Source organism: Roseovarius sp. B-10 (assembly GCF_056859295.1).
Genome location: NZ_JBSXOE010000034.1, coordinates 1 through 113,953, shown reverse-complemented (window position 1 = coordinate 113,953; position 113,953 = coordinate 1). Strand labels below are relative to the sequence as shown.

General features: G+C 64.5%; 103 protein-coding genes, 2 tRNA genes, 3 pseudogenes and 1 riboswitch (1 of these 109 cut by a window edge). Of the genes and pseudogenes, 52 read left to right on the top strand and 56 right to left on the bottom strand.

The genetic code is table 11. From position 1 onward, the window contains the following. Positions 1 to 154, bottom strand: partial view of an adenylosuccinate synthase gene (locus AC13D8_RS11650; protein WP_482968978.1) — the 5' end (the start) only. It extends 1,142 nt beyond the left edge of the window; 154 of the gene's 1,296 nt are visible here — the first part of the coding sequence; its start codon is at positions 152 to 154; its stop codon lies beyond the left edge, outside the window. Between the two features lie 147 nt (positions 155 to 301). Here AC13D8_RS11650 and AC13D8_RS11645 point away from each other — a divergent pair, with 147 nt between their 5' ends. The 3 genes from AC13D8_RS11645 (at position 302) to AC13D8_RS11635 (ending at position 2,950) form a co-directional block, all read left to right on the top strand. After that, entirely contained in the window at positions 302 to 697 is a 396-nt protein-coding gene (locus AC13D8_RS11645; protein WP_104020317.1) for a DUF6524 family protein, read from the top strand. Between the two features lie 72 nt (positions 698 to 769). Further along, positions 770 to 1,135 (top strand): preprotein translocase subunit SecG, encoded by a 366-nt coding sequence (secG, locus tag AC13D8_RS11640; RefSeq protein ID WP_129431812.1) that lies wholly within the window; start codon positions 770 to 772, stop codon positions 1,133 to 1,135. A gap of 165 nt (positions 1,136 to 1,300) precedes the next feature. Continuing rightward, positions 1,301 to 2,950: a CTP synthase gene (locus tag AC13D8_RS11635; RefSeq protein WP_482968977.1), complete on the top strand. Its 1,650-nt coding sequence runs from the start codon at positions 1,301 to 1,303 to the stop codon at positions 2,948 to 2,950. Between the two features lie 30 nt (positions 2,951 to 2,980). Here AC13D8_RS11635 and AC13D8_RS11630 read toward each other — a convergent pair whose 3' ends face one another. The 7 genes from AC13D8_RS11630 to AC13D8_RS11600 form a co-directional block, all read right to left on the bottom strand. Further along, positions 2,981 to 3,961: a zinc-dependent alcohol dehydrogenase gene (locus tag AC13D8_RS11630; RefSeq protein WP_482968976.1), complete on the bottom strand. Its 981-nt coding sequence runs from the start codon at positions 3,959 to 3,961 to the stop codon at positions 2,981 to 2,983. After that, positions 3,958 to 4,713, bottom strand: coding sequence for an SDR family NAD(P)-dependent oxidoreductase (locus tag AC13D8_RS11625; RefSeq protein WP_482968975.1), 756 nt, complete (start codon positions 4,711 to 4,713; stop codon positions 3,958 to 3,960). Before AC13D8_RS11625 ends, AC13D8_RS11630 begins: the two co-directional genes overlap by 4 nt. Before the next feature lies 1 nt (position 4,714). After that, on the bottom strand, positions 4,715 to 6,022 hold the full coding sequence (hisD, locus tag AC13D8_RS11620; protein ID WP_482968974.1) for a histidinol dehydrogenase: 1,308 nt from the start codon (positions 6,020 to 6,022) through the stop codon (positions 4,715 to 4,717). Positions 6,023 to 6,036: 14 nt separating this feature from the next. Further along, positions 6,037 to 7,365 (bottom strand): TRAP transporter large permease, encoded by a 1,329-nt coding sequence (locus tag AC13D8_RS11615; RefSeq protein ID WP_482968973.1) that lies wholly within the window; start codon positions 7,363 to 7,365, stop codon positions 6,037 to 6,039. A 10-nt stretch (positions 7,366 to 7,375) separates the two neighbouring features. Continuing rightward, positions 7,376 to 7,891, bottom strand: a complete 516-nt coding sequence (locus AC13D8_RS11610) for a TRAP transporter small permease (protein WP_482968972.1) — start codon at positions 7,889 to 7,891, stop codon at positions 7,376 to 7,378. An 80-nt stretch (positions 7,892 to 7,971) separates the two neighbouring features. Then, positions 7,972 to 9,120 carry a TRAP transporter substrate-binding protein gene (locus tag AC13D8_RS11605; protein WP_482968971.1) on the bottom strand — a complete coding sequence of 383 codons (1,149 nt, stop codon included), beginning with the start codon at positions 9,118 to 9,120 and terminating at the stop codon, positions 7,972 to 7,974. Positions 9,121 to 9,137: 17 nt separating this feature from the next. Then, positions 9,138 to 9,338, bottom strand: a complete 201-nt coding sequence (locus AC13D8_RS11600; RefSeq protein ID WP_482968970.1) for a hypothetical protein — start codon at positions 9,336 to 9,338, stop codon at positions 9,138 to 9,140. Between the two features lie 142 nt (positions 9,339 to 9,480). On the opposite strand from AC13D8_RS11600, the gene AC13D8_RS11595 reads away from it, so the two are divergent. From AC13D8_RS11595 to AC13D8_RS11585, 3 genes are all read left to right on the top strand, one after another. Next, positions 9,481 to 10,539, top strand: a complete 1,059-nt coding sequence (locus AC13D8_RS11595) for a LacI family DNA-binding transcriptional regulator (RefSeq protein WP_482968969.1) — start codon at positions 9,481 to 9,483, stop codon at positions 10,537 to 10,539. A gap of 561 nt (positions 10,540 to 11,100) precedes the next feature. After that, positions 11,101 to 12,639, top strand: a complete 1,539-nt coding sequence (locus tag AC13D8_RS11590; RefSeq protein ID WP_482968968.1) for a trimethylamine methyltransferase family protein — start codon at positions 11,101 to 11,103, stop codon at positions 12,637 to 12,639. Positions 12,640 to 12,750: 111 nt separating this feature from the next. Continuing rightward, positions 12,751 to 13,383 (top strand): sulfotransferase family protein, encoded by a 633-nt coding sequence (locus tag AC13D8_RS11585; protein WP_129431803.1) that lies wholly within the window; start codon positions 12,751 to 12,753, stop codon positions 13,381 to 13,383. Positions 13,384 to 13,451: 68 nt separating this feature from the next. Here AC13D8_RS11585 and trmB read toward each other — a convergent pair whose 3' ends face one another. The 9 genes from trmB to miaB all read right to left on the bottom strand — a co-directional run bounded on the left by trmB (position 13,452) and on the right by miaB (position 21,912). After that, a complete protein-coding gene (gene trmB / locus AC13D8_RS11580) occupies positions 13,452 to 14,177 on the bottom strand; it encodes a tRNA (guanine(46)-N(7))-methyltransferase TrmB (protein ID WP_482968967.1) in 726 nt (241 codons plus the stop codon). A 31-nt stretch (positions 14,178 to 14,208) separates the two neighbouring features. Further along, entirely contained in the window at positions 14,209 to 15,375 is a 1,167-nt protein-coding gene (gene metK, locus AC13D8_RS11575; RefSeq protein WP_104020310.1) for a methionine adenosyltransferase, read from the bottom strand. Positions 15,376 to 15,381: 6 nt separating this feature from the next. Then, a riboswitch (SAM-SAH riboswitch) is annotated at positions 15,382 to 15,429 on the bottom strand. A 38-nt stretch (positions 15,430 to 15,467) separates the two neighbouring features. Next, entirely contained in the window at positions 15,468 to 16,943 is a 1,476-nt protein-coding gene (gene lnt, locus AC13D8_RS11570; protein WP_482968966.1) for an apolipoprotein N-acyltransferase, read from the bottom strand. Positions 16,944 to 16,968: 25 nt separating this feature from the next. After that, positions 16,969 to 17,856, bottom strand: coding sequence for a hemolysin family protein (locus AC13D8_RS11565; RefSeq protein ID WP_482968965.1), 888 nt, complete (start codon positions 17,854 to 17,856; stop codon positions 16,969 to 16,971). Between the two features lie 40 nt (positions 17,857 to 17,896). Beyond that, positions 17,897 to 18,388, bottom strand: a complete 492-nt coding sequence (gene ybeY / locus AC13D8_RS11560) for an rRNA maturation RNase YbeY (protein WP_482968964.1) — start codon at positions 18,386 to 18,388, stop codon at positions 17,897 to 17,899. A gap of 3 nt (positions 18,389 to 18,391) precedes the next feature. Next, the gene (locus tag AC13D8_RS11555) at positions 18,392 to 19,402 is read right to left on the bottom strand and encodes a PhoH family protein (protein WP_482968963.1); all 1,011 of its coding nucleotides are present in this window, start codon (positions 19,400 to 19,402) and stop codon (positions 18,392 to 18,394) included. A 130-nt stretch (positions 19,403 to 19,532) separates the two neighbouring features. Beyond that, positions 19,533 to 19,832, bottom strand: coding sequence for a hypothetical protein (locus AC13D8_RS11550; protein WP_129431797.1), 300 nt, complete (start codon positions 19,830 to 19,832; stop codon positions 19,533 to 19,535). 10 nt (positions 19,833 to 19,842) lie between these two features. Beyond that, positions 19,843 to 20,421: an OmpA family protein gene (locus tag AC13D8_RS11545; protein WP_129431796.1), complete on the bottom strand. Its 579-nt coding sequence runs from the start codon at positions 20,419 to 20,421 to the stop codon at positions 19,843 to 19,845. 168 nt (positions 20,422 to 20,589) lie between these two features. After that, positions 20,590 to 21,912 carry a tRNA (N6-isopentenyl adenosine(37)-C2)-methylthiotransferase MiaB gene (gene miaB / locus AC13D8_RS11540; protein WP_482968962.1) on the bottom strand — a complete coding sequence of 441 codons (1,323 nt, stop codon included), beginning with the start codon at positions 21,910 to 21,912 and terminating at the stop codon, positions 20,590 to 20,592. Between the two features lie 111 nt (positions 21,913 to 22,023). Here miaB and AC13D8_RS11535 point away from each other — a divergent pair, with 111 nt between their 5' ends. Then, on the top strand, positions 22,024 to 22,899 hold the full coding sequence (locus AC13D8_RS11535; protein ID WP_482968961.1) for a hypothetical protein: 876 nt from the start codon (positions 22,024 to 22,026) through the stop codon (positions 22,897 to 22,899). Between the two features lie 7 nt (positions 22,900 to 22,906). Here AC13D8_RS11535 and AC13D8_RS11530 read toward each other — a convergent pair whose 3' ends face one another. The 4 genes from AC13D8_RS11530 to fabB form a co-directional block, all read right to left on the bottom strand. Further along, a complete protein-coding gene (locus AC13D8_RS11530) occupies positions 22,907 to 24,214 on the bottom strand; it encodes a glycine cleavage T C-terminal barrel domain-containing protein (RefSeq protein WP_482968960.1) in 1,308 nt (435 codons plus the stop codon). Positions 24,215 to 24,282: 68 nt separating this feature from the next. Further along, positions 24,283 to 24,585 carry a hypothetical protein gene (locus AC13D8_RS11525; RefSeq protein WP_482968959.1) on the bottom strand — a complete coding sequence of 101 codons (303 nt, stop codon included), beginning with the start codon at positions 24,583 to 24,585 and terminating at the stop codon, positions 24,283 to 24,285. Positions 24,586 to 24,652: 67 nt separating this feature from the next. Next, positions 24,653 to 25,444, bottom strand: a complete 792-nt coding sequence (locus AC13D8_RS11520; RefSeq protein WP_104020302.1) for an enoyl-ACP reductase FabI — start codon at positions 25,442 to 25,444, stop codon at positions 24,653 to 24,655. A 7-nt stretch (positions 25,445 to 25,451) separates the two neighbouring features. Continuing rightward, complete coding sequence (gene fabB, locus AC13D8_RS11515) at positions 25,452 to 26,681, bottom strand: beta-ketoacyl-ACP synthase I (protein ID WP_482968958.1); 1,230 nt, start codon at positions 26,679 to 26,681, stop codon at positions 25,452 to 25,454. Between the two features lie 154 nt (positions 26,682 to 26,835). On the opposite strand from fabB, the gene AC13D8_RS11510 reads away from it, so the two are divergent. After that, the gene (locus AC13D8_RS11510; RefSeq protein ID WP_482968957.1) at positions 26,836 to 27,444 is read left to right on the top strand and encodes a hypothetical protein; all 609 of its coding nucleotides are present in this window, start codon (positions 26,836 to 26,838) and stop codon (positions 27,442 to 27,444) included. Positions 27,445 to 27,451: 7 nt separating this feature from the next. Here AC13D8_RS11510 and irrA read toward each other — a convergent pair whose 3' ends face one another. Next, on the bottom strand, positions 27,452 to 27,874 hold the full coding sequence (irrA, locus tag AC13D8_RS11505) for an iron response transcriptional regulator IrrA (RefSeq protein ID WP_129431790.1): 423 nt from the start codon (positions 27,872 to 27,874) through the stop codon (positions 27,452 to 27,454). 173 nt (positions 27,875 to 28,047) lie between these two features. Between irrA and fabA the strand changes: the two genes are divergently transcribed. Together fabA and AC13D8_RS11495 are read left to right on the top strand one after the other, a co-directional pair. Beyond that, complete coding sequence (gene fabA, locus AC13D8_RS11500; protein ID WP_482968956.1) at positions 28,048 to 28,557, top strand: bifunctional 3-hydroxydecanoyl-ACP dehydratase/trans-2-decenoyl-ACP isomerase; 510 nt, start codon at positions 28,048 to 28,050, stop codon at positions 28,555 to 28,557. A gap of 303 nt (positions 28,558 to 28,860) precedes the next feature. Beyond that, the gene (locus tag AC13D8_RS11495) at positions 28,861 to 29,214 is read left to right on the top strand and encodes an excinuclease ABC subunit A (RefSeq protein ID WP_482968955.1); all 354 of its coding nucleotides are present in this window, start codon (positions 28,861 to 28,863) and stop codon (positions 29,212 to 29,214) included. 101 nt (positions 29,215 to 29,315) lie between these two features. On the opposite strand, the gene AC13D8_RS11490 is transcribed toward AC13D8_RS11495, so the two are convergent. Continuing rightward, on the bottom strand, positions 29,316 to 29,744 hold the full coding sequence (locus tag AC13D8_RS11490; RefSeq protein WP_104020298.1) for an FKBP-type peptidyl-prolyl cis-trans isomerase: 429 nt from the start codon (positions 29,742 to 29,744) through the stop codon (positions 29,316 to 29,318). Positions 29,745 to 29,926: 182 nt separating this feature from the next. Here AC13D8_RS11490 and AC13D8_RS11485 point away from each other — a divergent pair, with 182 nt between their 5' ends. From AC13D8_RS11485 to AC13D8_RS11460, 6 genes are all read left to right on the top strand, one after another. Further along, a complete protein-coding gene (locus tag AC13D8_RS11485; RefSeq protein ID WP_482968954.1) occupies positions 29,927 to 30,613 on the top strand; it encodes a haloacid dehalogenase type II in 687 nt (228 codons plus the stop codon). Then, the gene (locus AC13D8_RS11480; protein ID WP_482968953.1) at positions 30,613 to 31,446 is read left to right on the top strand and encodes an alpha/beta fold hydrolase; all 834 of its coding nucleotides are present in this window, start codon (positions 30,613 to 30,615) and stop codon (positions 31,444 to 31,446) included. The genes AC13D8_RS11485 and AC13D8_RS11480 overlap by 1 nt, the downstream gene beginning before the upstream one ends. After that, positions 31,443 to 32,417, top strand: coding sequence for a threonine ammonia-lyase (locus tag AC13D8_RS11475; RefSeq protein WP_482968952.1), 975 nt, complete (start codon positions 31,443 to 31,445; stop codon positions 32,415 to 32,417). Before AC13D8_RS11480 ends, AC13D8_RS11475 begins: the two co-directional genes overlap by 4 nt. 13 nt (positions 32,418 to 32,430) lie before the next feature. Then, positions 32,431 to 33,255, top strand: a complete 825-nt coding sequence (gene pcaD / locus AC13D8_RS11470; protein WP_482968951.1) for a 3-oxoadipate enol-lactonase — start codon at positions 32,431 to 32,433, stop codon at positions 33,253 to 33,255. Positions 33,256 to 33,612: 357 nt separating this feature from the next. Next, positions 33,613 to 34,698: a zinc-binding dehydrogenase gene (locus AC13D8_RS11465; protein ID WP_482968950.1), complete on the top strand. Its 1,086-nt coding sequence runs from the start codon at positions 33,613 to 33,615 to the stop codon at positions 34,696 to 34,698. 76 nt (positions 34,699 to 34,774) lie between these two features. Next, on the top strand, positions 34,775 to 36,007 hold the full coding sequence (locus AC13D8_RS11460) for a mandelate racemase/muconate lactonizing enzyme family protein (RefSeq protein WP_482968949.1): 1,233 nt from the start codon (positions 34,775 to 34,777) through the stop codon (positions 36,005 to 36,007). Positions 36,008 to 36,043: 36 nt separating this feature from the next. Here the strand turns inward: AC13D8_RS11460 and AC13D8_RS11455 are convergent, their stop codons facing one another. From AC13D8_RS11455 to AC13D8_RS11425, 7 genes are read right to left on the bottom strand one after another with little or no spacing between them, the layout of a single operon-like run. Continuing rightward, positions 36,044 to 36,973 carry an AEC family transporter gene (locus AC13D8_RS11455; RefSeq protein ID WP_482968948.1) on the bottom strand — a complete coding sequence of 310 codons (930 nt, stop codon included), beginning with the start codon at positions 36,971 to 36,973 and terminating at the stop codon, positions 36,044 to 36,046. Between the two features lie 4 nt (positions 36,974 to 36,977). Further along, complete coding sequence (locus AC13D8_RS11450; protein ID WP_482968947.1) at positions 36,978 to 37,775, bottom strand: MBL fold metallo-hydrolase; 798 nt, start codon at positions 37,773 to 37,775, stop codon at positions 36,978 to 36,980. After that, on the bottom strand, positions 37,775 to 38,566 hold the full coding sequence (locus AC13D8_RS11445; protein ID WP_482968946.1) for a TatD family hydrolase: 792 nt from the start codon (positions 38,564 to 38,566) through the stop codon (positions 37,775 to 37,777). Before AC13D8_RS11445 ends, AC13D8_RS11450 begins: the two co-directional genes overlap by 1 nt. A gap of 21 nt (positions 38,567 to 38,587) precedes the next feature. Further along, positions 38,588 to 39,709 (bottom strand): DNA polymerase III subunit delta', encoded by a 1,122-nt coding sequence (locus tag AC13D8_RS11440; protein ID WP_482968945.1) that lies wholly within the window; start codon positions 39,707 to 39,709, stop codon positions 38,588 to 38,590. Further along, positions 39,706 to 40,332, bottom strand: coding sequence for a dTMP kinase (gene tmk, locus AC13D8_RS11435; protein WP_482968944.1), 627 nt, complete (start codon positions 40,330 to 40,332; stop codon positions 39,706 to 39,708). Before tmk ends, AC13D8_RS11440 begins: the two co-directional genes overlap by 4 nt. Next, a complete protein-coding gene (locus AC13D8_RS11430) occupies positions 40,329 to 41,492 on the bottom strand; it encodes a D-alanyl-D-alanine carboxypeptidase family protein (protein WP_482968943.1) in 1,164 nt (387 codons plus the stop codon). Before AC13D8_RS11430 ends, tmk begins: the two co-directional genes overlap by 4 nt. A 15-nt stretch (positions 41,493 to 41,507) precedes the next feature. Further along, positions 41,508 to 42,428 (bottom strand): SPOR domain-containing protein, encoded by a 921-nt coding sequence (locus tag AC13D8_RS11425; protein WP_482968942.1) that lies wholly within the window; start codon positions 42,426 to 42,428, stop codon positions 41,508 to 41,510. 203 nt (positions 42,429 to 42,631) lie between these two features. Here AC13D8_RS11425 and AC13D8_RS11420 point away from each other — a divergent pair. From AC13D8_RS11420 to AC13D8_RS11410, 3 genes are all read left to right on the top strand, one after another. After that, positions 42,632 to 42,719, top strand: a tRNA-Ser gene (locus AC13D8_RS11420). A 673-nt stretch (positions 42,720 to 43,392) separates the two neighbouring features. Next, positions 43,393 to 43,623 (top strand): helix-turn-helix transcriptional regulator, encoded by a 231-nt coding sequence (locus AC13D8_RS11415; protein ID WP_482968941.1) that lies wholly within the window; start codon positions 43,393 to 43,395, stop codon positions 43,621 to 43,623. Between the two features lie 119 nt (positions 43,624 to 43,742). Further along, complete coding sequence (locus AC13D8_RS11410; RefSeq protein WP_482968940.1) at positions 43,743 to 45,548, top strand: DUF927 domain-containing protein; 1,806 nt, start codon at positions 43,743 to 43,745, stop codon at positions 45,546 to 45,548. Between the two features lie 183 nt (positions 45,549 to 45,731). Here AC13D8_RS11410 and AC13D8_RS11405 read toward each other — a convergent pair whose 3' ends face one another. From AC13D8_RS11405 to AC13D8_RS11350, 12 genes are all read right to left on the bottom strand, one after another. Then, on the bottom strand, positions 45,732 to 46,523 hold the full coding sequence (locus tag AC13D8_RS11405; protein ID WP_482968939.1) for an alpha/beta fold hydrolase: 792 nt from the start codon (positions 46,521 to 46,523) through the stop codon (positions 45,732 to 45,734). Further along, a complete protein-coding gene (locus AC13D8_RS11400) occupies positions 46,520 to 47,218 on the bottom strand; it encodes an ABC transporter ATP-binding protein (RefSeq protein ID WP_482968938.1) in 699 nt (232 codons plus the stop codon). The genes AC13D8_RS11405 and AC13D8_RS11400 overlap by 4 nt, the downstream gene beginning before the upstream one ends. Before the next feature lie 3 nt (positions 47,219 to 47,221). Next, positions 47,222 to 47,962: an ABC transporter ATP-binding protein gene (locus AC13D8_RS11395; protein WP_482968937.1), complete on the bottom strand. Its 741-nt coding sequence runs from the start codon at positions 47,960 to 47,962 to the stop codon at positions 47,222 to 47,224. Then, positions 47,959 to 48,987, bottom strand: a complete 1,029-nt coding sequence (locus AC13D8_RS11390; RefSeq protein WP_354545386.1) for a branched-chain amino acid ABC transporter permease — start codon at positions 48,985 to 48,987, stop codon at positions 47,959 to 47,961. The genes AC13D8_RS11395 and AC13D8_RS11390 overlap by 4 nt, the downstream gene beginning before the upstream one ends. After that, positions 48,980 to 49,864, bottom strand: coding sequence for a branched-chain amino acid ABC transporter permease (locus AC13D8_RS11385; RefSeq protein ID WP_354545387.1), 885 nt, complete (start codon positions 49,862 to 49,864; stop codon positions 48,980 to 48,982). The genes AC13D8_RS11390 and AC13D8_RS11385 overlap by 8 nt, the downstream gene beginning before the upstream one ends. Before the next feature lie 26 nt (positions 49,865 to 49,890). Then, positions 49,891 to 51,066 (bottom strand): ABC transporter substrate-binding protein, encoded by a 1,176-nt coding sequence (locus tag AC13D8_RS11380; RefSeq protein ID WP_482968936.1) that lies wholly within the window; start codon positions 51,064 to 51,066, stop codon positions 49,891 to 49,893. A gap of 26 nt (positions 51,067 to 51,092) precedes the next feature. Continuing rightward, a complete protein-coding gene (locus tag AC13D8_RS11375) occupies positions 51,093 to 51,893 on the bottom strand; it encodes an enoyl-CoA hydratase/isomerase family protein (RefSeq protein WP_354545389.1) in 801 nt (266 codons plus the stop codon). Between the two features lie 19 nt (positions 51,894 to 51,912). Next, positions 51,913 to 53,460, bottom strand: a complete 1,548-nt coding sequence (locus AC13D8_RS11370) for an AMP-binding protein (protein WP_482968935.1) — start codon at positions 53,458 to 53,460, stop codon at positions 51,913 to 51,915. After that, positions 53,453 to 53,962, bottom strand: a complete 510-nt coding sequence (locus AC13D8_RS11365) for a (2Fe-2S)-binding protein (RefSeq protein ID WP_482968934.1) — start codon at positions 53,960 to 53,962, stop codon at positions 53,453 to 53,455. Before AC13D8_RS11365 ends, AC13D8_RS11370 begins: the two co-directional genes overlap by 8 nt. Beyond that, positions 53,950 to 54,777, bottom strand: a complete 828-nt coding sequence (locus AC13D8_RS11360; protein ID WP_354545392.1) for an FAD binding domain-containing protein — start codon at positions 54,775 to 54,777, stop codon at positions 53,950 to 53,952. The genes AC13D8_RS11365 and AC13D8_RS11360 overlap by 13 nt, the downstream gene beginning before the upstream one ends. Then, positions 54,774 to 57,734: a xanthine dehydrogenase family protein molybdopterin-binding subunit gene (locus AC13D8_RS11355; RefSeq protein WP_482968933.1), complete on the bottom strand. Its 2,961-nt coding sequence runs from the start codon at positions 57,732 to 57,734 to the stop codon at positions 54,774 to 54,776. The genes AC13D8_RS11360 and AC13D8_RS11355 overlap by 4 nt, the downstream gene beginning before the upstream one ends. Positions 57,735 to 57,837: 103 nt before the next feature. Next, positions 57,838 to 58,704 carry a helix-turn-helix transcriptional regulator gene (locus AC13D8_RS11350; RefSeq protein WP_482968932.1) on the bottom strand — a complete coding sequence of 289 codons (867 nt, stop codon included), beginning with the start codon at positions 58,702 to 58,704 and terminating at the stop codon, positions 57,838 to 57,840. A 527-nt stretch (positions 58,705 to 59,231) separates the two neighbouring features. Between AC13D8_RS11350 and AC13D8_RS11345 the strand changes: the two genes are divergently transcribed. After that, positions 59,232 to 59,633, top strand: a complete 402-nt coding sequence (locus AC13D8_RS11345; RefSeq protein ID WP_482968931.1) for a helix-turn-helix domain-containing protein — start codon at positions 59,232 to 59,234, stop codon at positions 59,631 to 59,633. A gap of 825 nt (positions 59,634 to 60,458) precedes the next feature. Here the strand turns inward: AC13D8_RS11345 and AC13D8_RS11340 are convergent. From AC13D8_RS11340 to AC13D8_RS11325, 4 genes are all read right to left on the bottom strand, one after another. Beyond that, positions 60,459 to 62,510, bottom strand: coding sequence for a hypothetical protein (locus AC13D8_RS11340; RefSeq protein ID WP_482968930.1), 2,052 nt, complete (start codon positions 62,508 to 62,510; stop codon positions 60,459 to 60,461). Positions 62,511 to 62,891: 381 nt separating this feature from the next. After that, the gene (locus AC13D8_RS11335; RefSeq protein ID WP_482968929.1) at positions 62,892 to 63,053 is read right to left on the bottom strand and encodes a hypothetical protein; all 162 of its coding nucleotides are present in this window, start codon (positions 63,051 to 63,053) and stop codon (positions 62,892 to 62,894) included. 8 nt (positions 63,054 to 63,061) lie between these two features. Next, complete coding sequence (locus AC13D8_RS11330) at positions 63,062 to 64,279, bottom strand: M24 family metallopeptidase (RefSeq protein ID WP_482968928.1); 1,218 nt, start codon at positions 64,277 to 64,279, stop codon at positions 63,062 to 63,064. A gap of 105 nt (positions 64,280 to 64,384) precedes the next feature. Continuing rightward, positions 64,385 to 65,275 (bottom strand): LysR substrate-binding domain-containing protein, encoded by an 891-nt coding sequence (locus AC13D8_RS11325; protein WP_482968927.1) that lies wholly within the window; start codon positions 65,273 to 65,275, stop codon positions 64,385 to 64,387. A 95-nt stretch (positions 65,276 to 65,370) separates the two neighbouring features. Here AC13D8_RS11325 and AC13D8_RS11320 point away from each other — a divergent pair, with 95 nt between their 5' ends. The 6 genes from AC13D8_RS11320 to AC13D8_RS11295 all read left to right on the top strand — a co-directional run bounded on the left by AC13D8_RS11320 (position 65,371) and on the right by AC13D8_RS11295 (position 71,173). Next, positions 65,371 to 66,171 (top strand): creatininase, encoded by an 801-nt coding sequence (locus AC13D8_RS11320; protein WP_482968926.1) that lies wholly within the window; start codon positions 65,371 to 65,373, stop codon positions 66,169 to 66,171. Positions 66,172 to 66,222: 51 nt separating this feature from the next. Further along, entirely contained in the window at positions 66,223 to 67,341 is a 1,119-nt protein-coding gene (locus AC13D8_RS11315; protein ID WP_482968925.1) for a polyamine ABC transporter substrate-binding protein, read from the top strand. 74 nt (positions 67,342 to 67,415) lie between these two features. Beyond that, positions 67,416 to 68,264, top strand: a complete 849-nt coding sequence (locus AC13D8_RS11310) for an ABC transporter permease (protein WP_482968924.1) — start codon at positions 67,416 to 67,418, stop codon at positions 68,262 to 68,264. Beyond that, on the top strand, positions 68,261 to 69,061 hold the full coding sequence (locus AC13D8_RS11305) for an ABC transporter permease (RefSeq protein ID WP_482968923.1): 801 nt from the start codon (positions 68,261 to 68,263) through the stop codon (positions 69,059 to 69,061). Before AC13D8_RS11310 ends, AC13D8_RS11305 begins: the two co-directional genes overlap by 4 nt. Next, a complete protein-coding gene (locus AC13D8_RS11300) occupies positions 69,058 to 70,164 on the top strand; it encodes an ABC transporter ATP-binding protein (RefSeq protein WP_482968922.1) in 1,107 nt (368 codons plus the stop codon). The genes AC13D8_RS11305 and AC13D8_RS11300 overlap by 4 nt, the downstream gene beginning before the upstream one ends. A 25-nt stretch (positions 70,165 to 70,189) precedes the next feature. Then, positions 70,190 to 71,173, top strand: coding sequence for a GlxA family transcriptional regulator (locus AC13D8_RS11295; protein WP_482968921.1), 984 nt, complete (start codon positions 70,190 to 70,192; stop codon positions 71,171 to 71,173). A gap of 534 nt (positions 71,174 to 71,707) precedes the next feature. Here the strand turns inward: AC13D8_RS11295 and AC13D8_RS11290 are convergent. From AC13D8_RS11290 to AC13D8_RS11280, 3 genes and pseudogenes are all read right to left on the bottom strand, one after another. Further along, a pseudogene (locus AC13D8_RS11290) lies at positions 71,708 to 72,052 on the bottom strand (transposase); the annotation flags it as partial. A gap of 220 nt (positions 72,053 to 72,272) precedes the next feature. Next, complete coding sequence (locus AC13D8_RS11285) at positions 72,273 to 74,810, bottom strand: cation:proton antiporter (RefSeq protein ID WP_482968920.1); 2,538 nt, start codon at positions 74,808 to 74,810, stop codon at positions 72,273 to 72,275. 977 nt (positions 74,811 to 75,787) lie between these two features. After that, on the bottom strand, positions 75,788 to 76,504 hold the full coding sequence (locus tag AC13D8_RS11280) for a response regulator transcription factor (RefSeq protein WP_129434767.1): 717 nt from the start codon (positions 76,502 to 76,504) through the stop codon (positions 75,788 to 75,790). A gap of 77 nt (positions 76,505 to 76,581) precedes the next feature. On the opposite strand from AC13D8_RS11280, the gene AC13D8_RS11275 reads away from it, so the two are divergent. From AC13D8_RS11275 to AC13D8_RS11205, 15 genes are all read left to right on the top strand, one after another. Continuing rightward, complete coding sequence (locus AC13D8_RS11275) at positions 76,582 to 78,780, top strand: hybrid sensor histidine kinase/response regulator (protein WP_129434765.1); 2,199 nt, start codon at positions 76,582 to 76,584, stop codon at positions 78,778 to 78,780. 171 nt (positions 78,781 to 78,951) lie between these two features. Beyond that, positions 78,952 to 79,347: a c-type cytochrome gene (locus AC13D8_RS11270; protein WP_129434763.1), complete on the top strand. Its 396-nt coding sequence runs from the start codon at positions 78,952 to 78,954 to the stop codon at positions 79,345 to 79,347. 37 nt (positions 79,348 to 79,384) lie between these two features. Continuing rightward, a complete protein-coding gene (locus AC13D8_RS11265) occupies positions 79,385 to 80,509 on the top strand; it encodes a cytochrome-c peroxidase (protein WP_129434761.1) in 1,125 nt (374 codons plus the stop codon). A gap of 14 nt (positions 80,510 to 80,523) precedes the next feature. Then, entirely contained in the window at positions 80,524 to 81,645 is a 1,122-nt protein-coding gene (locus AC13D8_RS11260; RefSeq protein WP_482968919.1) for a cytochrome-c peroxidase, read from the top strand. After that, positions 81,642 to 82,187, top strand: coding sequence for a Rieske 2Fe-2S domain-containing protein (locus AC13D8_RS11255; RefSeq protein WP_164989260.1), 546 nt, complete (start codon positions 81,642 to 81,644; stop codon positions 82,185 to 82,187). The genes AC13D8_RS11260 and AC13D8_RS11255 overlap by 4 nt, the downstream gene beginning before the upstream one ends. A 14-nt stretch (positions 82,188 to 82,201) precedes the next feature. After that, positions 82,202 to 84,868: an arsenate reductase (azurin) large subunit gene (locus AC13D8_RS11250; protein WP_482968918.1), complete on the top strand. Its 2,667-nt coding sequence runs from the start codon at positions 82,202 to 82,204 to the stop codon at positions 84,866 to 84,868. 59 nt (positions 84,869 to 84,927) lie between these two features. Further along, positions 84,928 to 85,446 carry a DUF2478 domain-containing protein gene (locus AC13D8_RS11245; protein ID WP_482968917.1) on the top strand — a complete coding sequence of 173 codons (519 nt, stop codon included), beginning with the start codon at positions 84,928 to 84,930 and terminating at the stop codon, positions 85,444 to 85,446. An 11-nt stretch (positions 85,447 to 85,457) separates the two neighbouring features. Continuing rightward, on the top strand, positions 85,458 to 86,720 hold the full coding sequence (locus AC13D8_RS11240) for a molybdopterin molybdotransferase MoeA (RefSeq protein ID WP_482968916.1): 1,263 nt from the start codon (positions 85,458 to 85,460) through the stop codon (positions 86,718 to 86,720). A gap of 273 nt (positions 86,721 to 86,993) precedes the next feature. Further along, positions 86,994 to 87,464 carry a DUF411 domain-containing protein gene (locus AC13D8_RS11235; protein ID WP_482968915.1) on the top strand — a complete coding sequence of 157 codons (471 nt, stop codon included), beginning with the start codon at positions 86,994 to 86,996 and terminating at the stop codon, positions 87,462 to 87,464. A gap of 102 nt (positions 87,465 to 87,566) precedes the next feature. Then, a complete protein-coding gene (locus AC13D8_RS11230; RefSeq protein WP_129434747.1) occupies positions 87,567 to 88,115 on the top strand; it encodes a DUF6512 family protein in 549 nt (182 codons plus the stop codon). Between the two features lie 1,266 nt (positions 88,116 to 89,381). Next, complete coding sequence (locus tag AC13D8_RS11225) at positions 89,382 to 91,403, top strand: type I restriction-modification system subunit M (protein WP_482968914.1); 2,022 nt, start codon at positions 89,382 to 89,384, stop codon at positions 91,401 to 91,403. Then, positions 91,403 to 92,641 (top strand): restriction endonuclease subunit S, encoded by a 1,239-nt coding sequence (locus tag AC13D8_RS11220; protein WP_482969045.1) that lies wholly within the window; start codon positions 91,403 to 91,405, stop codon positions 92,639 to 92,641. Before AC13D8_RS11225 ends, AC13D8_RS11220 begins: the two co-directional genes overlap by 1 nt. After that, positions 92,638 to 93,048, top strand: a complete 411-nt coding sequence (locus AC13D8_RS11215) for a hypothetical protein (RefSeq protein ID WP_482968913.1) — start codon at positions 92,638 to 92,640, stop codon at positions 93,046 to 93,048. The genes AC13D8_RS11220 and AC13D8_RS11215 overlap by 4 nt, the downstream gene beginning before the upstream one ends. After that, a complete protein-coding gene (locus AC13D8_RS11210) occupies positions 93,045 to 96,011 on the top strand; it encodes a type I restriction endonuclease subunit R (protein WP_482968912.1) in 2,967 nt (988 codons plus the stop codon). Before AC13D8_RS11215 ends, AC13D8_RS11210 begins: the two co-directional genes overlap by 4 nt. A 180-nt stretch (positions 96,012 to 96,191) precedes the next feature. Beyond that, positions 96,192 to 96,863: a DUF6064 family protein gene (locus tag AC13D8_RS11205; protein ID WP_482968911.1), complete on the top strand. Its 672-nt coding sequence runs from the start codon at positions 96,192 to 96,194 to the stop codon at positions 96,861 to 96,863. Positions 96,864 to 97,044: 181 nt separating this feature from the next. Here AC13D8_RS11205 and AC13D8_RS11200 read toward each other — a convergent pair. Then, positions 97,045 to 97,395: pseudogene (locus AC13D8_RS11200) on the bottom strand (MFS transporter); the annotation flags it as partial. After that, positions 97,392 to 97,649, bottom strand: a complete 258-nt coding sequence (locus tag AC13D8_RS11195) for a metal-sensing transcriptional repressor (protein ID WP_482968910.1) — start codon at positions 97,647 to 97,649, stop codon at positions 97,392 to 97,394. The pseudogene AC13D8_RS11200 and the gene AC13D8_RS11195, both read right to left, overlap by 4 nt. A gap of 71 nt (positions 97,650 to 97,720) precedes the next feature. On the opposite strand from AC13D8_RS11195, the gene AC13D8_RS11190 reads away from it, so the two are divergent. The 3 genes from AC13D8_RS11190 to AC13D8_RS11180 all read left to right on the top strand — a co-directional run bounded on the left by AC13D8_RS11190 (position 97,721) and on the right by AC13D8_RS11180 (position 99,518). Next, a complete protein-coding gene (locus AC13D8_RS11190) occupies positions 97,721 to 98,092 on the top strand; it encodes a hypothetical protein (RefSeq protein ID WP_482968909.1) in 372 nt (123 codons plus the stop codon). A gap of 135 nt (positions 98,093 to 98,227) precedes the next feature. Beyond that, positions 98,228 to 98,872, top strand: a complete 645-nt coding sequence (locus AC13D8_RS11185) for a HupE/UreJ family protein (RefSeq protein ID WP_482969044.1) — start codon at positions 98,228 to 98,230, stop codon at positions 98,870 to 98,872. A 22-nt stretch (positions 98,873 to 98,894) separates the two neighbouring features. Next, positions 98,895 to 99,518, top strand: coding sequence for a transmembrane anchor protein (locus AC13D8_RS11180; RefSeq protein WP_482968908.1), 624 nt, complete (start codon positions 98,895 to 98,897; stop codon positions 99,516 to 99,518). A gap of 96 nt (positions 99,519 to 99,614) precedes the next feature. Here AC13D8_RS11180 and AC13D8_RS11175 read toward each other — a convergent pair whose 3' ends face one another. Both AC13D8_RS11175 and AC13D8_RS11170 read right to left on the bottom strand, forming a co-directional pair. Then, positions 99,615 to 100,877: a tyrosine-type recombinase/integrase gene (locus AC13D8_RS11175; RefSeq protein ID WP_482968907.1), complete on the bottom strand. Its 1,263-nt coding sequence runs from the start codon at positions 100,875 to 100,877 to the stop codon at positions 99,615 to 99,617. Between the two features lie 615 nt (positions 100,878 to 101,492). Further along, positions 101,493 to 102,092: a TetR/AcrR family transcriptional regulator gene (locus tag AC13D8_RS11170; RefSeq protein ID WP_482968906.1), complete on the bottom strand. Its 600-nt coding sequence runs from the start codon at positions 102,090 to 102,092 to the stop codon at positions 101,493 to 101,495. 101 nt (positions 102,093 to 102,193) lie between these two features. On the opposite strand from AC13D8_RS11170, the gene AC13D8_RS11165 reads away from it, so the two are divergent. From AC13D8_RS11165 to AC13D8_RS11140, 6 genes are all read left to right on the top strand, one after another. After that, complete coding sequence (locus AC13D8_RS11165) at positions 102,194 to 102,490, top strand: hypothetical protein (RefSeq protein ID WP_482968905.1); 297 nt, start codon at positions 102,194 to 102,196, stop codon at positions 102,488 to 102,490. Between the two features lie 74 nt (positions 102,491 to 102,564). Next, on the top strand, positions 102,565 to 103,851 hold the full coding sequence (locus AC13D8_RS11160) for a homoserine dehydrogenase (protein WP_482968904.1): 1,287 nt from the start codon (positions 102,565 to 102,567) through the stop codon (positions 103,849 to 103,851). Between the two features lie 66 nt (positions 103,852 to 103,917). Then, positions 103,918 to 104,883 (top strand): class II fructose-bisphosphatase, encoded by a 966-nt coding sequence (gene glpX / locus AC13D8_RS11155; RefSeq protein WP_482968903.1) that lies wholly within the window; start codon positions 103,918 to 103,920, stop codon positions 104,881 to 104,883. A 43-nt stretch (positions 104,884 to 104,926) separates the two neighbouring features. Then, the gene (gene recJ, locus AC13D8_RS11150) at positions 104,927 to 106,675 is read left to right on the top strand and encodes a single-stranded-DNA-specific exonuclease RecJ (protein ID WP_482968902.1); all 1,749 of its coding nucleotides are present in this window, start codon (positions 104,927 to 104,929) and stop codon (positions 106,673 to 106,675) included. 94 nt (positions 106,676 to 106,769) lie between these two features. Then, a tRNA-Glu gene (locus tag AC13D8_RS11145) sits at positions 106,770 to 106,844 on the top strand. A 335-nt stretch (positions 106,845 to 107,179) separates the two neighbouring features. Next, positions 107,180 to 107,539: a hypothetical protein gene (locus tag AC13D8_RS11140; RefSeq protein WP_482968901.1), complete on the top strand. Its 360-nt coding sequence runs from the start codon at positions 107,180 to 107,182 to the stop codon at positions 107,537 to 107,539. Positions 107,540 to 107,597: 58 nt separating this feature from the next. Here AC13D8_RS11140 and AC13D8_RS11135 read toward each other — a convergent pair whose 3' ends face one another. Together AC13D8_RS11135 and AC13D8_RS11130 are read right to left on the bottom strand one after the other, a co-directional pair. Further along, positions 107,598 to 110,693 carry an efflux RND transporter permease subunit gene (locus AC13D8_RS11135; RefSeq protein ID WP_482968900.1) on the bottom strand — a complete coding sequence of 1,032 codons (3,096 nt, stop codon included), beginning with the start codon at positions 110,691 to 110,693 and terminating at the stop codon, positions 107,598 to 107,600. Further along, complete coding sequence (locus AC13D8_RS11130; RefSeq protein ID WP_482968899.1) at positions 110,690 to 111,997, bottom strand: efflux RND transporter periplasmic adaptor subunit; 1,308 nt, start codon at positions 111,995 to 111,997, stop codon at positions 110,690 to 110,692. Before AC13D8_RS11130 ends, AC13D8_RS11135 begins: the two co-directional genes overlap by 4 nt. A gap of 423 nt (positions 111,998 to 112,420) precedes the next feature. Between AC13D8_RS11130 and AC13D8_RS11125 the strand changes: the two genes are divergently transcribed. Beyond that, positions 112,421 to 112,954 (top strand): DUF2478 domain-containing protein, encoded by a 534-nt coding sequence (locus AC13D8_RS11125; RefSeq protein WP_482968898.1) that lies wholly within the window; start codon positions 112,421 to 112,423, stop codon positions 112,952 to 112,954. A gap of 145 nt (positions 112,955 to 113,099) precedes the next feature. Continuing rightward, positions 113,100 to 113,229: pseudogene (locus AC13D8_RS11120) on the top strand (IS5/IS1182 family transposase); the annotation flags it as partial. A 66-nt stretch (positions 113,230 to 113,295) separates the two neighbouring features. Here the strand turns inward: AC13D8_RS11120 and AC13D8_RS11115 are convergent. Then, on the bottom strand, positions 113,296 to 113,953 hold a 658-nt coding region (locus tag AC13D8_RS11115; RefSeq protein WP_482968897.1), incomplete at its 5' end, for an MFS transporter.

Genomic DNA, 113,953 nt, shown 5'->3' with positions numbered 1-113,953 from the left:
GCTTGTAGACCTTGCCATCGATGACCAGCGTGTGGCCCGCATTGTGCCCGCCCTGGAAGCGCGCGATCACGTCGGCGCGCTCGCTCAGCCAATCGACGAGCTTGCCTTTTCCCTCATCGCCCCACTGGGCGCCCACGACGACGACATTGGCCATGATCTCTCCCCACGCCTGCGGCTTTCCGCGCGCCTCTATACCGGGGGCATTGGCGGGGCGAAACCGGAATTTCGGCCCACGCCCACTGGACAGGCACGCCACGCCGGGCGAAAACCGGGACAAATGATTTTTCGCAGGGGGCGTGACATGGGATTTTTCGCCAGGTGGGTGGCGGCCTTCGGGCTGCTGGCGCTGACCTTCAACCCGACAGAATGGAACTACCTGACCTGGGCGCAGGCAAACGCGGGCGCACAGATGCCGATGGCGGTGCTGCTGGGGCTCTTGCTGATGGTCGGCTACACGATCTACCTGCGCGCCACGCTGCGCTCGATCGGGGCGTTCGGCATGATCATGGTGCTGGCCATCGTCGGCTCGGCGATCTGGGTGCTCAGGGATCACGGGATCGTCTCCTTCGAGGATCCCACCCTCAACATCTGGATCGCGCTGCTGGCGCTTTCGTTGGTGCTGGGCATCGGGCTGAGCTGGAGCCACGTCCGCCGCAGGCTTTCGGGACAGGCGGACATGGATGACGTGGACGAATAGGCGGGTTGCGGCGCTCGGTGGAATTGCATAGATACCGCCCAGACCGAGATCAAGTGACAGGCCCTGCCCCCCATGGAAAACGTCGTCCTGACCATCCACCTGCTTCTGGCGCTCTCGCTGATCGGCGTGGTGCTCCTGCAACGCTCCGAGGGCGGCGGGCTCGGCATGGGCGGCGGCGGGGGTGGCGCCATCTCGGGCCGCGCGGCGGCCACCGCACTGGGCAAGCTCACATGGATCCTCGCGGCGGCCTTTATCGCCACGTCGCTCACGCTCACGGTGCTCGCGGCGCAGAAATCCTCGGGCGTCTCGGTGCTTGACCGGCTGGGCGATACCGAAACCCCGGCGGCCGAAGAACCGGCCGCGCCGGGCCTGCCCAATGTCGATGACCTGCTGCCGCCGCCCTCGAGCGACGCGCCGCTCACGCCGACGGCGGACTGACCACAAACCATTGCGGGTGCCGCGCGCGCCCGCAACATGATCTAGCGTCCGTCTTGCGCGGGCGCACGGAATCCTTTATGGGTTAAATCCCGTGATCGGGTGGCGACTCAAGGGCCATCCGGGGCTTTGACCGGCGAACGAGACGCAGCATCACGGGGGGGCCGCATGGCCAGGGCACGGTATATATTCATCACTGGCGGCGTGGTTTCCTCGCTCGGCAAGGGGCTCGCTTCGGCGGCGTTGGGCGCGCTCTTGCAGGCGCGCGGCTTCTCGGTCCGGCTGCGCAAGCTCGACCCGTATCTCAACGTCGATCCCGGCACCATGTCGCCCTTCGAGCATGGCGAGGTGTTCGTCACCGATGACGGTGCCGAAACCGATCTCGACCTCGGCCATTACGAGCGCTTTACCGGCGTCCCCGCCCGGCTGACCGATTCCGTCTCCTCGGGGCGCATCTATTCCAACGTGCTCGAGCGCGAGCGCCGCGGCGACTACCTCGGCAAGACCATCCAGGTGGTTCCCCACGTCACCAACGAGATCAAGGACTTCCTCAAGATCGGCGAGGACGAGGTCGATTTCATGCTGTGCGAGATCGGCGGCACCGTGGGCGATATCGAGGGGCTGCCGTTCTTCGAGGCGATCCGCCAGTTCAGCCATGACCGCGCGCGGGGGCAATGCATCTTCATGCACCTCACCCTCCTGCCCTATCTCGCCGCCTCCGGCGAACTCAAGACCAAGCCGACCCAGCACTCGGTCAAGGAACTCCAATCCATCGGCATCGCCCCCGACATCCTCGTCTGCCGCTCCGAGCAGCCGATCCCCGACAAGGAACGCGAAAAGATCGCGCTCTTCTGCAACGTCCGCAAGGAGCATGTCGTCGCCGCCTATGACCTAAAGTCGATCTACGAGGCGCCGCTCGCCTATCATCACGAGGGGCTCGATCAGGCGGTGCTCGACGCGTTCCAGATCAGCCCCGCGCCGCGCCCCGACCTGACCGTCTGGCAGGACGTGGTCGACCGCATCCACAACACCGACGGCGAGGTCAATATCGCCATCGTCGGCAAATACGTGCAGCTCGAGGACGCCTATAAATCCATCAAGGAGGCGCTCATCCATGGCGGCATGGCCAACCGGGTCAAGGTCAATGTCGAATGGGTCGATGCCGAGATTTTCGAGCGCGAAGACCCCGCCCCCCATCTCGAGGGCTTCCACGCCATCCTCGTGCCCGGCGGCTTCGGCGAGCGCGGCACCGAGGGCAAGATCCGCGCCGCCGAGTTCGCCCGCACCCGCAAGATCCCCTACTTGGGCATCTGCCTCGGCATGCAGATGGCGGTGATCGAGGCCGCGCGCAACGTCGCCGGGCTGAAGGATGCGGGCTCGGAAGAATTCGACCACGAGGCCGGCCATAAACGGTTCGAGCCGGTGGTCTACCACCTCAAGGAATGGGTGCAAGGCAACGAGAAGGTGCAGCGCAAGGTCAGCGACGACAAGGGCGGCACCATGCGACTCGGCGCCTATGACGCGGCGCTCAAGGAGGGCTCCCGCGTGGCGCAGGTCTACGGCACGACCCATATCGACGAGCGCCACCGCCACCGCTACGAGGTGGACACCAAGTATCGCGAGCAGCTGGAAAAATGCGGCCTGACCTTTTCCGGCATGTCCCCCGATGGCCGCCTGCCCGAGATCGTGGAATGGTCCGATCACCCGTGGTTCATCGGCGTGCAATATCACCCCGAGTTGAAATCCAAACCCTTCGCGCCCCACCCGCTCTTCGCCGATTTCGTCCGCGCGGCGATCGAGACGTCGCGGTTGGTCTAAGGGTGGCGCGGCCCGTCACGGGCCCGCACCTCACCCTCCGGGCCGCAGCACGATCTTGGGGGCTGCCACGCGCCCCGCGCGGATATCGGCAAAGGCCGTCGCGCCTTCGGACAATCCCCGCGTCTCGGCCCAGTCGAGCGGCCCCAACCGGCCCGCGAACATCGCCGCGCAGGTGTCGCGGAAATCCTGCCCGGTGTAGGTATAGGTGCCGATGAAACTGATCTCCTGCAGCGTCATCCGCCGGATATCGAGCCCGCCCTCGTCCTCGCCCAGCCCGATATGTACGATCACGCCCCCCGGCTCGGCCCGCGCCGAGGCCACGGCACGCGTGGCACCAAATCCGACCGCGTCGATCACCAGCGGCCAGTCGCCTGTCGCCTCCGGCACCACCGCCACTCCGCAGCGCCGCACCAGGTAGTCGCGGCGGCCCGCGTTCGGCTCGACCACCACCACATCGCCGCAGCCCTGCGCACCCAGCGCCAGCGCCGCCGCCAGCCCGATGGCCCCGCCGCCGATCACCAGCGCGCGCCCCCCCTGCCCCAGGGCAAGCGCCGCCAGCCCCAACCGCACCGCGTGCCAGCTCACCGCCAGCGGTTCGGCCAGCGCGGCCACCCCCAGCGGCACATCGTCGGGCACCGGCACGAGGTTGCGCTCCGGCATCCGCACCGCATCGGCAAACGCTCCCTCGCGCGGCGGCATCGAGATGATCTGCCGCGCCGGGCACAGGTTCTCGCGCCCCGCCCGGCAGGCCGGGCAGTCCCCGCAGGTCACCAGCGGGTTGATCGTCACCCGCTCGCCCGCGCGCGGGCCGCCCGCGATCACCCCCGCCGCCTCGTGCCCGAGGATGAGCGGCGCGGGGCGGCGCGCGTCGTGGCCAAGATATGCGTGCATGTCCGATCCGCAGATGCCCACGGCCATGACCCGGATCAGCACCTCGCCCGCCTCCGGGCGCGGCTCCGGCACCTCGCGATAATCCAGCGTCTCGCGACCGGTATAGACCAGCGCCCTCATCGCGCCGTGAACCCCCCGTCCACCATCAGCACCTGCCCCGTGATATAGGCCGAGGCATCCGAGCACAGGAACAGCAGCGGCCCGTCGAGATCCTCCACCCGCCCGTTGCGCCCGATGCAGGTCGCGGCGGCGTTCCGCGCCGCGCGCTCGGCATCGTCGAACACCGCCGCGGTCAGCTCGGTGGGGAAAAATCCCGGCCCGAGCGCGTTCACGGTAATACCGTGCGCCGACCACGCCTCGGCCATCGCGCGGGTCATCTGCGCCACGCCGCCCTTGCTCGCACCATAGGCGATACCACCCGGAAAGGCGCGAAAGGATTGCAGCGACGCGAAATTGACGATCCGCCCCCAGCCCCGCGCCTGCATCTCCGGCACCAATGCCTGGCTCAGGAAGAACGGCGCCGAGAGGTTCACCGCCAGCGTCGCCTCCCAGCCCGCGCGCGTCACCGCGTCCGCCGCTTCCCGCGTGTTGAGCCCGGCGGCATGGACCACGATATCGGGCGGGCCGAACGGCGCGGCGATGGCCGCTGCGAGATCGTCGAGCCCATCCATGTCCGCGACATCGCCCGCCACGGCCGCCGTCGCGCTCCCTGCCTCGGCGCGCCACTCGTCAAGCGACGCGCGCCGCCGCGCGACGCCCACCACCCGCGCCCCCGCGCGCGCCAGCACCAGCGCCGCGCGCCGCCCGAGGCCCGCGCTTGCGCCGGTGACACAGGCCACGCGGCCCGCGACGGAAAACAGCTCGCCCGTCACCTCAGCCCTCCGCCGACAGGTCGAAATTCTCGCCGGGGAAATACTTGCGCAGCCGGATATCGGCGGTGCGCGCGTGCCCCTCCATCCCCTCCAGTCGGGCGATGCGCGCGGTGGCCTCCGCTACCGGGCGCGATCCCTCGCGCGTGGCGCGCTGCCAGGTCACGATCTTCATGTACTTGTGCACGCTCAGGCCGCCGGTATAGCTCGCCGCTCCGCCGGTGGGCAGCACATGGTTGGTGCCCGACGCCTTGTCGCCGAACGCCACGGTCGTCTCTTCGCCCAGGAACAGCGAGCCATAGCAGGTCAGCCGCCCCAGCCACCAGTCGAGATCGGCCGCCTGCACCGTCAGGTGCTCGGGCGCATAGGCGTCGGAGGTGGCGGCCATCTCCTCGCGGTCTGCGCAGACGATCACCTCGGCATAGTCGCGCCAGGCGGCTGCGGCGTTGTCGCGATTGACCTCCGGCAGATCGTCGATCAGCAGCGGCACGAGGCGCATCACCTCCTCGGCCAGCGCCCGGTCATCCGTCACCAGCCAGACCGGCGAGTTGTAGCCATGCTCGGCCTGCCCCACCAGGTCGGTCGCCACGATCATCGGGTCGGCACTGGCATCGGCGAGGATCAGGCTGTCGGTGGGCCCCGCGATCATGTCGATGCCGACGCGGCCAAACAGCATCCGCTTGGCCTCGGCCACGAACTGGTTACCGGGACCGACGAGGATATTGGCCTTGGGCAGCCCGAACAGCCCGAAGGTCATCGCCGCCACCCCCTGCACCCCGCCCATCGCGAGGATTTGGTCGGCGCCGCAGACATGCGCGGCGTAGACGATGGCCGGATTGATGCCCACGCCGGGGCGCGGCGGCGAGCAGGCCACGATATTGCTGCACCCGGCCACCTTGGCGGTGGTCACGGTCATGATCGCGCTGGCGATATGGCTATAGCGCCCGCCCGGGACGTAGCACCCCGCCGCGTGCACCGGGATCGCCTTCTGCCCGGCGATCAGCCCCGGCACCACCTCGACCTCGAAATCGGCCACCGTGGCCCTCTGTGCCTCGGCAAACTTGCGCACGTTGTCATGGGCGAACTCGATGTCGCGGCGCAGCTTTTCCGGCACCTTGGCCGCGGCCGCCTCGATCGCCTCGGACGACAGCACCAATTCCCCCTCGTAGCGGTCGAACTTCGCGGCATATTCCAGCGCCGCGGCATCGCCCCGCGCCTCGATATCGTCGAGAATGCCCCGCACGATGTCGCGCGTCTCGCTGGCGTCGCTGCGCGAATGGCGGGGGGCTTTCTTGAGATATTCCGTCGGCATGGATGGCTCCTGTTTCACTTGTAGATATCGGGAAGCAGTGTCGTGGAAATCGCCGGAAGATACGCGATCATCAGCGTCACCACGAGCATGAAGAACACGAACGGCACCGCGCGATACGCGATCCGCAGGATCGACTCGCCGGTCAGCCCCGCGACGACAAAGAGGTTGAGCCCCAGCGGCGGCGTGATGAACCCCACCCCCAGCGCGGTGATCATCATGATGCAGAACTGGATCTCGTTCATGCCGATACTGTCCGCGAGCGGCTTCAGGATCGGCGCGAGGATCACGATGTTGGGCGTCGTCTCCATCACGCAGCCGGCGGCGATCAGGATGCCGACCATCATCAGGATGAGCACCCACGGCTCGTCGCTCACCGTCGTGGCGGCGGCGACAAAACCCTGCGGCACGCCGAGGATGGCCAGCGCCTGCGCCAGCGGCAGCGAGAACGCGATGATCGGCAGGATCACCCCGTTGACCTTGGCGGAACTCACCAGCATCTCGGGAAAATCCGCCAGCCTCAGCGTGCCGAGGATGAACCCCATGATGATCGTCACCACCACCGCCGTCGCCCCCGCCTCGGTGGGCGTTAGCCGCCCCGAAAAGATGCCGTAGAAGATGATCCCCGGCACGATGAACGCGTACCACCCCGATTTCAGCGCCGACCACAGCCGCGTGGCCCATTCCCCAAACGTGATGTTGCCGCCGCCCTCCCAGCCGTTCAACCGGTTCATGATGATGTTGGTGACAAGAATCGAGACGAGGATCGCCAGCCCGGGAATGAGCGCCGCCATGAACAGCGTCGAGGCGGAAATGCCCAGCACCAGCCCGATGATGATATAGGCGATCGACGGCGGGATGAGGATGCCGGTGCAGGCCCCCGCGGCCACCAGCGCACAGGCATAGGGGCGCGGATACCCCGATTCCACCAGCCGCGCGATGGTCATCCGCCCCACCGCCGCCGCCCCGGCGGCGTCCGAACCCGAGATGGCGGCGAACATCCCGCACACCAGCACCGTGGCCGAGCCGAAACCGCCGCGCGCGAACTGCGTCAGCGCCTCGGCCACGTCGAGAAACTTGCGGCTGAGCCCGGTGCGAACCAGCACGTCACCCGTCAGGATAAAGAGCGGCACGGCGGTGAGCGCGAAATGGTCGATGCCGTGAAACAGGCTCTCCCCCACCAGGCTCAGCGGCAACGCGCCGGACCAGAGCAGCATGACGATGGCCGCCGCGCCGATCGCGGCCCAGACCGGCACGGCGAGCGCCACCAGCAGCACGAACAGCAGCACCGGGGCGTAGAAATCCCAGCCAAGCTCGACGCTCTGATCCAGTTGGTTCCACAGCATCTCGCGGCCCTCAGTCGAACATCTTGCCACCCTCGTACACGGGTCGCCCGTGCCGAAGGTCGCCAAGATCGCGCAGCAAGGACTGCACGAGGCGCAGCATCACCAGCCCGAATCCGATGGGAACGGCGGCGAGAAACCAGACCTGGCTGATCCGCAGACCATGCGTGACCGACCCGAACTTGGCCGACACGAGCACCGTCTCCAGCGACCAGTAGAACGCGATCACCGCCACCGCGAACATCACCAGGTCACCAAGGATGTAGAGCACCGCCTTCGCCCGCCGTCCGACATAGGCCATGATCACGTCGATGCGGATATGCCCGCGCTCGCGCACCGCCGCCGCCGCCCCGATCCACGCCAGGTAGATGAACGAATAGCGCACGATCTCCTCGCCCCAGATCGAGGAATAGGACAACAGCTCGCGCCGCAGCACCTCGATGAACATCGTGAGAACGAGCATCACGTAAAAGATGAGCAGGGCCCACCGCTCGGCATTGCGGTTCAGCGCGTGAAGGATGCGGGACATGGCACTCTCCTTGTCCGGCCGCGCGCCGGGATGGCGCGGGCCAGGACCGGGGCGCGTGCCGCCCCGGCCCGCTCATCGGCTCAGGCGTCGTGGACGTAGTGCTGCCCCTGCGTGCCCGCGGCCTCTGCGAGGCGCTCGAAGGTCTCCATCGACCCGGCCAGCTCGACCTTGAAATCGTCCCACTCGCCGCGCTGGTAGCCGCCCGTTTCCTGCCACTCGGCAAGCTGATCGTCGCTCAGCGAATGGAACTGCACCCCGGCCTTCTCCAGCTCGGCCATGGCGTAGGTCCGCGCCGATGGCACCTTGGCAAGGTTCTGATGCGCGGTCATCTCGCCCGCCCATTCGATCCCCTCTCGCACGTCCCCCGGCAACCCGTTGAACCATTCGAGGTTGACCGAATAGACCTGACTGTCCGGCACCGCCTGGGTAAAGGTGACGTGGCTCAGGATGTCCTTGAAGCCGAAAACGTAGAGCGCGCCCACCGACGGATCGAGCGCGTCGGCCACGCCCTGCTTGATCGCCGAGGGTGTCTCGCCCCACGCCACCGGCGTCGGGTTGGCCCCAACCATCCGGTAATATTGCTGGAGCATTTTCGAGCCCGGCACCCGGAACTTGACCCCCTTGAGATCGCCCGGCGTCATCACCGGCCCGGCGCCACCCTTGCGCATCGCCACCACCCGCGGGTCGATCACCACGTAGAACAGCGGCTTGAACCCCGCGGCCTCGACCTTGGGATGCACCTCCGTCCTCCAGGCGTCCGACGTCACCAGGTTGGTGAATCGCTGGTTCGAGCCGCAGAAATACGGCAGGTTGATGAGGTCCACGGCGCTGGCAAAGGGCGCGAAATTCGACAGCGAATGCTGCGCGCACTGGATCGTGCCGCCCTGCACCGCCTGCACCAGCGCACCGCCCGCGCCCAGTTGCCCGCCGGGGGCGAGCTTGACATAGACCTTGCCGCCGGTGGCGTTCTGGATGTTCTCCTTAAGATCGAGCTGCATGATCGGATAGCTGCGCGTCGCGCCCAGCACGTAGGCGGTGGCCAGCGTCATGACGTGATCGGCGGCCTGCTCGCGCTCGCGCTCCTCGCGCGCGGTCTGCGCCGCGGCCTCCGAGGACCACAACAGCCCCCCCGCCCCGGCCACCAGCGCGGCGGTAAAGCTGCCGCTGGCTGCGAGTTTCAGGAAATTGCGCCGCTCCTCGGAAACGGGCTCTCTGGTATCACGGATCATCTTGTCCTCCCGGTTGGTCAGTCCTGTTGGTTTTTTCGTTCGGTGTGTTCACGCGCCCGCGCCTCGCGCCGCAGTATGGCGACGACAAAGGCTGCGGAGGCGGCGAGCAGAACCAGCATTTCCTGCACGTCGCTCAGAAACGCGCCCCAGCCGCCCGCGCCCAGCGCGACGTTCAGGACGAAAACGGCTGCCAGTAACGACGACACCGCGAGCGACATGGTCCTCTCCTCCCCAGGAAATCCATGATTCCCGACAAATGTAAGCGCTTACATTCCACGATGCAAGCGCTTACATTCCGGGCTGGACTGACCTCTGCGCAACGTGCAGGATAGATCACCGCCGCAGCCCGGAGACCGCCCCTTGCCATCCGACCGCACAGACACCGCCCCCGGCGCCCCCACCCTCTCGGACGTGGCGGCGCGGGCGGGCGTCTCCACGGCCACGGTCTCGCGCGCCCTCAACGCCCCCGGTCAGGTCACGCAGGCCACGCGCACCCGGGTGATGCAGGCGGTCCGCGATCTCGGCTACGCGCCCAATTTCGGGGCCCGCGCGCTCGCCGCAAGGCGCACCAACACCTTCGGCGCGGTGATCCCGACGATGGACAACGCCATCTTCGCGCGCGGGCTCCAGGCATTTCAGGACACGCTGCGCGAGCATGGCGTGACGCTGCTGGTGGCATCCTCCTCCTATAAGCCCGAGCAGGAAGAGGACCAGATCCGCACCCTCATCACGCGCGGCGCCGAGGCGCTCCTGCTGATCGGCCATGACCGGACCGAGGCCGCCTATGCCCTGCTCGACCGCCAGCACATCCCCTACCTCGTCGCCTGGGCCTGGGACGAGGCCGCGCCGCGGCCCTGCGTGGGCTTCGACAACCGCGCTGCGATGCAGACGCTCACCGCCGAGGTGATCGCGCTCGGCCACCGCCGCCTTGCCGTCATCACCGCCGACCGTGCCGGTAACGACCGAGCGCGCGCACGTTTCCGGGGTGTCTGCGCGGCGATGGCGGCGGCGGGGCTCGACGCGGGCACGCTACTGGTCGAGGAAACGCCCTATTCCATCTCCAACGGCGCCGCCGCCTTTGCCCGCCTGATGGACGCGCACCCGCGCCCCACGGCGGTGCTGTGCGGCAACGACGTGCTCGCCGCGGGCGCCGTCACGCAGGCGCGCGCGCTCGGGATCGACGTGCCCGGCGACGTCTCGATCACCGGCTTCGACGATATCGAACTGGCCGCGATCCTCACCCCCGCGCTCACCACCGTGCACGTGCCGCATCGCGAAATGGGCCGGCGCGCGGCGCAAATGCTGCTCGACATGCGCGCGGGCGCCGCCCCGCCCCCCGGCCTGCGCCTCGACGCCGGGATCGCGTGGCGCGCCTCGCTCGGCCCGCCACCGGATCGAGGCGCGCGAGAAACGGGGTGACGGGGTTTGGCCTTGAGCGGTTGTTCGGGTCTTGGTGCCCATGCGCGGAATCAAGGCGTGCTTGCACGCCGCCGCGCATCGCCGGGCCGCACCGTCGCACCAGAGGTGCGCCGATACAGGCGGCACGCCTTTGGCGTGACGGCACGGCGATATGGCTGGAACCTGCGTCCCGCTCGGGCCTTTCTCGAATTTGGCCGCCATAAAGCACGGCAGAACGAACCTTGGATCACCGCGCCGCGGCCCGTCGATGCGCGGCTAATCCCGACCCCTCCAGGCCAAATGCCTCCTTCCTTCCCCCGGGTCCGGTCTGCCCCACCCCCCCCAAGAGCCGGCAACCGCCCCATCATGTTCCGTTTGCGACACCGGTCGCAAACACGACAGACAGGCCGGGCCGATTCGGTTTTGCTCGCCAAAGGAGGACGGCGTCATGGCCCCACGCAGCAAGATCGCGCTCGTATGCCGCACCATCGGGGCGGAACGTGGGCTTGCCCCGCGCGGGCGGCCCTGAGGGCACGCCAACCGCCGCACCCGACCCTGCGATCTTGCCAAGGACAATTCCCGATGACAGCCACCGCCCCGCGCCGCTCCGGCGGCCGCGCCGCGCGCCATGACGCACGCGCCGCCCCCCTCGCCGACACCCTGCGCCCGGTCCGCCCGGGCCTCGACGGTGGGCTCTACCACCCGCTGACAGAGCTACAGATGCGCCGCATCCACGCCGCGGCACTCGACGCGCTCGAACAGATCGGCCTCGCCGACGCGCCCCCCTCCGGCGTCGAGCACATGACCCGCGCGGGCGCCATCCCCGGCCCCGACGGGCGGCTGCGCTTTCCCCGCGCGCTGATCGAGGACACCATCGCCCGCGCCAACCGCGCGATCACCCTGCATGGCCGCGACCCGCGCCACGACCTGACCCTCTCGGGCAACCGCGTGCATTACGGCACGGCGGGCGCGGCGGTGCATCTCGTGGACGTGGCCACCGGCGACTACCGCGACAGCACCGTGCAGGACCTGCACGACGCCGCGCGCATCGCCGACACGCTCGACAATATCCATTTCGTGCAACGCCCGATGGTCTGCCGCGACATCGTCGACAACCGCGAGATGGACCTCAACACGCTCTACGCCTGCTGCGCGGGCACCACCAAGCATGTCGGCGTGTCCTTCACCGAGCCGGAGTTCGTCGCCGACGCGATCGAGATGCTGCACCTGATCGCGGGGGGCGAGGGCGCGTGGCGCGATCGCCCCTTCGTCAGCAATTCCAATTGCTTCGTCGTCCCGCCGATGAAATTCGCCACCGAATCCTGCCGCGTGATGGAAGAGGTGATCCGCAGCGGCATGCCGGTTCTGCTCTTGTCCGCCGGGCAGGCCGGGGCCACCGCCCCCGCCCCCATCGCGGGCGCCATCGTGCAGGCCATGGCCGAGTGCCTCGCCGGGCTCGTCTATGTCAACGCGGTCAAGCCGGGCCACCCGGCGATCTTCGGCACCTGGCCCTTCGTCAGCGACCTGCGCACCGGCGCAATGTCCGGCGGCTCGGGCGAGCAGGCGCTGCTGTCGGCGGGCTGCGCGCAGATGCACAAGTTCTACGGCCTGCCCGGCGGCGCGGTCGGCGGCATCGCCGATTCCAAGCTGCCCGACATGCAGGCCGGGTGGGAGCAGGCCACCTCCAACGTCATGGCCGGGCTCGCAGGCCTCAACATGGTCTACGAGGCGGCAGGCATGCACGCCTCGCTGCTGGGCTTCTGCCACGAGTCGCTCATCCTCGGCGATGACCTGATCGGCCAGGCGCTCCGATGCGTGCGCGGCATCGAGGTGGACGAGGACACGCTCAGCCTAGAGGTGATCCGCGACGCCTGCATCGGCGGTCCGGGCCATTACCTCGGTGCGGGCCAGACGCTGGCGCGGATGCAGACCGATTACCTCTACCCCGCCTGCGCCAACCGCGCCTCGCCCAAGGAATGGGTCGAGCAGGGCCAGCCCGACCTCATCGCCACCGCCACCGCCCGCAAGGAGCGCATCCTCGCCACCCGCGCGCCCGCCCGCTTTGCGCCTGACCTTGACGCGGCGATCCGGGCGCGGTTCCGGATACATCTTGGGTCGTGACGGTCCCCGGGCGGGCGGGCAGCACCCGCGCCGCCCGGGTCCGGTTTCGGCTAGGACAATTCCGTGACCAAGGGTATCCTGTCCCCGTTCGACGCATCAGGAGACCACGGCATGTCCCTTCAGATCATCGGCTCCGGTTTCGGGCGCACCGGCACCATGTCCACCAAGCTCGCCCTCGAAGAGCTGGGCTTCGGCCCCTGCCACCACATGTACGAGGTGATGCAGCGCCCCGAACAGCCCGCCCACTGGGCCGCCATCGCCCGCGGCGCGCCGGTGGACTGGCACGAGGTCTTTGCCGGGTTCAAGTCGCAGGTGGACTGGCCCGGCGCCGCCGTCTGGCCGCGGACGATCTACGCCTTCCCCGACGCCAAGGTCATCCATACCGAGCGCCCCGAAGAGGATTGGTGGCGCAGCTTCAGCACCACCATCAGCAAGTTCTTTACCAACGCCCCGACACTGGACCTGCCGCCGCATATCCACGGCATCTTCGACACCATGTCCGGCTGGTTCCTGAAAAACACCTTCGTCGATCACACCGACCGCGACTGCGCCATCGCCGCCTACCGCGCCAACAACCGCGCCGTGCGCGAAACCGTCCCCGCCGACCGGCTGTTGGTCTTCAATGTCGCCGACGGGTGGGGGCCGCTCTGCGATTTCCTGCGCGTGCCGGTGCCGGATACGCCCTTCCCCCGGTCGAACCCGCGCGACGAGTTCTGGGCGCATTTCGGCGGCGAGCCGGAATAAGGTTAACGGCGCGCGCGCTGTCCGTCCCGAACCTCCCGGTTCGGCGCGTGAACCTGCAGGTTCGCGGCTCAGGTCCGGCGAAATGTCAGGTAATGCGGCACGCGCCCCTCGCGCAGCGCCTTTTGCTCGTAACGTGTTGAAATCCAGTCGTTCCACGGCGCGCGCCAATCGCCGGGCCGCTCCGCCAGCCATTCGAACCCGTACCGCGGCACCTCTTCCAATGTCTGGCGCACGTAGTCGGGGATATCGGTTGCAACTCTGAAAATTGCACCTTTTTTCAGGGACTTGCACAGCGGTCTTAAATGTTCTTCAGTGACGAAACGGCGCTTGTGATGGCGCTTTTTCGGCCACGGATCGGGATAGAGCAGGAACGCCCGCGAGATCGACCCCTCGGGCAAAACATCAAACATGTTGCGGACATCCCCCGGATAGACCGCAATATTTTGTGCGCCAGACTTGCGGATCTTGCCCAACAGCATGGCCACGCCGTTGATGTAAGGCTCGCAGCCGACGATCCCCACTTCCGGGTTCGCAACCGCCTGGTGCACCATGTGCTCGCCACCGCCGAACCCGATCTCCAGCCAGATTTCCCGGTCTCCGAAATACTCTTTCAGATCAATGGGTTTCCGCTCGGGATTGATCTCCCAATCGACCGCCCCGGGCGACAAACGGCCTAGGTCCTCGTCCAGCCACGCCTCCTGGTTGGGGCGCAGCGCCTTGCCCTTGATACGCCCGTGAAAATTGCGCCACGGCGCGCCTTTCGGGTGGTGTTGGGCCGTCATATCACCTCGCATGTCACACGAAGAACGCGCGCCAAGCCGTTGTTCAAACGCTCTTTTTCAGCGCATCTACTAGGTCGGTCCGCTCCCAGCTAAAGCCGCCATCGGCCTCCGGTGCGCGCCCGAAATGCCCGTAGGCGGCGGTGCGCGCATAGATCGGTCGCGTCAGTTCCAGGTGCTCGCGAATGCCGCGCGGGGTCAGGTCCATGACCTTGCTGATCGCATTTTCAATAGCAGATTCATGCACTTGCCCGGTGTCGTGCGTGTCCACGTAGATCGACAGCGGCTTGGCCACCCCGATCGCATAGCTCAGTTGCAGCGTGCATTTGTGCGCCAGTCCAGCGGCCACGATGTTCTTGGCAAGGTAACGCGCCGCGTAAGCCGCTGATCTGTCTACCTTTGTCGGGTCCTTGCCGGAAAACGCCCCGCCCCCGTGCGGGGCCGCGCCGCCATAGGTATCGACGATGATCTTGCGCCCGGTCAGCCCCGCATCACCGTCCGGTCCGCCGATGACGAACGTTCCGGTCGGGTTCACCCACCATTCGGTTTTGTCCGTAAGCCATTGATTAGGGAGCACTTCCCGAATGTAAGGTTCGACGATGGCGCGGATGTCGTCGCTGGTTTGCGCCTCGTCGGTGTGCTGCGTCGACAGAACGAGCTGCATCACCTCCACCGGCTTGCCGTTCTCGTAGCGCAGCGTGAGCTGCGACTTGGCATCTGGGCCTAACGTCTTCTCTTTGCCGGATTTTCTCACCTCGGCCAGCCGTTTGAGGATGGCATGGGAATACAGGATCGGTGCCGGCATCAGCTCCGGCGTCTCGTCCACGGCAAACCCGAACATGATCCCCTGGTCGCCCGCACCATCGCGGTCCACGCCCTGCGCGATATGCGCCGACTGAGGATGAAGCATGTTGTGTAACTGCAAGGTATTCCAGTGAAATTCGTCTTGCTCATACCCGATATCGCGGACACAATCGCGCACGATCCCGTCGATCCGGCCCATGAATTCCGCCAGCCGCGAGCGGTCCGACAGCCCCACCTCGCCACCGACCACCACGCAATTCGTGGTGGCAAAGGTCTCGCAAGCGACGCGCGCATTCTCTTCCTCACCCAGGAAGGCATCGAGCACCGCGTCGGAAATCCGGTCGCAGACCTTGTCGGGGTGCCCCTCCGAAACGGATTCGGAGGTAAAGAGATAGTTCTGTCGGGACATGTGAATCGCTCCATTGGGTACATCCGTCACGCCAGGAAGCCGTTGTGACGGGATTGACAGTGGGTAAGCCCGCAAGCCCCCGGCGTCAATCGCTAAATGCGCCGCACACCCGCCCTGTTGCGCCACGACGACAACGCCAGAAGGGCGGCGTAGAGCGCCAGCATCGGCACATCTCCCAGCCGCGCGTAGACGGTCTCTGGCAAGGACGGTGGCAGCGGCGCATCGCGCCACCCCGCCTCGCCCAGCGGGATGCGGTCGGTCACGCGGCCGGTGGCGTCGATCATCGCCGACACGCCGGTATTGGCCACCCGAATCATCGGCAGCCCCAGCTCCGCACTGCGCAGCCGTGCCTGCGCAAGGTGCTGATAAGGACCGGAAATCTTGCCGAACCAGGCATCGTTGGTAATGAGCAGGAGGAATTCGGGGCGCTCCGGTGCCGCAAGCAGGTCGCGTGCGAAAACCCCCTCGTAGCAGATCAGCGGCAACGCCCGCCCCAGCGGCCCAAGATCGACAAGCCGCGCACCCGGCCCCGCCGAATAGCCCTGCCCCTCGTTGGCCGCGAGCCCGTAGATCCCGAACCGCGCCAGCAGGTCGCCGAATGGCATGTATTCGCCAAACGGCACAAGGTGGTGCTTGTCATAGACCCCTGTCACCGCACCACCCGCCGCGACCACGGCCAGCGAGTTGTAGATGCGCGGCCCCTCGGTCCGCTGGATGCCCAGCACGACCGGCACGCCGCGCGCCGCTTCCGATATGTCCTCAAGCGTCCGTTCTGCACGTTCGAGCAGCACCGGCACCGCCGTTTCCGGCCACACTACGAGATCGGGCGGCACCGCGCCCGCCGCCGAGAAGGCGCGCTGGCGATCGAAGAACGTCTGCACCTTGTCGGGCTGCCACTTCTCGTGCTGCGGCGCGTTCGGCTGAACAAGCCGCACCACCGGCGCCCCGGGCACGGGCGCCGCCTCGGGTGTGAGCGCCGCGCCGAGCGGCCACAATGCCGCCACCGCCGCGAGCGCAGCCGCACCAGAGGTCCGCGCGCCCGCCGCCATGTGCCAAAGCGCCACCGACGCCCCCAGCACCAGCACCAGCAATCCCGGCGCACCAAGCCACGCGGCCCAGTACAGCCATGCCGTGTCGATCAGTGCGTGCCCCGGCTGCGCCCAGGGAAAGCCGGTAAAGAGCCAGCCGCGCAGGGCCTCGGCCAGCCCCAGCCCGGCGACAAAGGCGGCCGGGCCACCGCCGGCCGCGCGCGCCAGCGCCAGCCCAGCACCCCAGTAGAGCCCGGCGCCCCCTGCCAGCCCCACAAGCGCAAAAGGCGCCATCCAGGCGTGCCGCGCGGCATCGACCATGAACGGTTCAACGATCCAGTGAAGCGCCAGCAGGAAATGCCCGGTGCCCACGCCCCAGCCAAGCCAGGCCGCCGCGCGCCAATCCTCCGTCTGCCGGAAAAACCCATAGACCAGCGCGAATCCGATCAGCGTCAGAGGCCACAGCCCCCACGGGGCCTGCCCGAGTGCCGCCACCGCGCCGACGGCCAGCAGCGCCACCACCCGCACGGGCCACCCCATGCGGGCAAGCGGCGCGGGCAAGGCGTCACTCACCGGCGAGGCTCGGGACGCGCACCCGTATCCGCTTGATCCGGCGGGGGTCGGCCTCGACCACCTCGAGGCTCGCGCCCGTGGGATGCTCGATCACCTCGCCGCGGGCGGGCACCCGGCCCAGCAGCATGAAGACCAGCCCGCCAAGCGTGTCGATCTCTTCCTCGTCGACCTCGTCGGCCTCGGTGAGCGACAGGCCGATCTCGGCCTCGAACTGATCCAGCGGCGTCTTGGCGGCGGCGAGATAGGACCCCGGCCCCTCCTTGTGCCAATAGGCATCGTCGTCGGTGTCGTGCTCGTCCTCAATCTCTCCCACCACCTGTTCGATCAGGTCCTCGATGGTCACGAGGCCGTCCACACCGCCATACTCGTCGATCACCAGAGCCATGTGCCGCCGCTCGGCCTGCATCTTCTGCATCAGCACGCCGATCGGCATCGACGGCGGCACATAGAGCAGCGGGCGCAGCATGGTCCGGATCGACAGCCGCGTGCCCTTGCCGTTAAAGCCGTGCTTGAGCGCAAAATCCTTGAGGTGGATCATGCCGAGAGGCGTGTCGAGCGTGCCCTCGTAGACCGGTAGGCGCGACATGCCGCTCTCACGAAACACCTGCACGAGATCGCCAAGGCTGATGTCCACGGGCACGGCGACGATCTCGGCGGTTGGGACGGCCACGTCCTCGACCGTGACATCGCGCAACCGATCGACGCCGAAAATCGCGGCCCCCGATCCGTCGGGCACCTCGTCGTCCGCGTCCTCTTCGTCACTGTGGTTGAAAATACCGATAACCCGGCGAAAAAATCCGCCCGTCTCGTCGCTCTCGGTTCGGCCCTCAGGCTGCGCGCTCCGCGCCGCGCCAGGTGATCCTTCTATGCTTTCGTCCATTCGTCTCGTCTCAAGTGGCGGGGCAAAACACCCCTTCATGTCAAGTATATGGGTCAGGAACCCCCAGTTTGCCAAGTATCGCGATCTCGGTTGTCTCCATGAGCGTGGCATCCGGGTCACGGATGTGATCATAGCCCAGCAGGTGCAGAACCGCGTGAACGACAAGATGGGTGACGTGATCGGCCAACGGGCGGCCCGCCTCGGCGGCCTCGCGCGCGCAGGTCTCCCAAGCTATGGCGATATCACCAAGAAAGGGCTCCGGGCCCGGCTCGGGCGGGGCGGGGCGGGCTCCGGGCACCTTCGGTGCGCGGTCCTCGGCGGGCCAGCTCAGCACGTTGGTGGCGGCGGGTTTGTCCCGGAAATCGGCGTTGAGCGCCATGATGCGCGAATCGTCGCAGGCCAGCAGGCTGATCTCCCACAACTCGGGATCAAGCCCGAGATGGGCGAGCGTGGCCCCCGCCGCGCGCGACGCCAGCGCCTCCAGCCCCGCCTCATTCCAGCGCGCATCCTCGACGATCATCTCCACGGGCATTGCTCAGCCATCGGCCTCGTAGGCCTCGATGATCGCCGCCACCAGCGGGTGGCGCACCACGTCGCGCGCAGAGAAGTAGTTGAAGCTGATCTGCGGGATGGAGGCCAGCAACCGCTCGGCATCCGACAGCCCCGAGGGCACGCCGCGCGGCAGGTCGATCTGCGTGCGATCGCCGGTGACGACCATGCGGCTGCCTTCGCCCAGGCGGGTCAAGAACATCTTCATCTGCATCGACGTGGCGTTCTGCGCCTCGTCGAGCACCACGAACGCGTTCGACAGCGTGCGCCCGCGCATGAACGCGAGCGGCGCGATCTCGATCCGCTTTTCCTCGATCAGCTTGGCCAGCTGCTTGCCCGGCAGGAAATCGTTCAGCGCGTCGTAGAGCGGCTGCATGTAGGGATCGACTTTTTCCTTCATGTCGCCGGGCAGATAGCCCAGCTTCTCGCCCGCCTCGACCGCCGGGCGCGCCAGGATGATCCGGTCCACATGCCCCTCGATGAACATGTTCACGCCAACGGCGACGGCGAGATAGGTCTTGCCGGTGCCCGCGGGACCGATGCCAAAGGCCAGCTCGTTCGCGTAGAGCGATTTCACATAGGCCTTCTGCGCGTCGGTGCGCGGCTCGACCAGCTTCTTGCGGGTGCGGATCTCGACCGCACCGCCCTTGAACATTTCAAGCTGATCGCCGTCGAGCCCGCCGGTTGTTACCTCGTCATCGGCCCCCATGCGCAGCTCGCGGTCCACGTCGGCGAAATCCACGTCCTTGCCACCTTCGAGCCGGGCATAAAGAGCATTGAGGACACCCGTCGCCTCGGCGGCCGGTGCCTCCTCGCCCAGAACGGATAGCAGGTTGCCGCGCCGCACGATCTGCACGCCGAGAACACGCTCGATCTCGGCGAGGTTGCGGTCGTATTCGCCGCACAGGTCGATCAGCAGCTTGTTGTCCGGAAATTCGACCGCCGTCTCGTGGAGCGAATCGGGGCCGGGGGCGGGGGGCGATGCGGTGTTACCCAAACAGGTCTCCAAGGGTCAGAGTTGCATCCCGACCCTGCCAAGATGTACCGCCGAGCGCAAGCGACAAGCGTGTGAGAGGCGCGAAGCCGCCCGGCCCCGCGCCGTCATGGCAATCGGCTCCCAACCACCGTCAAATAGAGTCTGATATTCCTTGGCCTTCCTTGAACGGTCCCGTGGCCACCGTCGGCGGTGCCGCTCCCGAGCAGACCGGCTTGCCGAACTTGTCGAGGCGCTGGGAGAGATAGCCCTCGACCCCGTCGTCGATGATCCAGTGGTCGCAGCCATTCGGATCGATCCATATACCGGCACGCATCGTGCTGAGGTGATCCTTGTCGATCAGGTTGCGGTCCATCGTCTTGTCGGGACCGACATCACATGCGGCCAACAAACCGACGACAGGAAAAACGAGTGCAATTCGAAAGGTTTTCATGACAATATCCTCAGCGCCAGCACATGATCTCGACACGGCGGTTCTGCGCCATGCCTTGGGCGGTGTTGTTCGACGCCTTGGGCATCCGCTCGCCATAACCGCGCACATCGGCGATACGCGCGCCCATGCCGCGCGCCACCGACGCTACCGCGTTGGCGCGGCGATACGACAGGCCCATGTTGTATTCGTCTGAGGCGCGGCTGTCGGTATGGCCCACGATGGTGTAGGAGATCGCCCCCGCCTGCTGGAAAAACTCGCGCAACCGCTGTTTACCGGCGGGCTGAATGCGCGCGCTGTCGGTCGCGAACAGCGTGTCGGTGTTGACGGTGCCGCACAGGTTGGCCTCGCGGCAGACGGGGATGCCCTGCCGATTGACATGCGGGCTCATGTAGCCCTCGGCCCCGTCATCCATCACCCAGTGCTCGCAGCCGTCCGGATCAACCCAGATGGTCGGAATATACCGCTCTCCCGTCACGGTGCGCTGCCCCTGTTGGGCGATTGCCGCCCCGGCGAAGACCGACGCCCCGAGCGCCACGACCGCGGCACCCCCCGCGGCTCGGCGCAGTATCTCGGATATCTTGCTTGCCACTGTCCCAGTCCCCTGTTGTCAAATACCGCGCCTGGAACGACGCGGTTGTCATCAAATCTATCAGGAGTTTAACTAATTTACGCTCTTTGTGAAGCAAATTTCACCAGATATTGTGGACGAACGGGAAACAATCCCTATCGGGCCGCAATCTCGCCACATTCACCGGCCCTATGCGACGACCCGTCCGGCCAGTGAATTGGCCCCGCTCTCCACGATCTCGACCTGCGCGAGATCGCCCACCCCGAGGCCGGGGTCGGTGACGTGGACCGCGTGCAGGTGGTCGGACTTGCCCACCATCTGCCCGGCCATCCGCCCCGGCTTCTCGAACAGCACACCCACCGTGCGACCCACCATCGCGTCCTGCACCGCGCGCTGCTGCCGGGTGATGAGGTCCTGCAGCCGGTGCAGCCGCTCGGCCTTGACCCCCTCATCCACCTGCGGGCGCTCGGCGGCGGGGGTGCCGGGGCGCGTGGAATACTTGAACGAAAACGCCTGCCCGTATCCGACGGCCTCGATCAGGTCGAGCGTGGCCCGGAAATCGTCCTCGGTTTCCTCGGGAAAGCCGGTAATGAAATCGCCCGAGATGAGGATATCGGGCCGCACCGCGCGAATCCGCTCGATCAGGCGGATATAGCCCTCGGCGGTGTGCTTGCGGTTCATCCGCTTGAGGATGCGGTCGCTGCCCGACTGCACCGGCAGGTGCAGGTAGGGCATCAGCTTTGCACATTCGCCATGCGCCGCGATCAGGTCGTCGGTCATGTCGTTGGGGTGGCTGGTGGTGAATCGGATGCGCTCCAGCCCGTCGATGTCATTGAGCGCCCAGATCAGCCGCGCGAGGCTCCAGTCCCCGCCCTCGCCCGGCCCGTGATAGGCGTTGACGTTCTGCCCCAGCAGGGTGATCTCGCGCACCCCGCGCTCGACCAGGTCGCGCGCCTCTTCCAGCACCCGCGCGGGCGGACGGCTCACCTCGGCGCCGCGGGTATAGGGAACCACGCAGAAGGCACAGAACTTGTCACAGCCCTCCTGCACGGTCAGGAACGCGGTCGGCCCGCGCTTCGCCTTGGGGCGCTTGCGCAGCGTGTCGAACTTGTCATCCGTTGGGAAATCGGTGTCGAGCGCCTTCTCGCCCCCGCGCACCCGTGCCTCCATCTGCGGCAGGCGGTGATAGCTCTGCGGCCCCACCACCAGGTCGACCAGCGGCTGGCGGCGCATGATCTCCTCACCCTCGGCCTGCGCCACGCACCCCGCCACCCCGATCATGAGATCGGGGTTGTCAGCCTTCAGCGCCCGCAGGCGGCCCAGCTCGGAATAGACCTTCTCGGCGGCCTTTTCGCGGATATGGCAAGTATTCAGCAGGATCATGTCCGCCTCGGTCGCGTCCCCGGTCTCGACATAGCCCGCCGCGCCGATGGCCTCGACCATGCGCTCGCTGTCATAGACGTTCATCTGACAGCCATAGGTGCGGATATAGAGCTTTCTGGGATCGGCCATGCGCCCGGCTCCTGCCTGTGAATTCACGCTCGGCTCCTACATCAGGGCAGGCCCCTCTTGCAATGCCCGCCGGTTTTGCCGATTCTGCACCGAAACGGGCAGGACAAACAAATGACGGCACCCACGCTCACCGATTTCCTGGCCGCGCCGGGCACGGCGCTTTCCACCGGGCCGCTGGCGATGATCTTCGCCGAGGACGAAACCGAGATCGACTCGACCCTGCGCCATCATATCGACCTGGGGTTCAAGTCGGTGCTGTTCTTCGCGCCCGACGCCTTTGCCTCCGCGCCCGACGTCACCGCAGAGCCGATAGTCCACCGCATCCGCTTCGACGCGCCGGGCGGCGAGGATCCGGTCACCGCGGTCAACGCCGTGGCCGCCGCCGCGCCGGGGCTTTGGATGTATTACTGTTTCAACGCCGAATACCTGTTCTACCCGTTCTGCGAAACGCGCAGCGTCGGCGAGCTGCTCACCTTCCACGCCGAGGAACAGCGCGATGCGATGCTTGCCTACGTGATCGACCTCTACGCCCCCGATCTCGACCGCCATGCCGATGCCGTCTCGCTCGAAGAGGCACAGCTCGACCGCTCGGGCTATTACGCGCTGGGCCGACCCGACCCGGACAATCACAACCACCCAAGGGAACGCCAGCTCGATTTCTTCGGCGGGCTGCGCTGGCGCTTCGAGGAGCACATCCCCCCGGACCGCCGCAAGATCGACCGCGTCGCGCTGTTTCGCGCGCAGCCGGGGGTGCGCCTGCGCGCCGATCACACCTTCTCGGACGAGGAATACAACACCTATGCCTGCCCCTGGCACAACAACCTGACCGCGGCCATCGCGTCGTTTCGCACCGCCAAGGCGCTCAAGCGCAATCCGGGCTCGACCTTCGACATCCCGACCTTCACCTGGCACAATTCCGTGCCATTCGAATGGCACTCGCGGCAGTTGCTCGACCTCGGCCTGATGGAGCCGGGGCAGTGGTTCTGACCCGCGCTCAGGCTCCACCCTCTTTCCGGCGCTCGCGCGCACTCGGATGCGCAGACGCGACGAACGGCACCTCGGACACGATCGCCCATACCGATTTTCCCGAGCTTTCCTGATACATCTCGGGCAGTTCCACCCGAAGCCGCGTGCCGATGGCCGATTTCTCCCACGGCACGTAGGCAAGCGCGATGTTTTGCTCCAGGTCGGGCGAATACCACGGCGAGGTGACATAGCCGCAACGTTCATTGTTTTCGTCCCCCACCAGCCAGAAATCCGGCGCGTAATCGGTGATCGGCAGGCCACCCATCTTGAGCCCCACGAGTTTCAGCGCGAACGGGTAGCGCCCCGCCTCGATCTCGTCGCGCTGCGCCTCCAGCGCCGCCTTGCCGATATAATCGGCACTCTTTTTGCGCGGCACCTGGTAGGCGAGATTGACCTGAAACGGAGAGGTCTCGGCATCCATGTCCTGCCCCCACGACAGGATACCCGCCGCGATCCGCCGATGATGCCCCGGGGCGATCACCCGGAGGCCGTAATGCGCCCCGATGCCGCGCAACGCATACCAGACGCGCTCGGCCGTCTGCGACGCGTCGCGCACGTAAATCTCATATCCCTTCTCACCGCTGAACCCGGTCTGGCTGATGATCACCGGGCAACCGTCGATCTGCGCCTCCATCAGCCCGTAATAGGGAATCTCCCGCAGGCCTTCGCCCAGCAGGTCGGCCATCAACTCTTCCGACAGCGGGCCTTGCACCTGCAACGGGGCCACGTCCAACTCGCGGATATCGACATCCCAGCGTTTCGGCGTGTTCACCCCCTGCAACCACAGCATAAGGTCGGTGTCCGAGATCGAGAACCAGAATTCATCCTCCGACAGCCGCAGCAGAACCGGATCGTTCAGGATGCCGCCCTTGTCATTGCACAATATGCAGTATTTGCCACGCATCGGCTGGATGCGGGTGGCGTCGCGGGTGATAACTGTGTTGACGAAATCCTCGGCATCCGGCCCTTTGACGCGGATCTGCCGCTCCACCGCGACGTTCCACAGCGTCACGCCATTGACCAGCGCCCGGTATTCCGCCATCGCCCCGCCATCCTCGGGCCGGGCATAGCCGCGCGGGTGATACATGCGGTTGTAGACGGTGGCACGCCACGCCCCCGCCTCGATCGACAGGTGCCAGAACGGCGATTTGCGCACCCGTGTTGAAATCAGCATCTGGACGGGGGTGGTGCCGGATTGGCGCAGGTTCGCGGGCACCGTGCGGTCCGATTGATCTACGCTCGGCACATTGGGGTGTGTGCGGCTCGTGTGTGTCATACATCCGAGATGGGCATTCATGTGTCGAGATCAACACGCGCACCACTCACGACGGCGTAGCCAGTGCCTCAGCGCATCACCGTGTCGATGAACCACCCCGAAAGCCCCGCCTTGTTGCCCGAGGAGGAAGAGCCGCCGCCCATTCCCGCCAGAAGGGTGCCCGGCCCCGGCGCGCCCTCGATGGCGGCCCCGGCGTAGGTGACCGCCTGCTGCATCCGCGCATGAACCCAGGGGGCAAGCCGCGGCTCCTGCCAGATCGCCGTGCCGATACAGACCAGCAGCGCCAGCCGCACCGGCCAGGCCCAGGCCCGCGCGCGGCGCGCTCTGGCGGCAAGAACCTGCTCTCGCGGAGGCTGGGATGAATAGACCATGGACATTGCCGCAGGTTATCGCCCCCGCATGGCGGGAATGGGGCAGAACCTGGGCCGCGCCCTGACCTCAGAGGTTCTCGGCCTGCGGCATCCCCAGAACATGGTAGCCGCAATCAATATGGATGATCTCGCCACTGGTGCACGCCCCGGCGTCCGAGGCCAGCCAGACCGCCGTGCCGCCGATCGCCTCGAGCGTCGCATTGGCGCGCAGCGGAGCGTTCATTTCGGTGTGCTTGAACGTCTTGCGCGCGCCTCCGATGGCCGCGCCCGCCAGCGTCTTCATCGGGCCGGGGCTGAGCGCGTTGACGCGGATGCCGTCGGGGCCGAGATCGTTGGCCAGGTACCGCGTCGTCGCCTCTAGCGCGGCCTTGGCCACCCCCATCACGTTGTAATTGGGCACCACCTTGTTCGATCCCTGGTACGTCAGCGTCATCAGGCAGCCACCATTCGCCTTCATCAGCGGATAGGCGCGCCGCGCCACCTCGATGAAGGAATAGGTCGAGATGTCCAGCGAATGCTTGAAATTCGCGCGGCTGGTGTTGAGAAACCGCCCCGTCAGTTCCGACTTGTCCGAATAGGCGATGGCATGGACCACGAAATCGATGGTGGGCCAACGCTCGGCCAGTTGTCCGAACGCCACGCCGAGCGACTCGTCGTCGGTCACGTCCACGTCGAGAAGCAGGTCCGACCCGAGGCTCTCGGCGAGCGGGGCCACGCGCTTGCCGAACGCCTCGCCCTGGTAGGTAAACGCCAGCTCCGCCCCCGCCGCGCGCATCTCGCGGGCGATCCCCCAGGCGATAGAGCGATCATTGGCCACCCCCATGATAAGCCCGCGCTTGCCCTGCATCGAAATCGTCATTTGCCTGTCATCCGTGATACTTGCTCAGCAGCATCGCACCGTTGGTGCCACCGAAGCCGAAACTGTTGGTCATCACCGTGTCGAGCCCGGCCCCGTCCACCCGCGCGGTGGCGATCTCGCCCGGATCGAGCGCGGGGTCCAGCGTCTCGACATTGATCGAGGGGATGATGAAATCGTGCTCCAGCGCCAGCAGGCAGTAGATCGCCTCCTGCGCGCCGGTCGCGCCCTGGCTGTGGCCCGTCATCGACTTGGTCGAACTGATCGGCGGCGTGGTGCCACGCCCGAAGATGCGGCGCACCGCCTCGACCTCGCCCACGTCGCCCACCGGGGTCGAGGTGCCGTGTGCGTTGATATAGCTCACCTCGCGGCCCTCGGGCAGCATCGAGAGGGCCAGCCGCATCGCCCGCTCGCCCCCCTCGCCCGAGGGGGCCACCATGTCGTCGCCATCCGAGGTAGCACCGTATCCCGTGACCTCGGCGTAGATCTTCGCACCGCGCGCAAGCGCGTGCTCGAGATCCTCCAGCACCACGATGCCGCCCCCGCCCGAGATCACGAACCCGTCGCGCCCCTCGTCGAAGGCGCGGCTCGCGCGGGAAGGGTCGTCATTGTATTTCGACGACATCGCCCCCATCGCGTCGAACAGGCACGACAGCGTCCAGTCCAGTTCCTCACCGCCGCCGGCGAACATCACGTCCTGCTTGCCCATCATGATCTGCTCGGCGGCGTTGCCGATGCAATGCAGCGAGGTGGAACAGGCAGAGGTGATCGAATAGTTGATCCCCTTGATCCGGAACGCGGTGCTCAGATTGGCCGAGATCGTCGAGCACATGCACTTGGGCACGGCAAACGGCCCGATCCGCCGGGTGGAGCCCGTCTTGAGCACCACCTGGTGCGCCGCCAGCATCGCCGAGGTCGACGGCCCGCCCGATCCGGCAATGAGCCCGGTGCGCGGGTTGACGATGTCGCCCTCATCCAGCCCCGAATCGGCGATGGCCTGGCTCATGGCGACATGGGCATAGGCCGCCCCCGGCCCCATGAAGCGCAGCGTGCGCTTGTCCACATGCTCGGCAATATCGAGGTCGATCGCGCCCGCCACGCGGCTGCGAAAGCCATGCTCGGCCATCGCCTCATTGGCGGTGATCCCCGACCGCCCCTCCCGGAGCGAGGCCAGAACCTCCTCGACGTTGTTGCCGATGCTGGAGACGATCCCCAGCCCGGTCACCACGACTCGACGCATCGCCGTCCTCCTATCTGCGCTCCCGCCTTGTGTAAGACAGGCAGGTATACGGGGCAAGCGGTTAGGGGCAAGCGTCCCGGCATCAGACACGGTTTCGCGTCACCGCGCGGTAGGGTAGCGTCCCGCCACACGCACCAACCCGGAGGCCCCGCCCGTGAGCACCACCGAGACGATCCTCGCCCGCATCCGCGAGTTGCAGGATGAAATGGAAGAAGAGTTCGCCCGCCGCCGCGCCGCGTTCCGATACCGGTTCGAGAACGGCCGCGTGGTGTTCGAGGCCGAGGTGCGGCGCCGTCACCGCGAGATGCGGGTGCGGCTCTCGACCTTCCTGCGCCACACCCGGCCCATGTCGATCATCACCGCACCGGTGATCTACGCCATGATCGTGCCTTTCGTGGCTCTCGATCTCTTCGTGACCATCTACCAGGCAGTGTGCTTTCCCGCCTACGGGATCGACAAGGTGCGGCGCGCCGATTTCATCCGCATCGACCGCCACCACCTCGCCTATCTCAACGCCCTGCAAAAGCTGAACTGCGTCTATTGCGGCTACTGCAACGGGCTCATCGGCTATGTGCAGGAAATCGCGGGTCGAACCGAGGCCTATTGGTGCCCGATCAAGCACGCCGCGCGGGTCGGCGCACACCATGCCTATTACGCGCAATTCGTCGACTACGGCGATGCCGAAGGGTTCGAAGAGGGGCTGAAGGAATCGCGCCGCCGCATCACGCAGGCCGGGCTGTCGGGCATCGCGCCAAAGGGATGAGCCGCGCTCAGCCCCGGCTGCGGCGCAGGCGGATCACCACGTCGACGGCGGTGATCTCAGCGCCTTCGGGGGCCGAAGGCAGGCGCGCGATCTCCAGTTCGTCGGCGGGCGCGTCGCTCAGCCGGTTCTCGTCTTCCCAAAAGAAATGCGGGTGATCATGGGTGTTGGTGTCGAAATAGCTCTTGGAGCCATCCACCGTCACCTCCTGCAAAAGCCCCGCGTCGCAGAATGCCTTGAGCGTGTTGTAGATGGTGGCAAGCGACACGCTCTCGCCCGCCGCGCGGGCATCGGCAAACAGGCTCTCGGCGGTGACGTGGCGGTGCTGGCCGTCGCCGTGCAACAGTCGCGCCAGCGCCACGCGCTGCCGCGTCGGCCGCAGCCCAACCTGCCCAAGCCAGTCGGTCGCCATGATGCTGTGCTGATCCGTCATCGCCATTTCCCTATCGTTACCCTACAATATAGGTTTTCCGCCCCCTCGATTTCAAACGAAAATCGCGACCATTATGCAGCACGGACGGTGCGGCGCAGGGTTGCAAGGAGGATTCGCGCGGTGATAGAGGAATGCCAGACCCCGCCCGCCCGCATGTGAAAGGGATTGCCCCGATGGCCGATTATCCGCGCAGCTTCGATCGCGATGACCTCCTGAAATGCGCGCGGGGAGAGCTTTTCGGCCCCGGCAACGCGCAACTGCCCCTGCCGCCGATGCTGATGATGGACCGCATCACCGATATCTCGGGCGATGGCGGAGCACATGGCAAGGGCCACGTTGTGGCCGAGTTCGACATCCGCCCCGACCTGTGGTTCTTCGAATGCCACTTCCCCGGCAACCCGATCATGCCCGGCTGCCTCGGACTCGACGGCCTGTGGCAGCTCACCGGCTTCAACCTCGGCTGGCGCGGCTGGCAGGGGCGCGGCTATGCGCTCGGCGTGGGCGAGGTAAAGCTCACGGGCATGGTCCGCCCCGAAAGAACGATGCTCACCTACAAGGTGGATTTCACCAAGGCGGTGCAGACCCGGCGGCTCACGATGGGGGTGGCCGATGGCATCGTCGAGGCCGATGGAGAGGTCATCTACCAGGTCCGCGACATGAAGGTCGCGCTGAGCGAGGGCTGAGGACACCCCCGCAGCCCCTTGCCGGATTTGTCGTGGATCGCGCCAGGTCCGAGGCGCTATCAGCAATGGCACAATAACCGGGTCGAGCGCATTGCGGTCGCAGACCGACACGGCCTGACCCGGCGTGCACATGGATTGCCTCGATAAAGGCAGTCACGCTCGCAATGCTGCCAAAGTTGAAAGAATGCGGGCACGGCGTATCCGCCGATAAGCCTCTTTCCGCCGACATACGTGTTCAAGAGAAGCACATTGCAGGGAAGATGATTACATGTCCGACAGGTAGTCATTACGAGGAGATCTCTTATGCGACAGATTCCGCTTCTCATCACCACAGCGGCTGTAGTCTGTCTCGGCCTCGCCGCAGAGGCGGGAAATCACAAGCCGCTCAAGGGACATACAGTGGGCGTCGGAAGAGTCGCCGATTGCCCGCCCGGTCTGGCCAAGAAAAATCCACCCTGCGTGCCACCGGGGCTAGCTCGCAAATACGGGCGTGGCGACATCATCTATGGCGATTACTGGATCGTCCGCCATCCGGGGCGCTACGGGCTTGATGCCAACGAGACCTACTACCGCGTGGGCGATTACGTCTACCGCGTGGATCGCGATACGCGCGAGGTCCTGGACCTGATCGGCGCAGCCGTCCGTGTGTTGAACTAGAGCATGTCGCTCAGAAGTAGTGTCGCGGGCCCCCGTCACCCACCTCAAACGCAACGCGCCGGGCAAGGCCCGGCGCGCGCATTCCGTCGCGGCATCCGCGATCAGTCGATATCGACCACCTCGATGGCGAACGTGAGGTCCTGCCCCGCCAGCGGGTGGTTGGCGTCGAGGATCACCTGCTCTTCGGTCACTTCGGCCACCGTCACGGGCATCACCTGCCCCTGCGGCGTCTGCACCTGAAGGCGCGTGCCGATATCGAGCGGGATATCCTCGGGGATGTCGGCGCGCGGCACCGCCTGCTTGGCGTCGGGGTCGGCGTCGCCATAGGCTTCGGCGGCGGGCACCTCGACGGTCTTTTTCTCGCCAACGGCCATGCCGGGCAGCGCGGCTTCGAGACCGGGGATGATCTGCCCCGACCCGACGGTGAATTCCAGCGGATCGCGGCCTTGCGACGAATCGAAGGTCTCGCCATCGGCCAGCGTGCCGGTGTAGTGAATACGGACGGTGTCGCCCTCTTTGACCTGGGTCATACGATGTTCCAATGCTTGGGGATGGGTGAGTTTGCAAGGCCGCGCGGCGCGCGGGTGCTCGGTTGATGCAGAGACCCTAGCCGAGCCGTCACGGATTCGCAAACAGCCTGCGCGCGTGGCAGGGCTTTCCCCTTCCCCCGGTTCGTGCCAGTCTCCGCGCAACCGACAGAAAGGGACACGTCATGCCGATCACCACCTGCATCTTCGACGCTTATGGCACGCTCTTCGACGTGGCCGCTGCGGCGCGCGCCGCAGCCTCCGAACCGGGGCGCGAGAACTTTGCCCGCCACTGGCCCGCCATCGCCGAGAAATGGCGCCTCAAGCAACTGCAATACACTTGGCTGCGCGCCGTGATGGGCGAACATATCGGCTTCTGGCAGATCACGCAGGACGGGCTCGACTGGGCGCTCGAATCCGAGGGCCTGCTCAGGGATGCCGACCTGCGCGAGCGGCTGCTGCAACTCTACTGGGAACTCGAGGCCTACCCGGAGGTGCCCGACATGCTCGCCGCGCTCAAGGCCGACGGGATCAGCACGGCGATCCTCTCCAACGGCGCGCCCGACATGCTCGACGGGGCGGTGCGGTCCGCGGGTATCGGCGACCGGCTGGACGACGTGCTCTCAGTCGAAAGCGTCGGCATCTTCAAGCCCGCCCGCGTGGTCTATGACCTCGTCGGCCAGCGCTTCGGCTGCCCGCCCGAGGAGGTGCTCTTCGTCTCGTCCAACGGCTGGGACGCCTGCGCCGCCGCCGGCTACGGCTTCCGCACCGTGTGGGTCAACCGCGCGGGCGACCCGGTGGACCGTCTGCCCGCCGCGCCCGACGCACAGCTCTCCGACCTTTCCGGCATTCCCGGCATGGTGCGGGGCTGATGGCAAGGTTTGCCACTTCGGACGGGCTGTCGCTGCATTATCGGGACGAGGGCACGGGACACCCCGTCCTGTGCCTCGCCGGGCTCACGCGCAACAGCGCCGATTTTGACTTCATGGCCCCCCATCTCTCGGACACGCGGCTCATCCGGCTCGACTATCGCGGGCGCGGGCAATCGGATCACGCCGCCGACTTCATGTCCTACAACATCCTGACCGAGGCCCGCGATGCGATTGAATTGCTCGATCACCTCGGCCTTGACCGCGTCACCATCATCGGCACATCGCGCGGCGGGCTGATCGCGATGGCGCTGGCGCATCTGCACCCGGGCCGGCTCGCGGGCGTGGTGCTGAACGATATCGGCCCCGAGGTGGCCGACACCGGCATCGCCCGGATCATGGATTACGTCGGGCGAGAGCCCGACCTGCCCGATCTCGACGCCGCCGCAAGCGCGCTTGCCCATGTCCACGCCGCCGCCTTCCCCGGCGTGCCGCTCGCGCGCTGGCGCGCACAGGCCGAGGCGATGTTCTTCGAGAAACCGGGCGGCGGGCTGGGCCTGCGCTATGATCCGCGCCTGCGAGACGCGCTGGTGGGACAGGCGGGCGCGGGCGAGGCCCCCGACCTGTGGCAGATGTTCGCGGCTCTGGGCGGCCTCCCCCTCGCCGCGATCCGGGGCGCGAATTCCGACCTGCTTTCGCCCGAGACCTTCGCTAGGATGCAAGCGCACCACCCCGGCATGATTGCCGCCACCGTACCCGATCGCGGCCACGTGCCGTTCCTCGACGAGCCGCAGGCGCTCGCCGCCATCCGATCCCTGCTGGAGCAGACACGATGACCGACATCACCATGATCCGCGCGGCGCAGGCGCGCCTTGCCGGGCACGCGCGGCGCACCCCGCTGCTCACCTCGCCCTTTCTCGACGAGATCGCCGGGCGGCGCGTCCTCATTAAACCCGAATGCCTGCAACATACCGGCAGCTTCAAGTATCGCGGCGCGCGCTCGGCCATCTCGGCGCTTGACGCCGATACCCGCGCGCACGGGGTGATCGCCTTTTCCAGCGGCAACCACGCGCAGGGCGTCGCCCTCGCGGCGCGCGAGTTCGGCGTGCCGAGCGTCATCATCATGCCGTCTGACGCACCACGCCTGAAGATCGACAACACGCGCGCCCTCGGGGCAGAGGTGGTGCTCTACGACCGCGCGGGCGAGGATCGCGATGCTCTCGGCGACCGGCTCAGTGCCGAGCGCGGGCTCACCCTCATCAGGCCCTTCGACGAGCCGCAGGTCATCGCGGGCCAGGGCACCACCGGGCTGGAAATCGCCGAGGACGCCGCCGCCCTCGGGATCGAGACCGCCGATGTGCTCGTCTGCTGCGGCGGTGGCGGGCTGACGTCCGGCATCGCGCTGGCGCTGGAGGCCGACGCGCCGGGCCTGCGCGCGCGCCCGGTGGAGCCCGAGGGCTTCGACGACGTGGCCCGCTCGCTCCGCAATGGCCGGATCGAGCGCAACGCGACGAGCGCGGGCGGCCTTTGCGACGCGATCATCACGCCGCAGCCCGGCGCGCTCACCTTCCCGATCATGCTCCGCCTCTGCGGGCCGGGCATCGTGGTGACCGACGACGAGGCGCTGCACGCGATGGCACTCGCCTTCCAGCGGCTCAAGGTGGTGGCAGAGCCGGGCGGCGCCGTGGCGCTCGCCGCCGCCCTCTTTCACGCGGACGAGATCGAGGGCGAGGCGGTGATCTGCACCATCTCGGGCGGCAATGTCGATGCCGATATCTTCACCACCGCGCTTGCGCGGTTCGGCTGAGGAGCACCGCGCCATGCCCTTTCTCGATCTCGGCGACGTGACGCTTCATTACCTCGACGAGGGCGCGCCCGACGGCCCGCCCCTCGTCCTCGCCCACGCGCTCGGCACCGGCACGATGCTGTGGGACAACATCATGCCGCTCCTGCCAGCTGGCGTGCGGGTTGTCCGCTACGATGCGCGCGGGCACGGGCGATCCTCCTGCCCGCCCGCGCCCTACACGATGGGCGCGCTCATCCGCGATGCCGAGCGGCTGATGGATCACCTCGGCCTGCGCGATGCCATGTTCGTGGGCCTTTCCATCGGCGGGATGGTGGCGCAGGGGCTGGCGGTGAAACGGCCCGACCTCGTGCGCGCGCTGGTCCTGTCGAATACCGGGGCCAAGATCGGCACACCCGAAATCTGGGCCGACCGCATCGCCACCGCACGGCAACCCGGCGGGATGGAAGAGCTGGCCCGCGCCTCCTGCGAGCGGTGGTTCCCGCGCGCCTATGTCAGGGCTGGCCAACACCTGCCGTGGTACGAGCATCTGCGCGCCCACGACCCCGAGGGCTACGCCGGCTGCGCCGCCGCCATTTCCGGCACCGATTTCTACACCCCCACCTCCGGGCTGTGCATCCCCGCGCTCGGCATCGCCGGGTCCGAGGATGGCTCCACCCCGCCCGATCTGGTGCGAGAAACGGTGGACCTCATCCCCGGCTCGCAATTCCGCCTGTTGCGCGGCACCGGCCATGTGCCTCCCATCGACGCCCCGCAGGACTACGCCGCCTGTCTCGGCGGCTTCATCGACGCCACAGGGCATCTGCGCACCGCGCCGGGGGACAACCCGCCATATCGTTGACCTGCGGGTTTGGCCTGGAGCGGTCGTTTGCACTAGCCGCACGTCGACGGGCCGCGGCGCGGCGATCCAAGGTTCGATCTGCGGCGCTTAATGGCTGCCAAATCCGAAAAAGGCCCGAGCGGCGCACAGGTTGCAGCCATGTCGCCGTGCCGGGGGGCGGCCCGGCGATGCGCGGCGGCGCGTAAACGCGCCTTTACTCCGCGCATTGGCACCAAGACCTGAACGTCCCCTCTAGGTCACCACCCGCCCCACCCCGTCTTTCCCGATATCCCCTGTCACCGGCACGTTCCGCCGCATAATTGCCCTTGCACCCAAACTCGAATCCCGGTCACCTGTGAAAAACCGAGGGAGAAATTCATGGGCATTATCAAGGCCGCCGTCTGCCACCGATTCGGCGCCCCGCTCAGCATCGAGAACGTCCACCTGCGCGCGCCAGAGGCCGGCGAGATCGAGGTCGTGCTCGACGCCGTGGCGATCTGCCATTCCGACATCACCTATGCCGATGGCGGCTGGGGCGGCACGCTGCCGGCAGTCTACGGCCACGAGGCGGCGGGCCGGGTGCGCGCCAAGGGCGCGGGCGTCACCGGCATCGCGCCGGGCGATCCGGTGGTGGTCACGCTCATTCGCGCCTGTGGGCAATGCTCTTCCTGCGCCGGGGGCCGCCCCACCGGATGCGAGACCCCCTATGACGGCGATCGCGGTCCGCTCAGCCTGCCGGATGGCAGCATGCTGCACCAGGCGATGGCCTGCGGTGCCTTTGCCGAGGCGGTCGTCGTGCATCACAGCCAGGTTGTGAAACTGCCCGAGGGGATCGACATGGCCGCCGCCTCGCTTCTGGCCTGCGGCGTCATCACCGGCGTGGGCGCCGTGGTGAACGCGGCCCATCTGCGCGCGGGCGAGGACGTGGTGGTGATCGGCGCAGGCGGCGTCGGGTTGAACGCCATCCAAGGCGCGCGCATCGCGGGCGCGCGGCGCATCGTGGCCGTGGACATGACCGAGGAAAAGCTCGCCACCGCGCGCGAATTCGGCGCCACCGACGGGGTGCTCGCCACCAACGCAAAACCGTGGCGCGCAGCGAAACAGGCGATGGGGCGCGGCGCGGACGCGGTCTTCGTCACCGTGGGCGCGGCGCGGGCGTATGACGCGGCGCCCCGCTATCTCTCCGGGGGCGGCCGGATGGTAATGGTCGGCATGCCCCATTCCGGCGACGAGAGCCGCTATGAGGCCGCCAATTTCGCCGCCGCCGGGCAGGCGATGATCGGCTCCAAGATGGGCGAAACGGTGATCCGCCGTGACATCCCCTGGATGGTCGATCTCTACGCGCAGGGGCGGCTGAAACTCGACGAACTGATCTCGAACCGCTGGCCGCTCGACCGGATCAACGAGGCCATCGCCGACACCAAATCCGGGTCTGCGCGGCGCAACGTGATCGTGTTCGGCTGACCGCACGGGCACCGACGCGATACCGACGAAATACCGACACGATACCGACACGCAAAACCAGCCCCCGGAGACCCCCATGAAACTCGCCGATCTCGACATCATCGTCACCTCTCCGCCCGCGCCGGGCTGGGGCGGGAGCTACTGGATTCTCGTTAAGCTCACCACCGATGACGGGATCACTGGCTGGGGCGAATGCTATGCTGCGAGCGTCGGACCAGAGGCCATGCGCGCCGTGATCGAGGATGTGTTCGCGCGCCATATGGCGGGTGAAAGCCCTGAAAACATAGAACTTATGTTCCGCCGCGCCTATTCCTCGGGCTTCACGCAGCGGCCCGACCTGACGGTCATGGGCGCGTTCTCGGGGCTGGAAATCGCCTGCTGGGACATCCTCGGCAAGGCGCGCGGGCGGCCCGTCTGGGGGCTACTCGGGGGCCGGATGAACGACCGCGTCCGCGCCTATACCTACCTCTACCCCCTGCCCCATCACGACCTGACCACCTTCTGGACCTCCCCCGAGATGGCCGCCGAGAGCGCGCTCGACTGTGTAAGTCGCGGATATACCGCGATAAAATTCGACCCCGCCGGCCCCTACACCATGCGCGGCGGGCACATGCCCGCGATGGCCGACATCTCGCTCTCCGTGGCCTTCTGCCGCGCCATCCGAGAGGCCGTGGGCGACCGCGCCGACCTCCTTTTCGGCACCCACGGACAGTTCACCACCGCCGGAGCCATCCGGCTTGGCCAGGCGCTCGAACCCTATTCCCCGCTCTGGTTCGAAGAGCCCGTGCCCCCTGATAACATTGACGAAATGGCCCGTGTCGCCCGCGCCGTGCGCATTCCCGTCGCCGCCGGCGAACGGCTCACCACCAAGGCCGAATTCGCCGCAGTGCTGCGCGCCGGAGCCGCCGAAATCCTGCAACCGGCCCTTGGCCGCGCGGGTGGCATCTGGGAGATGAAAAAGGTCGCCGCCATCGCCGAGGCCCACAACGCGCAAATGGCCCCCCACCTCTACGCCGGCCCCGTCGAATGGGCAGCGAATGTGGCTCTTGCCGCCTCGATCCCCAACATCTTGATGGCAGAGAGCATCGAGACCCCCTATCACGCGGCGCTCATCAAGGGCGGCATCACGGTCGAGGACGGCTTCATCACGCCACCCCGGACACCGGGCCTTGGCATCGAGATTGACGAGGCCCTCGCCCGCGCCCACCCCTACAACGGCACCGGCCTCCACCTCGAGATGCAGGACGCGCCCTGCGACTACGTCAACGGCAACAGCTTCGCCGGGGGCGCGCCGCTCAAGACGGAGTGAGGGCGCAGCGGGCAGACGGGGATCAAAAAAGGCTTGCTATGGCAGCACTTGCAGCCATAGCCACGCCGTCACCACCGTCAGCCCCGTCGCGATCAGCACGCTTGACGCCGCCACCCGCTTGGCATGACCATACATGTTGGCGAAGATATAGGCATTGACCCCCGGCGCCATCGCCGCCGTCACCACTGCCGCGCGCAAGCCATCCACCGGCAGCGACAGCACCCGGCCCAGCCCGTAGGTGATCGCCGGGTGCGCCACCAGCGAGACCGCACAGACATAGAGGATCGCGCGCATGTCGCCCTCGGGGCGGTACTGCACCAGCACACCCCCCAGCCCGAACAACGCCGCCGGAAGCGCCGCGCGCACCATCAGGTCGAGCGCGTCGTTCACCGGCCCCGGGATCGGCAGCCCCGACAGGTTCACGGCAAAGCCCGCAGCGATTCCCATGATGAGCGTATTGGAGAACATCGCGCGCCCCACCTTGGCCGCGACCGTCACCCCGCTCTGTCCGCGCGCGCGCACCACCTCCATCGCGGTGATGCCGATGCCGTAGCAAAACGGCGAATGCACCGCGATGATCGCGAAATTGGCCGAGAGCGCGCCCACCCCGTAGGCGCGCTCCATGATCGGCAGGCCCAGCAGGACAGAGTTGGAGAAGAGGCCGCAAAAGCCGATGGCCACCGCATCTTCCCACGACCGACCAAAGATCAGCCGCGCGCCGAACAGCCCCAGCAAAAACCCCGACAGCGCCCCGGCGTAAAAGCTCAAGAGCAGCCGCCAGTCGAAGCTCTGCGCCAGATCGAGCCGCGCCAGCGCCGCGAAGAGCAGGCAGGGGATGGCGAATTTCTGGGTGAAGGTCATGAGGCCATCCACGCCCGCCGCGCTGAACCAGCCCCGCCAAACCGCGAGATAGCCGAACCCGATCACCAGGAAGACCGGAAGTATGACCTCGAGAAGCGCCTGCACCGGCTCAGACCGCGTAGCGGATCACCATCCCGTCAAAGGCGGGGGTGACATGCGCGGGCGTCTCGTCGGCGATGGTCGCGTAGTCCATATCGATATGCATGTTGGTCAGCACCGCCCGGCGCGGGGCGGCGCGTGCGATCCACTCCAGCGCGAGGTCGAGATGCGCGTGCGTCGGGTGCGGCGTGCGCCTGAGCGCGTCGAGCACCCAGCAATCGAGCCCTTCGAGCGCGGGCCAGGCCGGCTCCGGGATCTCCAACACGTCCGGCAGATAGGCCAGGTCGCCGATGCGAAACCCCAGCGCGTCAATGCTGCCATGCCGCACGGTGAACGGGGTCAGCGTGATCGGCCCGCCCTGCCCTTCAATGGTGAAACTTCCGTCGATCGTGTGCATGTCGAGGATCGGCGGATACGGGCTGTCCTCGGGCTGCACGAAGGCATATCCGAACCGCGAATAGAGCGCGTTCTGCGTGTCGCCGTCGGCGTAGACCGGCAGCCGCTGGCGCATGTTGAAGACGATCATCCGCAGATCGTCGATGCCGTGGACGTGATCGGCATGGGAATGTGTATAGACAACCGCGTCGAGCGCGCCGACACCGGCATCCAATAGCTGCGCACGAAGATCCGGCGAGGTGTCGATCAGCACCCGGGTCACGCCCGCCCCGGTCTCGTGCTCCACCAGCATCGAACAGCGGCGGCGGAAATTGCGCGGCTCGCCCGGATCACAGTCCCCCCAATGCCCGCCGAGCCGTGGCACGCCGCCCGACGATCCACAGCCGAGGATGGTAAACCGCAATTCCCCCATCAGATCACCGCCCGCGAGAACAGCCGCTCGAAATTTGCCTCGGTCTGCGCTGCGAACTCGGGCCAATCCATACCGAACACCTCCGCCCCTTTCCGCGCGGTATGCGCGGTATAGGCCGGCTCGTTGCGCTTGCCGCGATAGGGCGGCGGCGCGAGATAGGGCGCGTCGGTCTCGACAAGGATGCGATCCACCGGGGCGGACGCAAAGATATCGCGCAGCTCCTGGCTCTTGGGAAAGGCGGCAATTCCGGACATCGACAGGTAGAACCCGAGGTCAAGCGCCGCCCGCGCCAATCCCGCACCGGACGAAAAGCAATGCATCACGCAATCATAGGGCCCGTTGCGGTATTCCTCGGCTAGGATGCGCGCCATGTCCTCATCCGCCGCGCGGGCATGAATGATAAGCGGCAGGCCGGTTTCCCGCGCGGCCGCGATATGCACGCGCAGGCTCTGCTGCTGCACCTCCGCACTGTCGGCGGTGTAGTGGTAGTCGAGCCCCGACTCGCCGATGCCGACGAACTTGGGATGCGCAGCCAGCGCGACCAGGTCCTCTACGGTGGCCATCGGCTCCTCGCTCGCGCTCATCGGGTGGGTTCCGGCAGCATAGAACACATGGCGGTACGCCTCGGCGATGGCGCGAACCTGCGGCTCCTGCCGCAGCCGCGTACAGATCGTGACCATGCGGTGCACGCCCGCCTCGCGTGCCCGCGCGATGATCTCGTCGCGCTCCCCGTCGAAATCGGGAAAATCGAGATGGCAGTGGCTGTCGGTGATACGGATGTCGGTGCTCATGCGTTCCCTGCGAGGCCAGGGCTAACCCCCGGCGGTCTGCTTAATCCTGAGCACGGTATCTAGGACAAGGCTGACAGGGTCAAGGTTGACCGCCAGCCCGTGACGCGCACGCGAACCGACCTCCTCCGAGACCTGCGCCCAGAGCCGCGCACGTCCCGCATCGGGGGCGAGCCGTGCCAGGAGTGCCGCCTCGCCGGGTGCCGCCTCGACGGCGGGCGGCGCGCCGGTGGCCCCGGTCCGCGCCAGCCGCGCGAGAAACAGGTCGATGAGCGAGAACAGCAGGCTGCGTCGCGTCTCGGCCCCGCGCTGCGCCACCGCCTCGGCGAGGCGCAGCGCGCGCGCCCGATCAAACCGCGGCAGGCTCTCCATCAGTGCCACGATCTCGGCGTAGAGCGCCACGCCGTCGAGCGTGACCAACCGCACCGCCGCGCCCACCGACCCCGCGGCCAGTTCGGCCAGTACCGCCGCGTCGCCACCGGGGTCGATCCCCGCCTGATCCAGCGCACGGGCCATATCCTCGGGCCCCAGCGGCACCAGCCGCAGCATCCGGCAGCGCGAGCGGATCGTCGGCAATAGGCTCGATGGCTGATGCGCGATGAGCAGCATCACCGTGCGCGCAGGCGGTTCCTCAAGCATCTTGAGGAGCGCGTTGGCAGCCTGCGGGTTAAGCTCGTCGGCGGCATCGACGATCACCACCCGCCGCCCACCATCGGCAGCGGAAAGCGAAAAGAAATTGCCCATCTTGCGCACTTCGGCCACGCGGATGTCCTGCGCCAGCCGGTCGCCCTTGTCGTTGGGGCCGCGCCGCAACAGGAACAGCCCCGGCTCTGACAGTGCCAGCATTCGCCGCGCGACCGGATGCCCGGGGTCCACGTCCAGCGTCTCGGGCGGCGGTGGCGCGCGGAATAACGCGTCTTCCTGCGCTTCCTGGTGGGTCAGCAGGAACCGCGCGATGCGCCAGGCGAGCGTGGCCTTTCCCACACCGTTTGGACCGGTCAGCATCCAGGCGTGGTGGAGACGGCCCGTGGCATGGGCGTCGAGAAACGCCGCTTCGGCCGCGCCCTGTCCCATCAGGTGCAGGGTCTCGCGTGGGTGCGGCGCGCCCTCGGCGCGATCGGGCTCTGGCAAAACATCCTCGTTCATCCCAGCCGCGCCTCCACCGCGCGCGCCACGTCCGCCGCCACCGCCTCGGGGGGACGGGCGCCGTCGATCACCGCGACGCGGTCGGGAAATTCCTCGGCCAGCGCGAGAAACCCCGCCCGCAGCCGGTTCTGCAACCCCTCGCCGAAATCCTCGAACCGCGCCTCGCCGCCACCTCGCTCGGCGGCACGCGCCAGGCCCTCGCGCGGGCCGATATCGATGAGCAGCGTCAGATCGGGCTCGCGCGCGATCATCAGCGCGTGCAACTCGTCCACCACCGGGCGCAGGTCGGCGCGACCCACCCCCTGGTAGACGCGGGTGCTGTCGGCGAAACGGTCCGAGATCACCACCGCCCCGCGCTCGATCGCGGGCGCGATCACCCGCTCGAGATGGTCGCGCCGCGCGGCGGTAAACAGCAACAGCTCGGTCTCGGGCGACCAGCGATCCCCTGCGCCGGTCAGCAGCAGCTTGCGGATCTCCTCGGCCCCGGGGCTGCCACCTGGCTCACGTGTGAGCACCACCTCGCGACCCGCCCCGCGCAGCCGATCTGCCAGAAGCCGCGCCTGTGTGGATTTGCCCGACCCGTCGATCCCCTCGAAGCTGACGAAGAGGCCGCGCCTGCTCAAGATGCGCCCTCTGGGACCTCTCGCAACCGCCCAAGAAGCTGCCCCGCCACCATGCGCAGCCGGGTCACGAACCCGCCCTGCGTCACCGCCTCGGTTGCAACCAGTTGAACGCGCGTCTCGGGCAGGCCCTCGGGGGTCAGCACGAGCTCGGCCAGCGGATCGCCCTTGGCCACGGGTGCGCGGATCGGCCCGGTATAGACCACCTCGGCCGCCAGCCGTTTGCTGTCAAGCACCGGCAGCAGCGTCACGATATCCTGCGCCGGAGCGAGCCCCACCTCCCCCGCCTCGCCCATCCAGACCGGCGCGCGGGCCACCACCTCGCCTTCGCGCAGCACGGTCTTGCGGGTGAATTGCCGGAACGCCCAGTTGACGATCGCCTCGGATTCCCGGGCGCGCTGCGCCGCGGTGTCGAGCCCGCTGATCGCGAAGATGATGCGCTGACCATCCTGCACGGCCGAGCCGACAAGCCCGTAGCCCGCCGACTGCGTGTGCCCGGTCTTGAGCCCGTCCGCGCCGATCCCGAGCCCGAGCAGCGGGTTGCGGTTGTGGATATTGGCGGGTGCGCGCCCGTCGAAGCTGAACTCCCGCTCGGCGAACATCTGGTAGAACTCCGGGAAATCCTCGATGATGTGGCGCGACAGGAGCACCAGGTCACGCATCGACATCACGTGTCCCTCGGCGGGCCAGCCGTTGGAATTCCTGAAGACGGAGTTTGTCATGCCAAGGGCTTGCGCGCGCTGCGTCATGTAGCGGGCAAATCCGGCCTCCGTGCCGTCGGGGCTCAGCGCCTCGGCGATCACCGCGCAAGCGTCATTGCCCGACAGCACGACAATCCCGCGCAACAGGTCCTCGACGCGCACCCGGTCTGTGGTATCGAGGAACATGGTCGATCCGCCATAGCTCATCGCGTGCCGCGAGACCGGAAGCCGCTCGTCAAGCGAGAGCCGCCCCTCCCGGATCGCCTCGAACGCCACGTAGAGCGTCATCAGCTTGGACATCGAGGCAGGCGGCAGCGGCGTGTCGCCGTTCTTGTTCAGAAGCACCGTGCCGGTGGCCACATCCATCACAAAGGCCGCGCGCGCGCTCGTCTCGAATGCGCTCGCCGGCAGCGCCAGGACGACCGCCAGCAGGGCCGATAAACAGACATTCACAAATCTCATAACGGCATCCCCCGTTCAGTTGGTGACCGCGTAGGCATCGGCAAAGCCGATTCCCTTGACCTTCTCCAGGATCGCGGCGCGTTCGGTGGCCGTGCGCATGGGCCCGACCACGACCCGCCAGAAGCGCTTGCCCTGCGAGGTCTGATCGAACACCGTGGGCACCATGCCCGCCTGCCGCAGGGCGGTGGCGGTGTTGCGGGCGTTCTGCTCGATGCTGAAGATACCCACCTGAACATAAGGCTTGGCAAGCGCCGAGGCGGCGCGCCCCGGATCTTGCTCAGGCTCAGGCTCCGGCTCAGGCGCGGCCTCGGACGCTTGCGGTGCGGCGGCAGCCTCCTCCACCTCGGCGGCCTCGATCGCGGCGGTGGCCCCGGCCACCGGGTCGAGATCGCTCGCCGCGATCTCGGGCGCGGGGGCGACCTCCTGCGCAGCCCCGGTGTCCTCGGATGCCGCCGTGTCATCCTCGACGGGGGCTTCCTCGCGGCGCAGGGCCGTGACGTTGAGCTGTTGGGGCGAACCCGCCAGCAGACCGAGCGCCGCCGCCGCATCCGAGGACACCTGGAAGGCCGGGCCGGGCACGTCGCGCTGACGCCGGAACAACGCCCCGATGACGAACTTGCCATCGTCCGTGTTGCGGATGATGACACGCTCGGGATCCTTGACATCGGGATGGGCCACCCAGACCCCGCCGAGCGATGGCCGCCCGTCCCAAAGCCCCATGTCCGTCGCCTGGAATACCTCGGGAACCTCGACATCGCGCTCCACCAGCCGGGTCGAGCGCGTGTTGCCATCGAGCGCCGCGCCCTGTTCGCCCGCGCCAGGCTGCAGCAGGGAGAAGTTTCCGCTCTCGTCGCATCCCGCAAGCAACGCCACCCAGAGCCCCGCCAAAAGGGCCGGGCCGCGAGCCAGGGATCCGCCTCGTTTCACTCGCTTCATGATATGCCTCTCGCCTGTGCTCCGCGCGGACTTGTCATCTTCCGCCTCTTCGCGCACCAGTCTACCCTGTCCGCTTCAGCGTGAAAAGCGCGCAGCCAGACACTGCGCGGATTTCCCTGCTGGCGGGTCCGGGACCGCGAGGTACTTTCAGAATCGCGCGCGCCCCGCTACTGACGTCTCACTCACCGCGCCCGCGCGCGACCGGAAGGGTGGCAGAGTGGTCGATTGCACCGGTCTTGAAAACCGGCGATGTGCAAGCATCCGTGGGTTCGAATCCCACCCCTTCCGCCATTAAAATGCTACAACTCATTGTTATTGAGCGATTTTCTTATATCATAAGACAGATGACCCACCATAAATACCACCATAGATGATCCTTTAGCGTGCTGGTGTTTGCGGTCGACTGCAGCTCTTTTCTAAGCGTGCCATGTCTGGCGGCGTCACCACGAACGAAATTATTACGACTCCGACACCGATGATCGCTGCAGTCATGTAGTGCGCGCCGACGCCGACTCTCCCAGACAGGCGCCGGTCAGCACATTGGCCAATCGACAACGTCGCGGGCAAGCGGTGTTCAGCATTGAGGGGATTACAAGCAGGTTCTCCGGGGTCGCACGCATGGGCACGCATTCGGTCTCCTCTTCGTCGACATACGCCTCATCGGCGTTCTCAGGCGCTGGTGACATCGACACCGCTGTTTTCGAGGTCGGTGCCGGAGAATCCCAGAACCATTGAGGTCACCCATCATCACTTGACATTCTGAAACGGTTAAATCTCAAAGGTCGATAAGGTCATAAAAACAGACACTTATCTGACGCCTACAGAAACCTATAGAAACCTGAAGAAATCCTATTTTTCGTTTGGCACAATCCGCACATCGAAACCCGCACGCATGCCTGATCAACCGTCGAAACGATTCGGTTCGGCTGACACAGTCTTGCCTGCACAAGAAAGGAGACGTCGCGTGACTGATGCCAAATCCGAAAACCTCTATCTTTCCGTCGACCAGGTCGCCCAGCGCTTCAACGTGTCGAAGGACTCGATCTGGCGCTGGAAGCGGAACGGCGAGTTTCCCAAGCCCTTCAAGCTGGGTGGCGCCACCCGCTGGCGCCTCTCGGATATCGAGGACTGGGAAAGCCGGCTCACCTGCGGCTTCGTCACCAATCTCGATGTCGATGCCCTGATGGCCCGCTGAAGGCCAGCAACAGCGACCCCACCAGACCCTGATCGCCCCGATGCCGGGGCATCAGCCATATCAGCGGCGTGACCTTGGTCTCGCCGAACGATCCCGTCATGCAAACTCGAGGTAACTCCATGACAAATCACGGCACCTTCTCCCCGCACGACAGCGCACGCGAGAACATCGTCACCTTTCCGCATACCGGCGACGCTCTCGGGCGTGGCGCATCTGCCGCGATCGACGGTCACTGTCCCGCCGGTATTCCCGAAGGCTTCACCCTCTGCGATGACGGCATCTACGAGTTTCGTCCCGGAGATGATGACGACCTGGTGCCGGTGCAGATATGCTCTCCCTTTGTCGTGAAGGGATGGTGCCGGGATGCGACGGGCCACGGCTGGGGCCGCGTGCTCTCCGTTCAGGATCCCGAAGGGAACTGGCACGAGCTGGTCCTCGAAGGGCGGCAGCTTTCGCAGTCGCCGAACGTCGCCCTCGCCTCGCTCTTCGACCTCGGTCTCGAACTGGCACCGGCACGCAAGGCGGCGGAAAGCGTGATGCTGTTGCTGCGCTCGTGGCAGCTCGAGGCAGTCTATCTTCGCTGCCACCGGGTCGGCTGGACCGGTGACGCGCATGACGCCTTCGTTCTCGGCAACGGCCGCGTGATCGGAAATGCCCTTGTGACGACGGACAGCGTCCCGGTCGACATGAAGGCGGCGACCAACACGCAGGGCACGCTCGACGCGTGGAAGAACGAGGTCGCGGCACGGTGCGTCGGTAATCCGCTGATGATGCTGGCGGTCTCTCACGCGTTCAGCGGACCGCTTCTGTCCATTCTCGGCCAGACCGGTGGAGGGTTTCACCTGCGCGGCAAGTCGTCCCGCGGCAAGTCGACGATCCAGTATGTCGCCTCATCCGTCTGGGGCGCGCCGAGCCTGCTGCAGAGCTGGAACGGCACGCTTAGCGGCCTTGAGGGGGTCGCGGCCGCGTGCAACGACACGCTGCTGAATCTCGAGGAGCTGCATAATGCCGATCCCAGGACTGTCGGAGAGACCGTCTACATGCTGGGCAATGGAAAGGGGCGGAGCAGGGCAAAGGCGAATGGGAAGCTGCAGTCAGCGCAGCAGTGGCGCGTGCCCATCCTGTCGAGCGGCGAAGTCACGCTCGAAGAGCACATGAAGACGGCAGATCGCAAGATGTTCGCTGGCCAGGCGGTGCGTCTGATCAATCTGGAGGCCGACTGCCGGGTGCACGGCGCCTTTGATGATCTTCATGGTGCAGACTGTGGCAGCGCCTTTGTCGAACGGCTCGATCAGGCGATCCTCGAGAATTTCGGCCATGCCGGACCGCTTTTCGTGAAGGTCGTCATGAAAAATACAGACAAGAAGAAAAACTGGACTGATTTCATTAACAAATTCTCCGATGAAATCAGTGAGGTGGCGGACCTGTGCCCGAGTGATGGACAGGCGCATCGTGTCCTCAAGCGCTTCGCCATTGCGGCACTCGCGGGGGAGCTGGCCACCAAGGCCGGTCTGACCGGTTGGCCTGCAGGAGCAGCGAGAGCGGTGGCGCGGTCGATGTTTCGGAATTGGTTCAAGGCCGAGGAGGGCGTGACGAACGCGGAGATCGACACGGCCGTGCAGCGCACGCGGGATTACATTGCAAAGCACCCCGAGCGCTTTCAGATGATCGGGACCGAGGACAATCCCCCGGTCGATGGATGGCGGGACGATCACTGGGTCTACATCCGGACGGAGTGCTGGCAGAAGATTCACGCTCCGAATAATCCGAGTGAAGTGGCTCGGCTGCACGCGGATGGCGGATTCCTGAAGACTCAGAAGAGCGGTGGTTTCCAGGTGCGGATGGGACGGCAGATCGAAGACCGCCCGTGGACCTATGCCGTCAACGCCGCGAAGCTCCGCGAGATGGGTGAGCCTGAGCGATGAGCTAACTCGGGCATTCGACAGCAGGAGGGGCGATAGCCCCTCCAGCTAACCTGACCATTTGGACCAGTCGGACCAATCGGGCCAGAGAAATGACGCCTTTTCAGGGCGGTCCAAGTGGTCCGGCATACGCGTTTCCCAGGTGTCAGTAAGATGCAAGTTCGAAGAACAATCTGAAGCGATCGGTCAGCTGCGAAGTCCAGCACTGGACTGACTGCGCTCAGAGATCGCATCGAGACAAGCGGCCAGCACGACCTCGGGATGAGACTTGTGAAGCTCGTGGCCCGCGTCCGCGATCCGGAGCGCCGAAATCGAGGGAGAAGAAATTTTGGTTTCGATCAGGTCGATCTGTCGGAACGTCCCGTATTCATCGCCGCCACCCTGCACGAGCTGAACCGGGCAGAAAATGCTGGGCAAGAGTGGAGTGATATCCCACTCAGCCATGTCTTGGGAAAGCCACAGCGCGCGCCAGGCATTGTAGGCAACGCCGATATCAGCGTGTCGCTGTGCCAGTGCCCGCTCGAAGTCATGGTTGGATCCCGGTTTGGGCAAGGCACGGATGCCCTGCCGCGTGCGCGCCTCAACGATGACATGAGGCGCAAGCGCAGTGATCGAGCGGACGCGATCGGGGTGCATTGCGGCTGCGATCAGGGCGATGCTGCCACCATCGCTGTGACCGATCAGGTCGGCTGAACCGAGTCCAAGCGCATCCATGACTGCGGGCAGCACGATCGTTGCCTCGCGCGTGAGGTAATCAATGGGCTTCGCAGGGGACATCGGTGGCGATCTTCCGCAACCGGGTCGCGAGTATAGAACAAGCCGGTGCTCAGGCAGATGCCGCTCGAGTCTTTCGGCGAGGTTCACAAGCGATAGCCGCGTGCCGAACCCGTGGTGAAGGAAAACGACGGCCGGCCCGTTTGGCGCGCCCATCTCGGTGCAATCGATTGCGCCTGCTTCGGTCAAGAGCAGGTCGCTCATACTGAGAGCTGACCTATCAGCAAATTGCGGTCCTCTGCATCCTCGGGGTCGCCCTCGAGCACGACCCGACCGCGTTCAATGGCAACGAAGCGATCGCACACGGACAGGGCCTCATGGATGTTCTGCTCGACCAGAAGAACGGCTTTGCCATCGTCGCGCATCTGCCTGATGATCGCAAAGATTTCCGCCACGATCATCGGGGCGAGGCCCTCGGACGGTTCGTCGATCAGCACGACATCCGGGTCTGCGACCATGATCCGTGCCATCGCCAGCATCTGCTGCTCGCCGCCCGATAGCGTGGTTGCGGATTGCCGTGCGCGTTCGGCCAGCCGCGGGAAGCGTTCGAGGACCGGGCCAAGAGGATCGCGCGGTCTTGGTCCACGCAGACCTAACATGCCCAGTTCGAGGTTTTCCTGCACACTGAGGCCGGGAAAGATTCGCCGGTCCTCGGGCACGAAGGCAACGCCCACACGGTTAATGGCATCGGGCTCCCGCCCGCCGATCTCTCGGCCATTGAGCCTGATCGCACCGGATGAAGGAGCGAGCCAGCCCGCGATGGTCTTGAGCAAAGTGGTCTTGCCGACACCGTTGCGACCAAACACGCCCATGACCTCTCCGGGCTGGACCGACAGGCTGATACCTTGGATGACATGGCTCAAGCCGTAGTGGCTATGGATGTCCTGAATTTCCAGCATGTCTTATCCCTGTCCGAAATACGCTGCCTGAACCGCCGGGTCGGCGCGCACCTGAGTGGGTGACCCCTCGGCCAGTTTCTGGCCCTGGTGCATCACCACGACATGATCGGATATCTCCATGACCACCCCGATATCGTGCTCGATCAGAAGGATCGAGACATCCTTTGCCAGTTCACGGACCATCCGCGCGGTGTCCTTGGTGTCCGAATGGCTCATGCCCTGTGTCGGTTCGTCGAGCATCAGGACGCGCGGCTCAGAGGCCAGACACATGGCGATTTCAAGTCGCCTTTGTTCGCCGTGGCTGAGCGTGCCAACCTGTTCATTGGCCTTGGCCCCTAGTTCGAACCGGTCGATCAACTCCGTCACCTTTCGCGCCGCGCGATCGGTTCTTCTTGGCGGCCAAAGCATGTGACGCACTGGTTCCAGCCGCTGTGCCGCAAGGCGCAGGTTCTCTCGCACTGTCATTTCGAAGAAGAGGTTGGTGATCTGGAACGAGCGAGCCAGCCCTACGTGCTGCAATTCGGCGGGAGATCGGCCGGTCACGTCCCTCCCATCCATCACAACCCGGCCATATCCGGGTTTCAACGCCCCCGAGATCAGGTTGAAGAGCGTCGTCTTTCCCGCGCCGTTCGGGCCGATCACGGTCGTGATATTGTTTGCCTTTGCAGCAAGGTCCACGTTCGATACCGCCTTCAGTCCTCCAAAGGAAATACCGAGTCCTTCGGTTTGCAGAATATCAGTCATAGCATGCTCCTGAAGGGGGCTTCGTCTTCTGCACTGTCCGAGCCCGTCCGTGGCGCTAGCATGCGCTCGACAAGCGGCTTGAACAGACCGACAATGCCCTTTGGAAGAAACAGGATGGCCCCTATGAAGATCAGCCCAATCGCGATCAGATGATGTTCGGTCATGCTTCCCATCACCGATTTCAGCATGGTCAGCAGCACCGCACCGTAGAGCGCGCCAGCCAAGGTCCCGGCACCTCCGACGATCACCATGATCAGCGCATTGCCCGACATGGAGAAAAACATCAGCTCCGGCGAGACGAACCCCCTAAGCATCGGGTAGAGTGCGCCGCTGACGCCGGCGATGATCGCGGCAAGAACATAGGCCACCATGCGCGGCCACCATGTCGAGTAGCCAAGAAACGGCACACGCTTTTCGTTTGCCTTGAGAGCGATGATCACCCTGCCGAACGGCGTGGTGAGCATGTAGGCGGCAACGAAATATAGGATGGCGATGATGCTTAGCGTCAGCAGGAAGAATCCGAGTGCATTGTCGGCGGACAATGTGACGAAGCCCAGCGGAATTTCCAGGATCGGTATTCCGATGAGCCCATCCGAAGCGCCAAGCTCGCGGGTGTTGTAAACGACCTTTGCCACGACCTGCGCCATTCCGAAGGTGATGAGCGCAAAGTAGACACCACGCACGCGGTTGGCGATCAGCCCGCCCACGATCCCGGCAATCAGGCTAACCCCAGCTGCGACGCCAAGGGCAAGCCAGAAGGACGGCACGTCACGCAGCACGAGCGCGGCGGTATAGGCACCCACACCGAAATAGAGCGCCTGACCTAGCGACAGAAGCCCGCCGAATCCCAGAAGAATATCCACCGACAGGGCCAGCCCTGCCAGAATCAGCGCCTCGGTCGCCAGCCGAAGGTAGAACACGTCGCCCGATGCCGCCGCCAGCACGCCGAAGATAAGCGCCGCGAGCGCCAGAATGCCCGAGAAGACGTGGTTCGCGCGCATGGATATGTCGAGACGGTCAAGCATGTCCGATCCTCCCGAAGAGCCCCTGCGGCCGCAGCATCAGCACGGCGACCATGACACCGAAGACGATCGGCTCGGACCAGACGGGCGACACGATCAGGCTGGAAATCGCCTGCACCTGCGTCAGCACGATACCGGCAATCACTGCACCCCAGATCGAACCCATGCCGCCGACGATCACCACGGTGAAGGCGATCAGTATGAAATCGCGCCCCATGGTGGGAAACACGGAATAGACAGGGGCCAGCAGCACCCCGGCCAGACCGGCCAGGGCAACGCCGAATGCAAAGGCCCCTGAATAGACCCAGCTGACCCGCACGCCAAGGCTAGCGGCCATGTCGCGGTCGAACGATGCCGCGCGGACCATCGCACCCAGCCGCGTGCGATAGACGACAAAGGCGACGACCAGTATCACTGCGATCCCGATCGCGATCAGGAACAAACGGTAGGTGGGAATGAACACGCCCAGAAACTCGGTCGCTCCGGGCAGCGGGTTTTCGGGCCGATGCGTGTTCGGCCCGAAGATGATCTTGAGCACGTCCTCCAGGATGAGCGCCAGACCGTAGGTCAGCAGCAGTGTCGAAACGTGCCGGTCCGCCCCGTCGTAGACGCGGCGCACCAGATAGCGTTCAGCGACGACCCCCAGCGGGATCATGAGCACCGGAACCAGCGCGACCAGCACCCAGTAATTCACGCCGAACGCGCTCAAGGCCAGCGCACCGAATGCCCCGATGGCATAGAACTCGCCGTGGCTCATGTTGATGACGTCGAGCAGGCCAAAGATGATCGTCAGGCCCAGCGCCACGAGGATCACGGAGATCCCGAGCGCCAGACCGTTGAGCATCTGCGGTGCCAGAACGAATTGGATGAATTCGATCATTTGGGATCTCCGTTCTCCATGACCGCCTAGAAGCGGTCACAGACATCCTCGCCAATGGCGTCCTCGCCGGCGATGCGATCGGCGATGGTGAACGCGCCATCCTTGACCTCCACGACATAGACCGGCTGTATTGCCTGGTGGTCGCCCGCGCGGATTGTCTTGACACCCTGCGGCGTCTCCCAACTCAGACCTTCGAGCGCTGTGCGCACCGCATCGGTATTCGTGGACCCCGCAGCCTCGACCGCCTTCTTGTAGGCGAAGAGCAAACCGTAGCTGTCGGCGCCATAAAGGTCGGGATCGACCCCGTTGCGCTCGTTGAACGCCTCAACAAAGGCCTTGTTCTCGGGCGTGTCGATCTCGGTGGAATATCCCACACCGGTGATGAACCCCTCGGCCGCATCACCAATGGCACCGATATTCTGACTGGTAACCGTGCCTGAGGCACCGAGAACGGTCAGCCCGTCCAGCAGGCCGAAGTCCTTTAGCTGGGTGAACAGGCGCACCGTGTCATTGCCTGCCACCGAGGTGTAGAGAACATCGGGGCGCGCGGCGCGGATGCCGCCGAAATACTGGCTGTAGTCCTTGGCATCCAATGGCGCGAACACCTCGTCGGTGCTTTCAGCCCCGACACTTTCGGCATTCTTCCGGAAGGCGGCGACGGTCGAGCGGCCCATCTCGTAATCCGGCCCGAGATAAAAGACCTTGGCGCCTGGACGCTCGCGCTTCAGCCAGACGGCAAGGGCGGCGGATTGCTGCCCGGCCCGGGCATTGACCCGAAACACGTTGGGCGAACATCCCGAACCCGTGATGGCATCCGAAAACGAAACGGTGGTCGCGATCAGCTTGCCCGCTCGTTCGGCAACCTGTCCGACGGCCAGTGTGGCCCCGGAATTGACCGTGCCGGTCAGAAAATCCACATCCGAAGCGGTCATGAGCTTCTCGGCCTTCTGCACGGCGACCGCCGGATTGGCCTCGCTGTCCTCGTAGACCAACTCGATCTGCCGACCGTCGATGCCACCGGCGGCATTGATCTCCTCCGCAGCCATGTCGAGGCCCCAGCTGACCTGCTGGCCGATACCTGCATAGGTGCCCGAGATCGGCGTGACCACACCGATACGGATCGGTCCCTCCTGGGCCAATGCGGCGGTTCCCGCCAGCGCCGCGACGGCGACTCCGGCAAACAGTTTCTTAACAGACATCATGCTTTCCTCCCTTTTCAAGATGTCACTCAGCGCCCGGAGAATTCCGGCTTGCGCTTTTCGTGGAAGGCGTTGACGCCTTCGGCGAAATCGTCTGACTGGCGAAGTCGGCTGTATGCGTGGCCTTCAAGCTCGATGCCGATGGCCACCGTTGCATTCTCGCTGTCATTGATCAGTTTCTTCGCGGTTCGCTGCGCCAGCGGTGAAAAGCCGCGCAGCTCGTCCACAAGGCGTGCTGTGGCCGCGGCAAGCTCGCTGTCCTCGACGACCTCGGTGGCAATACCCCAGTCATAGGCTTGCTGCCCGGTGATCCGGCGCGAGCGCATGACTACATCCTTGGTGCGCGCGATTCCGATGATCGCCTGCAGGCGCGCCGACCCGCCGGAGCCGGGGATTTGTCCCAGCTTCTGTTCGGGAAGCGCGTAGCGGCAGGACTGGGTCGCGATGCGGAAATCGCAGGCGAGCGAAATCTCGAATCCCACCCCGAAGGTATAGCCCTGGTTCGCGGCGATCACCGGCTTCGACGCCCGCCAGGGGGCCGCGACGTTGTCGGCCAGATGACTGACATGCTCCGGCGACGCCTGGAGAAACCCCTTGATGTATCCGCCAGAGGAAAAATGCTCGCCTTCGGCGCGCAACACGATCACCCGCACGCGGTCATCGTGGTCGAGCGCCTCGAAGGCGGCGCGAATCTGGTCGCGCTGCCCCATGTTGATGACGTTCATCGGCGGGCGGTCGAGGATGATGTCGCCGCGCTCCGCCGCAGGGTCTGTCTCAACGCGGAATCCGTCGAGGGTGTCCAACCGGGGGTCGGGAATGGGATGGGTCATTGCGTCTCCTTTTCGCCCGTTACCGGGCGGTCTGCTTCGAAATGGATTGCTCTGGCGCATAGTCGCCAGAGACGAGATGCCGCCTGAGCAGCTTGCCCACGGGGGATTTCGGAAGTTCGGCGACGAAAACGAACTGCCGCGGGCGTTTGAAACTGGCGAGATCCGAAGCGCGGCAAAAGCGGTCGAGCGCCTCTGCCGTGACATCGCCACGACGCTTGACGAAGGCCGTGACAATCTTGCCCCACCGCTCATCCGGCAGGCCGACCACGGCACATTCGACAACGCCCTCGTGCATCGACAGGCAGCTCTCGACCTCAACCGGTGAGACGTTCTCTCCTCCGGTGATGATCATGTCGTCGACGCGTCCGGTGACGAACAGATCGCCATCGGCGTCGAAACGTCCGCTATCGCCGGTGAAATACCAACCGTCGATCAACGACTTGGCATCCGCCTCTGGGCGGCGCCAATAACCCTCGAAGGCCTCGTCGCCTGCAAGCGTGGCGATGATTTCTCCTTCAACGCCAGCAGCAACGACGCGCTCTGGATCGCCGCTTCCCATCTCGACGATGCGCAGGTCCTGGTTCAGGCCAGCCTTGCCTGCCGAGCCAGGTTTGGCCGCGGCATTCTGGTCGATCGAGAACGTATAGACCTCCGACGACCCGTAATGGTTGACCAACAGGTCCGGCCGGAACGCCGCTCCGACCCGCTTCAGCAGACCGTCGGTCATCGACGCACCAGCGAATCCCAGACGTCTGACATGGCTCAGATCGGTGCCCGGAAAATCCGGGTGATCGAGCAGGTCGTGATACAACGTCGGCACGAGGTAAAGCGACCCGATCCGTTCCTTCTCGATAAGGCGCAGCGCCCATGCGGAATCGAAGCGTGGCAGGCAGATAAACGCGCCGTCCAGCAGGTGCATCGCGAGAAGCGAGCGCACGCCCATCGTGTGATAGAGCGGCATGACCCCGAGCGTGGCGTCGCCCCGCGGCATCAGGTTCTGGGCCACATGGGCAACGGCCGCCGCGCGCTCTGCCCGGTGGCGGCGCGGCACGCCCTTGGGCCTCGCGGTGGTCCCCGAGGTGTAAAGCATGATCGACCAATCCTCCGGACCGGCCATCGCAGGCGTGTCCGGGGCGCTTCCCATCGCGACCTCTTCGACGCATACAGCGCCGTCGAGATCACAGCCGTAGACCCAGCGCGGCAAATTCATCGCCCGTGCGGAAGTGGCAATGGCGTCGCGGCTCGCGCCATCACATACCACCAGGCTTGCCTCGCTGTTCTCGAGGAAAAAGTCGATCTCTTCGGCCGTTGCGCGCCAGTTAACCGGAACGACCGTCACACCCGCAAGCTGACACGCCCAGTGGAGCCAGACTGCCGCACGGTTGTTCTGAAGCGCGGTAAGGATCCGGTCACCGTGCCGGACCCCGGCGTCTTCCAGACCGGCCACCAGCGCCGATACGCACCGGTAGAGCTGCGCATAGCTCAGCCGTGTGTCGCCATCCACCAGCGACAGCGCATCCGGCGCGCGCGAAACGGTGGCAAGCAGTGATCTTCCAAGATCAAGCATTCTGCGTCTCCTTCCTGAGGGCTCGTGCCGCCTCGACAGCGGCGTCGAGTATCTGGCGATACCCGGTGCATCGGCACAGATGCCCTGAAAGCACTTCGCGAATACGCCCCGCGTCCGCCTCGGGCTCGGCCTGCAACAGCGTGTCGAGCGACATCAGAATTCCCGCAGTGCAGAACCCGCATTGCAACGCGTGATGTCTGCGAAACGCTGCTTGAAGGACCGAGAGCCGCCCTGGCTCGGGCGCCAGACCTTCAACCGTGGTGATGTCTGAACCCTCCACCTGCACCGCGAGCGTCATGCAGGCGCGTGCCATCATGCCGTCGATCCGGATCGTGCAGGCCCCGCAGACGCCATGTTCACAGCCCACATGGGTGCCCGTCCGGGCGAGGACATGCCGTAGGAAATCGCTTAACAGCATGCGCGGCTCGGCCGGCCCCTCGACCGACTCGCCATTGAGACGAAAGCGAACCATGTGGTTTTCATCGGCACTCAGTCGGCGCATGAGCGGGCCTCCCTGATGGTGGTCTCTCCAAGGCGACGCACCAGATCACGGCGGTATCGTGCCGAGGCGTGCATGTCGTCGCGCGTATCGAGCGACCAGGCGAAGGCATTCAACGCCTCGGCCACATCGGCCGGGGCGAGGTTCTCCCAATCGGCAACGACCGGCGTGTCGTTCACCCCACCGACGGCGAGGCGCGTTAAGGAACCCCGCACCACGGTGGCGCAGGACACGATCGCGAAATCACCCTTGCGCCGCCCGACCTCGCGAAAGGCGGTGCCGGTGCCGGGAGGGGTCAGGGGCACGTCCACCGCCTCGATCAGTTCGTCATCGGACTTTTCCGTCACCATCATGCCCAGAAAGAACTCTCGCGCGGGCACGGTCCGGCGCTTGCGACGGCTTTTCAGATGAACCCGCCCGTCCAGCGCGACCAGAACCAGAGGCAATTCCGCAGAAGGGTCGGCATGGGCTACCGACCCGCAGACCGTGCCACGCATCCTTGTCTGGATATGGCCGATCCACGGCGCAGCCTGCGCCAGCAGCGGCACCTCGTGCGCGAGGCTGGCACGGGTGGAGAGTGCCTCCTGCCGCACCAGAGCCGAGATGCGGAGGCGGTCCCTGGCAACCTCGGGACTCCGCGGCCCCGTCGCGTGCAGGATATCGACAACCACGGCGGGTTGCGCGAGCCGCATGTTCATCATCGCCATCAGCGATTGGCCGCCCGCAAGCACGCGTGCGTCATCGCCGCTCTGCGCCAGAATGTCTGCCGCTTCGTCCAGCGTGTCGACGCGGACATAATCGAACCGGGCCGGCTTCATCGCGCCCCCCCGAACAGCGCTTTCAGGCGCGCCCTGAATCCGTTTGCAGCCGACGCGCCGCCAGCCTTGCGCCCAAGCGCCGCAAAGAACTGCCCGATCACGATGCGCGCCGCGCCGTCCAGCAGGCGCCCGCCCACCGACGCGACCTTGCCGCCGAGCGACGCCTCGTAGGAATACGTGATCTTCGTTGCGCCGTCGCCTTGGGCCGTCAGCGTGACATATCCTGTGCCCTCGCCAGAACCGAGCGCGCCATTGGCCTTGCCCGACAGGGTCGCGCCATGCGGCAGGTCGAGATCGGAGAGAGCGACCTCGACGCGGTAACGCCCCTTGACCGGCCCGACCCCCAACGTGACATCGGCCAGAAACCGTGTCGGTGACAACTTGCGAACATCATGCGCGCCGGGGATGATCGCCGCCAGCTGATCCGCATCCATCAGGATATCCCAGATCGCCTGCGGCGGTGCCGCCACCCTTGCCTCGCCCTCACCGGTCAGGCCGCGGCCCTCTGCTTTGGGTCTGGTGACCACGTCTTCCGGCGCGGCTGGCTCATCCCCGAGATGCGCGGAAAGGCGCGCGGGTGTCAGCGGCAGCGCCAGGTCGGTCCAGCCGCTGAGCGGTGCCAGCGCATCGCCAACGGCATTCGCGATGCAAACGGGCGTAGACATGCAATTTCCCTCGCCCACACCCTTGGCCCCAAGCGGCGTCAGAGGCGAGGGCGTGCAGATGTGCAGGACGTCGAGCTCTGGAATCTCATGAACCGTCGGCACCGGGTAATCGGCAAATGTTCCGGCCAGGAACGCCCCTGCGTCGTCATAGGCATATTCCTCGTAGAGCGCGGCTCCGACCCCGTGGGCAAATGCCCCTCGAATCTGCCCTTCAACCATGCCGGGATGCAGGATCGTCCCGCAATCGTGTGTCGTCACATAGCGATCGATGCGCGCCTCGCCGGAAAGCGGGTCGATCTCCACCCCGCAAAAGTCAAATATGAAGGCATGGCACAGCGAGGAATTGATCCCGTCCGCCTCGGTCGGCGCGGTTAGTTCCGGCGCCGTCCAGATGGCGGTTTCCCGCACCGGGTTGCCGATCCCTTCGGGCAGCGTGGCAGGTGCCCAATGCGCGGCGGAGGCGACCCTCGCAAACGCCAGCCCGGCCTCGGGGTTGCCCGCCGCAAACACGCGGCCCCCATCGAAGCGGATATCCTCGGGCCGCGCATTGATCCGTGCGGCGGCGATCCGGGCGAGCCGGTCGCGCAACCGGTCCGCCGCGATCTTGACCGCGCCCGCCGAGGCACCGGCAAATCGGCTGGCATAGTTCCCGGCCGCGATGGACCAGGCGTCGCGCGCGGTATCCATCGCCGCGAGCACACGCACCTGGGCGGGCTCAAGGCCGAAGACATCCGCCACCACCTTGGCCGCGACCGTCCGATGGCCTTGCCCCTGCGGCACGGAATCAAGCTGAACCGTGACGCTGCCCACCGGGTCGATGGCAATGGTTGCCGCACTTTGCGCGCCGTTCTTCGGCCCCGCCTTGGCACGTTCCTGCGGCGTCAGGGCGGTGGACAAATAGCCCATGTTCGATACCGATGGCTCCACCGCCGCCGCAAGCCCGATGCCGTAGAGGCGCCCCTCGGCACGGGCGGCGGCGCGGGCTTCAAGCAGTGCATCATATCCACCCTGCGCGAGCGCGGTCTCCAACGCTAACTGGTAATTGCCAGAATCATAGGTGGCGCCGCTGGCGGTCCGGTATGGAAAGGCGTCGGCGGCGATAAGGTTGCGCCGGATTACCTCGACCGGATCGAGTGACAATTCCTGCGCGATCCGCGCCATCAATCGCTCCAACGCGAAGTAGACCTGCGGGCCTCCAAAACCGCGGTTCAGACCGGTCGGCGTCTTGTTGGTCATCACTATGCGGTTGCGCACCGACAGGTTGGCGATGTCATAGGCCCCGCACAGGTTACCGTGCATCCGGTAGAGCGTCGCCGGTTCCGGCGCTCGGAGATAGGCACCCACATCCTCGACCTGATCCCAATTGAGGGCCGTGACGCGCCCCTCGCCAGTCACCGCCGCGCGCAGGGTGGTCACCCTGTTGGTGGCCGAGACGCTGGCCGACAGATGCTCCAGCCTGTCCTCGACCCATTTCACTGGCCGGCCGGCCAGCCGCGCACATGCGGCCATAAGGACCATATAGGGAAACACCCCCTGCTTGACGCCGAAGCTGCCGCCCGAATCCTCAGGCGTGCGCAGGCGCAGTCGGTTGCCCGGCACGTTCAGCGCGCGCGCAATCACTGGGTGGATCGAGAATGGCCCCTGGAAATTCGCCAGCACGTCATAGGCCTCGCCATGCGGATCCCATTCGGCCACCAAGCCGTAGGTCTCAATCGGCGTGCACGAATTGCGTGGATAGCGGATCGTGATGTCGACTGTCCGTTCCGCCGTATCAAAGGTGCTTTCCGGATCGCCATAGCGAAAGGAACGGTCCGCCCCTAGATTCCCGGAAAGCCCGGCGTGAAGCTGTGGCGCATCAGCATTCAGGGCGGCCAATGGATCAAGCACCGGCTCCAACCTGTCGTATTCCACAACGATCCGGTCCAGCGCGTCCTCGGCAAGATATCGATTGTCGGCCAGCACCACCGCCACCGGCTCTCCGGAGTAGCGCACCTTGTCGCGCGCTATTGGCCAGCACTCTATCGGGATTTTCACCCCAACCATGAGCGGCGCGGCGATGCTGGCATAATCGTCTCCGGTAATAATGGCACGCACACCGGGCATAGCGCGCGCAACGGATGTGTCGACCGACCGGAGGCTGGCATGGGCATGCGGGCTGCGCAGGATGGCCGCGTGCACGCACATCGTCGGCACCGGCAGGTCATCAATGAACCGTCCGCAACCGGTCAGGAGAGCCGCATCCTCGACCCGTTCTGCCCCGACCGCCGCGATGTCTGCGCTCTCGCTGGCCATAAAGGCCTCTCCTCTCCTGGCAATTCATGCCCCTCGGAGAAGAGGTTACGTAGGCTTCGCATCGAAAACGATTTCCTAGGGTCGCGTAATTTACCCTCGAGTCTCAAATTCGCAGGATATCCGAGACGTCCCCAATCCTGGAGATCGCGCGAAAACTCGACGGAGTGACTCCAGAATGATCCCGGAAGAAGCGGGTGAAATGCGCCTGCGTGCTGAAACCGAGCCGGTCGGACAGCGCACCGAAGCTCACATCGCTGTCAACCGTCGCACTGACCGCCTGCTCCAACCGCACGACATTGAGAAACACCCTCGGGGAAACCCCTGTGGATTTCTCGAATACGCGAAAGAAATTGGCGCGGCTCATCCCCGTTTCGGCCGCAAGCCTGTCAATGCTGTCCACCCCGCCGGGGTCTTTCCGGATCGTCGAAATGGCCTTGCCGACACGCCAGTCGATCCCGTTCGTCCGCGCTGCACTGCGCAGGCCTGCGCCGACGTTTCGCCAATCCGTGAACCGCTCGATCACGGTGATCATGAGGTCCTCGAGCATGTTCTCATGCTCATCTACAGCAGTAGGCGCATGCACCATGCTCGCCGCCAGTTCCATCGTCATGCGGCGGATCTGCAGCGTGTTTTCCCCGACGATACGGCCAAAGAAACCGCCGCCCCCGCTCGCCGCCCAATTTGACCGCATCTCCGCTAGCCAGATCGGTTCGATATACAGCGCGAGGATGATGGTGCGTGGCCGCGACGGATCGTGCACATAGGCATGCGGCGTCCAGGCGTTGATCAAAACGGCTGTCTCATCCGTCAAGGGCGCTACGCGGTCGCCCACTAGAAATGAGGTGTCCGCGCCATCGACCTTCAGGAGCACATGACAATGCGGATGCGCATGGCGCACGAGCGACCTGTCCATGTCGAGAAGGGCGACCCGCCCGAATTCTCCGTTTCTGATCCTGAGAGCATCTGACATGGGAGGATCCTAACCGGTATTGCCCGGAGCGTCATGTTGATTTGAGCCTGCACGGTTGGCAGCGGCGTTTAAGCGGAATGTTTGCAGAACATGACGCCTTCGATGATCTTCGACAACTGGTTGTTTGCCCCCTGCACTTCCATCCATGCGGGAACGACGATCGGCCTCCCTCCGCTCAAAGGATCATTTGGACCTGCCGGACCACTCAGGCCAGAGAAACGACGCATTCTCAGGCTGGTCCAAGTTGTCCATGCGGTCCACAATTTTCAATTCGCCTTACCATTTGCGCGATTCCAGAGGTCCCGCCGGTCCAAACAGTCCGAGTAGTCCACGTTGCCAGGACTGCATTTTGGTTTCGAACCTGATGGCGGCCCTACCTCGCCAGTGTCGCCTTTTCCATGTTTCCCCATCAGCAAAATGGTGCCGTTAGACTAATTCTACCCCCGCCCGTTCCCCGTCAGGCCGTTGCTATAAATAAAACACGCAGCTGACACGCTGTGAGACAACGGTTTGAAATGAGGAAGAAAATGCCCAAGAAGCCATATGCCGATACCCGGCTCGCGAAATACATCGAGAAGCGCGTGATGGAGCTCAAGCCCCGGAAGTCGCAGATCGAGATCGCCGTCGAGGCCGGGTTCGTCAGCCAGAACATGGTCACCATGATCAAGAACGGCTCGAGCAAGCTGCCGCTCGATCGCGTGCCGAGCCTGGCGCGCGCGCTTGAGTGCGATCCAGCCTATCTGTTGCGCCTGACGCTCGAACAGGTGGAGGGCGACACGGCGGCGCATGCGCTCGTGGAAATCATGGGCACGCCGATCACCGGCAACGAGCTCGGCTGGCTGCAGGAGATCCGCGAGGCTTCGGATCACAGCGACCCGCGCATGACCAGCCGCGGCCGCGCGGCGATCCGGGCGATCTTCGGGAAGTAGGCGCATGAGTAGCCAGAGCAGCACATCTGCCAGGGAGCGGTATTCCTGCACACGTCGGCTCGGGTTTGGCCCTGAAGACCTAACCGACAACGAGGTCGCATGGGTGGAGTTCCTCCGGATGATCAGCGATGGCCGCGATCCGCGCCCGACGCTTCGCCGCGTGCAACTGCTCAGGCGCGTGTGCAGGAAGTTCTGAGGGCGTGGCAGGTCACCCGTGATGCAGATCGCGCGAGGCGACTTGCCAGGTCGATTTTCCAACTTTCACACGACAAGATGTGTCTGACCGTGACCTGTCATTCAAGGCAGCTTCCTTACAGAGCCCGTGAGAGCGCGCAGGAGCGCCGTGCCTGTCACATGGCTTGTGCAGCCGAAACAGCGCCGAGAAGGCTCAGTGAGCGCCTCAAGCGCTCTGAGGGGGCTCGTCGGCAGCACCTGGCGAGATGCCAGCATGCCTCTGGGCGGGACAATTCAATTAGCTCTTAACCCCCGAACCATGACGTCTATTTCTCGAATATGCCGAGTCCTGAATGCCGGATCCGAAGCGCACGATCACCTGTGTAGCATCAGTAAGTGCTGAATTTATGGCTTCTGTCGGTAGAACGCGCGTCGCACACACGACGTCCTGCCCTCCTAACTGGGGTAACCCTCCTTCCCCCTCCATGGAGACAAGAAGGCAAGTAGGGAAGAAGAACCACGCAGACAGACAGCCCCCCTCTTTCTAGCTTCGCAACCTCAAGAGACAGCCCTTGCACCAGCCGTGACAATCTACTTTCTGAGGCGACTCTATGCCGTCGCTCTTGGAACGAGACCAGACGATCACCGGACTCAACTCCACGAGAAGCCGCGCCAGCGGCGGCCAAGCATATCCAGAGCGTCAGCGGTCACCTCGTTGAGCTCCTGCCACGCGTCGAGCCCCTGCCCTTCTCTATCTATATTGCGTGGTAGTTTCTCTCCTGCTTTAAGTCTTCTTTCCCTCGCTTCAAGCTCCCCCGCGCGCTCCCTGAGCTCCAGGCCATAGACGCCGCGCGTTCGCATCTGGGCCTCAGCGTCATCAAGTAGGTGCTGCCAGGCCGCTACGGTGCCCAGCCGGAAAGACAAGAACGGCCTCGTCAGCTTCTTGAACGAGACCTGATCGAGATCGTTGATCGTGACGAGGTGGCGCTCCTCGAGTATATCCGCCCCGGAAAGCGTGACTTCGACGCGTGCACGGCGCTCGTCGTCCGGGAGCACCTTCTTGGTGCCGCTGACGGGATTCCTTTGATCCGCGATCTTATGCTGGATCGTGACGTGCACAGATGCGTTCTTCGCACCTTTTGCGACGGTGGAATTGAGATGCAGCACTTCTCCAGGCTTCTCGGTCAGAATGCGATCCCTGACTTTCGAATCCTCGATCATGTGATCCGGCATGGTCGCGCCAGGCTTCTTGTGAGGGAAAAGGTAGCGTATCTTCGTTCCAGATTTCTTGCGGTCGCGAAATTGCTGGCGCGCATCTACATGGCACGGCGTTTCCACTTCAGGCCGCACGAGAAGATAATGTGGCACCCAGTGATGTCGCTGCAGCAGGCCGACCATCCGTTCACGGAGCAGGATGCGATGCGCCTGATCGGCGGTCTTGGGATAAAAATCCACGGCTACCTCGATCAGGTGAAGCGTCACGTTACCGACGATGCCGCTATCCTCCCGGATTACGTTCATGATCTTGCCCAGCATGGTCGGCATGGGCGTCTGTATCAGGATCGCGAAATGAAAGCCGCTGCGTTTGTTCATATCGGGAGCAGGTAACGCTGCGCCCCACTTGAACTTGTCTTTCTGGGGATGTGTCAGATCCTGCACAAAGACCTTGATACCCGTCACTTTCTCTATCGTCTTTTGCAGATCCTCCCAGTGAACCTGGGACTTCGTATCGACGAGGATCGCAATCCTGTCGACAAGCGCCTCGACCTTGTAATTCCCTCGAATGGCGGCATCCGGCGCGAGCACAATCCTTCCGGAACGATCAGGGCGCGTCTTGCCGCTTCGAGATGTTGGCGAAACGGGCAAGCAGCGGTATTCGAGTTTCGTATCAGGAACATCTTTCCCCGACAGCGCTCGGTATTCGATTTTCTCTGCCGGGGACGAATAGGAAAGTGGTATCGAAAACGGTGCGGTTTTCGCAGGAACTGGTGAAGGCTGAACATGGTGTCGCGCGGGCTGGATGTCCTTCTCCCCGGAAATCGCATCGAGCACGGCGTGGATCTCGGGTGATTTCGTGACGCTCTTGCTGCCATGGGTCACGGTGCCTGATTTCAAATGTGAAAGGTAAGCGGGTAACAGGCGCCGCGTCGATCTCAGTTTCGCATCGAAATCTGACGCCTTCCTGCTCTCGGCGAACAATTTTATCCACCAGTCACGAAGGTCATGCTTGGTGATGTCTTGCTTGCGAGTATTGGGGCGAGGCCGCGAACTCCTGTTCACCACGTTTGTTGACACGGCACGAACGAGGCTGTCCTTGTTTCGCGCGCGACGCTCTCTCGACCGGAGCCCGAAGAGACAGGCCGCGACACCCTTCAGGATCTCCTTGTAGTCCGGCGTTTTTCCCGATGTCTTCTGCAGGCCGGGACGTCCTTCGAGCAGCAGCCAGTGACCGAACAGAACAAGTTCGGCCTGCGGTCTGGCCTCTTTCCTCTCGGCCCGGATCGCATCTTCGAGGTTTGCCGGCACGTTAGCTGCCCATGCTTGCGAATCTGCATGAACAAGCGTGTTGAGGCGCAGGATGAAGCTGTATTCCTTCGTCGCCGGGGTAATCTTGCCGTGCTCGAAGAGATCCGACTTCGCCGCCAGACGTCTTGCGCTCGCCTCCCGAACGACTTGCGCGCCTCCGTTTGTCGAAGATGCCACTATCCCCTCCTGCAAGCGAGCACCGTGTGACAGCATCAAGGTGGTGCATTTGTTCAGCCAATTTGGGTAACGCCATGGACGACAGGGTCAACCTCCGGTTCCAATTGCAGGCATCGCTATCGGGAGGCGGCCGCGGTCTGCCAGGCAATATTCAACCGTGGTCAAGCGTTCCGAGCGCATGTCAGGCAACCAAAATGCTTCGCCGGGGATGAGGAATGGCTCGGTCTCCGTGAGTACACAGCACGCCGGGTCCCGGCACGAATCTGAAGTCCTAGGCACAGACCGTGACCAATGCTCTCGGCATACATACCAATCGGGTGCTGGTCGCGGCTAAGCTAAAGTTCACTGGCGGTCAGGGGAAGCCTCGCGTTGCGAAACGTCTCAAAAACCTGCTCTGGATGCCATGAGCAGAGCAACCGGCTTTGCTGCCGCCGCGTGCCAGTGTTCGCGTGCTGGCTCATTGGCAAAGCTGTTCGTTAATACGACAACCAGCGTCAGGAAGACGCTGGCTGCCGCAACGAGTATAGTGGCTTGCTTCACCATGACGGGCGTTAGTTGCCGCCGACCACGTTGTGGTCAGGACCGAAGGGAAATCCGGTGATGTTCTCGGCCCCGTCCTCACCGATCACGAGAATGTCGTGCTCGCGGTAGCCGCCGGCACCCGGCTGTCCTTCGGGGATCATGACCATCGGCTCCATCGACACGACCATGCCGGGCTTCAGAACCGTCTCGATGTCCTCGCGCAACTCCACGCCTGCCTCGCGGCCGTAGTAATGGCTGAGCACGCCAAAGCTGTGGCCGTAGCCGAAGGAGCGGTATTTCAGCAGGTCCCATTCGCGATACATCTCGTTGAGCTCGATCGCGATATCCATGCAGCGCGCGCCGGGCTTCATCAACTCCAGCCCGCGGCGGTGCACGGCCACGTTTTTCTCCCAGATGTCGAGGCCCGCATCATCAACGCTGTCGCAGAAAAGCGTGCGTTCGAGCGCGGTATAATAGCCGAAGATCATCGGGAAGGTGTTCAGGCTGAGGATATCGCCCGACTGCACGACGCGGTTGGTCACCGGGTTGTGCGCGCCATCGGTGTTGATGCCCGACTGGAACCATGTCCACGTGTCCATCAACTCGACGAAGGGGAAGGACTTGGCGATCTCGCGGATCATGGCGTTGGTGCCGGCGATCGCGACCTCGTGCTCGGGCACGCCCGCGCGCACCGCGCCCGCCACGGCGTAGCCACCCACATCGGCCACCCGCGCGCCCTCGCGGATGAGCTTGATCTCCTCGTCAGACTTGATGGTCCGCATCCACATCGATGGCCCGCTCACATCGACGAACTCAACACCAGGCAGCGCATCCTGAAGTAGATTGCGGTATTCGAGGGAGACATGATCGAACTCGATCCCTATGCGACGCGCCTCCTTTGTCAGGCCCTGCACCGCGCGGTAGAAATTGTCACGACGCCAGTCGGTATAGGTGACGTTGCTGCCGAAGCTCCGCCGCCACGGCTGGCCGCCGTCTATGCCGGCCGAGATGGTGGTCGCATTCTTCTGGTCGATGACCATTCCGTATTTGCGCCCAAAATAGCAGTAGAGCCACCCCGAATAATAATTGATGCAATGGTAGGAGGTCAGGAGCGCGGCATCGACGTCGTTCTGGGCCATCCAGCCGCGCAGTTCGTTCTGGCGACGGGCCATTTCATTGTCGGAGAACGGCGAAAATTCTTTTTCTCCGTTGTGCCACTCGGTCACGTGCAGCATGTCGTCAAGCATTTCAGGGGGTCTCCTCGCTGTCTTGGATACATATCCGCTAGCAGCAAAGCCCTGAGAAACATAATTAATAGGATTGATTTTTGAATAAGAAAGGCAAATGCAGTGTCAACCGCGCGCCAAGGTCGGTTTGCGAAAGGCGCTGACGCCTTCGGTGATCTGTTCGATCAGCTTGAGCGCCGCATCGGACGCCTTGATATGCTTGTAGAACAGTCCGACATGCAGGTTGGCCAGCGGCGGAAAGCCCTCCTTGGGCGAGAGCACGCGCATGCCGGGAAGTAGCGTCTTCTTGGTCAGGGCGGTCACCCCCATACCGTCGAGCACGGCGTTCTGCAGCGCGGTGATGCCCGGGCTCTCGAAACAGATGCGCCATTCCCGCCCCTCGGTGTTGAGCGCGTCGATCATGCGCTTGCGGTAGAAGCACTGCTCGGGATGGGCGATGATCTGCACGGGCTTGTCTAGACTGAAGCGGTAATCGCGCCCGCACACCCAGAACGGGCGTTCGGACCAGTAGAGCGAGACATAAGGCGCGGGCATCGTGTCGGTGATGGCGATGGCGAGGTCCAGCTCGTCCACGTGAAGCTGGCTCAGGATGTTGCGGCTCCAGTCGCAGCGGATATCGAGGCTAACATCGCCATTGGCATGGGCGAAATCCGCGATGATCCGCTGGAAATAGCTGATGGCATAGTCCGTGGGCAGTCCCACCCGCAGTCCGCCCATGAACCGCGCTTTCTGAAGGTTGGCCACGGCGCGGTCGTTGAGGCGTAGCATCTCGCGCGCGTAGCCGATGAGCGCGTGCCCCTGCGGCGTGAGCTCGAGCGCCTTTCCCTTGTGCTGCAGCAGCTTGGCTCCGACAAGCTCTTCCAGCCGCTTGATCTGCAGGGAAATCGCGGGCTGGGTGCGGCCAAGGACCTGGCCCGTTTCGGTATAGTTGCCCAAATCCACCACGGTGACGAAGGTTCGGATCAGATCGGTTTGCAGGTTAACGAACTGGCGCATGATTAAAATTCCTTATCCACATATTGCTACTATGAATTTTGAGCATAGCGCAAGCTGTTCTACGGTCTTCCAGACCAGATCGGGAGAGGACCAAGATGGCACAAGACACGGTTTTTGCAGCAGAATTGCCATGGCCCGAGTATCAGCGGCGCACCCGCGGCGGGCGCGTGCCGATTCTCATCCCCTTCGGCTCGATGGAGCAGCACGGCCATCACATGCCGATGCATGTCGACGTGCTGTTGCCCACCGAATTCGCGCGCCGCGTGGCGCAGGAGGTCGGCGGACTCGTCGCGCCGCCCTTCACCTATGGCTACAAATCGCAGCAGAAATCCGGCGGCGGCAATTTCTTTCCAGGCACAACCAGCCTCGACGGGATGAGTCTCGTGCATGCGCTGCGCGACGTGGTCCGCGAATTCGTGCACCAAGGCAACCGGCAGATCTGCATAGTCAACGGCCATTTCGAGAACGCATGGTTCATCGCCGAGGGGGTCGACTTGGCCCTGCGAGAGCTGGGCTGGTCCGGCATTCACGACACCAAGGTCGTGGTTCTATCCTACTGGGATTTCGTGGATGAAGCGGCGATCGCGCAGCTTTATCCTGACGGCTTTCTCGGCTGGGATATCGAGCATGGCGGCGTGCTGGAAACCTCACTGATGCTGCGGCTGCATCCGGATCTCGTGTTCCTCGAAAGCGCCGTCGACCACGCGCCTGCCAGCTTTCCGCCCTACGACGTCTATCCGCCGCATCCGGACTGGACCCCCGCGAGCGGCACGCTGTCCTCACCAAGGGAAGCCACCGCGGAAAAGGGCGACATCCTGCTCGATGTCTGCACGCGTGGGATCGTCAACGCCCTACGCAACGAATTCAATATCCGCGACCGGGTCGCGGCCGAGTGAGCCGATCCGAACGAAAACACAAAACCGAACACCAACACGGGAGACCCCAGAATGACACACAGCCCGATAATCACCAGCCGCCGCAGCCTCCTGAAGATGACGGCGGGCGCGGCGCTGGCCACGCCGTTCCTGTCGATCCGGGCGGCGGCACAGACCGTCAACCTATCGATGCTGGCCTGGTATGGCCATGCCGAGCCCGATATCGTCGGTGAATTCGAAGAGGCTAACAACGTCAAGTTCACGCCCAAGTATTACACGGGCGGCGACAACATGCTGGGGCTGATCGCGCAATCGCCGCCGGGCACCTATGACGTGATCCTGTCGGATGCCGAATACGTGCAGCAACTCAATGCCGCCGGCTATATCGAGGCGCTGGACGCCGCCGATTACACCTTCGATGATTTCTACCCCGAGTTCCAGAAATTCCCCGGACACTGGCAGGGCAACACGCTCTATTCGGTGATCACACGCTTCGGGTTCCTCGGCGTGGCGCACAATACCGACGTGCTGAGCGAGAAAGACGCGGCCAGTTACTCGGTGTTTTCTGACAGCCGCGTGACCGGCAAGCTGGGCCATTTCGACTGGCACCTGCCCAACCTCGGCCAGATGAGCCTCGCGGTAGGCAATGCCGCTCCCTATGACATTGACGAGGACGATTGGGACAGGGTGCAGGAGGCGACGATGGCGCTGCGCGGCCAGGTCGGCGGGTTTTTCGACTATGGTGGCACGTTCTCCTCGCTCAATGACGGGCAGATGCTGGCCTTTGCAGGGATCGGCGACTGGATCACCGGCGTGCTGGAGAAAAACGGCGCCCCGGTGCGCACCACCATTCCCGAGGAGGGCGGATTGCAATGGACAGAGTCCTTCTCGATCGGCAAGGGCACGGGCAACTACGAGATGGCCCGCAAGTGGATCCAGTGGATCACCTCGCCCGAGGGACAGGCGAAATCTGCCGACATGGCGGCCTATCCGGCGCTCATCCCAAGCCGCAAGGGCTGGGAGATGCTTAACGCCGAGAACCCCGCCGAGGCGCGGCGGCAGAACATGGTGCTGGGCGAATACAACGCCATTGACATGATCCGCGAAGGGCGCATCCAGTATCGTCAGCTGCCCATCCGGCAGAGCCTTGAGGAGTGGAACGACTTCTGGTCCGACTATAAGGCGGCCTGATGCGCGCGCTGCCGGGGTCTCTTCTCCCCGGTCTCCGGCAGCGCCATCCCGCGACCGCAGTGAAAGCTGATCTCATGACCCGATCCCGCCCCAGTCTGTTCTCGCTCGCCATGGCCCTACCGCTGCTCTTGTGGCAATTGACCTTCTTCGCCTTTCCCCTGCTCTTTCTCGTGGCGATCAGCTTCTGGACCGTCCGCAATTTCCAGATGATGCCAGATCTGAATTTCGCCAACTGGGAGCGCATTCTGACGCGAAACACGTTCTGGGATGCCTATGCGCGCACAGCCATGCTGGCCACGGCGAGCGCGGCGCTCACCAGCCTAATCGCCTTTCCCGCCGCCTATGCGATTTCATTCAAGCTGTCTGACCGGGCAAAGCAATGGCTGATCTTCGTGCTGATCATCCCGTTCTTTACCAGCTATCTCGTGCGCATCTATTCGCTGCAGGTATTCCTGTCCGATGCCGGGATCGTCAACGCAGCGCTTGGGATGCTGGGCCTGGGACCCGTCGGCATGCTCAACACCACTTTCGGCACACTGGTAGGCATGGTCACGCTCTGCTTGCCGCTGGTGATCCTGCTGCAGATATTCAGCCTGAACTTCGTCAACCGTGATCTCGTCGAGGCGGCGCACAATCTTCGCTGCGGGCGCCTGCGCACGGTTGTGTCAGTGATTGTGCCTTCGGCAAAGGTCGGGCTCGTGGTTGCTGCGCTCTTCGCCTTTATCCTATCGTTCGGGGATTTCGTGAGCCCGCTATACCTCGGTGGAGGCAACCCACCGACGCTGTCGATCATGATCACGGACATCACCAAGTCTGGGCAGCAATGGCCGCGCGCCGCGGTGGTGGCGCTGATGATGATCGGCACGCTGCTTACCGTGGCCTTCGCCGCCATCGCCTATGCCTACAAGGAGCGCGGGAAATGACCGGTAACAGCAACCGCCTGATCAACGCGGCGCTCAAACTGCATATCGCAGCCTGCGTGCTTTTCATCTTCGCACCGATCCTGGGTAGCTTTGTCTTTTCGCTCAACTCAGACCGATTTCCGTCTCTGCCACTTGGGCATTTTTCGACCGAATGGTATCGGTTGATATGGGAAGACCCATTCGTCTGGACCGGGTTTTTCAATACCGTCAGCGTTGGGCTAACGGTCGCGATCATCGCCACGACGCTTGGTTTTGGCGGGGCATATACTGATTTTCGCTACAAGTTTCTTGGTAAGAACGTCTATCTTGCGCTGGCGCTGCTGCCTCCCACGATCCCGGTAGTGATCATGGGGCTGGCGATGTTGGCGTTTCTTTCGCGGGTCAGCCTGTCGGGAAGCACGATTTCAATCGTCATCGCACATGGTGTCATGTGCAGCCCCTTTGCCATGGCCATCATCCGCCTGCGCCTCTCGCAGATGGACCCGGAGCTGGAAGCCGCGTCGTGGAACCTGGGCGGAAACGAATGGGCGACGTTGCGCCATGTCATCATTCCCTTCACCAAGCCCGCGATCCTCGCTGCTCTTTTCATCACCATGGCGGTATCGTTCGACGAATTCGCAGTGGCTTGGTTCGTCTCGGGACTCGATGAAACGCTGCCAGTGAAAATCCTGGGCTTCCTGCAGGGGCAGGTTAGCCCGCGCATCAACGCCATCGGATCGCTCGCCTTTCTCAGCTCGATCACCCTCATCATCCTGGCGCAGCTGCTCTTGCGCCGAGCATCAAGGGACAAGTTATGAACATGCAGACAATCATTCAATCGGAGGCGATCGTCAGGCTGGAAGGCGTGGTCAAGAGGTTCGGGCAGTTCACCGCTGTCGAAAGGGCGGATTTCGAGATCGGGCGCGGCGAGTTCCTTGCGATCATGGGGTCTTCGGGCTGTGGCAAGACCACGACACTCAGGATGCTCGCGGGGCTAGAAAATCCGACTGAGGGCAGCATCCATGTCGATGGGGAGCGCGTAAATGGCAAGGCCACCTGGGCGCGCGACACGCCGATGGTCTGGCAGAGCCTCGCGCTGTTTCCGTTTCTGAGCGTCCAGGAAAACGTGGAATTCGGCCTCAAGATGCGCGGCGTGGGCCGCGCCGAGCGGCATGAACGCGCGCGCAAATGGCTGGATCGGATGGACATTCTGGAATTCGCGGACCGCAACATCGCGCAGCTCTCGGGTGGGCAACGGCAGCGCGTGGCGCTTGCGCGCGCGCTGGTGACAGAGCCCAAGATCCTGCTTCTTGACGAGCCGCTTTCGGCACTTGATGCGCACCTCAAGGTGCGCATGCAGGCGGTGCTCTCCAACCTGCAGAAGGAATTGGGTATTACCTTCGTCTACGTGACTCATTCCATGTCCGAGGCGTTTTCGATGGCCGACCGGGTGGTGATCATGAGCCGTGGCAAGATCGAACAGATCGGGACGCCGCGGGAAATCTACCATGCGCCTCGCAACCGGTTCGTGGCCGAATTCCTTGGCTCGGCAAATATCTTTTCTGGCCGACTTGCGGAGAAATCCGGCGAAAGATGGCAAGTCGAGACGCAGCACGGCCTCTTTACTGTGAATGCCTCGAATGCGCCTGAGAAGGCGGTTGGTGACATGGTTACATTCACAGTGGGCGCTGAAAAAATGCAAATCAGCCCTATCGACTCAAACGCGCGTGGTTTGCGCGCCCGGATCGTCGGGGAGGAGTTCACTGGCGGCACGGTCATGATCTTTCTCGAATCCGAGACCGGTGAGGAGTTGAAGGTGCAGAAAAGCCATGATGAACTGCAGTCCATTGATCTTCAAGCAGGCGGCCATCTGATCCTGCATTGGGAGCCAGACAGCAGTCATGTTCTGCCGGGAGAATGAAAGTCGGGCTCAGCGAGAGCCGATCGTGCCGAAAGGGGCGGCGTTCTTTGCCATCGAAACAACCAAGCCGGCACGGCATTTCGCGTTTCACCTTTTACCGGATTTCACGCTTCTGGCGTTCAGCGCCGCGCTCGATCCGTTGCGCATCGCCAACCAATTGGCGCAACTGCCGCTCTACCGTTGGACGGTGACCTCTGCAGCCGGCGAGCCGGTGGTCAGCTCCTGCGGCATGTCCGTGAACGTCGATGAACCGCTTGGCCCTGCCACGCGCGAGACTGATCTCGTCGTTTGCGGCGGGACCGTTCGGTCGGGGAGCGCGAGCAAGAAGCTGCTGTCCCTCCTGCGTCAGCATTCCCGCTTTGGCGGTCGCGTGGGCGGCATCTGCACCGGCACGATCGCGCTTGCACAGGCCGGGCTTCTCGCCGGGCGTCGGGCGACCCTCCACTGGGAAAACCAGCCCGCCTTTCGCGAGACGTTCCCCGAGATCGAGGTGACCGAAAATGCCTACGAGATCGACGGCGGAGTCTTCACCTGCGGTGGCGGTGTCGGTGCCACGGACATGATGCTGGAATGGATCGAGGCGGATTATGGCCCGAGTTTTGCCAATGTCGTTGCGGACATGTGCCTGCACACGCAACGCCGGGCAGATAGAGCGCCACAGCGCGCCTCGATCAGCAATGCGCTCAACAGCCGTAATCCGCTGCTCGTTGGCGCGATCAAGGTAATGCAGGCGAATATCGAAACACCGGTGAGCATGGAGGAACTGGCCGAGGCGGTCGGTTGCTCACGCAGGCAGCTCGAGCGCCTGTTCACGAAATATCTGCAGCAAACGCCGTATCGCTTTTATCGCGATCTGCGCCTGGACCACGCGCGCGGGCTCCTGCGTGAGACCGACCTGAGCGTGTCAGAGATCTCTGTCGCATCAGGATTTACTTCGCCCATGGTCTTTTCGAAGAGTTTTCGGATGCGCTTCGGCTTCTCCCCGGCACGCGGCCGCAAGGCCAAGTAAAGCTGGGCCTCAATCCGGACCGATACGCAATGGTGCCTGGATTCTCTTTTTCGGTGGTGGGTTCAGGCTGAGCAAAGAAACGTAAATTCGCAAGGAGGCTCGAAAAGGTCATTGTCGCGCAGGCGCAAGACCGATCACGTTCAAGGCGTGTCGGCCGGGTAAGTAAAAGATCCGGCCCGGGGATAGGAATGGCTTGATTCTTATTGATAGGTAGCCCGCCGGATCCCGGCACGAATGTGAAGTCCTAGGAAAATCGAAATCGTGATACGGGGATGCCTTCTGGTGCTACCGACGTCGTGTTCCCGGAACCTCCTATACCATGACTATGCGGCCAAAGACTGTCTGCCGAAATGCTCATATCGTATACCACTGAGACGGGCGCATGCCTGACATCCTCGGGATCCTCAATGTCGTAGATACTGAACGGTGCACATGCCTTCCGAACCCGATTTCCAGACGACAGGTTCTCGCGCAACGAATGGCATTGTTGCAGAACTCACGCCTGAGGCGTGATTGCCCCTTTCCCCGCTGATGTCATGCCATGCGGACGATGTCGGCGGTGCCGAGCGCCGAGAAGCGGTTTATGAGGGCGATGCGGATGTGGATTTCGGCAGTCTGGCGGTCGGGGTCTCTTGCGGCGATGCGCTCGCTGAAGGCTTTCAGGCAGCGCATCCTCGCCTCGATCCTGCTGCGGGCATGATATCCAGTCCATCGCTTCCAGAATGCCCGCCCGTAATATCGCGGTGCGCGCAGGGTTTCGTTTCTGGCGCGTGCCGCAGGGCATTTCTCTTTCCACAAGCGTCCGTTCTTGCGGATCGGGATGATCGGAACGGCGTCACGCTCGATGATGGTCTTGTGACAGCGGCGTGTGTCGTATGCGTATCCAGGATCGCCATCGTGCCCACCTCATGCAACCGAGCGGCGTGGTCGGCGCTGCCATGCTCGCCACAGCCGCTGAGAGACTCGTGGAGAGCGTCTGCGCTCACAGGCGCCGTGGCCGCGGGAAACAACGTTGCGCGTCTCTATAAGCCGCAGCCGAGCCTCCATAGGCAACAACGTGGCGTCACGTCATCGAGCTCTACGCGACGCTGGACTGAGGTCACACCGAAGCGCGGTCCTTTGTCGGGCGCTCGACGCCCCTGTCTTCGAACAGGGCTTTCGGCGCGATCCCCCGCTTCTCGGCGCTCGCGCGCACGGCGTCCCGCAGGGCTGCACTGCGGTCTAGCAGCCGGCGGAACCGCGCCTCGTCGAGCACGAGGAGCGTCGTGGGGGTAATGGCGCGCACCGCGGCGCGCCGCGCCTTCTTCATAAGGATCGCCATCTGCCCGAACATCTCGCCGCGCCCGAGTCGCCAAGTCTGGCCGGCGGCTTCCAGTTCTACTGCGCCGGAGGCTATGAAGAACACGTTCTTTGCCTCGCTATCCTTACGCATGATCACGTCGCCTGCGTTGACGTAACGGGTCTTGAGAGCGCGGCCGAGACGCTTGATCCGCGCGTCGTCCAGGTCCGTAAAGAGCGGGAACTGCCTTACAAGCTCGACACGCTGGAGTGCGATGTCGAGGCGCGGACGTTCCTCGGCAGCTGCCCGACGGGCGTCGAGATCTTGCATGAGCGCGGTGTAGACCTCGGCGCCGATCAGTCCGTCCTCGCGCATCGTCGTGTATTCCCGTTCCTCCAGCCGCAGGGCCGTGCGCCGGATGAAGCGACGTTCGAGTTTCTCGGCGTAACCCGGATACTGCAGGCGCAGCCCCTTCAGCGCGGTTTCCACGATCTCAACCCGCCGGACGAGAAGCTCGTGCAGCAGCTCCGCCACGCGCTTTCCGTGGATGCGCCGGATGCGTCCGTCGATGAAGGCGCCGAGATCGCGCAGGATCAGCCGCTGTGACAGCAAGAGCTCGAACCGGTCGGCGGTCATGCGTGCCAAGGGTTTGGACAGACCCAACCGGCCATTCAGCAGCACGGCGGCCCGGAAGGTTCGGCCATAGGCGATGCTGCGACGCGCGGCGCGGTTATAGCCGCTGCGTCCCTGGCTGCGTGCGCCCTCGATCAGCCGGTCTGCATTCGATAACACCTGTTCGGCCATCCGCGCCGAGATCGTCCGCTCCCGCACGCGAGCAAGGATCCTGTCGCGTTCGTGGCCCGCTAGTGCGATCAGGCCCAGCGTGACCCGGTCGCGGTCGAGGATGTCGGCGCTCTCCTCGGCCGCCTTCACTGCCGCGTCCAGCCGCTGACCGGCGAGCTTGGCCTCCGAGCGCACGGTGTCATGACTCAGTTCATAGTTCTCGGTGGTGCGCGCCACGTCCTCGCGCACGGTCTGCAGTGCGACGGCGACCACCTGCCGCGACAGCGCCTCGTCGATGGGCGAGAGCCTGTCGAACCCGAGCCGGCCGATGACCCACCTGAGCGTCGTGCCCTGCACGATCAGGGTGAAGAGAGTAAAACCTGTGGCGAGGATACCTACCACACGCTGGATGCCGTCCGGCACACGGAAGCTTTCGGTCACCGCGAGAGCCAGCGCCAAAGTCACCGCACCCCGAAGCCCGCCCCAGAGGATCGCGACACGGTAGGGCCTCTCCACGGCCGGCGAGAGCTTCATTGCGGTCAGCAGCGGCAGGAGCCCAAACAGGATCACCGCCCGCGCAGCGACGGCGGCGAGAATCAACACGCCGACCAGCGCGAAATCCTCGATGCGCACCTCCTCCAGCAGCCGCGGGATCAGCAGTGCCGCGAGGATGAAGATCAGCGCCCCGGCCCAGTGCGCCAGCACATCCCAGAGGTCGCGAAGGTTCGCCCAGGCCTGCGGCGGCAGGCGCCCCGGCCCGGTCAGGTTCAGCGTCAGCCCGGCGGCCACCACGGCGATGACACCCGATGCGCCAACGCTCTGCTCCGCCCCGACATAGGCGAGGTAAGGCAGCGCGACCGAGATCGAGATCTGCGCCAGCTCGTGGCGCGAGAAGAGCGCCATGACCCAGACCGCCACCCGCGCCGCCAGCCAGCCCGTGAGTGCGCCACCGGCGATCAGGATTGGAAACCGCGCCAGCGCCTCGCCGAGGTCGGGATCGGGCATCCCCAGCATCACGAAGCCCATGAACAGGCCGAAGAGAGCAATGGCCGCGGCGTCGTTCAAGAGGCTCTCGCCCTCGATGAGCCGCGCGAGACGGCGCGGCGCCGAGATCGAGCGGAAGATGGTAACCACCGCGGATGGGTCGGTCGTGGAAACGATCGCGCCAACGAGAAGGCAGGCCGCGAGCGGCAGCGCGCTCGCCCACGAGAGGGCGTATCCCACGCTGAGCGTTGCAACGACCACCGCCACGACGGCGAGCACGACGATCGGCACCCAGTCGTCCAGCATTCGGCGCAGGTTCATCCCCAGCGTCGCCTGGAACAGCAGCGTTGGCAGAAAGACGTAAAGGAAGACGTTGGACCGGATCGGCAGCCCAAGGATCGCCTCCGCCACCGGGTTTAGCGCGTCGGTCAACTCCGTCCGCAGGAAGAAGATCGCGCCTGCGCCGATCAGCACGCCAAGCACGGCAAGGATCACGCTGTAGGGCAGACGAAGGCGAGCGGCCAGCGGCTCCGCCGCGCCGATTACGAGGAACAGGGATGCGATGACTGTGGTGACGAGAACGATATCCATGAATCTGAGATAGCTAGAATTTCAGGCGTGGGGAATCAGTGGGCCCGGATAATCGAGCAAGAAAGGCGAGTTTCCTCCCTTATGGCGTTTGAGACGCCTCTTTCGATCACGAGACGCGTCTGCGCGAAACTGGCCTGTGGTCAACGACAATGCCGAAGTCCGGTCGCCATTTCTACGTCGCGCTAAGTATGCCACCTGAATTTACCGTCAGTCTGCCTTCCTTGAGCAGATCGACGATCCTTGGCCTGCGGCTGCCGGTGAGATCGAATACCTCTTTCATACCGAGAGACGGGCCACGTGTCCGCCGGGGATAGGAATGGCTCGCTTTTTATCAAGACGCGTCGCGGCGGATCCCGGCACGAATGTGAAGTCCTAGAGAAATCGAGATTGGGCCATGGGGATGCGATATGGCGCCATCACCATCCTCGATCCAAAGCTCCCATATGGCAGGATCTGAACCGGAGACCCGTCGACAGCTGATCGTCCTGAGAACCGGCAAGAATGTTTACATGGCCGCGCACAGACGTTTACATATAAAAACATTCGGCCCCAAAGACGTTTACCTATGTAAATGTTTGCAGCAAATAATACCCCAAAAACCTTTACATCAGCCAGCTTTTGAGACGGCTACGTTTACTTATTTAAACGTTCATATTCAATAAAATCAGTTACTTAAACTTTTCAAACATCTCCAAAACGCGATTTTTATCTGTAACGAACGTCTAAACTGAGAGCCAGAAAGGTGGCTGAACGGCCGGCAGTAGGTGCAAAGATCAAGCATCGGCGACACCGTTATCTCAATTGCGATCATTGTGGCTAAGGGAGTTTAGTTTCTGTGCCATGGTCTTGTCCGTGCCGCAGGCCGACAACAAAGCTCCCCAAGCTCGCGCTTTCGGTCGATGCCGATGAACTCCCGTGCGTCCGACATGGAATCGGCGTAAAAACGCATCCGAATACTTCAAGGATGCGTTGCCAGGTTACTCAGCACAAACCTGCGCGGCAAGGCTGTAGCCTGCGCCATGCACGGTGCGGATTGGTGTATTCCCACTGGCAGGGCAAAGGATCTTCTTGCGTAGCCGGGCGATATGGGCGTCTATCGCGCGGTCGGTCACGGTGATGGCGTGGCCGTAGATCGTCTGCATAATCTTGTCGCGGCTGACCACGTCGCCAGCATTCTCCGCCAAGACCTTGAGCAGGTTGAACTCCATTCCCGTCAGTGCCACCTCCCGCTCGTCAGGCCCAGAAAGTTGCCGTTTCGGCAGATCGAGCACGAACCCCATGAACCGCAACACGCGAACTTCCGGCAGCGCCTCGTGACTGGTGCCCATGGTTTTCGAGCGGCGCAGCACCGAACGCACCCGTGCCAGAAGCTCGCGCGGCTCGAACGGCTTGGAGACATAGTCATCCGCGCCCAGCTCCAAACCAATGATCTTGTCGAACACGTCCTCGCGCGCGGTGAGCAGGATGATCGGCAGGCGTGAGGAGCGGCGCAATTCCCGAGTCACCTCGAAACCGTCGATATCGGGCAGGCCCACGTCGAGCAGGACGAGGTCATACTCGCCGTGCTCCATGGCAAGCCCCATGCGTGTAGCCGACCCGACGCAATGCACGTCAAAGCCCTGCTTGGTCAGGAATCGATCCAGGAAACCCGTCATCTGACGGTCGTCATCCACGACAAGTATCCGCTCGGTCATCTCAGGTGCATCCCCGCACAAAATCTTGCCACGGCATGGCAATGGCGCGATTGTAGCGGGAGTCTGAAAGGGCCGACATGACCTCGATCAAACGCACCTACAAGCTCGCCATGGCCGCCGCGCTCCTGGTGCTGGTGACCGTCGCGACCGGGCTATACCTCGGCGCACAGACCCGCGCGCAATTCACCGATATCGCGGAGAGCTGGAAGGATTACGCCGAGGACCCGGAGAAAAAAGGGGTCTGGATCAGCTCCCTGCGCGGCTATCTCGGCTATGGCGGGATCATCCACAATTTCAAGAACTACGTCATCCGCAAGGACGAGAGCTATCGCACGCGGATGATGGATCAACTCACGCAGTTTGACGCGGTTATGGCCAGTTACCTGTCCGAGCCGCTGCCCGAGGCCGAGCGCCGCGCGCTGGAAACCATAAAGGAAACCATCGAAGAATATCGCGGGAAAATCGAAATCGCGGATCGCGCGATGGCGGGCAATTGGCCGGCCGAACGCACCGACCGTCTGGTCAAGGTCGACGATACCGAGGCGATCCTGGCGCTGCGCAATCTGGAAATGCTGTGGATGGACAGCCGGGCGCGTAGCACCGAACGCATTATCGCGGCCGTGATGCGGGGCGAGACGCTGATCGGCTACGGGTTTCTGGCGATGGTCCTGCTGGTGGCGGCGACGCTGAGCATTGCGTTTCTGATTGCGTTGCTGATCCGGGACATGCGCGGTGCCAATGCCAGGCTGACCGAGGAGCTTGAGCGTCGCCGCGCGCTGCAGCGTTCCGAGCAGCGGCTGGCGCAGGCGGTGGAGCAGAGCCCTGCGACGATCCTCATTACGGATACGCTTGGCCGAATTCAGTATGCCAACCGGCGATTCGAGGAGTTGTCTGGCTGGTCGCGTGACGAGGTCATCGGTCACACGCCGAGATTCCTGCAATCGGACAAAATGTCCGAGGAGACCTACGCCGATCTGCGCGCCACGCTGGAGAGGGGTGACGTCTGGCGCGGGGTGTTGCGCAATCTCGACCGCGAGGGCGGCAGCCACTGGATCGACAGCACGATCCTGCCGCTGCGTGCCGAGGATGGCACCATTCACAGCTACCTGGGAATCGGCGAGGATGTCACCGAAAAGCGGCAGGCCCGCGAGCAGGTGGCGCGCGCGCAGAAAATCGAGGCGGTCGGCCTTCTGGCGGGCGGGATCGCGCATGATTTCAACAATATCCTGACATCCATCCTCGGCTCGGCGCATCTGGCGTCACTTGATGCCGCGCCGGGCAGCGACCTGGCCGAGGAGGTGGAGCAGATCGACATCGCCGCGCGGCGCGCACAGGCATTGGTGCGTCAGCTTCTGGGCTTCGCGCGACGCGAGCCGGGGACGCCGGAGCCGACCGATCTCTGCACTGCGATTTCCGAGGTCAATCGCCTGATGCGCGCCGCCATCCCGCCGACGATCCGCATCGAGGGCGTGCGTGACTGCACGCCCGTCACCGTGCTGGCCGATCCGACCCACTTGCACCAGATCCTGATGAACCTGACTGCCAATGCCGCCGAGGCCATCGGCGATGCCAAAGGGCAGATACGTATTTCCGCGCGCGCCCTTGATGACATACCTGACGGTCTGGCCGCACGTGCCGAGGGCTGGGTGGAACTGACGGTCGAGGATGACGGGCCGGGCATGTCCGAGGACACCGCCGCGCGCATCTTTGATGCCTTTTACACCACCAAGCCGCTCGGCAAGGGCACCGGGCTAGGCCTGTCAGTTGTCCAGGGGCTGGTGGAGGATATGGGCGGGCGGATCTCGGTCGAGACTGCGCCGGGCCGCGGCACACTGTTTCGGCTTCTGTTACCGGGTGCTGCCGTGGGGACTGCACGAGAGACCGCCGCCCCCGCGCCGGAGCGCGGCCACGAGAGCCTCATGATCGTCGACGATCAAACCGAGGTGGCGGCGACCCTGCGTCGGGGCCTCATGCGGATGGGTTATCAGGTCGAGGCCTATACCTCGCCGCGCATCGCGCTGGAGCGGTTCGGCATGGCCCCGCTGCGTCACAGCCTGCTGATTTCGGACGTGGTCATGCCGGAAATGAACGGGATCGAGATGGCCCGCACCATGCGCGAAACGCGCCCCGATCTCCCGGTGATCCTGTGCACCGGGTTCAACCCCACCGGCGTCGCCCTTCCCGGAGGGCCGACCGAGGTGCTGGCCAAGCCGCTCGACCCGGTGGAACTGGCGCGCCATGTGCGCCGCATGCTCGACGCGCGCCGCGCCGCCTGAGCACCTCAGAGACGTCCGTCAAACTTCGTCACAACTTTTCGCATTCCGTCACAGCGCCCGCAACAACCGTGCGGTTGCGCGCAGCTAGGCTCCGATCAAAGCCAGGAGCGGGGCTGTCCCATCCGAGCGGTCAGCCGCGCGCCCCGGCAGAACAAAAGGACCGGAGGCGCCATGACCAGACTGCCCATCACGACCACTCTTCTTCTCGCCACGCTCTCGTTCGGCGCGGAACCGGCGATGGCGGGCGATGCCGCCGCCGGGGAAAAGGTCTTCAACAAGTGCAAGGCCTGCCATCAGGTCGGCGAAAAGGCCAAGAACCGCGTCGGTCCGGTGCTGAACGGTGTCGTCGGGCGCGCGGCGGGCACCGCCGAGGGCTTTCGTTACTCAGATGCGATGAGCGAGAGCGGCCTGGTCTGGGACGAGGCCGCCCTGGCCACGTTCCTCGCCGACCCCAAGGCCACCGTGCCGGGCAACAAGATGGCCTTTCCCGGCCTGCGCAAGGACGAGGAGATCACCAACGTGATCGCCTTTCTAGCCAGCTACGCCGCGGACGGAACACGCAAGTGATCCGGCCCGCCCCGCCTTTTCCAGAACGGAGGATTCGATGAAACAATCAGCCAGACCATCGCGGCGCGCGGCCCTTGCGGCCGGGATTTCCGCCGTGGCCCTGTCCCTTGCGGCGCCCGGTGCGGTCGCGGACGAGACCGCACCGCTCGCGCCCCTGCCGGACCCGAAAGAGGTCAACGAGGCGCGCGCGGACCTGGGCAAGATGCTCTTTTTCGACACCCGCATGTCGGGCGATACCGCGCTGTCCTGCGCGTCCTGCCATGACCCCGAACAGGGCTGGGGCGACGGCGAGGCGCTGTCGGACGGCTATGGCGATCTGCTGTATTTCCGCAACGCGCCGGGCCTCTTCAACGTGGCCAACCGCAATTACTTCATGTGGGACGGACGGCTCGACGGGGCGGACCTGGGCACCGCGGTGCGCGACATGCTCACGGAATCGCACACCATGCACATGGACAGCCGCCTTGCACAGGAGCGCCTGAAACAGGTGCCGCAATATATGGAGATGTTCGACGCCGCCTATGGCAAGGAGCCCTATGGCGGGCGCATGTATGGCGCGATCGGCGAGTTTCTGAAGACGATCCGCACCGAGAACGCGCCCTTTGACGCTTACTTGCGCGGTCAGGAGGATGCGATCCCTGACGCCGCCAAACGGGGTCTGGCGCTCTTTGAGGGCAAGGCAGGCTGTGCCTCCTGCCACTCCGGCGAAATGCTCTCGGATGGCGGGTTGCACGCGACGGGCGTGCCGGATCACCCTGACCTGCTGGGCTTTGATTCGGACACGCTCGATGAGACGGCGCAACGCCAGATCACGATGCTGCGGTTCTACGCCACGCTCGGAACGCCCAACTACATGAACCTGCGCGAAGACGTGGGCCAGTATGTCGTGACCAAGGACGAGGCGGACATCGGCAAGTTCACCACGCCCTCGCTCTGGGATGTGGGGCAGACCGCGCCCTACATGCATTCGGGCGTCTTCGACACGCTGGCCGAGGTTGTGCGCTTTTATAACGCGGGAACCGCGCAGTCAGAACCGCTGGGCCTGAACCCCGCCGAGGAATCCGACCTCGTTGCCTTCCTGAACAGCCTGACCGGCGACGCGCCCGCCATCACCCCGCCCGAGTTGCCGGAATACGATCTGCGCACCGTCGGCGAGAACTGAGGAGGTTCGAGACAATGACACGTCACATCACCCGTATCCTGGGCAGCACGGCGCTCTCGGCGCTCCTTGCTCTTCCGGCCCTGGCGGACAGCGCGCCGCCTCTCGCGACCTTGCCACCACCACCGGTTCCCGCCGACAACCCGATGAGCGAGGAGAAAGTGGAGCTGGGCGAAAAGCTCTTCTGGGACGGCCGGCTTTCAGGCAATGGTTCGATGCCCTGCTCGGCCTGCCACCTTCCGGATCTTGGCTGGGGCACCGGGGGCGCGATCAGCTTTGGCTATCCCGGCACCCAGCACTGGCGCAACAGCCAGACGATCCTCAACTCGGCCTATTATAACAAGCTCTTCTGGGAGGGCAGCGCCACCTCGCTCGAATCACAGGCCAAAGGGGCCGCAGGCGGGGCTGTCGCGGGCAATGGCGACGGGTCGATGATGGAGATGCGGCTGCGCTTCGTCCCGGAATACGTCGCGGCGTTCAAGGACGTCTTCGGCACCGAATGGCCACAGGTCGCGCATGCCTGGGACGCCATCGCCGCGTATGAGCGCACCATCGTTACCGATGCCACGAAAGTGCCCTTTGACCGCTACCTCGCGGGCGACACCGATGCCATGAGCGACGCCGCCAAGCGCGGCATGGAGCTCTTCAATGGCAAGGCGGGTTGTATTTCATGCCACAACGGGGCGCTGGCCTCTGACCAGAAATTCTACGATATCGGCGTGCCCGCGGCCGAGGAGTTCGAGGTCGATCCGCTCTACCAGATCACGTTGCGCTGGGAGCTTTATCAGAAGGGCGTGACCGAGGAGCTCTATCGCAAGGGCGATGACGATCTCGGCCTCTACCACGTCACCAAGCGGCCCGATGACAAGGGCAAGTTCCGCACGCCGTCCCTGCGCGAGCTGCGCTGGACCGAGCCTTACATGCACAATGGCGCGCTCTGGTCGCTGGCCGATGTCGTGGATTTCTACGACGCGGGGGGTGGCGAGGGACAGACCGCGGGGCTGCAACCGCTGGGTCTCGGCGATGGGGAAAAGGCCGATCTAGTGGCCTTCCTCGAAGCGCTCTCGATGGAAGAGCCGATGCTTGCCGAGGCGCCAGACCTTCCCGAAACCGCAACATGGTCGGAGTTTCTGAAATGACACAGGCAACCAAAGCGAAGGGCGCGGGCCATGCCTGCAGCTCGTTCAGCCGCCGCAACTTCCTGATCCTGGGCGGCGCGTCGGTCACCGTGCTGGCCACCTATGGCGTGGGGGCGGAAGCGCAGGAGCTTGTCTCCTCTTCTTACGTTCGCAAGGTGGTCGGTCGCGTCTCTGATCTGGAGCAGGGCGTGGCGACGAGCTTCTATTACCCGAACGACGACATCGAGAACGTCCTCGTCATGCTCGACGAGGAGGCCGGTGGCGGCGTGGGCGAGGGGCGCAACATCGTCGCCTTCAACACCATCTGTCCGCACCAGGGCGGCTACATGGGGGCGGCGGATTTCAAGCGGCCCCATTCGGTGCTCGGCCCCTGCCCGCTTCACCTGTCGACTTTTGATCTGACCAAGCACGGCATGCTCGTCTCGGGTCATGCTGTCGAAAGCCTGCCGCAGATCGTGCTCGAGATCGACGGCGACGAGATTGTCGCGACCGGGGTGATGGGGCTGTTCTACGGCTACAGCCAGAACCCGACCGGCGCGTGAGAAAGGATAGAGAAATGGCAGAGTCCATCGTCAAGAACCGCGAATTCGTGCCCCTTCCGCCGCCCGATGCGGAGGTGCTGACCACCGCTTGCAGCTATTGCATCGTGGCCTGTTCCTACAAGGTCTATCGCTGGCCGGTGGGCCGCGAAGGCGGGACGCAGGCGGACCAGAACGCATTCGGTGTCGATTTCCCCACATATGGCGCGCCGTGGGTCGCTCGCAGCCAGCACAATATCGGCATGCATGAAGGCACGCCGCATCACTTCGTCGTCGTTGCCGATGCCGACGCCGAGGCGGTCAACCCCGGCGGCAACTACTCGGTGCGCGGCGGAACGCTGGCGCAGAAGATCTACAACCCCGACACGCCCACCAAGGACCGGCTGAAACACCCGATGGTGCGCATTGGCGGCGTGATGACGCCCGTCAGCTGGGACCTGGTGACCGACGTGATGGCCGAGGTCTCGCAGCACGTGCTGTCGAAATACGGCGAGCACGCCTGGGGGATGAAGACGTTCTCGTATGAATATTTCGAGAATACCTATGCCATCCGCAAGCTGGTGGATCGCGCCATCGGCACGCCCGTCCATGCCTGGCACGACAAGCCGATGCGCGGACCCGATGCCACCGGCCTCGACGATGCCGGGATCAACTCCTTCGCCGCCACCTACGAGGATTGGGGCAAGTGCGACGTGGCGTTCCTGTCTGGCGTCGATCCCTACGAGACCAAGACCGTGCTCTTCACCGAGTGGATGATGGGCGGCGAGAACCCGGCCAAGAAGATGATCTTCGTTACTCCGCATCGCACCATGGGGGTAGAATACGGGATCAGGAATGGTGGCCTTTGGCTGCCGGTCATCCCCGGAACTGACACCGCGTTGCATCTGGCAATCGCCAAGATCATCATCGACAACGGCTGGCAGGATCAGGAGTTCATTGACACCTGGGTGAACAACCGCTGGGAGCTTGAATCGGGCTATGGTCGCGGCACCCGCAACACCGGTTGGCAATGGCGCACGACCTGGGGCCGCTGGCAGTCGGACTGGGAGGATTTCCAGGACTTCATCGCCAACGAGCCCGCAGCCGTGCTCGAAGAGGCCGCGCGCATTACCGGCCTGCCGGCCGAGGATATCATGCGCGCCGCCGAGATGATCGCCAAGCCGCGCGAGGATGGCAGCCGGCCCAGGACCTCGTTCATGCTGGAGAAAGGCAATTACTGGTCCAACAACTACATGAACACCGCCTCGCTTTCGACGCTCGGCCTCATCTGCGGCGCGGGCAACCGCCCCGGCCAGGTGATCAGCCGTGGCGGCGGTCACCAACGCGGTGGCATGGGCGCGGGTCCCGGCAAGGGCTGGCTCAGCCCCGAAAAACACCCCGGACGCCGCAAGAAGCCGCTCAACGTCGATCGCTGGGTGATGGACGGCAAGGTGCGGTTCATGTGGACCATGGGCATCACCTGGTTCCCGGCGATGCTGGCCAGCCAGGAGCTTGCCAGCCGCGTGGCCGACCTTACCCTGCGCAACCCCAACCAGCCGCGCTCGGTCGATCGCGATCACCTGGTCGAGGTATTCAAGGCGCGTGTGGAAAGTGGCGGCATGGTGCTGGTGGACAGCAATATCTACCCGGTCGAGCCGCTCAACACGCAATACGCCGATATCGTGCTGCCCGCCGCCGGCTGGGGCGAGGTGGATTTTGCCCGCTGCAATGCCGAACGTCGCCTGCGGCTCTACGCCAAGTTCAACGACGCACCGGGCGAAGCAAAGCCGGACTGGTGGGCGATCGGCCAATTCGCGCAGAAGATGGGGCTCGAGGGGTTCGACTGGACCGAGAGCAACGATGTCTTCGAGGAGGCCGCGCGGTTCTCGCGCAACGGTGTGCTGAGCTACAACGTGCTCGTGAAGGAGGCCAAGAAAGAGGGCAAGAAGGGCCACGAGAAGCTGCGCGAACTGGGCACGACTGGCATTCAGACGCCCATCCGCATGGTGGACGGGCAGATGATCGGCACCGGGCGGCTGCACGATCCCGAGAATGACTGGGGCGAGGTCGAGGGCGACACCAAGGACCAGAAATGGCTCTATGCCTTCGGCACACATACCGGCAAGGCCAACATTCTCAAGACACCGTGGGTCAATGACAGCTGGTCGGATTTCTACGAGGCGATCAAGCCCCGCGCCGAGAAGGGCGAGATCTGGATCACCAATGGCCGCGTCAACGAGGTCTGGCAATCGGGCTTCGATGATCTGCGCAAGCCCTATCTGGCCAAACGCTGGCCCTGGCCGCATATCGTGATCCACCCCGATGACGCCGCCCCGCACGGGATCGAGTCCGGCGATCTGGTCGAGGGGTTCAACGACACGGTTTATGTCCAGTCGGGCGAGCCGGTGGGTGTCAAATCCGACGACCTGAGCTTTGCCGGCTTGATGGAGAACGGTCATATCAAGACCACCACAGGGCAGTTCGTCGCCGTCGCCATCGTCTCTGACGAGATGCGCCCCGGCGTGGCCAAGGCGGCGTTCAACTACCCCGGATCGATGGCCAACTCGGTCTGCCACGCGGTGCCTGATCCCGTCACTGGCAACTACCGCTACAAGCTGGGCCGGGGCGTCCTGCGCAAGGTGGGCGAGAGCGCCTACAAGCACAACTTCCTCGAAATGTCGCTCAAGCCGCGTCCCATCGCCTGAGCGTCCTGCCTGCCGCCGGGGCGCGCCCGGCGGCAGGGTTATTCCACAAGGAACACACCATGCAGATTGCCTTTATTCATGCGAGATCGCGCGGGGCCGCCGACGACACCCTGCGCAGCGTCGCCGCTACCTTGCGTGCGCGGGGACACCACCTCGCCGGGGTTCTGCCCGAACCCTGCACCGGCCCGGACCGCCACGCCTGCGACATGGATCTGATCGACCTCGCCACGGGTGCCCGGCTGCATATCAGTCAGAAACTCGGGCGGCACGCCACCGGATGCCGCCTCGACGGTGCGGCCATCGAGACGGCGGCGATGGTTGTGGCGGAGGACCTTGCCGCCGCGCCCGCCGACCTGTTCATCCTCAACCGCTTCGGCAAGCAGGAGGCGACGGGCCACGGCTTTCACCCCGTGATCGTCTCGGCGCTGGAGCGCGACGTGCCTGTGCTTGTGGGCGTAAATGACCTCAACCGCCCCACATTCGAAAGTTTCGCGGCGGGGCTGGCCGTGGAACTGCCCGACAGCCCACGCGCCGTGCTGGGCTGGATCACCCCGCATCTGCGCCGACACGCCGCTTGAGGAGCTCAGTCATGACCGCGCATCGCCCTATCGAAAAGGATTGCTGCGCAGGCGGCACGGGGCTGATGCCACCCGAGACAGCGCTCGCGCGCGCCATCCGGCTAAAGGCAGAGGAACTGCCGGTTACACAAGTGCCGCTCATGACCGCGCGTGGCATGGTTCTGGCGGCACCGGTGCTGGCCGCCGCCGATGGTCCGCCCTTCGATGCCTGCGCGATGGACGGTTATGCGGTGACCACGACGGCGCTCGCCGGCGCTGGCCCTTGGACCTTGCCCGTCTCAGGTAATGTGGCGGCGGGCGATGCGCCCGCTTCGCTGTGTCCCGGCGCGGCGGTCCGGGTGCTGACCGGTGCCACCCTGCCGCACGGGGCTGACGCGGTGATCATGCAGGAAGAGGTAACACGGGTCGCGGACGGTATCCGGTTCTCCAGGCACCCCGAGCCCGGCCAGAACATCCGCCCGAAAGGCAGCGACATGCAGGCAGGTGCCACGATCCTGTCCCCGGGTCGCATCCTCACGCCGCGCGACATCGCGGCGGCAGCGGCCTCCGGGCAAGGCGCGCTGACGGTGCGCACCCGGCTGCCTATGGCCCTCATCGCCACCGGGTCGGAACTGCTAGACCCCGGCGCGCCGCTCGCCCCCGGCCAGATATGGAACGTCAATCTGCCGATGCTTGCCGCTCTAGCAGACCAGCGCTGGATCGAGCTTGCGCCCCCCCTGACCGTTGTGGACCGGCTTGCGCCCATGGCCGAGGCCCTGCGCGAGGCGGCAACCCATGCGCACCTTATCCTCACCAGCGGCGGGGCCTGCGGCGGCGAGACGGACCTCGTTGCGCGCGCGATTCAGGCGGCGGGCGGCACGGCCGAGACCCTGAGGCTGGCGATGAAACCCGGCAAGCCGCTGGTCCTGGGGCGGATCGGACGCACCATCGTTCTGGGGCTACCGGGAAATCCGGTCGCGGCCTTTGTCACCTGGAAGATGATCGCGCTCCCGCTCGCCCGCCACCTCGCCGGTGCCACGCCCGTCCCGCAACGCCCCTGTTTCGCCACGCTCGACCGCGCCCTGTCGCGCGCGCCGGGACGCCGCGAATACCGACCTGCGCGCCTTGTCGGACATGACATTTCCGGCCGACCGATGCTGGAACTGGGGCCGCGCGATTTCTCGGCGCGCGTGGCGGGGCTGGCAGAGGCGGACGGTCTGGCCATACTGCCCGCCGACGCGGCGCATTTCGAAGCCGGTGACGAGGTTGCATTTTTGCCTTTCGACACAGCTTGAAAGAAACGGTCCGCTGCCGCGCTACGTGTCCAACCCCAAGGTTTGATATTGTGACCCTTTCGCAGGCATGGAAGGAAGCACTATGGGAAAAGTCCGTCCCGGGAGAGCCACGCTCAAGCACGCCGTCAGAGCTGCAATACAGCGATCGCAAGCTTCTCCCTTAGACTCTGCGGCACCCGGCCCGTCCCGGCATATCGCCGCACTTGAGCGGGCCGCCACTTGCATGCGGCGAGCGCCGCGCCAATACTCTTTCCGCCAAGCAAGGAGACCGCCATGTCCCATCTTAATCGTCGTAACCTGCTTCTCGGGCTTGCCAGCGTGTCGCTTGCCGCCCCGCACCTCGCCTCGACGCGCACGCTCCCCGCGATCCATGTCCTCAAGGACCCGAATTGCGGCTGCTGCGAGGCCTGGGTGCGTATCCTGCGCGACGACGGGTTCAACGTGACGACCGAGAACAGCCTCGGAGCAGCCCTGATCCGTCACAAGATGGAGGCCGGGATTCCGCAGGCCATGATGTCCTGCCACACGGCCGAGATCGACGGCTACATGGTCGAGGGTCACGTGCCCTCCGCCGATATCCACCGCCTGCTGGCCGAGCGACCCGAGGCCGTCGGCCTCGCCGTGCCGGATATGCCCTACGGTTCGCCGGGCATGGGACCCGAGAGCCGTCGCGAGGCCTATGACGTTTTCCTCATCCTGCGAGACGGCAGCACGGAGGTGTTCAGCAGCTACGCCGCGGCGTGACACCGCAACAATTAAGCTGGCCGTTGGCGGATAGCGGGTCACGGCATCCAAGATGCGATCAGTGATTTTATCCGTCGCGGTTAGTGGGACAGGCGCCAACACATGAGCGGCAGGACCCGTAGCATCTTCCTCTTCGAGCTTGGTGGTGCCGCGTTCATGGTCGTGGTCGGCTCGGCGTTGCATTTCCTCTTCGAGCTTGCCGGGGGATGGGCGCCGCTTGCATTGGTTGCTGCGGTCAACGAGTCAATCTGGGAGCATTTGAAGCTCGCCTTCTGGCCAGGGCTGTTCTGGGCCGCCATCGCGCCACTCCCGGCGGGGCTGCGACGCCGCGAGATTCTGGCGGTGAAGGGCCCTGGATTGCTTGTCACGGCGGTGCTGATCGTCATGGTCTTTACCACCTATGTCACGATCCTAGGCCACAACCTCCTTGCGCTCGATATCGGCACATTCATTGCTGCCATCCTTATCGGACAGCTCCTGTCCGCCGTTTTGCTGACGCAGGCAGTGTCTCGACGCGGAGTGATCCTTCCCGCCGGTTTTGGGCTTCTGGCTCTTCAGATACTGGCCTACAGCCTATTCACCTTCATACCACCGGATCACTGGCTCTTCATCGAGGCCAGCAGCGGCATGCGCGGCATTCCCGCGTTCTGAGGCAGGCGTCGCACCAAGTCTGCCACTCGGATCTACGGTCAGTCTGCATCAGTTGAGCGGAGTCGACGATACCTGAAGCGGGGGTTCGGATAACATCGATTACTTTTGGTATGCGAAAATGGGACACGTGCCCGCCGGGGCTGGGAATGGCTCGCTTCCTGTCGATACACAGCCCGCCGGATCCCAGCGCGCATACGAAGTCCTAGGGAAATCGAAATCGTGAGTAGGGGATGCCTTCTGGTGCCACCGAAGTTCCCAGGCCCAAAGCTCCCATATCGCTGGACCTGGAGCAGAGACCAGTCGAAACGTGCTCGTCCTGCGATCCGGCGACAATGTTTACATGGCCGCGCCCAGACGTTTACATATGTAAACATTCACCCTGCGAAAATGTTTACATCACCGTTTCCCAGGCTCCTAAAAAACCTTTACATCACTCAGATTTTCAGACGCCTAACTTTCCATATGTAAACATCCACCATGAGGAAAATCAGGCACTTAGTCTTTTGCGACATCGCCAAAACACCTTTTTTAGTTGTAACGACACGTCAGCACGGGCACGCTCAGACCCAAGCGCAGAACCACAAGACGCGCTGAGAAGCTCACCTGATGCGCTCATGCACCCGAGACGAGCACCGACAGCTGAAAGAACGAGGACAGCATCAGGTGACGCGCACAGCCAGGCACAGCGACATGCCCTGCACATACCGAAGATGACTGACACCGAGCAGGGAAACAAGCGACAGGGAGAGCGAGCGACAAGACCGGGCCGGGACGTATTCGTGCCAGTGATCGCAATGATGTCCGAGGGGGGGCTATGTGGAGCGGGATGGCTGAAGGAGGATCGGGCTCGCGCCCATTAATTCTCCTCCGCCCAAGACCACGGCGAATATCCCGAAGCCTGAGCGCGTCTCTTCACGTCTAACCATAGCGGCTGTGCGGGTCCAGTGCGCGCACTCTGCGCTGCCCTCTGTCTGTCCGAGCAGACAGCCTCCGACAGCGCCAGTGCGCTTGTAAGCTAGCCTCGCAAACATCGTGCTTCGCGTGAGCCATTTAGTATCGCCTGACAGGCATGTGCGCTTGAGGATTTCGTCGAACATCTGGTCATGCTTGCGCGACAGGAGGTAAGCATGACTGTGGTGACCGCAGTCGACTGCGATCCCGTTCACTCGCATCACGACATCTCATCCACTGACACTTGCGCTCTGGCGGCGCAGCGCACATCCTGAGCGAGAAAAAGTCAGGGACGGTAAAAAGTCAGGGACGGTAATGAGCAGCAGTGATATCAAGAGCCTCGGGAGTTTCGTCTGGTCGATCGCCGAACTTCTGAGGGGTGATTTCAAGCAATCGGAATATGGCAAGGTGGTGCTGCCGTTCGTGGTCCTGCGGCGGCTCGACTGTATTCTGGAGGCAACCAAGCAGGACGTTCTCGAGATGGCTGCCTCGTTGCCCGGGGACATGGATGAGGAGGCGCGCGACGCGCTCTTGTCCGGGGTCGTGGGCACCAACATCCGTCTCTACAACGAGTCGCGCTTCACCTTCGCCACGCTCAAGGGGCAGGATCCCAAGGACATCCACCGCAACCTGATCGACTACATCACGAATTTCTCCGGCAATGTCCGCGACGTGTTCCTCGACAAGTTCCTGTTCACCGATCAGCTCAAGCGGCTCAACGACGCAGGGCTGCTCTACCAGGTGTTCGACCGGTTCACCCAGATCGATCTGCATCCCGATACCGTCTCCAACCTGGAGATGGGCTATCTCTTCGAGGACCTGATCCGGCGGTTCTCGGAAATCTCGAACGAGACGGCGGGCGAACACTACACCCCGCGCGAGGTGATCCGGCTGATCGTCTCACTCTTGCTGATCAACGACCGTGATGCGCTGACCGGCACCGGCGTCATCCGCCAGGTCTATGACCCGGCGACGGGCACCGGCGGTATGCTGTCGATCGCCGAGATGGAGATGAAGGCGCTCAACGACCGCATCCGCGTCGAGCTCTTCGGCCAGGAGCTGAACCCGGAATCCTTCGCGATCTGCAAATCCGACATGCTGGTCACCGGCCACAACCCCGAGAACATCGCCTACGGCAACACGCTGACCCAGGACGCGCATGCCGATCGGCGGTTCCACTACATGCTCTCCAATCCGCCCTACGGCGTCGACTGGAAGAAATATGCTGACCCGATCAAGGACGAGGCCGCCGAGCAGGGCATGTCCGGGCGCTTCGGGGCCGGGCTGCCGCGCATCTCGGACGGGCAGTTGCTGTTCCTCCAACACATGATCTCCAAGATGCGCCACGACGAGCAGGGCTCGCGCATCGGTATCGTCATGAACGGCTCGCCGCTCTTTACCGGCGGGGCCGGGTCGGGCGAGAGCGAGATCCGCCGCTGGATGCTGGAGAATGACTGGGTCGAGGCGATCATCGCGCTGCCCACCGACCTCTTCTACAACACGGGCATTCAGACCTATGTCTGGCTGCTCACCAACCGCAAGGACCCCGCCCGGCGCGGCAAGGTGCAGCTGATCGACGCCAGCGGCGAGCGGTTCTGGAAATCCATGCGCAAGTCGCTCGGCTCCAAGCGCCGGGAGATTCCGCCCGATGCCTGCGATCAGATCACGCGGCTTTATGCCGAGATGCTCAACGGCAATGGCGACTGGGGCGACGTGTCCAAGATCTTCGCCACCACCGATTTCGGCTATCGCGAAATCCGGGTCGAGCGACCGCTGAAGCTGGCCTTCGCGGTCACGCCCGAGGGGCTGGAGGCGCTGCGCGAGGCCAAGCCCTTTGCCAGGCTCGACGAGGCGACGCAGAGCGCCATTCTGAAGTCGCTGAAGCAGCATCTGGCGGATGAGCGGTGGGTGAGCCGCAGCGCGTTCGATACCGCACTCAGCGACTCGCTCAGGGCCGCTGGGGTCAAGATCGGCGCGCCGGTGCGCAAGGCCATCTTGGGGGCGCTGTCGGAGCGCGACGAGGCGGCGGAGGTCTGCTCCGATGCCAAGGGCAATCCCGAGCCCGACACTGACTTGCGCGATCACGAACTGGTGCCGCTGGATGAGGACTGGCGCACCTATGTGCAGCGCGAGGTGCTGCCCTTCGTCCCCGACGCCTGGGTGGACGAGAGCTCCACCGACGCCCACGACGGCGGCGTCGGCCGCGTCGGCTACGAGATCAACTTCAACCGCTACTTCTACAAATACGTGCCGCCGCGCCCGCTCGAGGAGATCGACGCCGAGTTGAAGGCGCTGGAAGCCGAGATCGCAGGGCTGCTGCAGGAGGTGGTTGAGTGATGATCCCCATCAAACACACTGCGCAGTTCCTCAACGGCGCAGCGTTCAAGCCCTCAGACTGGGGCGATGAGGGACTACCGATCATCCGCATCGCTCAATTGACTGGAAAACCGTTCGATAGCTACTTCGAAGGTCACATCCCACGACTTCTGAAAATCTCGGACGGCGACCTGCTATTCTCCTGGTCCGCCACCATAGACGCATTCATCTGGGACCGAGGTGATGCGGTCTTGAACCAACACATTTTCAAGGTCGTGCCCAAGAAGAACGCTAACAAGAAATACCTTTACTATTTGATCAAGCAACATGCTCCTCGTTGGTCGGACGATGATGCGCACGGTTCCACCATGCGCCACATCAAGAAGGAAAGTTTGTCCAACAAGGTGTATCTCCCCGACCTCGCGACCCAACGCCGGATTGCCGACTTTCTGGACCGTGAGACCGCAAGAATAGACCTGCTGATCGAGAAAAAGCAGCGGTTCCTGAACCTCGCATCAGAACGCTGGCGCGCTGCCCTGAACCACCACATCTTCCCCAATAGTCCTGACTGGGAATATCTGCCGAACGATTGGACCAAAACCAGGTTGAAGTTTCTCACAGACCAGAAACGCCCCATCATGTATGGTATCGTGTTGCCCGGTCCTAACATGGAAGATGGACCATTGATCGTGAAGGGTGGCGACGTGAAACCCGGACGCCTTGATCCCGGCAAACTCTGCCGGACTACGGTCGAAATAGAAGAATCGTATGTTCGGTCACGTTTGAAAGCAGGCGACTTGGTTATCTCTATTCGTGGCGGCATTGGGGACATTGAAATCGTGCCGCCAAGCATTGAGGGCGCGAACCTAACCCAAGATGCCGCAAGGATCGCACCGCGACGCGGCGTGGATGTTCAGTGGTTGCGCTATGCGCTCCAGTCCACGGCAGTCTTCCATCCACTTGAATCGAAATCCCTCGGCGCGGCAGTGCGCGGCATCAACATCTTTGACCTCAAGCGGGTCTATGTTCCAACACCCCCAAGCGCAGAACAATCCCGGATAGCGTCCACGCTGAGTATTCACGAACAACGCCTTGCGGACTTGAAGTTAAAGGTTCTGAGCCACGCCGAACGCCTCAAAGAATACCGCTCCGCCCTGATCACCGCCGCTGTCACGGGGCAGATCGACGTGGAGGCCTACGCCAAATCCGGCACCCCCGACCGCCGCCTCGACGCGATTCAAGAGGAGATGGGCGCGTGACCGACACCATCGCCGAACTCAAAGCATTCGTCCGTGCGCAACTGAATGCAAACTGCGATCCTGTCCCGCCGAAGACCGCGACCAGTCAGAAGGTGCATCTTTCGGTCTGGACGACACGCGGACGACGCCGCGCAATCGGAGTCGAACTCGACCACAAGGGCCGCGTGAATCTGTGGGTCGTCAGCATGTATGCCCCACCGTCTCCTCCTGCGACCGTGGACGTTGCAAAGAAGGTCTGGAAGGGGTCTACTTGGCAGGACAAATACCCCGATCCAGCGCGAAAGGGGCGCGACGACGCGAACAGTAATCTCAAGGGTTACGACGATTTTCGAACCAAACCGATCACGCGTCTAGGTATTCAATCCATTGATGACGCGCGGATGATCTTTGAGCATTTATTAGCATGACCGATACCCACACCACCGCAGACATTCACCAGGAGAAGGTGTTCGAGAAACATATCGTCGCCTGCCTGACCGCTGACCAGGGATATATCCAGCGCGACTGTGCGGCGCATTATGACGTGGCCCATGCGCTCGACACCGAGCTGCTGTTCCGGTTCCTCAAGACCACGCAGCCCGAGGCATGGCAGACGCTCGAGGACCACTACAGCGCGCAGGCCGAGGCGGAGGTGCTCAATCGGCTCGACAAGGCGCTCAAGGATAACCCGACCCACGTGGTGCTGCGCGACGGCATCAAGCTGGTGCCCAACATCCGCTTTGCATTGTGCTTCTTCAAACCCGCCTCGAACCTGAACCCCGATCTCACGCGGCTCTATGAGGCGAACATCCTGTCGGTGATGCGCCAGGTGCATTACAGCGCCAAGAACCCGAAGAAATCCATCGACATCGTGACCTTCGTCAACGGCATCCCGGTCGCGACGCTGGAGGTCAAGAACCTGCTCACCGGGCAGAACGTGCGCCATGCCGAGAAGCAGTATCGGCAGGACCGCTCCCCGGCGGGCGAGCCGCTCCTGACCTTCAAGCGCGGCGCGATTGTGCATTTCGCGGTGGATCAGGACAACGTGTCGATGACCACGCGGCTGATGAACGGCAAGACGCGGTTCCTGCCTTTCAACCGCGGTCGCGACGGCGGGGCAGGCAACCCTGATGTGCCGGGCGAGAACCGGGTCGCCTATCTCTACAAGGATCTGCCCAAGGGGCGCGCGGTGTTCTCGCGCGAGGTGCTGCTCGACCTGATCGGCCGGTTCATCCACCTCGAACGCTCGGGTGGCAAGGAGGTGCTGATCTTCCCGCGTTTCCAGCAGTTCGACGCGGTGCGCAAATTGCTGGCCGATGCCAGGGCGCAGGGGGCCGGGCAGAACTACCTCATCCAGCACAGCGCCGGGTCCGGCAAGTCCAACACCATCGCCTGGACCGCCCACCAGATCATCAACCTGCATGACGAGGACGACAAACCGCTCTTCGACACCGCGATCATCGTGACCGACCGCCTGGTGCTGGACCGGCAGTTGCAGAACACCATCGGCGGCTTTGCCCAGACCGAGGGCGTGGTGAAGAAGATCGACGGCACGTCCCGCGATCTGAAGGACGCCATCCTCAGGGGCGCGCGGATCATCATCACGACGATCCAGAAATTCGGCACAGAGCATCTGGCGACGATCTCGGGCCAGGCCGGGCGCAATTTCGCGGTGATCATCGACGAGGCGCATTCCTCGCAGTCCGGCAAGGCCGCACAGGCGATGAGCGACGCGCTGACGCGTGACGCCACCAGCTCGGACGACATCGAGGACCTGGTGCTGGCCTTCCAGAAGGCGCGGGGGCCGCAGAAGAACATCTCGTTCCTGGCCTTCACCGCGACGCCGCGCAACGTGACGCTGGAGCGCTTCGGGCGGATCGGCGCGGATGGCAAGCCGCACCCGTTCCACCTCTACTCGATGCGCCAGGCGATCGAGGAGGAGTTCATCGTCGATGTCCTAAAGAATTACATGACCTACAAGGCCTATTACCAGCTTGAGAAAACCATCGAGGACGATCCCGCCTTCAAGGGCCGCAAGGCGCAGTCCCGGGTCGCACGCTACGCCTCGCTGCACCCCACGGCGATCGACCAGAAGGTCGAGGTAATCGTCGAGCACTTCCGCCGCCATGTCGCCAAGGAGCTGAACGGCCAGGCCAAGGCGATGATCGTCACCCAGAGCCGCGAACACGCGCTGCGCTACTGGCAGCAGCTGACCCGCTACATCGAGGATAAGGGCTATACCGGCCTCAGGGCGCTGGTGGCCTTCTCGGGCGATCTGACCATCGATGGCCATGTCTGGACCGAGGCGACCGCGAATGGCTTTGCTGAGACAGAACTGACCAAGAGGTTCGACACGGACGACTACCAGGTCCTTGTGGTGGCCGAGAAATACCAGACCGGGTTCGACCAGCCGAAGCTGGTGGCGATGTATGTCGACAAGAAGCTGGCGGGCTTGCAGGCGGTGCAGACGCTGGCCCGGCTGAACCGCAGCTATGGCAAGGACAAGCCGACCTACGTGCTCGACTTCCAGAACACGATGGAGGAGATCCGCGAGGCGTTTGCGCCGTTCTTCGAGGCGACAGCCCTCGAGGAGCGCACCGATCTCAACCAGATCTATGATCTGGAACAGCGCATCACGAACGCGACCTACATCCACAAGGACGAGGTCGAGCGGTTCGCGGATCAGTTCTTCAAGGGCGATCTGACGACCCAGGACCGGCTGGCCCTCGAAGGCACCGTGCGCCTCGCTGTGGAGCGGTTCAATCTCGATGAGGACGAGGCGCAGCAGGAGGAGTTCCGGCAACTCCTCAAGAGCTTCCTGCGCTTCTACGCGTTCGTGGCGCAGGTGGTATCGCTCAACGACGCCTGGCTGGAGAAGCTCTACGCCTATTCGGCCTGGCTCTCGCGCCTGCTGCCGTCACGCGATGTGCCCGCCGACATCACGATCACCGACGATATGCTGACCCTGTCGGCCTTCAAGCTGCAGAAGGGCGAGGAAGGCAGCGCCTCACTCGCGGCCGGTGAGACCGCAACGCTCGATCCGATCACCGAGTTCGGCGCGAATGCCTACACCGAAGAAGAAGAGCGATCACTCTCGGAGATCATCGACTCCTTCAACGAGCGGCACGGGACGAGCTTCTCGCGCGATGATTTCCTCCGCTTCGAGCGCGTCACCCGCGAGATCATGGACGAGGACATGACCGAGATGGTGCGCAACAATCCCGCCGACGTGGTCTACAACGCATTCTCGCAGGCGTTCTTCCGGGGCATGGTCAAGATGTTTCAGAACGACAACGAGATGCGCAACATCGTCATGACCGACAAGGACGCGCGCGAGCAGGCCACGCGGCATTTCTTTAAGCGGGCGCAGCGTCATGCGAGAGAATCGTGAGCCATGGAGCTGTTTTCGCCCAAGATGCTAATTCGGCCCAGACCAGACATCTGTCGCTTCATAGAGCAGTGTCCGCTTCCGGACTGCCTTCTTCAAATTTGATGCGTATCAACGCACGCTGAGCGTGAAACGTGCGATGTGTGCCGGCGTCCGCTTCAATCGCGCAAAGGATGCCTCGGTATGGACCTGCCCTTTACACAGGACGCCTTCTTTGCCCTCTTCGGGCAATACAATGCTTCTGTCTGGCCCCTTGCTCTTCTGTTCTACTTCCTCGCTCTCTTATGCGTGGGCCTCATTTTCCGGTCTGGCCGGTGGGCGGCGTTGTTCATCTCTGCGACGCTGGCCGCGATGTGGGTAGTGAACGGGATCGGCTATCACTGGATATTCTTTCGCGAGATCAATGCCGCGGCCGCGTTCTTCGCCGCCTTGTTCCTCGCTCAGGCGGCCCTGCTCATCGTCCTGTCGGTGCAGAGCCCGGCATTCCGCTTCGCGGCCGCGGTGGACGCGCGCTCGGCCGTGGGGCTTCTGCTGATCCTCTTCGCGATGTTTCTCTACCCTTTCTGGGGCTGGCTCGCCGGGCATGGCTGGCCAGATATGCCGGTCTTTGGTGTCGCACCGTGTCCGACGACGATCTTCACCATTGGCGTCCTCCTGACCGGGACGTGGCGGGTGACGCGGTGGCTGCTGATCGCTCCCGGTCTCTGGGCAGCTATTGGGGGCAGTGCCGCCATCCTGTTGGGGGTGCCGCAGGACTACGCCCTGCTTGTGGCTCTGGCGCTCTTGGTGCTGTTTGCTGTGGCCCGGCTGTTGGGTCTGAGCTTCGCCCGGCATGCCGCAGCGGACGCGGCTTAGGCGACCTTCTCGGCGGTCACAGATGTAGCGCCCACCGAGGATGATTGTCGTCAACGACGAAGCGGTGCGCATGGCGCCGATGTCTCTTCAAATGGGGGTGGTCCAGCGGCAGGTTATCGTGCGTGTGTTCCAGCACCTCGGGGTCTTCCTTGGGCCAGAGCCGGAGCGCGGCCGCGGCGCCGGCCGAGGCCGATTGCAGCAGGAAGATCAGGACGTAGATCTGCCAGACCTCTGTAACGAAGGGCAGGCACAGGGCCGCGCCCGCTCGGATCACGTCCAGCGTCACCAGCCGCGCGCGCCGGTTCACCCCGTCGACAAAGTCTCCAGCGATGGGCGCGATGCCGACATAGGCGACCATCCTGATCGTGAAGACCATGCCGAGCACCATCGACGCGCCCTCACCGCCGAGGGCGTAGGCCAAGAGACCCAACGCCACCATCGCCAGGCCTGTGCCGAGAAGCGCGACAACCTGGGGCAGGAACGGGTGGCGGTAGGTGCGTTCGGTGAGAATTTCGAGGGTGGTGCCCCTCAGAGATAGCGGGCGATGGCCTTCAGTTCATCCCGGTCGCCGGCCACGTCACCGTCGAGACAATGATCCATGTGGTCATGGATCAGCGCCTGCTTGGCATTGCGGACGGCCTGTTCCACGGCCTGCAACTGCTGGGCCAAATCAAGGCAGGGCCGCCCCGCCTCGATCATGGTGATGACCGAGCGGAGGTGCCCCTCGGCGCGTTTCAGCCGGGATGTGATCTTGGGGTGACTTGCGTGGACATGCGGTTCCGTCATATGCAAGGGCTATCCCCCCGGAGGGGATAGCGCAAGATGCCATACAAGACGCATCACGAGGGAACAGGGCAGTGCAGCAGGCGATGAGAAAGCGGATCGGGATTCGGATCGGAGCGAGGTTCTTCGCCGTGCTGACTTGCGTGGCGCTCGCTCTCTGGACCGTGTCGCCGAACGCGTCGCATGTGCCGCAGGTCATCGAAGCCTTGCAGGACCATGCAGAGATGATCGCCGAACATGGCCACTCCCATGGACTGGAGGAAAACCTGATCTGGGCGATGCACGGGCACAGCCACGAAGTCGCCGATCACGATCACAGCCAGGCCATGCTGATGTTGGCGCGGCGCGACACAGCGCCTGTCGAGACGAGCGCCCTTGGGCATGGCTACGCCCTGGTCCACTGGGCGCCACCCGTCTTCCGCCTGGAGCGTCCGCCACGCGCTTGAGCCTTGCCCGTCACGGGCCAGACATCACGTAACAACGGACAATCCAAGGAGACCCAAATGCACTCCGCTTTCGCGGATGGTCGGTCATGGCGCAGGTCTCGCGCCACCACCATCCTGACGGTCATCGCGGCCACGATGCTCTATGCGACGGCCGCCGCCGCCCACAATGTCACCGAGGGTGACGCCGGCTACATCCAGGAAATCTGGGGGGTGAACCTCGTCCCCTTCATGTATCTCGGGGCCAAACACATGGTCACGGGATATGATCACATCCTGTTCCTGCTCGGCGTCATCTTCTTCCTCTACAAGATGAAGGACGTTGGCATCTACGTGAGCCTCTTCGCGCTTGGCCACTCGACCACGATGCTGCTCGGCGTCTGGTTCGGCTGGGGCGTCAACGCTTATGTCGTCGACGCCATCATCGGCCTCTCGGTTGCCTACAAGGCGCTCGATAACCTCGGCGCCTACCAGCGCTGGTTCGGGTTCCAGCCCAACACCAAGGCCGCGACGCTGATCTTCGGCTTCTTCCACGGAACGGGCCTCGCCACCAAGATCCTCGACTACGACATCGCCTTGGACGGGCTTTTACCCAACCTGCTGGCCTTCAATGTCGGAGTCGAGATTGGGCAAATCATGGCGCTCGCCGTGATCCTTATCGTCATGGGCTACTGGCGCCGCAGCCCCGCGTTCCTGCGCCAAGCCTACACCGCCAACGTGATTATGATGACCCTGGGGTTCATCCTCATGGGCTATCAGATCACCGGATTTTTCGTCGTCTGAAACTCAGACAAGGAGACATGACATGTTTAATTCCAACCGCCCCTCGCTCGAAGAGCTGCCCAGCTCGGCACAGCTTCTGAAATCCACCGCCATCGCGGCCGTCTCGGCCGTGGCGATCCTGATCACCGTCGTCCTGCCGGCAGAATACGGCATCGATCCGACGGGTGTTGGCGGCGCGATCGGCCTCGCCGAGATGGGCGAGATCAAGACCCAGCTCGCCGAGGAGGCCGAGATGGACCGGCAAATGATGGAGGCCGAGGGCGATCAGTCGAGCCTGATGAACGACATCTTCGGCCTGTTCGTGGGAGCTGCGCACGCGCAGGAGGCAGAGGTCTGGCGCGACGAGATCAATTTTGCCCTGGAGCCCGGAGCGTCCGCCGAGTGGAAACTGGTCATGACCAAGGGCCAGACTGCTGAATACCGCATGCTTGTTGAGGGTGGCCGCGTGAACTTCGACCTGCACGGTCATGGCGGTGGCAATTCCGTCACCTACGAGAAGGGCCGTGGCTCAACTGGAGACGAAGGCGAGATCGTCGCTGACTTCGACGGCGAGCACGGCTGGTTTTGGCGCAACCGCGACAGCTCCGAGGTGACCGTCACTGTTCAGGTCCGCGGCGAATACGCCAAGTTCAAGGACGCGAGCTGAAGCCAGGAGCTGCCATTCGTGCTCGATGCGGCGAATGGCAGCTCACCGCCCAAATGTCGAGCAGGCCAAGAATTTTGCACCAATACTGCATCGAGATCATCCCTTTTCGGATGCCCCGCACACGAAGCGCGCCCAGTCCTCCATCATCTCCCGCCGCTTCTCGATCATGTCACTCCGCCTGTAGGCACGTTCTACGTCGCTGCCAACGGTGTGTGCCAGCGCGATCTCGGCCATTTCGCGCGGGTAGTTCGTGCGCTCGGCGGCCCAGTCCCTGAATGTGGAGCGCAGACCGTGCGGCACCGCCGGGCTACGCGACTGAGGGTCGAGAAAGCCTTTGCGCCCTGCCCTCTCCTCTTCCGCCTGCATCCTGCGCATCACGGCGGAGATCGTCATATCGGACATCTGCCCGGCCCTCGGAGACGGAAAAACGTAAGCGCACTCGGGATACCTCGGCAGAACCTTGAGCAGGTCCACCGCCGCAGAGGACAGGGGCACGCGATGTTCGCGTCCCGCCTTTGTGCGTTCCGCAGGGATGATCCAGAGCTGTTTCGTCAGGTCGATCTCGTCCCAGGTCGCGCCGCGTATCTCACCGGACCGCGTCGCCGTGAGTGCCAGGAACTCCAGGGCGCGCGCCGCCATTCCTTCACGCCCCTGCAGTGCCCTGAACCAGTGAGTGACATCATCCAAGGCGATTGCCGGCTGCCGGCGGCCAGACTTCTGCACCTTTCCGGGAGCGGGGAGCACCTGTTGCAGGTTTCCCTTCCATCGGGCCGGATTCTCACCCTCGCGAAACCCCATCGCCCGGGACCAGTCCAGCACGGCCTCGATCCGCTGTCGCACCCTAGATGCCGTCTCGTTCTTCGTGCTCCAGATTGGGCGCAGGACGGCCAGGATATCCTCCATGGTGATCGACGAGACCGGCTTATCCTTAATCACTGGAAAGGCGTAGGTAACGATCGTCGACTTCCATTGTCTGACATGCTTGGGATTGGAACGCTCGAGTTGAACCTTTTCTTCGAAGTAGCGCCGGAACGCTGCCTCGAAGGTGGTTTTCTCGCGAGCTTCGGCCGCGCGTGCAGCACGTTCGGCCTTTCGTTCTTCGACAGGGTCACGTCCCGCCCGGATCCGACGGCGCATCTCTGCCGCCTGCTCTCGCGCCTCCGCAAGGCTTACCTCGGGATAAGGTCCCAGACCGATATGGCGTCGCTTGCCCTGCACAATCGAACGGAGTATCCAAGACCTCGCGCCCGCCTCGGTGATATTAAGGTTCAGACCGCTCACACCACCAACTGCATGCAGTCCCGGTGCAGACAAATTCTTGACCTGAATTGCCTTGAGTTCACGTGCCTGCTTCGGCATTTCTTACTATCAACCTTCCCACCAACGCGATGCCCTATGGTGTGCATCTAAGCGCAATTAATATCAACCAGACACTTACCACTCTCCATATAAAATATTGTTTTTTCAATATTATTTTCATGTCCGTGACATAAGCTGCAGCTTATCAACAGCAGACACCCCTTCCGCCATAAATTACCTGTAATATTCTGATTTTTTATAAATGAACTCCCAACCAGGAATCCCAGCCCCCGGCGTATTCCCCACAACGATGGTGCTTACCCCGGAACAGGTTGGAAGTTGCCGATCTATCCGTCGCTGCGTTCAACCAACCAGCCCGCACGCCCACCGCCCGCGCTGGGCTTCGGTAATTCTCGTCTTGCCCTCTAGCGGTCCCGGGCCGGTGCTTTCGGTGCCGTGAACCGACAACGCCACTCGGCAGGCTGCCAGATGCCCCTGATCCCCCCGTTCGTCCGTGATACTCCCGCGCAGCGCGCTGAGGTCGTCGCGGCAACGGAAGGGACGACCCATGCCGCCCGCCCCGTTAACCCCGCCGCGGACCGATCCCGGCACCGACGCGATACCGACAGGATACCGACGCGATGCCGATCGGGAATTTTATATCTTTCCCGTGCGTTAACCCTGATTCGTCACCGCCCGGCGCACCATGTCCCAATAGAGCGCCTCGACCTCTGCCAGGCTCAGCCGCCCGCGTTCGCGGAACCAGGTGTTGACGCCCGTCAGCATGGCGATGAGCGCCATCGCCGCGATCCGCGGCTCGGCCACGGCAAAGCGGCCCTCGGCCACGCCGCGGCGCAGGATCGCCTCCAGACGGGTCTCGTAATCGCGGCGCAACCCTTGGATAACATTGAAGTTTTCAGGATCGAGATTGCGCAACTCCATGTACGAGACAAAGACCGCGTCGGCGCGCCGCGTGTTGAACCGGATGTGGAACCGCGTGAACGCCTCGAGCGCGGCCCGCACCCCCGCCTCGGGCGGCGGGGTGGCGGCATCCCACGCCGCCAGCAATTCCTCCATATGCGCACGCATTAGCTCGAACAGCAGCGTCTGCTTGTCCGGGGTGTAGTTATAGAGCGCCCCCGCCTGCACCCCGACCTCGGCCGCGATTTTCCGCATGGAAACAGCGGCATAGCCGTGCCGCGCGAACAGGTGCAGCGCCGCCTCGCGCACCCGCGGGCCAGTGATGTCGGAATGCGATCCTTGCGTGCGTGCCATGAGCACATGGTTTATCTGAACATCCGTTCAAATCAAGGCCCGGCTTGCCCCCGCCCCCCTGGGATGGCAAGAAAGGGTGTCGGTTTTGCCACGAGGCTTTGATGCACCCCCTGCCCGCCTGTCTTGCCGCGTTGATCGCGCTGGCCGCCTGCACCGAGCCCTACCCCTTGGCCCCCGAGCTCGCCGCTTCGGGTGCTGACGCACCCTACCCCGAGCTGGTCCCGGTCGAGTGGATCGCGGCACAGGTGCCGCCCGCCACCGACGATCGCACCATCCCTGCCCGTACCGAAGCGATCGACTCCCGCGCCGCCCGCCTGCGCGCCCGCGCCGAGCGCCTGCGCGACCCGGTCATCGACCCCGACACCAAAACCCGGATGCGCGAGGGCGTGGACGGCTGACGTGCGTTGCAAGGCCGCGGCGAACCGGTTACATCGCGCCGCAACCAACGCGACTTTGAGTATCGGAGACATCCATGAGCACCCCCCTGCGCCTCGGCATTGCCGGGCTTGGCACCGTCGGCACCGGCGTGGTGCGCATCGTCCGCCAGAAGGCCGAGCTCCTCTCTCGCCGCGCGGGACGCCCGGTCACCATCTCTGCCGTCTCGGCGCGCACCCGCGACCGCGATCGCGGCGTGAGCCTGTCGGGCTACGCATGGGAGGACGACCCGGTGGCGCTGGCGCGGCGTGACGACGTCGATGTGTTCGTCGAGCTGATGGGCGGCTCTGACGGCCCGGCCAAGGCCGCGACCGAGGCCGCCATCGCCACTGGCAAGGACGTGGTCACCGCCAACAAGGCGATGCTCGCCCATCACGGGCAAGCGCTGGCACTGGCCGCCGAGGAGGCGGGGCGCGTGATCCGTTTCGAGGCGGCGGTGGCGGGGGGGATCCCTGTCGTCAAGACGCTGACCGAAGGGTTGGCCGCCAACGAGATCACCCGCGTGATGGGCGTGATGAACGGCACCTGCAACTATATCCTGACGCGGATGGAGGCCACGGGCCAAGGCTACAACGCGCTGTTCGAAGAGGCTGACAAGCTGGGCTACCTGGAGGCCGATCCCAATCTCGACGTGGGCGGGGTCGACGCGGGGCACAAGCTGGCACTGCTGGCCGCCATCGCCTTCGGCTGTCAGGTGGATTTCGAGGGGGTGACGCTGGAGGGCATCCAGGACATCACGCTCGACGACATCCACCGCGCCGCCGATATGGGCTACCGGATCAAGCTCCTGGGTGTGGCGCAGATGACGGGCCGAGGGCTCGAGCAGCGCATGTCGCCCTGCCTCGTCCCGGCGGCAAGCCCCTTGGGACAACTCGAGGGGGGCACCAACATGGTGGTGCTCGAGGGCGACCAGGTCGAGCAGATCGTGCTGCGCGGCCCCGGCGCGGGCTTGGGTCCGACGGCGAGCGCTGTGATGGCCGACGTGATGGATATCGCGCGCGGGTCCCGTATCTCCACTTTCGGCCAGCCGGCCGCACGCCTCGACACCTGCGCGCGTGCAGGCACGGCCACGCCCGCTCCCTACTACCTGCGCATGGCGTTGCGCGACAAGCCGGGCGCGCTGGCCAAGGTGGCGACGTGCCTCGGCGAGGCGGGCGTCTCGATCGACCGCATGCGCCAGTATCGCCATGAGGACACCACTGCCCCGGTGCTGATCGTGACCCACAAGACCAACCGCGACGCGCTCGACACGGCGCTGGCCGGCATCCGCCGACTCGACGTTCTGGCAGCCGATCCTGTCGCGCTGCGGATCGAGGCGGTCTGAGCCGCGGCTTGTGCGCGCAGATCGCCGTGGCTAGTGTTGCCGAAGCTCATTCACAAGGACCGCTCCATGAATTCCGAAATCGCTTTCAATGACCGTATGCTCTCGCTCGGGCTGGCGCGCGTGGCCGAGCAGGCGGCGCTGGCCTGCGCCGACCTGATCGGGCGCGGCGACGAAAAGGCCGCCGACCAGGCCGCCGTCAACGCCATGCGCGAACAACTCAACATGCTCGCCATGAAAGGCGTGGTGGTCATCGGCGAGGGCGAACGCGACGAAGCACCGATGCTGTATATCGGCGAGGAAGTGGGCAGCGGCGACGGCCCCGGCGTGGATATCGCTCTCGACCCGCTCGAGGGCACGACGCTCACCGCCAAGGCCATGCCCAACGCGCTCACCGTGATCGCGATGGCCCCACGCGGCACGCTGCTGCACGCGCCCGACACCTACATGGACAAGCTGGCGATCGGACCGGGATATCCCGAGAACGTGGTGTCGCTCGCCATGACCCCGCGTGAGCGAGTCGAGGCATTGGCGAAGGCGCGGGGCTGCCGCCCCTCCGAGATCACCGTCTGCGTGCTTGAACGTCCACGCCACGAGGACATGATCACCGAGTTGCGCAGCACCGGTGCGGCGGTGCACCTCATCACCGATGGCGACGTGGCTGGCGTGATCCACTGCGCAGAATCCGAGCGCACCGGAATCGACATGTACATGGGCACCGGCGGTGCGCCCGAGGGGGTGCTCGCGGCGGCGGCGCTCAAGTGCATGGGCGGGCAGATGTGGGGACGGCTGGTGTTTCGCAACGACGACGAACGCGGGCGCGCGGAGGCCGCCGGGATCACCGATTTCGACCGGGTCTATGCCCGCGACGAGATGGTGACCGACCAGGTCATCTTTGCCGCCACAGGGGTCACCGACGGCTCGATCCTCAAGGGGGTGCACCGGCGGCCCGGCTTTGTCGAGACCGAGACCGTGCTGATGCGCTCGCGCACCGGATCGGTGCGGCGCATGGTCTATCGCAGCAGGCGCGACTGAACGCGCGCGCGAGTATTTGGGGAAAGATGAAAAGGGGAACGCGGTGAGCGCCTATCTCGGCGTGGAACGCTCATTGACCGGGCGGCGCTGGACCGGGCCGGGCATCGAGGTCGAGCGGCAGGCCGAGGCGATGGCACAGGCAACCGGCCTGCCCGGCGCGCTCTGTCAGACGCTGGCGCGGCTGGGCGTCCCCGCGGCGGAGGCCGAGGGCTACCTGAGCCCCACCCTGCGAGACCTGCTGCCCGATCCGCGCTCCCTGCGCGACACCGAGGTGGCGGCGGCGCGGCTTGTGGCGGCGGCGCAGAGACGCGAGCGGATCGCCATCTTTGCCGATTACGATGTCGATGGCGGGGCCTCGGCGGCGCTGGTGATCGACTGGTTGCGGCGGATGCAGGCCCCCGCGCCCACTCTCTACGTTCCCGATCGCATCGACGAGGGCTATGGCCCAAACGTCCCCGCGATGACGGCGCTCGCGGCCCGGCATGACCTGGTGATCTGCGTGGATTGCGGCACCCTGAGCCACGACGCGCTGGCGGCGGCGGCAGGGGCGGACGTGGTGGTGCTCGATCATCACCTAGGCGCAGAGACGCTGCCGCCAGCGCTGGCGGTGGTCAACCCCAACCGGCAGGACGAGAGCGGCGACCTGGCGCATCTGTGCGCCGCGGCGGTGGTGTTTCTGGTACTGGTGGAGGCGGGGCGTCAGCTGCGCGTCGCGGGCGGCGCGGAACCGGACCTGATGGCGCTGCTCGACCTCGTGGCGCTGGCGACAGTGGCCGATGTCGCGCCACTGACAGGCGTCAATCGTGCCTTCGTGCGGCAGGGGCTAAAGGTGATGGGGCGGCGCGCGCGCCCCGGGCTGGTGGCGCTTGGCGATGCCGCACGGCTGGACCGACCACCCGCCGCCTATCATCTGGGCTTCGTGCTGGGGCCGCGGATCAACGCGGGCGGGCGCGTCGGACAGGCCGATCTGGGTGCGCGGTTGCTTGCCACCGAGGATGCCGGCGAGGCGCGTGCACTGGCGGAGCAGCTCGAGCGGCTCAACGAGGAACGCCGCGAGATCGAGGCGGCGGTGCGCGCCGCGGCGCTGGCGCAAGCCGAGGCGCGCGGGGTAGATGCGCCGCTGGTCTGGGCCGCGGGCGAGGGCTGGCACCCGGGCGTGGTGGGTATCGTCGCGAGCCGCCTCAAGGAGATGACCAACCGCCCCGCCGTGGTGATCGGGCTGGAGGGCGACGAGGGCAAGGGCTCGGGCCGGTCGGTGTCGGGTGTTGATCTCGGTGCGGCGGTGCAGCGTCTGGCGCGCGAGAATCTCCTGCTCAAGGGTGGTGGGCACAGGATGGCCGCGGGATTAACCGTGGCGCGCGACCAGCTGGAGCCGGCGATGGCGCGGCTATCGGAACTGCTGGCACGGCAAGGAGCGGGTACGGCCGGCCCGGCCGATCTGCGGCTCGACGGCATGCTCATGCCCGGGGCCGCGACACCCGAACTTGTCGAGCGGCTGGAGGCGGCGGGGCCGTTCGGCGCGGGCGCACCGGGGCCGCGATACGTCTTTCCCGACTGCGCCATCGGCTATGCCCGCGCGGTAGGCGAGACGCATCTGAAGCTGCGGCTCGACGATGGGCTCGGCGGGCGGCTCGACGCCATTTCATTCGGCGCGCTTGACGGCCCCCTGGGCCCCGCCCTGATGGCTCATGGCGGTGCGCGGTTCCACTTTGCCGGACGGCTCGAAGTCAACCACTGGGGCGGTCGGCAGACCGTGCAACTCCGGCTCGAGGATGCTGCTCCCGCGGGATGAGGCGATGTTTTTTTCCACGCTTGCCGCTGGTTTTCTGCAAAATGCCTCTTGCGCAGGCCGATGGTTTTTCATACTCACCCGTCACGCCAAGCACGGCCCGTTCGTCTATCGGTTAGGACGCCAGGTTTTCAACCTGGAAAGAGGGGTTCGATTCCCCTACGGGCTGCCACCCCCCTTCGACAACTTCGATTAAGCCCTTGTTTTGAAGGGCTGTTATGCGTCACCCGGGGCCAGATCATCATCGACTGATCGCTTTTTGATGCACATTCTGATGCACAATCCGATACCCAAGCGCTTGCGCGCGGCATCCCTTTGCGGCACCGTGACGCCATGCCGATTCATCACCGCGGGTCCACCTGCTATCTTCGCCGCCGCGTGTCGAAGCGCTACGCATCGGTCGAGGACCGGGAAATCGTCTAACTTTCTCTCAAGACCGACAGCCTGACCAAGGCCCGCCGCTAAGAAGAAAAGGTCTCGACCAACCTGGTGGCGCGATGGGAGGCCTTGCTCCGTGGCGACACCGACCTCGCGCGGGAGCGATATGCTGCGGCGCGCGATCTGGCGCAGGCCCGGGGCTACGAGTTTCTGCCCGCCAAGAAGGTTGCCGAACTGCCCCTCGCCGAGATCATGGAGCGGTTTGAGGCGTCCCTGAACGCGCATGGCAATATCGACGACCGCAGAGTGCGCTTGGCGGGCTTTCCGCCCAAAACGCCCCCACGAAATGCACCGGCGCGAACCTGTGACGGAATTTGCATCCCGCAGACCCGAGAGCAGCTATCGACCCCACACCCTGCCTTCCTGTCCCAGCCTGTCACGCCGAGTAAAATCCGGCAAACCTTCACTGAGGAGATGGAAGATTGGTGATCGAGCCGCGCAGGAAACGTCAGCGACCCACTTCTACAGTGCTCGTGCCACCGCGCTTTCACGTCCCCTGTGATCGGTGGCGCGGTCTGAGATCATCCAGGATGGCGTAGAATGCGGGCAGGACCAGCAGTACCAGTACGGTCGCGCTGAAAAGGCCGAACACTACCGAGATCACCAGCGGCTTGACCGTCTGCGCCTGCGTGCTGGTTTCCAGTAGCAGCGGCGCGAGCCCCATGAGCGTGGTCGAGACCGAGACCACGATGGGACGAAAGCGGTCGCGGCTGGCCAGCCCGGCGGCCTCGGTCGCTGGGACTCCCTCGCCCATACGTCGCTTGATGACCTGCACCAACAGAATGGCGTTGTTGACCACGATCCCGGCCAGCGAGGCCGCCCCCATGATCGACGGCATCGAGATGTTGTAGCCCATCAGCATGTGGCCCAGAACCACGCCCACGAGCGCGAGCGGGATTGTCAGCATGACGATGACCGGCTCGACATAGCTGCGGAACTGGAAGGACAGAACCACGTAGATGCCCACCAGCCCGATCAGGAAACCGCGTAGAATCGAACCCATGGTCTGGGCGGAATTGGCGTTCTGACCCTCGATGGTGACAGAGACACCGGGGAAATTGCCGGCCAGCTCGGGCAGGAACCCAGCGGTCACGTCGCTCACGATGGCGTCGGCATTGCCGATGCGCCCGTCCACATCCGCGGCGACCGTCACGGTTCGCCTGCCATCGACATGGGCGATGCTGCCCCAGCCGCGCGCCGCCTCGATCCGGGCCACGGTGGCAAGCGGCGTACGTGAGCCGTCGGGCAGGCGTATCTCGAAGGCGGTCAAGTCCTCAAGCGTGCTGCGGTCGCGCAGCGCCTGTTCGATCTCGATCTCATGCGCGATGTCGCCGTCCTGGACGGTCATGACGATCCGGCCCAGAAACGCCGCACCGACTTGGTCGGCGATGTCGCGTCCTGTCAGCCCCAGACCGGTGGCCCCTTCGGCCAGTGTCAGCCGCAACTCGGGGCGTCCGGGACGTAGGTTGTGCATGGCGTTGTAGACACCGGCATAGGTCTCAAGCTCGGCCACCAGCCGGTTTCCTGCCTGTTCGAGCGCCGAAAGGTCCGGCCCCGAGAGCCGGATTTCGACGGCGCGGCCCTGCGGGCCGATGCCCGGCTCGGTCAGGGTGATCGCGATCGCGCCGGGCACTGCGCCGATTTCCGCGCGCCAGGCGGCGATCAACTCGTCGAGGGTGGTCACGCGACGCTCGGCTCCCAGCAGGTCGGCGGATATGGTGGCGACATGCGAACCGGCCTCGCCCGCGGTAACGTTCCTGTTGAAGATGGTCTGCACGGTCTGCACAAGCGCTGCGCCGTCGGGCTGCAGCGGGGAGAGATGCTGGTTGACCAGCGCCAGAGCCGCCATGACGTGGTCCGCGATCTCTTCGGTTCTTTGAAGCGGTGTGCCCTGCGGCATCAAGATGCGGGCCTCAAGCACGTCGCCGTCAATATCGGGCAGCGCTTCGCGCTGGACATGCCCGCCGCGCAGCAGCCCAATCGTCACGATCATCGCGGCAAGCGTCAGGCCGGTCACGAGATAGCGCCACGTCACCGCCGCGTCGACGAGCGCGCCAAGCCCCCGGTCGCGCACCAGCCCGAAGCCGCGCTCGAACCCCGCGCGTAACCGCGATGGCGGGGTGTCGGCCGATTTCAGCCCGTGCGAGAGGTGATGCGGCAGAACCCAGAAGGCCTCGATCAGGCTTGCGGCGAGGGCAGCGATAAGGACCACGGGCAGCACCTCGAGCACGGCACCGAGGTCTCCGGACAGGAATGACAACGGCGCGAAGATCGCCACGGTCGTCGCGAAAGACGACAGCACCCCCGGCAGGACACGTTTCGTGCCCGCGATGGCAGCCTCGATCCGCGAGGCTCCCTTCGCGGACTCGTCCGAGATGGCATCCGAGATCACGATGGAATCATCCATCACGATCCCGATGGCCATGAGCAGCGCCACTAGCGTGATCATGTTGAGCGAAAGCCCCGTCAGGGCCATCACGACAAAGGCCCCCAGAAAGGCGACCGGCAGCCCGAGCGCCGCCCAGATCGCGTAGCCGGGGCGAAAGAACAGGCTCATCACGCCCACAACGAGGATCAGGCCGATCACCCCGTTCTGGACCAGCATCACCAGACGGTCACGCACGATGCTGGTCATGTCCTGCACAACCTCGATCCGGATCGTTGGCGGCAGGTGGTCGCGTTCTCCGGCAACAACCGCCTGCACCGCGTCAAAGACCCGCAAGGCATCCGCGCCAAGCGACTTTTCGACCTGCAGGAACACGGCGCGCTGCCCGTCGAGAAAGGCGCGCTCTTCCTCGGGGCCGTAGGTTTCCTCGATCGAGGCGATCTGGCCGAGGGTCAGTTCGGCCCCGTTGGGCCGCGACAGGACCACGATGCGCGCCAGCGCCTCGGGGCTGCGGCGTTCTTCGGCAAGTCTCAGGGCAATGTCCTGTGCGCCGGTTTCAAGACTGCCCAATGGCCGGTCGAGGCTTTGCGCGCTGATCCGATCGGCGAGCTCGGATACGGTCAGCCCGTGCTGCAGCAGCACGGCGCGGGCCACCGTGATCCGGTATTGACGCTCACCAAAACCGGTCATCGTGACCTCTGCCACGTCAGGCAGGGCGCCGAGCCTGTCCTGCAAATCTGCAGCGTAGAGTTCGAGCTGCGCGGGCGGCATATCTCCGGCCACGGCAACCGAGGCTACCGCGTCGGAGCGGTGCAATTGCCGCACTGTGGCCGGATCGGCCTCGGCCGGGAAATCGTCAACGGCGGAAATCTCTGTGCGCAGATCGGTGACGAAACGTCCCGCGTCTCCGATCGGTGCCATGGTGGCCACGGCGCGCGCCACGTTTTCCTGCGCGGTGCAGGTCAGCTCCTGCAGGTGTTCGACAGCGTCCACCGCGTCCCATATCCGGCGGCAGATCGCGTCTTCCACCTCGCTGGCCGTGGCCCCGCGATAGATCACGGAAATCTCGGCCTCGGCATCGCGAAAATCGGGAAAGGTCTCGCGCTTGAGGGTCGGGGCGGCCATGATCCCCGCCGCCGCGATCAGCACCAGAAGGAGATTGGCTGCGGTCGGGTGGCGGACGAACCAGGCGATCATTCGGCTGGCTCCGCCGCGCGCACGCGCAGTCCCGGCAGCGCGGGCACAATATCGTCGAGGATGACTTCGTCACCGGCGTCGAGTCCTTCGGAGATCACGCTCTCGCCCGCCTGTGTCCAGGCCACGATCACGTCGCGCATCTCAAGCCGTCCCTCCGCGTCGCGCAGATAGACGGTATCGCCACCATGCACCGCCTGCGCTGGCAGGACGATCATCGGCGCGCCCTCCGGCCCGGTCAACGTCACCTCGACATACATGTTGGGGACCAGCGGAAGGCGCGCAGGCGGGTTCGCACTATCGTATGGCGCGTCCACTGCGATCACGGCGGGCACCGAGCGGGCCTGCGGGTCGAGACCGTTCTCGACACGGATGAGCCGCCCGCGCCAGACCTGGTCTGGATCAGAGACGAGCCGCACCTCGGCGGTGATCCGGTCGAGTATCGCGTCGCGTTCGCGCGCGCCGAAGCGCACGCCATCGGTCGCGGCGGCCCCCATGAGGCGCGGAAAGCTGTCGAGCGACATCTGCGCCACGATCACCGCCTGCGCGACGCCATCGGCGCTGACCAGAGACTGGCCGGCGGTCACGAACTGGTGCTGCTCGACATGCACATCGCCCACCCGCAGATCGAAGGGGGTCTCGATTCGGGTCATCCGCAGATCGCGTTCCGCGCGGGCTTGGGCTGCGCGGGCGCGTGCGATCTGCGCGTCGAGGCGCGCGCGCCGCACCGGGATCAGGGCCAAAGTGTTCTCAAGCTCCTGCACCGTGCGGCGCAGCGCCAGCGTGGCGCGTGTCTGCTCGTCCAGCCGTGCCTGCGGGACCGTGCCCTGTTCGGCCAGTGTCCGCACGCGCGCCAGTTCGGATTCGGCGAGCGCGAGGCGGTCCTGCTCGATCCCGAGGATCAGGCGGGTGTTCTCGGCCTCCTGCGCGATCTGTCGCCCTTCGGCCTCCAGCGCTGTCAGGTCCGCCTGCACCTCCTGCAGGGTTGTTTCGTAGCGGCTCGCGTCGATCTCGAGCACGCGGGTACCCTTGGGTATCATGTTGCCGCTCTCAAGCTCGGGATGGCGATAGGTCACCGCGCCCGCGACCTCGGCCACCGCCTGCCAGCTTTGCGCCGCGTGCACGGTGCCATAGCCGCGCACCACGGGGGCAATCGGTCTGGCTTCGGCGCGGACCGTGCGGGCCACGGCCTCTCGCTCCCGCTGGTCGGTCTGCGCGGGCGGCGCGGCTGTCGAAACAAGCCAAACCGCGGCTGCGATCCCGATGGCAAGAGGGGGAAGAAGCCGCACCATGCGCCAGAACCTCATGAACATTCGCCTTTTTCGTTGTTCCGCCGTTGTCTGAGTCATGGCGCGGCCATGATAACAAGATGCTCGCGTGGATGCGCAACCATCGGAGCTTACAGAGGGCTGATCCATTTGTCTTTGCGACGCTATGGTTGCAGCTACTCTGTATCGGCATTTGAATTACGAATTTGACAACGGTCAAGGACCGAACCGTTCCTGACGCTTTTACTGATCCTAGTTGCCAAACGACCCGGACGTGGCAGGAGCAATGAGGCGCGGGGCCGGGCAGCAGATTTTCCGAGGGTGATACGCATTGCGCCCGCCTGGTCTGCAACTCGGATGTCAATTCGTGCAGGATGGAGGAAACGACGATGAGGATCGAGATCATGACAGGTGAGACTTGGTCAGCGTGCGCAGATGTCTCTCCAAAATGAGGTGCAAACGATGAGGCTTGCTTGCGTGAGTGCGGAGGGGCGCGGTGCCACGGATCACTTGTTGGCGGCGATCGTGGAGCGTATGGGCAGTGAAGGGTTCCGGCTTGCCGGTGCATTGCGCGCGGTTGGACCGGGGGCCGGGGCGGGCCATTGCGACAGCGCGTTGCGGCTCTTGCCGGATGGTCCCGTCATCGACATCACGCAGAACCTGGGCACGGGATCAGCGGCGTGCCGGATGGATGCCGGTGCGCTGGAGACGGCGGTGGCGGTAGCCACCGAGCAGCTGATAATGCAAGGGGCCGATCTCGTGGTACTCAACAAGTTTGGACTCAGCGAGGCAGAGGGGCGTGGATTCCGGACGATGATCGCCGAAGCTCTCGGGCGCGACCTGCCGGTTCTGCTCGGCGTGTCCGATGTGCACCGGGAGGCCTTTGACCGGTTCGCGGGCGGCATGGCCGTCGCGCTGCCGGCGGACAAGGACGCTGTTCTCGCGTGGTGCCTTGGGGCAATACCGAAGGCGGGCGGGACTAGCCATGTGGTGTGACACTGAGACTTCTCATGCCGACCGAGCGGGACCGCATGACGCGGGTCGCAGAGTGGTAAACTCGAAAAGGAGCATCCGATGAGGCTCTGTTGCACAAATCCAGTGAGGGATTCATCTTGTAAATCCAGCGTGGTAGCTGGGCTGCATGAGCAAACTCACATCCCCGACCTACAAGACCAGGATCTGCCCCCTACAATGCAGCGATCAAGCGCCATGGCTCGCTGGCGATCTGGTTTGATCCTGAGATGAGCTGGGATGCCGCGCCGACAGGTAAGTGTCGGCCGACAGCAGGCCCTCTGGGCAACTCCCAAGCGATGGAACGAAGGGGGACAGTACTCGCGCTACTCTTTGCGACTGCTGATCGAGCCATGATCAGCCTTCGGTGTTTCAGGCGGATGCGCGTCGGTCTCTGTTTCGCCCGCGGCGAGCGCGGCGGTCTCGGGCGTCGAAGATCGCGCGAGCGGCTTTGACTGGAAGGCGACCTTGTCCACAGCAGCCACGGCAGGCGCGATCCGAAGCCTGACAAGGGCAAACAGGAGAAGGAGCATATGTGCCATTCCGGTCACGGCGAAGAGCGAGGAGGCCCCGAAGGTCGTCATCGCAAAGCCGGCAACCGTCGGGCCGACGATGGATCCAATGCCGAAGACGAGCAGAAGCCCCCCGCTGACCTGAATGAACGACCCAGGCTCTGCGTGGTCGCTCGCATGAGCGACGATTACCGGATACATGGCAAAGACCGTCGCACCAAAGAATGCCGACAGGACCAGCACGGCCAGCGCTTGCGTGAGGCCAGTGAACAAGAACAGTGCATCGGCCAGCATGGCAAGAACCGTGACCGCAACCAGCACCTTTCTGCGGTCCAGCCGGTCAGAGACAATCCCGACAGGAATTTGACTCGCTGCTCCCGCCAGAATCGGGATGCTGGCGAAAAGCGCAATCTCGCCAAGCGACAAACCGATCCGTGCGCCATAGACCGCGGCCAACGTGGCGAAGGCCGCG

What these genes read in the sequence shown, in the direction of transcription:
- AC13D8_RS11225 (WP_482968914.1), top strand. Translation starts at nt 89,382, where the DNA reads ATGAGCAGCAGTGATATCAAGAGCCTCGGGAGTTTCGTCTGGTCGATC.
- AC13D8_RS11590 (WP_482968968.1), top strand. Translation starts at nt 11,101, where the DNA reads ATGACAGCCACCGCCCCGCGCCGCTCCGGCGGCCGCGCCGCGCGCCAT.
- lnt (WP_482968966.1), bottom strand. Translation starts at nt 16,943, where the DNA reads ATGGGGTGGCCCGTGCGGGTGGTGGCGCTGCTGGCCGTCGGCGCGGTG.
- AC13D8_RS11195 (WP_482968910.1), bottom strand. Translation starts at nt 97,649, where the DNA reads ATGACGGAACCGCATGTCCACGCAAGTCACCCCAAGATCACATCCCGG.
- fabB (WP_482968958.1), bottom strand. Translation starts at nt 26,681, where the DNA reads ATGCGTCGAGTCGTGGTGACCGGGCTGGGGATCGTCTCCAGCATCGGC.
- fabA (WP_482968956.1), top strand. Translation starts at nt 28,048, where the DNA reads ATGGCCGATTATCCGCGCAGCTTCGATCGCGATGACCTCCTGAAATGC.
- AC13D8_RS11135 (WP_482968900.1), bottom strand. Translation starts at nt 110,693, where the DNA reads ATGATCGCCTGGTTCGTCCGCCACCCGACCGCAGCCAATCTCCTTCTG.
- AC13D8_RS11385 (WP_354545387.1), bottom strand. Translation starts at nt 49,864, where the DNA reads ATGATCGAATTCATCCAATTCGTTCTGGCACCGCAGATGCTCAACGGT.
- AC13D8_RS11445 (WP_482968946.1), bottom strand. Translation starts at nt 38,566, where the DNA reads ATGAGCACCGACATCCGTATCACCGACAGCCACTGCCATCTCGATTTT.
- AC13D8_RS11380 (WP_482968936.1), bottom strand. Translation starts at nt 51,066, where the DNA reads ATGATGTCTGTTAAGAAACTGTTTGCCGGAGTCGCCGTCGCGGCGCTG.
- AC13D8_RS11230 (WP_129434747.1), top strand. Translation starts at nt 87,567, where the DNA reads ATGAGCGGCAGGACCCGTAGCATCTTCCTCTTCGAGCTTGGTGGTGCC.
- AC13D8_RS11495 (WP_482968955.1), top strand. Translation starts at nt 28,861, where the DNA reads ATGCGACAGATTCCGCTTCTCATCACCACAGCGGCTGTAGTCTGTCTC.
- AC13D8_RS11450 (WP_482968947.1), bottom strand. Translation starts at nt 37,775, where the DNA reads ATGGGGGAATTGCGGTTTACCATCCTCGGCTGTGGATCGTCGGGCGGC.
- AC13D8_RS11365 (WP_482968934.1), bottom strand. Translation starts at nt 53,962, where the DNA reads ATGCGCCGACTGAGTGCCGATGAAAACCACATGGTTCGCTTTCGTCTC.
- AC13D8_RS11220 (WP_482969045.1), top strand. Translation starts at nt 91,403, where the DNA reads ATGATCCCCATCAAACACACTGCGCAGTTCCTCAACGGCGCAGCGTTC.
- AC13D8_RS11520 (WP_104020302.1), bottom strand. Translation starts at nt 25,444, where the DNA reads ATGACGATTTCGATGCAGGGCAAGCGCGGGCTTATCATGGGGGTGGCC.
- AC13D8_RS11235 (WP_482968915.1), top strand. Translation starts at nt 86,994, where the DNA reads ATGTCCCATCTTAATCGTCGTAACCTGCTTCTCGGGCTTGCCAGCGTG.
- AC13D8_RS11345 (WP_482968931.1), top strand. Translation starts at nt 59,232, where the DNA reads ATGCCCAAGAAGCCATATGCCGATACCCGGCTCGCGAAATACATCGAG.
- secG (WP_129431812.1), top strand. Translation starts at nt 770, where the DNA reads ATGGAAAACGTCGTCCTGACCATCCACCTGCTTCTGGCGCTCTCGCTG.
- ybeY (WP_482968964.1), bottom strand. Translation starts at nt 18,388, where the DNA reads ATGCCCGTGGAGATGATCGTCGAGGATGCGCGCTGGAATGAGGCGGGG.
- AC13D8_RS11605 (WP_482968971.1), bottom strand. Translation starts at nt 9,120, where the DNA reads ATGATCCGTGATACCAGAGAGCCCGTTTCCGAGGAGCGGCGCAATTTC.
- AC13D8_RS11240 (WP_482968916.1), top strand. Translation starts at nt 85,458, where the DNA reads ATGACCGCGCATCGCCCTATCGAAAAGGATTGCTGCGCAGGCGGCACG.
- AC13D8_RS11350 (WP_482968932.1), bottom strand. Translation starts at nt 58,704, where the DNA reads ATGTCAGATGCTCTCAGGATCAGAAACGGAGAATTCGGGCGGGTCGCC.
- AC13D8_RS11395 (WP_482968937.1), bottom strand. Translation starts at nt 47,962, where the DNA reads ATGACTGATATTCTGCAAACCGAAGGACTCGGTATTTCCTTTGGAGGA.
- AC13D8_RS11245 (WP_482968917.1), top strand. Translation starts at nt 84,928, where the DNA reads ATGCAGATTGCCTTTATTCATGCGAGATCGCGCGGGGCCGCCGACGAC.
- AC13D8_RS11265 (WP_129434761.1), top strand. Translation starts at nt 79,385, where the DNA reads ATGAAACAATCAGCCAGACCATCGCGGCGCGCGGCCCTTGCGGCCGGG.
- AC13D8_RS11130 (WP_482968899.1), bottom strand. Translation starts at nt 111,997, where the DNA reads ATGAGGTTCTGGCGCATGGTGCGGCTTCTTCCCCCTCTTGCCATCGGG.
- hisD (WP_482968974.1), bottom strand. Translation starts at nt 6,022, where the DNA reads ATGCCGACGGAATATCTCAAGAAAGCCCCCCGCCATTCGCGCAGCGAC.
- AC13D8_RS11280 (WP_129434767.1), bottom strand. Translation starts at nt 76,504, where the DNA reads ATGACCGAGCGGATACTTGTCGTGGATGACGACCGTCAGATGACGGGT.
- AC13D8_RS11315 (WP_482968925.1), top strand. Translation starts at nt 66,223, where the DNA reads ATGACACACAGCCCGATAATCACCAGCCGCCGCAGCCTCCTGAAGATG.
- AC13D8_RS11465 (WP_482968950.1), top strand. Translation starts at nt 33,613, where the DNA reads ATGGGCATTATCAAGGCCGCCGTCTGCCACCGATTCGGCGCCCCGCTC.
- AC13D8_RS11615 (WP_482968973.1), bottom strand. Translation starts at nt 7,365, where the DNA reads ATGCTGTGGAACCAACTGGATCAGAGCGTCGAGCTTGGCTGGGATTTC.
- AC13D8_RS11270 (WP_129434763.1), top strand. Translation starts at nt 78,952, where the DNA reads ATGACCAGACTGCCCATCACGACCACTCTTCTTCTCGCCACGCTCTCG.
- AC13D8_RS11165 (WP_482968905.1), top strand. Translation starts at nt 102,194, where the DNA reads ATGCACCCCCTGCCCGCCTGTCTTGCCGCGTTGATCGCGCTGGCCGCC.
- AC13D8_RS11535 (WP_482968961.1), top strand. Translation starts at nt 22,024, where the DNA reads ATGACGGCACCCACGCTCACCGATTTCCTGGCCGCGCCGGGCACGGCG.
- AC13D8_RS11160 (WP_482968904.1), top strand. Translation starts at nt 102,565, where the DNA reads ATGAGCACCCCCCTGCGCCTCGGCATTGCCGGGCTTGGCACCGTCGGC.
- AC13D8_RS11480 (WP_482968953.1), top strand. Translation starts at nt 30,613, where the DNA reads ATGGCAAGGTTTGCCACTTCGGACGGGCTGTCGCTGCATTATCGGGAC.
- AC13D8_RS11125 (WP_482968898.1), top strand. Translation starts at nt 112,421, where the DNA reads ATGAGGCTTGCTTGCGTGAGTGCGGAGGGGCGCGGTGCCACGGATCAC.
- AC13D8_RS11375 (WP_354545389.1), bottom strand. Translation starts at nt 51,893, where the DNA reads ATGACCCATCCCATTCCCGACCCCCGGTTGGACACCCTCGACGGATTC.
- AC13D8_RS11185 (WP_482969044.1), top strand. Translation starts at nt 98,228, where the DNA reads ATGCTCTATGCGACGGCCGCCGCCGCCCACAATGTCACCGAGGGTGAC.
- AC13D8_RS11390 (WP_354545386.1), bottom strand. Translation starts at nt 48,987, where the DNA reads ATGCTTGACCGTCTCGACATATCCATGCGCGCGAACCACGTCTTCTCG.
- AC13D8_RS11550 (WP_129431797.1), bottom strand. Translation starts at nt 19,832, where the DNA reads ATGAAAACCTTTCGAATTGCACTCGTTTTTCCTGTCGTCGGTTTGTTG.
- AC13D8_RS11425 (WP_482968942.1), bottom strand. Translation starts at nt 42,428, where the DNA reads ATGAAGCGAGTGAAACGAGGCGGATCCCTGGCTCGCGGCCCGGCCCTT.
- AC13D8_RS11370 (WP_482968935.1), bottom strand. Translation starts at nt 53,460, where the DNA reads ATGCTTGATCTTGGAAGATCACTGCTTGCCACCGTTTCGCGCGCGCCG.
- AC13D8_RS11360 (WP_354545392.1), bottom strand. Translation starts at nt 54,777, where the DNA reads ATGAAGCCGGCCCGGTTCGATTATGTCCGCGTCGACACGCTGGACGAA.
- AC13D8_RS11320 (WP_482968926.1), top strand. Translation starts at nt 65,371, where the DNA reads ATGGCACAAGACACGGTTTTTGCAGCAGAATTGCCATGGCCCGAGTAT.
- AC13D8_RS11400 (WP_482968938.1), bottom strand. Translation starts at nt 47,218, where the DNA reads ATGCTGGAAATTCAGGACATCCATAGCCACTACGGCTTGAGCCATGTC.
- AC13D8_RS11410 (WP_482968940.1), top strand. Translation starts at nt 43,743, where the DNA reads ATGACAAATCACGGCACCTTCTCCCCGCACGACAGCGCACGCGAGAAC.
- AC13D8_RS11285 (WP_482968920.1), bottom strand. Translation starts at nt 74,810, where the DNA reads ATGGATATCGTTCTCGTCACCACAGTCATCGCATCCCTGTTCCTCGTA.
- AC13D8_RS11250 (WP_482968918.1), top strand. Translation starts at nt 82,202, where the DNA reads ATGGCAGAGTCCATCGTCAAGAACCGCGAATTCGTGCCCCTTCCGCCG.
- pcaD (WP_482968951.1), top strand. Translation starts at nt 32,431, where the DNA reads ATGCCCTTTCTCGATCTCGGCGACGTGACGCTTCATTACCTCGACGAG.
- AC13D8_RS11440 (WP_482968945.1), bottom strand. Translation starts at nt 39,709, where the DNA reads ATGAACGAGGATGTTTTGCCAGAGCCCGATCGCGCCGAGGGCGCGCCG.
- AC13D8_RS11490 (WP_104020298.1), bottom strand. Translation starts at nt 29,744, where the DNA reads ATGACCCAGGTCAAAGAGGGCGACACCGTCCGTATTCACTACACCGGC.
- AC13D8_RS11330 (WP_482968928.1), bottom strand. Translation starts at nt 64,279, where the DNA reads ATGCTTGACGACATGCTGCACGTGACCGAGTGGCACAACGGAGAAAAA.
- AC13D8_RS11300 (WP_482968922.1), top strand. Translation starts at nt 69,058, where the DNA reads ATGAACATGCAGACAATCATTCAATCGGAGGCGATCGTCAGGCTGGAA.
- AC13D8_RS11355 (WP_482968933.1), bottom strand. Translation starts at nt 57,734, where the DNA reads ATGGCCAGCGAGAGCGCAGACATCGCGGCGGTCGGGGCAGAACGGGTC.
- AC13D8_RS11430 (WP_482968943.1), bottom strand. Translation starts at nt 41,492, where the DNA reads ATGAGATTTGTGAATGTCTGTTTATCGGCCCTGCTGGCGGTCGTCCTG.
- AC13D8_RS11530 (WP_482968960.1), bottom strand. Translation starts at nt 24,214, where the DNA reads ATGACACACACGAGCCGCACACACCCCAATGTGCCGAGCGTAGATCAA.
- AC13D8_RS11275 (WP_129434765.1), top strand. Translation starts at nt 76,582, where the DNA reads ATGACCTCGATCAAACGCACCTACAAGCTCGCCATGGCCGCCGCGCTC.
- AC13D8_RS11260 (WP_482968919.1), top strand. Translation starts at nt 80,524, where the DNA reads ATGACACGTCACATCACCCGTATCCTGGGCAGCACGGCGCTCTCGGCG.
- AC13D8_RS11255 (WP_164989260.1), top strand. Translation starts at nt 81,642, where the DNA reads ATGACACAGGCAACCAAAGCGAAGGGCGCGGGCCATGCCTGCAGCTCG.
- AC13D8_RS11205 (WP_482968911.1), top strand. Translation starts at nt 96,192, where the DNA reads ATGGACCTGCCCTTTACACAGGACGCCTTCTTTGCCCTCTTCGGGCAA.
- AC13D8_RS11310 (WP_482968924.1), top strand. Translation starts at nt 67,416, where the DNA reads ATGACCCGATCCCGCCCCAGTCTGTTCTCGCTCGCCATGGCCCTACCG.
- metK (WP_104020310.1), bottom strand. Translation starts at nt 15,375, where the DNA reads ATGTCCCGACAGAACTATCTCTTTACCTCCGAATCCGTTTCGGAGGGG.
- glpX (WP_482968903.1), top strand. Translation starts at nt 103,918, where the DNA reads ATGAATTCCGAAATCGCTTTCAATGACCGTATGCTCTCGCTCGGGCTG.
- AC13D8_RS11565 (WP_482968965.1), bottom strand. Translation starts at nt 17,856, where the DNA reads ATGGACGAAAGCATAGAAGGATCACCTGGCGCGGCGCGGAGCGCGCAG.
- AC13D8_RS11645 (WP_104020317.1), top strand. Translation starts at nt 302, where the DNA reads ATGGGATTTTTCGCCAGGTGGGTGGCGGCCTTCGGGCTGCTGGCGCTG.
- AC13D8_RS11405 (WP_482968939.1), bottom strand. Translation starts at nt 46,523, where the DNA reads ATGAGCGACCTGCTCTTGACCGAAGCAGGCGCAATCGATTGCACCGAG.
- irrA (WP_129431790.1), bottom strand. Translation starts at nt 27,874, where the DNA reads ATGACGGATCAGCACAGCATCATGGCGACCGACTGGCTTGGGCAGGTT.
- AC13D8_RS11610 (WP_482968972.1), bottom strand. Translation starts at nt 7,891, where the DNA reads ATGTCCCGCATCCTTCACGCGCTGAACCGCAATGCCGAGCGGTGGGCC.
- miaB (WP_482968962.1), bottom strand. Translation starts at nt 21,912, where the DNA reads ATGGCCGATCCCAGAAAGCTCTATATCCGCACCTATGGCTGTCAGATG.
- AC13D8_RS11335 (WP_482968929.1), bottom strand. Translation starts at nt 63,053, where the DNA reads ATGGTGAAGCAAGCCACTATACTCGTTGCGGCAGCCAGCGTCTTCCTG.
- AC13D8_RS11170 (WP_482968906.1), bottom strand. Translation starts at nt 102,092, where the DNA reads ATGGCACGCACGCAAGGATCGCATTCCGACATCACTGGCCCGCGGGTG.
- AC13D8_RS11460 (WP_482968949.1), top strand. Translation starts at nt 34,775, where the DNA reads ATGAAACTCGCCGATCTCGACATCATCGTCACCTCTCCGCCCGCGCCG.
- AC13D8_RS11210 (WP_482968912.1), top strand. Translation starts at nt 93,045, where the DNA reads ATGACCGATACCCACACCACCGCAGACATTCACCAGGAGAAGGTGTTC.
- AC13D8_RS11175 (WP_482968907.1), bottom strand. Translation starts at nt 100,877, where the DNA reads ATGCCGAAGCAGGCACGTGAACTCAAGGCAATTCAGGTCAAGAATTTG.
- AC13D8_RS11305 (WP_482968923.1), top strand. Translation starts at nt 68,261, where the DNA reads ATGACCGGTAACAGCAACCGCCTGATCAACGCGGCGCTCAAACTGCAT.
- AC13D8_RS11585 (WP_129431803.1), top strand. Translation starts at nt 12,751, where the DNA reads ATGTCCCTTCAGATCATCGGCTCCGGTTTCGGGCGCACCGGCACCATG.
- AC13D8_RS11525 (WP_482968959.1), bottom strand. Translation starts at nt 24,585, where the DNA reads ATGGTCTATTCATCCCAGCCTCCGCGAGAGCAGGTTCTTGCCGCCAGA.
- AC13D8_RS11630 (WP_482968976.1), bottom strand. Translation starts at nt 3,961, where the DNA reads ATGAGGGCGCTGGTCTATACCGGTCGCGAGACGCTGGATTATCGCGAG.
- AC13D8_RS11180 (WP_482968908.1), top strand. Translation starts at nt 98,895, where the DNA reads ATGTTTAATTCCAACCGCCCCTCGCTCGAAGAGCTGCCCAGCTCGGCA.
- AC13D8_RS11600 (WP_482968970.1), bottom strand. Translation starts at nt 9,338, where the DNA reads ATGTCGCTCGCGGTGTCGTCGTTACTGGCAGCCGTTTTCGTCCTGAAC.
- AC13D8_RS11485 (WP_482968954.1), top strand. Translation starts at nt 29,927, where the DNA reads ATGCCGATCACCACCTGCATCTTCGACGCTTATGGCACGCTCTTCGAC.
- AC13D8_RS11635 (WP_482968977.1), top strand. Translation starts at nt 1,301, where the DNA reads ATGGCCAGGGCACGGTATATATTCATCACTGGCGGCGTGGTTTCCTCG.
- AC13D8_RS11475 (WP_482968952.1), top strand. Translation starts at nt 31,443, where the DNA reads ATGACCGACATCACCATGATCCGCGCGGCGCAGGCGCGCCTTGCCGGG.
- trmB (WP_482968967.1), bottom strand. Translation starts at nt 14,177, where the DNA reads ATGCGAGGTGATATGACGGCCCAACACCACCCGAAAGGCGCGCCGTGG.
- AC13D8_RS11325 (WP_482968927.1), bottom strand. Translation starts at nt 65,275, where the DNA reads ATGCGCCAGTTCGTTAACCTGCAAACCGATCTGATCCGAACCTTCGTC.